The organism is Methylosinus sp. H3A, from assembly GCF_015709455.1.
Lineage (GTDB): Bacteria > Pseudomonadota > Alphaproteobacteria > Rhizobiales > Beijerinckiaceae > Methylosinus.
Genome location: NZ_JADNQW010000005.1, coordinates 2,162,501 through 2,277,843, shown reverse-complemented (window position 1 = coordinate 2,277,843; position 115,343 = coordinate 2,162,501). Strand labels below are relative to the sequence as shown.

At 61.4% G+C, this 115,343-nt stretch carries 97 protein-coding genes, 1 tRNA gene, 2 rRNA genes and 6 pseudogenes (2 of these 106 running past the window's edge); 67 read left to right on the top strand and 39 right to left on the bottom strand.

The features are described 5' to 3' along the window. Positions 1-6,040: the 5' portion of an AVAST type 3 anti-phage nuclease/ATPase Avs3a gene (avs3a, locus tag IY145_RS13715; RefSeq protein ID WP_196408715.1), read on the bottom strand. 269 nt of this gene lie to the left of the window's left edge; 6,040 of the gene's 6,309 nt are visible here — the first part of the coding sequence; the start codon lies at positions 6,038-6,040; its stop codon lies beyond the left edge, outside the window. Between the two features lie 600 nt (positions 6,041-6,640). Here avs3a and IY145_RS13710 point away from each other — a divergent pair. Then, positions 6,641-9,190, top strand: coding sequence for a hypothetical protein (locus IY145_RS13710; protein WP_196408714.1), 2,550 nt, complete (start codon positions 6,641-6,643; stop codon positions 9,188-9,190). After that, positions 9,150-10,577: a hypothetical protein gene (locus tag IY145_RS13705; protein ID WP_196408713.1), complete on the top strand. Its 1,428-nt coding sequence runs from the start codon at positions 9,150-9,152 to the stop codon at positions 10,575-10,577. The genes IY145_RS13710 and IY145_RS13705 overlap by 41 nt, the downstream gene beginning before the upstream one ends. Positions 10,578-10,883: 306 nt before the next feature. On the opposite strand, the gene IY145_RS13700 is transcribed toward IY145_RS13705, so the two are convergent. Both IY145_RS13700 and IY145_RS13695 read right to left on the bottom strand, forming a co-directional pair. Beyond that, positions 10,884-11,393: a GNAT family N-acetyltransferase gene (locus tag IY145_RS13700; RefSeq protein WP_109027779.1), complete on the bottom strand. Its 510-nt coding sequence runs from the start codon at positions 11,391-11,393 to the stop codon at positions 10,884-10,886. 5 nt (positions 11,394-11,398) lie between these two features. Then, the gene (locus IY145_RS13695) at positions 11,399-11,698 is read right to left on the bottom strand and encodes a DUF1778 domain-containing protein (RefSeq protein ID WP_196408712.1); all 300 of its coding nucleotides are present in this window, start codon (positions 11,696-11,698) and stop codon (positions 11,399-11,401) included. 322 nt (positions 11,699-12,020) lie between these two features. Here IY145_RS13695 and IY145_RS13690 point away from each other — a divergent pair, with 322 nt between their 5' ends. From IY145_RS13690 to IY145_RS13680, 3 genes are all read left to right on the top strand, one after another. Beyond that, positions 12,021-12,674 (top strand): DUF433 domain-containing protein, encoded by a 654-nt coding sequence (locus IY145_RS13690; RefSeq protein WP_246722017.1) that lies wholly within the window; start codon positions 12,021-12,023, stop codon positions 12,672-12,674. Next, positions 12,671-13,090: a DUF5615 family PIN-like protein gene (locus IY145_RS13685; protein ID WP_196408710.1), complete on the top strand. Its 420-nt coding sequence runs from the start codon at positions 12,671-12,673 to the stop codon at positions 13,088-13,090. Before IY145_RS13690 ends, IY145_RS13685 begins: the two co-directional genes overlap by 4 nt. Before the next feature lie 381 nt (positions 13,091-13,471). Then, entirely contained in the window at positions 13,472-14,350 is an 879-nt protein-coding gene (locus tag IY145_RS13680) for a hypothetical protein (RefSeq protein ID WP_196408709.1), read from the top strand. Positions 14,351-14,367: 17 nt separating this feature from the next. Here the strand turns inward: IY145_RS13680 and IY145_RS13675 are convergent, their stop codons facing one another. The 5 genes and pseudogenes from IY145_RS13675 to IY145_RS13655 form a co-directional block, all read right to left on the bottom strand. After that, positions 14,368-15,573 (bottom strand): GIY-YIG nuclease family protein, encoded by a 1,206-nt coding sequence (locus tag IY145_RS13675; protein ID WP_196408708.1) that lies wholly within the window; start codon positions 15,571-15,573, stop codon positions 14,368-14,370. Then, complete coding sequence (locus tag IY145_RS13670; protein WP_196408707.1) at positions 15,566-17,647, bottom strand: DEAD/DEAH box helicase; 2,082 nt, start codon at positions 17,645-17,647, stop codon at positions 15,566-15,568. The genes IY145_RS13675 and IY145_RS13670 overlap by 8 nt, the downstream gene beginning before the upstream one ends. Further along, entirely contained in the window at positions 17,644-19,059 is a 1,416-nt protein-coding gene (locus IY145_RS13665; RefSeq protein WP_312030588.1) for a type IIL restriction-modification enzyme MmeI, read from the bottom strand. The genes IY145_RS13670 and IY145_RS13665 overlap by 4 nt, the downstream gene beginning before the upstream one ends. Continuing rightward, on the bottom strand, positions 19,025-20,365 hold the full coding sequence (locus tag IY145_RS13660; protein WP_196408705.1) for an IS1380 family transposase: 1,341 nt from the start codon (positions 20,363-20,365) through the stop codon (positions 19,025-19,027). The genes IY145_RS13665 and IY145_RS13660 overlap by 35 nt, the downstream gene beginning before the upstream one ends. Before the next feature lie 113 nt (positions 20,366-20,478). Beyond that, positions 20,479-22,050, bottom strand: a pseudogene (locus tag IY145_RS13655) (DNA methyltransferase); the annotation flags it as partial. Between the two features lie 376 nt (positions 22,051-22,426). On the opposite strand from IY145_RS13655, the gene IY145_RS13650 reads away from it, so the two are divergent. Next, complete coding sequence (locus IY145_RS13650; RefSeq protein ID WP_196408704.1) at positions 22,427-22,684, top strand: aspartyl-tRNA synthetase; 258 nt, start codon at positions 22,427-22,429, stop codon at positions 22,682-22,684. Here the strand turns inward: IY145_RS13650 and IY145_RS13645 are convergent. Both IY145_RS13645 and IY145_RS13640 read right to left on the bottom strand, forming a co-directional pair. Further along, positions 22,670-23,524 (bottom strand): site-specific DNA-methyltransferase, encoded by an 855-nt coding sequence (locus IY145_RS13645; RefSeq protein ID WP_210332670.1) that lies wholly within the window; start codon positions 23,522-23,524, stop codon positions 22,670-22,672. The two genes, IY145_RS13650 and IY145_RS13645, sit on opposite strands and share 15 nt — an antisense overlap. Before the next feature lie 58 nt (positions 23,525-23,582). Continuing rightward, positions 23,583-23,777, bottom strand: coding sequence for a hypothetical protein (locus IY145_RS13640; protein ID WP_196408703.1), 195 nt, complete (start codon positions 23,775-23,777; stop codon positions 23,583-23,585). Positions 23,778-24,106: 329 nt separating this feature from the next. Here IY145_RS13640 and IY145_RS13635 point away from each other — a divergent pair, with 329 nt between their 5' ends. The 5 genes from IY145_RS13635 (at position 24,107) to IY145_RS13615 (ending at position 34,472) form a co-directional block, all read left to right on the top strand. Then, positions 24,107-25,303, top strand: coding sequence for a DUF932 domain-containing protein (locus tag IY145_RS13635; protein ID WP_196410543.1), 1,197 nt, complete (start codon positions 24,107-24,109; stop codon positions 25,301-25,303). A gap of 173 nt (positions 25,304-25,476) precedes the next feature. Beyond that, positions 25,477-27,588, top strand: a complete 2,112-nt coding sequence (locus IY145_RS13630; RefSeq protein ID WP_196408702.1) for a ParB/RepB/Spo0J family partition protein — start codon at positions 25,477-25,479, stop codon at positions 27,586-27,588. A gap of 233 nt (positions 27,589-27,821) precedes the next feature. Then, a complete protein-coding gene (locus tag IY145_RS13625) occupies positions 27,822-32,141 on the top strand; it encodes a strawberry notch family protein (RefSeq protein WP_196408701.1) in 4,320 nt (1,439 codons plus the stop codon). A gap of 1 nt (position 32,142) precedes the next feature. Continuing rightward, entirely contained in the window at positions 32,143-33,204 is a 1,062-nt protein-coding gene (locus tag IY145_RS13620) for a toprim domain-containing protein (protein WP_196408700.1), read from the top strand. Between the two features lie 329 nt (positions 33,205-33,533). Then, positions 33,534-34,472, top strand: coding sequence for a DUF2493 domain-containing protein (locus IY145_RS13615; RefSeq protein ID WP_246722015.1), 939 nt, complete (start codon positions 33,534-33,536; stop codon positions 34,470-34,472). A gap of 71 nt (positions 34,473-34,543) precedes the next feature. On the opposite strand, the gene IY145_RS13610 is transcribed toward IY145_RS13615, so the two are convergent. Then, entirely contained in the window at positions 34,544-35,935 is a 1,392-nt protein-coding gene (locus IY145_RS13610) for an IS1182 family transposase (protein ID WP_196408698.1), read from the bottom strand. A gap of 697 nt (positions 35,936-36,632) precedes the next feature. On the opposite strand from IY145_RS13610, the gene IY145_RS13605 reads away from it, so the two are divergent. From IY145_RS13605 to IY145_RS13595, 4 genes are all read left to right on the top strand, one after another. Then, the gene (locus IY145_RS13605) at positions 36,633-36,806 is read left to right on the top strand and encodes a hypothetical protein (protein ID WP_196408697.1); all 174 of its coding nucleotides are present in this window, start codon (positions 36,633-36,635) and stop codon (positions 36,804-36,806) included. 141 nt (positions 36,807-36,947) lie between these two features. Next, positions 36,948-37,388: a hypothetical protein gene (locus tag IY145_RS13600; protein WP_196410542.1), complete on the top strand. Its 441-nt coding sequence runs from the start codon at positions 36,948-36,950 to the stop codon at positions 37,386-37,388. Between the two features lie 76 nt (positions 37,389-37,464). Beyond that, the gene (locus IY145_RS25325) at positions 37,465-37,872 is read left to right on the top strand and encodes a hypothetical protein (protein WP_210332669.1); all 408 of its coding nucleotides are present in this window, start codon (positions 37,465-37,467) and stop codon (positions 37,870-37,872) included. A gap of 104 nt (positions 37,873-37,976) precedes the next feature. Then, positions 37,977-38,303 carry a DUF736 domain-containing protein gene (locus tag IY145_RS13595; protein ID WP_196408696.1) on the top strand — a complete coding sequence of 109 codons (327 nt, stop codon included), beginning with the start codon at positions 37,977-37,979 and terminating at the stop codon, positions 38,301-38,303. A gap of 120 nt (positions 38,304-38,423) precedes the next feature. Here IY145_RS13595 and IY145_RS13590 read toward each other — a convergent pair whose 3' ends face one another. Then, positions 38,424-38,957 (bottom strand): MAPEG family protein, encoded by a 534-nt coding sequence (locus IY145_RS13590; protein WP_196408695.1) that lies wholly within the window; start codon positions 38,955-38,957, stop codon positions 38,424-38,426. Positions 38,958-38,990: 33 nt separating this feature from the next. Then, entirely contained in the window at positions 38,991-39,674 is a 684-nt protein-coding gene (locus IY145_RS13585) for a hypothetical protein (RefSeq protein WP_196408694.1), read from the bottom strand. A 117-nt stretch (positions 39,675-39,791) separates the two neighbouring features. Here IY145_RS13585 and IY145_RS13580 point away from each other — a divergent pair, with 117 nt between their 5' ends. Further along, positions 39,792-40,292 (top strand): helix-turn-helix domain-containing protein, encoded by a 501-nt coding sequence (locus tag IY145_RS13580; RefSeq protein ID WP_196408693.1) that lies wholly within the window; start codon positions 39,792-39,794, stop codon positions 40,290-40,292. A gap of 261 nt (positions 40,293-40,553) precedes the next feature. On the opposite strand, the pseudogene IY145_RS13575 reads toward IY145_RS13580, so the two are convergent. Continuing rightward, positions 40,554-41,048 (bottom strand): annotated as a pseudogene (locus IY145_RS13575) (transposase); the annotation flags it as partial. On the opposite strand from IY145_RS13575, the pseudogene IY145_RS13570 reads away from it, so the two are divergent. After that, positions 41,047-41,505, top strand: a pseudogene (locus tag IY145_RS13570) (transposase); the annotation flags it as partial. The pseudogenes IY145_RS13575 and IY145_RS13570 sit on opposite strands and share 2 nt — an antisense overlap. A 2-nt stretch (positions 41,506-41,507) precedes the next feature. Here IY145_RS13570 and IY145_RS13565 read toward each other — a convergent pair. Together IY145_RS13565 and IY145_RS13560 are read right to left on the bottom strand one after the other, a co-directional pair. Continuing rightward, positions 41,508-41,990, bottom strand: a pseudogene (locus IY145_RS13565) (transposase); the annotation flags it as partial. A gap of 190 nt (positions 41,991-42,180) precedes the next feature. Continuing rightward, positions 42,181-42,675, bottom strand: a complete 495-nt coding sequence (locus IY145_RS13560; RefSeq protein ID WP_196408692.1) for a MarR family winged helix-turn-helix transcriptional regulator — start codon at positions 42,673-42,675, stop codon at positions 42,181-42,183. A gap of 102 nt (positions 42,676-42,777) precedes the next feature. On the opposite strand from IY145_RS13560, the gene IY145_RS13555 reads away from it, so the two are divergent. From IY145_RS13555 to IY145_RS13540, 4 genes are all read left to right on the top strand, one after another. Continuing rightward, on the top strand, positions 42,778-43,131 hold the full coding sequence (locus tag IY145_RS13555; protein ID WP_196408691.1) for a DUF1428 domain-containing protein: 354 nt from the start codon (positions 42,778-42,780) through the stop codon (positions 43,129-43,131). Between the two features lie 363 nt (positions 43,132-43,494). Further along, positions 43,495-43,968 carry a VOC family protein gene (locus tag IY145_RS13550; RefSeq protein ID WP_312030634.1) on the top strand — a complete coding sequence of 158 codons (474 nt, stop codon included), beginning with the start codon at positions 43,495-43,497 and terminating at the stop codon, positions 43,966-43,968. A gap of 351 nt (positions 43,969-44,319) precedes the next feature. After that, a complete protein-coding gene (locus IY145_RS13545) occupies positions 44,320-44,964 on the top strand; it encodes a glutathione S-transferase family protein (RefSeq protein WP_196408689.1) in 645 nt (214 codons plus the stop codon). A 128-nt stretch (positions 44,965-45,092) separates the two neighbouring features. After that, positions 45,093-47,519, top strand: coding sequence for a DUF4238 domain-containing protein (locus IY145_RS13540; RefSeq protein ID WP_196408688.1), 2,427 nt, complete (start codon positions 45,093-45,095; stop codon positions 47,517-47,519). Positions 47,520-47,616: 97 nt separating this feature from the next. Here IY145_RS13540 and IY145_RS13535 read toward each other — a convergent pair whose 3' ends face one another. Continuing rightward, positions 47,617-47,844, bottom strand: coding sequence for a helix-turn-helix domain-containing protein (locus tag IY145_RS13535; RefSeq protein ID WP_196408687.1), 228 nt, complete (start codon positions 47,842-47,844; stop codon positions 47,617-47,619). Between the two features lie 227 nt (positions 47,845-48,071). Here IY145_RS13535 and IY145_RS13530 point away from each other — a divergent pair, with 227 nt between their 5' ends. The 25 genes from IY145_RS13530 (at position 48,072) to IY145_RS13410 (ending at position 68,530) form a co-directional block, all read left to right on the top strand. Then, positions 48,072-48,335 (top strand): DNA -binding domain-containing protein, encoded by a 264-nt coding sequence (locus IY145_RS13530; protein WP_210332668.1) that lies wholly within the window; start codon positions 48,072-48,074, stop codon positions 48,333-48,335. Positions 48,336-48,473: 138 nt separating this feature from the next. Continuing rightward, positions 48,474-48,728 (top strand): transcriptional regulator domain-containing protein, encoded by a 255-nt coding sequence (locus IY145_RS13525; RefSeq protein ID WP_196408686.1) that lies wholly within the window; start codon positions 48,474-48,476, stop codon positions 48,726-48,728. 1 nt (position 48,729) lies between these two features. Beyond that, positions 48,730-49,257, top strand: a complete 528-nt coding sequence (locus IY145_RS26585) for a DUF2285 domain-containing protein (protein WP_409455326.1) — start codon at positions 48,730-48,732, stop codon at positions 49,255-49,257. Positions 49,258-49,488: 231 nt separating this feature from the next. Then, the gene (locus IY145_RS13515; RefSeq protein ID WP_246722304.1) at positions 49,489-49,713 is read left to right on the top strand and encodes an AlpA family transcriptional regulator; all 225 of its coding nucleotides are present in this window, start codon (positions 49,489-49,491) and stop codon (positions 49,711-49,713) included. A gap of 12 nt (positions 49,714-49,725) precedes the next feature. Next, positions 49,726-50,880: a replication initiator protein A gene (locus tag IY145_RS13510; RefSeq protein WP_196408684.1), complete on the top strand. Its 1,155-nt coding sequence runs from the start codon at positions 49,726-49,728 to the stop codon at positions 50,878-50,880. Then, complete coding sequence (parA, locus tag IY145_RS13505) at positions 50,877-51,515, top strand: ParA family partition ATPase (protein WP_196408683.1); 639 nt, start codon at positions 50,877-50,879, stop codon at positions 51,513-51,515. Before IY145_RS13510 ends, parA begins: the two co-directional genes overlap by 4 nt. A 55-nt stretch (positions 51,516-51,570) precedes the next feature. Then, positions 51,571-51,825 (top strand): hypothetical protein, encoded by a 255-nt coding sequence (locus IY145_RS13500; RefSeq protein ID WP_196408682.1) that lies wholly within the window; start codon positions 51,571-51,573, stop codon positions 51,823-51,825. Next, positions 51,822-52,340 (top strand): DUF2840 domain-containing protein, encoded by a 519-nt coding sequence (locus IY145_RS13495; RefSeq protein WP_196408681.1) that lies wholly within the window; start codon positions 51,822-51,824, stop codon positions 52,338-52,340. The genes IY145_RS13500 and IY145_RS13495 overlap by 4 nt, the downstream gene beginning before the upstream one ends. Next, a complete protein-coding gene (locus IY145_RS13490) occupies positions 52,337-52,882 on the top strand; it encodes a S26 family signal peptidase (protein ID WP_196408680.1) in 546 nt (181 codons plus the stop codon). Before IY145_RS13495 ends, IY145_RS13490 begins: the two co-directional genes overlap by 4 nt. 33 nt (positions 52,883-52,915) lie before the next feature. After that, entirely contained in the window at positions 52,916-53,251 is a 336-nt protein-coding gene (locus IY145_RS13485; protein WP_196408679.1) for a DUF736 domain-containing protein, read from the top strand. Between the two features lie 4 nt (positions 53,252-53,255). After that, entirely contained in the window at positions 53,256-54,032 is a 777-nt protein-coding gene (locus IY145_RS13480; protein WP_196408678.1) for a lytic transglycosylase domain-containing protein, read from the top strand. Positions 54,033-54,402: 370 nt separating this feature from the next. Continuing rightward, positions 54,403-56,160: a DUF3363 domain-containing protein gene (locus tag IY145_RS13475; RefSeq protein ID WP_196408677.1), complete on the top strand. Its 1,758-nt coding sequence runs from the start codon at positions 54,403-54,405 to the stop codon at positions 56,158-56,160. A gap of 146 nt (positions 56,161-56,306) precedes the next feature. Continuing rightward, on the top strand, positions 56,307-58,283 hold the full coding sequence (locus IY145_RS13470) for a conjugal transfer protein TraG (protein ID WP_196408676.1): 1,977 nt from the start codon (positions 56,307-56,309) through the stop codon (positions 58,281-58,283). 9 nt (positions 58,284-58,292) lie between these two features. Next, a complete protein-coding gene (locus tag IY145_RS13465) occupies positions 58,293-58,733 on the top strand; it encodes a ribbon-helix-helix protein, CopG family (protein WP_196408675.1) in 441 nt (146 codons plus the stop codon). A gap of 137 nt (positions 58,734-58,870) precedes the next feature. Then, positions 58,871-59,857 (top strand): P-type conjugative transfer ATPase TrbB, encoded by a 987-nt coding sequence (gene trbB / locus IY145_RS13460; protein ID WP_196408674.1) that lies wholly within the window; start codon positions 58,871-58,873, stop codon positions 59,855-59,857. Next, positions 59,854-60,192: a TrbC/VirB2 family protein gene (locus IY145_RS13455; RefSeq protein WP_196408673.1), complete on the top strand. Its 339-nt coding sequence runs from the start codon at positions 59,854-59,856 to the stop codon at positions 60,190-60,192. The genes trbB and IY145_RS13455 overlap by 4 nt, the downstream gene beginning before the upstream one ends. After that, positions 60,192-60,470 (top strand): VirB3 family type IV secretion system protein, encoded by a 279-nt coding sequence (locus IY145_RS13450; protein WP_196408672.1) that lies wholly within the window; start codon positions 60,192-60,194, stop codon positions 60,468-60,470. Before IY145_RS13455 ends, IY145_RS13450 begins: the two co-directional genes overlap by 1 nt. Positions 60,471-60,477: 7 nt before the next feature. Next, positions 60,478-62,913: a conjugal transfer protein TrbE gene (trbE, locus tag IY145_RS13445; protein ID WP_196408671.1), complete on the top strand. Its 2,436-nt coding sequence runs from the start codon at positions 60,478-60,480 to the stop codon at positions 62,911-62,913. Next, positions 62,913-63,656 (top strand): P-type conjugative transfer protein TrbJ, encoded by a 744-nt coding sequence (trbJ, locus tag IY145_RS13440; RefSeq protein WP_196408670.1) that lies wholly within the window; start codon positions 62,913-62,915, stop codon positions 63,654-63,656. The genes trbE and trbJ overlap by 1 nt, the downstream gene beginning before the upstream one ends. A gap of 9 nt (positions 63,657-63,665) precedes the next feature. Beyond that, entirely contained in the window at positions 63,666-63,980 is a 315-nt protein-coding gene (gene trbK-alt / locus IY145_RS13435; protein WP_196408669.1) for a putative entry exclusion protein TrbK-alt, read from the top strand. Further along, on the top strand, positions 63,977-65,317 hold the full coding sequence (trbL, locus tag IY145_RS13430) for a P-type conjugative transfer protein TrbL (RefSeq protein WP_196408668.1): 1,341 nt from the start codon (positions 63,977-63,979) through the stop codon (positions 65,315-65,317). Before trbK-alt ends, trbL begins: the two co-directional genes overlap by 4 nt. Before the next feature lie 3 nt (positions 65,318-65,320). After that, on the top strand, positions 65,321-66,004 hold the full coding sequence (gene trbF / locus IY145_RS13425) for a conjugal transfer protein TrbF (protein ID WP_196408667.1): 684 nt from the start codon (positions 65,321-65,323) through the stop codon (positions 66,002-66,004). Further along, positions 66,001-67,071: a P-type conjugative transfer protein TrbG gene (gene trbG, locus IY145_RS13420; protein ID WP_196408666.1), complete on the top strand. Its 1,071-nt coding sequence runs from the start codon at positions 66,001-66,003 to the stop codon at positions 67,069-67,071. The genes trbF and trbG overlap by 4 nt, the downstream gene beginning before the upstream one ends. Further along, the gene (locus IY145_RS13415; RefSeq protein WP_196408665.1) at positions 67,068-68,276 is read left to right on the top strand and encodes a TrbI/VirB10 family protein; all 1,209 of its coding nucleotides are present in this window, start codon (positions 67,068-67,070) and stop codon (positions 68,274-68,276) included. Before trbG ends, IY145_RS13415 begins: the two co-directional genes overlap by 4 nt. Next, positions 68,273-68,530, top strand: a complete 258-nt coding sequence (locus IY145_RS13410) for a DUF2274 domain-containing protein (protein ID WP_196408664.1) — start codon at positions 68,273-68,275, stop codon at positions 68,528-68,530. Before IY145_RS13415 ends, IY145_RS13410 begins: the two co-directional genes overlap by 4 nt. Here IY145_RS13410 and IY145_RS13405 read toward each other — a convergent pair. After that, the gene (locus IY145_RS13405; RefSeq protein ID WP_196408663.1) at positions 68,494-69,411 is read right to left on the bottom strand and encodes a LysR family transcriptional regulator; all 918 of its coding nucleotides are present in this window, start codon (positions 69,409-69,411) and stop codon (positions 68,494-68,496) included. The genes IY145_RS13410 and IY145_RS13405 overlap by 37 nt on opposite strands. 387 nt (positions 69,412-69,798) lie before the next feature. Between IY145_RS13405 and IY145_RS13400 the strand changes: the two genes are divergently transcribed. After that, the gene (locus IY145_RS13400; RefSeq protein WP_196408662.1) at positions 69,799-70,422 is read left to right on the top strand and encodes a hypothetical protein; all 624 of its coding nucleotides are present in this window, start codon (positions 69,799-69,801) and stop codon (positions 70,420-70,422) included. 29 nt (positions 70,423-70,451) lie between these two features. Here the strand turns inward: IY145_RS13400 and IY145_RS13395 are convergent, their stop codons facing one another. Continuing rightward, complete coding sequence (locus tag IY145_RS13395; protein WP_246722302.1) at positions 70,452-70,799, bottom strand: helix-turn-helix domain-containing protein; 348 nt, start codon at positions 70,797-70,799, stop codon at positions 70,452-70,454. Between the two features lie 115 nt (positions 70,800-70,914). Between IY145_RS13395 and IY145_RS13390 the strand changes: the two genes are divergently transcribed. Beyond that, positions 70,915-71,847, top strand: coding sequence for an IS1595 family transposase (locus tag IY145_RS13390; protein ID WP_196408660.1), 933 nt, complete (start codon positions 70,915-70,917; stop codon positions 71,845-71,847). Positions 71,848-71,992: 145 nt separating this feature from the next. Here IY145_RS13390 and IY145_RS13385 read toward each other — a convergent pair whose 3' ends face one another. After that, positions 71,993-72,772, bottom strand: coding sequence for a DUF3800 domain-containing protein (locus tag IY145_RS13385; protein ID WP_281433670.1), 780 nt, complete (start codon positions 72,770-72,772; stop codon positions 71,993-71,995). A gap of 164 nt (positions 72,773-72,936) precedes the next feature. Further along, complete coding sequence (locus IY145_RS13380) at positions 72,937-73,878, bottom strand: hypothetical protein (protein WP_196408658.1); 942 nt, start codon at positions 73,876-73,878, stop codon at positions 72,937-72,939. A gap of 188 nt (positions 73,879-74,066) precedes the next feature. Here IY145_RS13380 and IY145_RS13375 point away from each other — a divergent pair, with 188 nt between their 5' ends. Beyond that, positions 74,067-74,366, top strand: a complete 300-nt coding sequence (locus tag IY145_RS13375) for a hypothetical protein (protein WP_003611944.1) — start codon at positions 74,067-74,069, stop codon at positions 74,364-74,366. A gap of 958 nt (positions 74,367-75,324) precedes the next feature. Further along, positions 75,325-77,049, top strand: a complete 1,725-nt coding sequence (locus tag IY145_RS13370) for a recombinase family protein (RefSeq protein WP_196408657.1) — start codon at positions 75,325-75,327, stop codon at positions 77,047-77,049. Here IY145_RS13370 and IY145_RS13365 read toward each other — a convergent pair. From IY145_RS13365 to kdpF, 12 genes are all read right to left on the bottom strand, one after another. Further along, positions 76,933-78,591 (bottom strand): recombinase family protein, encoded by a 1,659-nt coding sequence (locus IY145_RS13365; protein WP_196408656.1) that lies wholly within the window; start codon positions 78,589-78,591, stop codon positions 76,933-76,935. The genes IY145_RS13370 and IY145_RS13365 overlap by 117 nt on opposite strands. Positions 78,592-78,609: 18 nt before the next feature. Then, a complete protein-coding gene (locus tag IY145_RS13360; protein WP_196408655.1) occupies positions 78,610-78,978 on the bottom strand; it encodes a hypothetical protein in 369 nt (122 codons plus the stop codon). Between the two features lie 15 nt (positions 78,979-78,993). Next, positions 78,994-79,290, bottom strand: a complete 297-nt coding sequence (locus tag IY145_RS13355; protein ID WP_166143403.1) for a helix-turn-helix domain-containing protein — start codon at positions 79,288-79,290, stop codon at positions 78,994-78,996. 84 nt (positions 79,291-79,374) lie between these two features. Continuing rightward, positions 79,375-79,641 carry a hypothetical protein gene (locus tag IY145_RS13350; protein ID WP_196410697.1) on the bottom strand — a complete coding sequence of 89 codons (267 nt, stop codon included), beginning with the start codon at positions 79,639-79,641 and terminating at the stop codon, positions 79,375-79,377. 344 nt (positions 79,642-79,985) lie between these two features. Then, the gene (locus IY145_RS13345; protein WP_196408654.1) at positions 79,986-80,609 is read right to left on the bottom strand and encodes an HAD-IA family hydrolase; all 624 of its coding nucleotides are present in this window, start codon (positions 80,607-80,609) and stop codon (positions 79,986-79,988) included. Between the two features lie 163 nt (positions 80,610-80,772). Next, positions 80,773-81,387 (bottom strand): hypothetical protein, encoded by a 615-nt coding sequence (locus IY145_RS13340; protein ID WP_196408653.1) that lies wholly within the window; start codon positions 81,385-81,387, stop codon positions 80,773-80,775. A gap of 191 nt (positions 81,388-81,578) precedes the next feature. Continuing rightward, on the bottom strand, positions 81,579-82,289 hold the full coding sequence (locus tag IY145_RS13335; RefSeq protein WP_196408652.1) for a response regulator: 711 nt from the start codon (positions 82,287-82,289) through the stop codon (positions 81,579-81,581). Beyond that, positions 82,286-84,991, bottom strand: a complete 2,706-nt coding sequence (locus tag IY145_RS13330; protein ID WP_196408651.1) for a sensor histidine kinase KdpD — start codon at positions 84,989-84,991, stop codon at positions 82,286-82,288. Before IY145_RS13330 ends, IY145_RS13335 begins: the two co-directional genes overlap by 4 nt. Before the next feature lie 36 nt (positions 84,992-85,027). After that, the gene (gene kdpC, locus IY145_RS13325; protein WP_196410539.1) at positions 85,028-85,627 is read right to left on the bottom strand and encodes a potassium-transporting ATPase subunit KdpC; all 600 of its coding nucleotides are present in this window, start codon (positions 85,625-85,627) and stop codon (positions 85,028-85,030) included. A gap of 11 nt (positions 85,628-85,638) precedes the next feature. Further along, a complete protein-coding gene (gene kdpB, locus IY145_RS13320; RefSeq protein ID WP_196408650.1) occupies positions 85,639-87,774 on the bottom strand; it encodes a potassium-transporting ATPase subunit KdpB in 2,136 nt (711 codons plus the stop codon). A 15-nt stretch (positions 87,775-87,789) separates the two neighbouring features. Next, a complete protein-coding gene (gene kdpA, locus IY145_RS13315) occupies positions 87,790-89,499 on the bottom strand; it encodes a potassium-transporting ATPase subunit KdpA (protein ID WP_196408649.1) in 1,710 nt (569 codons plus the stop codon). A gap of 33 nt (positions 89,500-89,532) precedes the next feature. After that, entirely contained in the window at positions 89,533-89,619 is an 87-nt protein-coding gene (gene kdpF / locus IY145_RS13310) for a K(+)-transporting ATPase subunit F (RefSeq protein ID WP_196410538.1), read from the bottom strand. A gap of 360 nt (positions 89,620-89,979) precedes the next feature. On the opposite strand from kdpF, the gene IY145_RS13305 reads away from it, so the two are divergent. Continuing rightward, positions 89,980-90,606 carry a tyrosine-type recombinase/integrase gene (locus tag IY145_RS13305; RefSeq protein WP_196408648.1) on the top strand — a complete coding sequence of 209 codons (627 nt, stop codon included), beginning with the start codon at positions 89,980-89,982 and terminating at the stop codon, positions 90,604-90,606. A 224-nt stretch (positions 90,607-90,830) separates the two neighbouring features. After that, a pseudogene (locus IY145_RS13300) lies at positions 90,831-91,380 on the top strand (tyrosine-type recombinase/integrase). 403 nt (positions 91,381-91,783) lie between these two features. On the opposite strand, the pseudogene IY145_RS25730 reads toward IY145_RS13300, so the two are convergent. Continuing rightward, a pseudogene (locus IY145_RS25730) lies at positions 91,784-91,909 on the bottom strand (DUF2460 domain-containing protein); the annotation flags it as partial. 1,019 nt (positions 91,910-92,928) lie between these two features. Here IY145_RS25730 and IY145_RS13290 point away from each other — a divergent pair. The 7 genes from IY145_RS13290 (at position 92,929) to IY145_RS13260 (ending at position 99,995) form a co-directional block, all read left to right on the top strand. Then, positions 92,929-93,453, top strand: a complete 525-nt coding sequence (locus tag IY145_RS13290) for a hypothetical protein (protein WP_210332666.1) — start codon at positions 92,929-92,931, stop codon at positions 93,451-93,453. A gap of 176 nt (positions 93,454-93,629) precedes the next feature. Continuing rightward, positions 93,630-94,982, top strand: a complete 1,353-nt coding sequence (locus tag IY145_RS13285; protein WP_210332665.1) for a peroxidase — start codon at positions 93,630-93,632, stop codon at positions 94,980-94,982. 21 nt (positions 94,983-95,003) lie between these two features. Beyond that, positions 95,004-96,023, top strand: coding sequence for a hypothetical protein (locus IY145_RS13280; RefSeq protein ID WP_196408645.1), 1,020 nt, complete (start codon positions 95,004-95,006; stop codon positions 96,021-96,023). A 22-nt stretch (positions 96,024-96,045) separates the two neighbouring features. Next, a complete protein-coding gene (locus tag IY145_RS13275; protein WP_210332664.1) occupies positions 96,046-97,383 on the top strand; it encodes a Dyp-type peroxidase in 1,338 nt (445 codons plus the stop codon). 482 nt (positions 97,384-97,865) lie between these two features. After that, a complete protein-coding gene (locus tag IY145_RS13270; RefSeq protein WP_196408644.1) occupies positions 97,866-98,486 on the top strand; it encodes a DUF502 domain-containing protein in 621 nt (206 codons plus the stop codon). A 61-nt stretch (positions 98,487-98,547) separates the two neighbouring features. Beyond that, positions 98,548-99,237, top strand: coding sequence for an aquaporin Z (aqpZ, locus tag IY145_RS13265; protein ID WP_196410535.1), 690 nt, complete (start codon positions 98,548-98,550; stop codon positions 99,235-99,237). Between the two features lie 554 nt (positions 99,238-99,791). After that, positions 99,792-99,995 carry a hypothetical protein gene (locus IY145_RS13260; RefSeq protein ID WP_196408643.1) on the top strand — a complete coding sequence of 68 codons (204 nt, stop codon included), beginning with the start codon at positions 99,792-99,794 and terminating at the stop codon, positions 99,993-99,995. Between the two features lie 1,109 nt (positions 99,996-101,104). Here IY145_RS13260 and IY145_RS13255 read toward each other — a convergent pair. Further along, complete coding sequence (locus IY145_RS13255; protein ID WP_196408642.1) at positions 101,105-101,683, bottom strand: hypothetical protein; 579 nt, start codon at positions 101,681-101,683, stop codon at positions 101,105-101,107. Positions 101,684-101,905: 222 nt separating this feature from the next. Here IY145_RS13255 and IY145_RS13250 point away from each other — a divergent pair, with 222 nt between their 5' ends. Genes IY145_RS13250 through IY145_RS13240 form a run of 3 tightly spaced genes read left to right on the top strand, consistent with a single transcriptional unit; the run spans position 101,906 to position 102,602 of the window. Next, a complete protein-coding gene (locus IY145_RS13250; RefSeq protein WP_174800285.1) occupies positions 101,906-102,136 on the top strand; it encodes a helix-turn-helix transcriptional regulator in 231 nt (76 codons plus the stop codon). Next, entirely contained in the window at positions 102,133-102,375 is a 243-nt protein-coding gene (locus IY145_RS13245; protein WP_196408641.1) for a type II toxin-antitoxin system HicA family toxin, read from the top strand. The genes IY145_RS13250 and IY145_RS13245 overlap by 4 nt, the downstream gene beginning before the upstream one ends. Beyond that, a complete protein-coding gene (locus IY145_RS13240; protein WP_026598230.1) occupies positions 102,372-102,602 on the top strand; it encodes a type II toxin-antitoxin system HicB family antitoxin in 231 nt (76 codons plus the stop codon). The genes IY145_RS13245 and IY145_RS13240 overlap by 4 nt, the downstream gene beginning before the upstream one ends. A gap of 117 nt (positions 102,603-102,719) precedes the next feature. Here IY145_RS13240 and IY145_RS25725 read toward each other — a convergent pair whose 3' ends face one another. Further along, positions 102,720-103,976, bottom strand: coding sequence for a DUF3363 domain-containing protein (locus tag IY145_RS25725; protein WP_246722011.1), 1,257 nt, complete (start codon positions 103,974-103,976; stop codon positions 102,720-102,722). Between IY145_RS25725 and IY145_RS25720 the strand changes: the two genes are divergently transcribed. From IY145_RS25720 to IY145_RS13215, 5 genes are all read left to right on the top strand, one after another. Beyond that, entirely contained in the window at positions 103,950-105,041 is a 1,092-nt protein-coding gene (locus tag IY145_RS25720) for a hypothetical protein (RefSeq protein WP_246722010.1), read from the top strand. The two genes, IY145_RS25725 and IY145_RS25720, sit on opposite strands and share 27 nt — an antisense overlap. A 455-nt stretch (positions 105,042-105,496) precedes the next feature. Next, a complete protein-coding gene (locus tag IY145_RS13230; protein WP_196408639.1) occupies positions 105,497-106,027 on the top strand; it encodes a hypothetical protein in 531 nt (176 codons plus the stop codon). Then, the gene (locus IY145_RS13225; RefSeq protein WP_196408638.1) at positions 105,960-106,520 is read left to right on the top strand and encodes a hypothetical protein; all 561 of its coding nucleotides are present in this window, start codon (positions 105,960-105,962) and stop codon (positions 106,518-106,520) included. Before IY145_RS13230 ends, IY145_RS13225 begins: the two co-directional genes overlap by 68 nt. Positions 106,521-106,585: 65 nt before the next feature. Further along, on the top strand, positions 106,586-108,736 hold the full coding sequence (locus IY145_RS13220; RefSeq protein ID WP_196408637.1) for a P-loop NTPase fold protein: 2,151 nt from the start codon (positions 106,586-106,588) through the stop codon (positions 108,734-108,736). A 319-nt stretch (positions 108,737-109,055) separates the two neighbouring features. Then, on the top strand, positions 109,056-113,864 hold the full coding sequence (locus tag IY145_RS13215) for a hypothetical protein (RefSeq protein ID WP_196408636.1): 4,809 nt from the start codon (positions 109,056-109,058) through the stop codon (positions 113,862-113,864). Between the two features lie 107 nt (positions 113,865-113,971). Here IY145_RS13215 and IY145_RS13210 read toward each other — a convergent pair. The 3 genes from IY145_RS13210 to IY145_RS13200 form a co-directional block, all read right to left on the bottom strand. After that, positions 113,972-114,048: transfer RNA gene (locus IY145_RS13210), tRNA-Met, on the bottom strand. A 107-nt stretch (positions 114,049-114,155) separates the two neighbouring features. Next, positions 114,156-114,270: ribosomal RNA gene (gene rrf / locus IY145_RS13205) — 5S ribosomal RNA — on the bottom strand. Between the two features lie 79 nt (positions 114,271-114,349). Further along, positions 114,350-115,343, bottom strand: a 23S ribosomal RNA gene (locus IY145_RS13200) (it continues 1,863 nt past the right edge of the window).

Below are 115,343 nucleotides of genomic sequence, written 5' to 3'. Positions count from 1 at the left end.
CGCCGTGATCGCCCTCAACATGCCATCGCCGACGCTCTACGTCACAATTAAGGTTCATGAGCTCGGTGACGTAAGCGGCGGGCGCTGGCGGCGGATACTTGATGGCACCCGCCCAAGGGTCCAGGTCATCTAATCCGTAATCGCGAGATCGATCGGTGAGCCAACCTTTGAGCTGAAAGCCATCAAAGTCGATTTGCAAATCGTCGTCGGCGTCGGGAATTCGATAGTCGTGAGGATTGCCTGCGCTCTGCAAGGCCCTCAGCAGCGCCATCGAACGATCTGACGAAACAAGCGCGCTACGAACGTGGATCGACTCCTCCCGATGTCTCGATCGTCTCGTCCAACGTCCCCAAAGATTCATTCTGCCGTCAGTGCTGATGAGAATCCGGTCAAAATCACTCCTGACGATTGACCAGCGCCATTCGTCCGTTTCCTTTTCATCTTTCCAATTCGGCCGCTCAAGCGGAACTGGGTCGCGCCGGTCCGCCAGCCATCCGTTGTCACGGCGGGACAGATCATGTCTCGATAGCCAATTGCGAAACTCATCCTCGGAGTCGTCGGGATCGTGATGCACTGGCACTGCCGCAAGCAGCTTCCCGGCCACCACCATCATCGCGTGGTACGAAAGATAGAAACGAAGCTCGTCCACTCGCGGATACGAGCCGTGCGAATGATGGGGCTCTCTATCTCTGAAAATCTTTCGGCGGTAGCGCGCATCCTCATTCCACTGGCTGCCCCCGTGGAGGTTCCAATCGCTTCTGATCACGCGCAACGCTTCGCGTTCGATGCTGGCTTGCGATTTCGCGAAACACCTTCCGAGAGGCGCAAGCCAGTAAGGACCCATGTCGATGCCAAAATAGAACCGATCGTCGTTGTTGTCGGCCTCGGCCTTGCGTTCACCGTCAGCCTCGTCGTCTTCGAAGCGCCGATAGGACTTCGATTCGACGGGAGAAAAAGAAGATGCGTTGACGGTAGCGAGCCGCGCTCGTAAATCGGTTTGCGATCCCAAGAACCCGCCGTCCAACAGAGCTTCGATAGTTCTCGTTGCGAATGCCCGAATGAGGACGTGAGGTTCACCGGCGAACGCCAATTTGAACAGGAAGTCGGCATGTGGGGCAACGATGCCAGGGTGGTCTTTCGCGGCGCGCGCCAATCCGATCAGAAACCATTGGCGTGCGTGCAACTTATAGAAGTGCAGGCCGGCGTCGGCAAAGGCATCGGCTGATGCTCCGCTCGCCAACGCGACGAGATGCCCAAGCACCTTGGCCTGTCCGAGCCTGCAAAGCGCGCGTACCGCGTGCGCAGCTTCCCAACGCAAGCTTGCCCGTGGCGCAGCAAGGCCGCCCCAGATGTAACCGGCGACTGAGCCCTCTATTTCAGCGGGCGGCTCGAACTTTGGCGACCACGGGCCATCGCCGTCGGCGTCCTCCAGTACCGTATCGAACAGATCTAGCCCGAACGAAAGTGCTTCAATCGCTTCGTTCTCCGATAATTTCGACGCGAGGAGTCCGACCAGCGTGAACAAGCGGCGCGCACCGATGACTTCCGTCGCCTCGCCAATGCCAGATAGAACAACGCCGACGACATCGCCTTCTGGAATTCCGGATAGCTCGCACGCGGTCTTGAATGGAAGCACCTCATAGTACCGGCTTTTCGTGACGGCCATGCAGTGCCGCCGGCAGAATACCCTCAAAGTTTCGGCTAGAGCCGACTTGACCGCGAGCCGATTTTTCCAAGCTTCTGGAAGAAGCTCAAGAAAGCTGCGCAGATCATAGAGTCCGAAATCGGTTACGTCAGCGACAGCCGCGATGAACTCGGCCTCTTTGCCGACATTCACGCGGCGGTATGCTTCTGCAAAGAAGCGGTCAGGATAGCGCGGCAACGCACTATTATTGAAACGCCGACGCGCGCGCGAAAGGTCGTTAGCGATACAAAGATCGATATCCTCGAAGACTGCGTTCCAGTCGCGCTCGTAACTACTGTCTGGCAGAGCGCCGCGGTCCTGGTCATCGCTATTGTCCGTCGGTTTGTCTGATTGCTCTTCGCGCTCACTTAGGGCGATCCATGCATCAAGTTCGGTGACCGCGATGCCATGCTGCGTCAAGACGTTTTTGAGCGCGCGCCACCTTCCAAGACTGTGCTGCCCCAGCGTAATGTAACGGTAGCAAAATTCCGCTGTGGCTTCTTTTTCAGCCTTGTTCGCGCAGGCAGCGAAAGCTCTCTTGAGCAACAGAGGCTCATCCCACTGGGCACGAAAGCCGATCAACGCCAGCGCAACCTTTGGGTCGAGCTCACCGTGCGAAACTAGGAAGTTGACAGCGATCGGCAATAACCGTTCCGTCCATCCGAAATCCCGATCCCGCCAGCGGCTGAGGATCGCAAGGGAAGAGCTCCCGCATAGGCCGGCGATCGCCTCAACGGTCGCTTCCCAATCAAAATGCTTGTCGCGGACGACGTAGTCGTAGGTAAGTTCCGCGCAGCGCGCGAGCCGATACGCCGTCACCGGATCTGGCCTGTCTCTGCAGGCCGCACGATCAGCGAGGTCAAGTAACGCACCCCAGCGATCTAGGTTTTCATCGCCAATTTTGCTTGCGACTTCCACGGCCAGATTGAAATACGCGACCGCCTCGGAGCGGCTTGCCATCAAGGTCGCGCGCGCTAGATCGACAAAGCTGTCCGACTTCGATTCCGCACTTTCCCGCTCGTCGCGAATCAGCCCGAAGGCTTTGCTGGCATATTCCAGCGCGTGCGCCTCGAGCGAGGGCGATCGGGCTGCTAGCCGCGCAAGGTGCGTAAGCGTCTTCGCGTATAATGGCCGCTTGAGGCCCACGATCCACTTATTCAGCTCGTCCAGCGATGCGGCCTCAGCGCTTCCCGTGACCAACAACGTATCAAACCATACTCGGGCGACTTCGTTGGACGTGAACGACTCCTCCCGATAGCTGATCTTTTCGGCTTTCGAAGACGCAGCGGCCGTTTCCGCGATCTCGTTGGCAAGATCGGCACGCGCCGTTCGACCGATGAAAGTCGCCGCCCACAGGCGGTGCCACGGCAAGAGGGCGCCGATGTCTTCCTTAAACTCCTGTACGTCCCGAGAGTCGGAATGAGGTTTCGGGTTTTCCAGCTCCTTTCGTAGGCCATCATGCGCCAAATCGATCAAATTCAGTGATTGCCCATTGAGAGCCGCGCGCAGGGCATACGCGCGAAGCAACGCAAACCGTGTCCTCCCATAGCGGGACGAGAGTCCCTGCGGAGGCGAAGGAGGGAGATAGCGGGTAAGAAGGGAGATCAATTCGCCGGTCGCACCAACCGAGAGCTTGTGCGCTGCCTCCGCAAGCGCAGTTACCGCTTGGATGACGCTCCCGTCATTGTCCCAGCGATCTCCGTCGCTGAGCTTGATCCGCGGATCGCGAGCTAAACGAAGAGCACATTCGACCACACTTTTTGGCGGCGTTCTATGGACATCTCGTAATTCCAGCGTGATCGCCAGTACGAGGCACAGGTTGTTCTCGGCAGCCACTGCAAGATTATCGAGATCGTGATAGCGACCATGATCGATGAATCGGCTTGCGAGAGTCCGCCCCACGCGAAATGAAACCTCACGGGGCGACCATCCGCGTAAATCATGTGCGCAGCTAGCGGCACCGTGAATGTTGAAAAAGGCGGTCGCCATCTCAAGGATGTCGTTATCCGTCACTTTTTCCCGTTTCCTGTCATCACGCGGAAGCTGACCCCAGTTCCGCAACCATTCGCGGGCCATTCGTAGCCTGCTGCGCGCATCGCCCAGCAGCTCGCCGCGTCCTGACAACAGTCCAGCTTCATAAGCGTGGTGTGAACCGACCCAACCCGCGCCAAATGTTCGCCGCGAGATGAGCTCCTGAATGCGCTCGCTCTCCATGAAGACCGCCGCTAAGTCGGTGTTCGCTTGAAGTAGCTTGCGTTGTCGTTCATCGCCTGCGCTTTCGCCCCCGGCCTTCAGCGCCAGCTTCGCCGCATCGGTGTAACGTCGCGCGCGGAGGCTCGCTTTGAGGGCAAACTGAAGGCGTTGCAGTTCAACGTCACGCTTTTCAACCGGACTGGTGCTCGGCAGAGCTTCGGAAGAGAGAGCGAGCGCCACAAGCTCCGCAAAATGACCCGCCTCCAGCATGAGTTGCGGCAATGCGGATGCTACATAGGCGCTACCCGCCGCGATGGGCTTCAGGCTTGCAATGAAAGCCGCCAAATCGCCTGCCGCTGGCTTGAACCTGTCTCTGAACCAAGTCTCAGCGGGCTCATCGTAGAATTGAATCGTGTCGCCCGTAACAAGGAGCGGACGCCCAAGATCGAACGCGAAACTCCTGATCGCAGCCTCATCGACCCCCGACATTGACGCCAGAACCGATAGAGGGATCAAGGGCCGGAGCGCAGCCAGCCCAGCGCAAATTCTGTCGATCTGCGCCTTCTCGATGGACCCTACCGCATCGCGCAGCCTCGCGATTGCGTCATTAAGAAGGTTGCCGATCGCGTCCTCGACCGTCGTGGGATTTGGGCCGAGCGCCCGGAGAATCTCGCTCAACGAGACCTTGCGCGCGAGGGCCAGCGCTTGAACGCGAGGGTTCTGCGAACTCAAGCGATGGAATTCGTCGACGTCTTGTTCGGTGGCACCGGTGAAAACTTGGCGCAAGCACGTCGCAGTTTCCGCTCGGCTGAATGGATGCAGTTCAAGCCGTAGAGCGGAGGGCGGAGGGTCAAGATACCCCTGCCGGTGCGTCCGGCACAGGGCGACCAACCGTACGCCTTCCGGCAACTGCTCTCGGAGCAGGTCGCGCACAAAAGATCGCGCTTCGCCAATTTCTTCCGCCGCCATCTGCGCATTGTCCGCGGCGTCAATGACGATGCAGAGAAGCGCTTGCGCATTCTCGGCCCTGAGGGAGGTGATGCTTTGCGTTAGACGATAAAGAAAGGCTCTCACGTAGGCCGATGGTTCGGCGTGAGGGCTCGGGATGAGCGGGTGGCACAGCCCCTTGGCAGCTAGCTCATTCGCAATTTGAACCAGAGCGTCCTTGTGGCGATGCCGATAGCCGCTGGCGCTGCGGTACTGGCCATTGCCAAAACAATCGTAGAGAACGCTGGATGAGCCTGCGGGCAGCGCCAAGTTGATGCGCGTTGCGAAAACCGACTTTCCCACTCCGCCGGCAGCATGAACGATGACCGCAACATCGTCCGCCTGCATGATCGCCCGGTTGAGCTCTGGTTCTTGCTCACGCGGGACTACGTTCGCAATGTCTTTGATGAAGCACGGCGCAGGAAACAGGCGGCTCTCGTCGGTCTTGAGCGCCCGAAGCACGTCCATTCTCGTGACAGTTGGATTCTCTGCACTCACGGAGAGAGCTTTTTTGGTCACAAGCTCCTTCAGTTGCACGGGCGCATCAACGTCTGCATCAGCAAGGTAGTAACTAACGTCTTGGGCCAATATGTTTCGTTGATCCAACACTCCTTCCTGACCTCCTTCGAGCCGAAGCAGCTTGCAGAAGGCCGCGAGCGCCGTGCCGCTGAGACCTGTGAACCTCTCAAGCTTCTTGAGATTGTCGGTGTGCCGCGCCGCCGCAGTGCCTTCGGCGGTGTCATGAACAGCTTCGAGAAAGTCGGAGTTGACCGGGCGGTTAGAAACGAACCAGAACTCTAGCTTGCCGTCCAGGTGTTCTGTTCGAAGGCGCTGTTGAAGGGCTTTGAATCGCTCGGCGAATCCCGTCAGCGTCTTTCCGAGCCCACTTGGCGCCCAAGCTTCATCAGCTCTCAGTGTTGAGTGCTTGAGCTGGATGTACCGAATCAGTGTTGCCTGTTCGAGACTTTCGCTCCCGTAATACTCGCCAACGTCGATCAGCTCTTCGCCGGTCGTAATGCGGTCCGCCGCCGCTGCCTCTGATGGAGATGACCCCTCGATCGTGACCGCCTTCAAGCTGGCGTCGGGCGAAAGGAGAAGTAGGCAACGGCGTGCGGCCCACAGATAATGGAACTGGTCGCCATCGCGGCTTGGACGAACTAAATTAGTTTCGGACATCGGGTCTTCGCTCGATTCGGATGAAGGGATAGTGCCGGGAAAATCGTTTCCGGTCGCAACCCCGCCGGTGTGCTTCGGTACGCATCGGCTTAGAATATCAGTGAACACATCGCTTAGGCTTTTCGGTAGCGAATGATCCGCGCGGCGGCAAGAGCTAGAGCCGGGTCGAGTTCCGGCCGTCGGGCGTGCTGATTGGGTGACCGCTAAGGGCGCGTTCAGCGACGCTGGGCGATCTGTGGGAGCCGACATACGGTCGTAGCCAGAGGTAAAGCGGACTCACAGCTTTCGGCTGTCTTCAAATTTTACACCGATTTTACATAGATGTTCTTATCCTTGTCCTGTCCGGCGTACCAACGGCCAAAATGAGCCGCTTTGCGGTCCGACAATCTTGGGACTGATCGCAGACTGTCTGCTTACCGCTTCAAAGTTGGAAATCGGCCTCTTCAGCGCCTGCGCTATCGACCGTGAACAGCCAGGGAAAGCCTAGCCGAGCTCGTTGGAATCCATAATTCGAACTTCCCGGCTTCATTTGCCTAAATTGTAGTGGATTCTTATCCGTAGTCTCTACGAGAGGGGCGACACAACAACTATGTTGGGGCAATGCGCAGGGACGACGAAATCGAAAAGGCCATCGCGGCCGGCGAACGCAATGCCGAAGTGATGACGCTAATGCACAATTGGTGTTCGCATGCTCGGGCTAAGCGTATGGGCGGTGCCGGGATGATCGAACAGATGACGGGCCTTCCCATCAGCCATTTCTCGATGGAGTGCGACCATGCGCCAATGGGTGGCATGGCCTGTTGGGATTTTGGCGAATCCTCGCTCGACTTCTATGACCGCAATTGCGTGACCTGCACGATTCGACAGCCGGTCGGTCTGCCCAATCTTTCCAAGCTGGTCGCTGAACGCGAAGAAGCGCGACGGATCGCTTATGCGCGCGAACAGGTCGAGCGGAATATAGCTGAGCAGGCTTTAAAGCAACGCAACCTGGAGCGTGCTGGTATTCGCAAGAATCTAGATGCCATCAATCAGGCCCTGCTGGATGATCTTGAAGCATACGACCGAAGCCATGATGATGTAGACCGCACGCGGTTGGTCGAAGCCGCAAGGATGGCGCCGGAGCGGCTCGATCCGCAGCTCATTGACCTTATCTTCAATCAATCAGGAGCCGCCACTTCGCTTGCTCTGCTCGCGCTTGATGTCGGGGCCGCGGTCGTCCCAAACGAGCGTCGGCTTCTCCTACTCGCGCAGCGGCTTCTCCGCAGTGGCATCGGTGCCGAGGCGGCCGCTCAGGTGCTTATGGCCAATCTCGCGCAAATTGAGGACGGCGACGTCCCCGATCTAGTCCCTGCGGTGGCCGAGCTCGCAAGCCCCGATCACCGGGAGTTTTTCGGCGGCCACGAACCGCGCTCGGATAGTCGGCTGCTGTTGGCGATGTGGAAGGAAAAGCCCAAGTCTGTTACGCGCGGCATCGAACAGCTGCTTGAACGTAAGACCGTTGCCGCTTCTCAGCTCGTTGGCCGATCGATACGCCTCATCATCGAGCACGATCCCCCTGCCGCCAAGGACTTCGTCCTTGTGGCGGCGGCACGTTATGTGCGCGCCAAGCAGTTGCTCAGCGACCTTGGCGAGCATGAAAGCCTTGGCGATATGGCGGGTGCGCTAAATTTAATGTTGGATCTTGAGCCTAAAGCGCTCGACACAGTTCTTCAAGATCTGAGCGCGGGCGCGAACATCGAGGCAAAGCGCAACATCGCTAAGATCTACAGCGAAGCCTGGCGCGGCCATTATTCTCGCGACAAAGAGAAGAGGCATCCCGAAGCTAGGCTTAAGCTCGGTCTTGACCGGCTAACGTGGCTTCCGTCGCAACTGTTCGAAATAGAGATACTTTCAACAGTCGCGAGCGCATTCCGCTACCCGCCTGACGAGGTCTGGCCGTTTATCGAAGAACATGCAGATAAGCTCGTCGGTGCGGCCTTGTTGATCGATGAGCAGGTCGTGACCACAGAAGGGCGGCAAGGCGAGCGGGCGCCGATTCATGAGCATCTCGAACGACGCAGCCTCCGCTCGGCCGCTTACCAAGTCGCCGAGAATTTTCTCAAGGCGGCTGCGAAAGCATCGAAGAGCGAAACAGCCAAAGCGCGTTTCATCGAAGCGGTTCAAGCGATCCCACACGAGCGGGAGTTGCTTCGCGGGATCGCGTTGAGAGCGGCGATGGAAATGGCGGGCGACGTCGCTGGTCTTAAGGCCGTGCTCCCGATGCTCTATTCCGGCTTGGTTGGCGCCAGCGTTCTTGGTCGCGGAGAGGCCGCTTTGGCTTTATCAGAGATTCCAGCGCGAGGTCGCCAAAACCTTCCGCCCCTCGTCTTCGAGGCCTTTTGCGCATTGCTCCTGGACCAGTTCATATTTGTTCATAAAAACGCGGTTCGATCGCTGAGGCGGATTTCGCTACCCGAGGATCTGAAGCCTCGCGTCGCCTTTGCCCTGTTCCACTTGGTCACCGTCTATTCCGAATCTGAGAAGGACGATGATTTTCTTGTCGACTGTATCGACGAACTCGCGCGGCGCGCCGATCATTTGCCGAATCCCGACAAGGTTCGCGACTTTTGCTGTCATGCCACACTCAAGGCCGAGCCGCTCTATGTGCGCTCGGATTCGCGGGGCCTGCGGTATTCATTGAAAGCTAGCGACGACTTCGCGCTGGTCGTCGCCCATGTCCTTCCAGAATATGCCGGAAATTTCAACCGACGCGACGACGAGGCCGAACTCATTCGCGCGATGAGCCCGGAAAGCGTGCGCAAGCACAAAGGCCGGTTGGTGGAGGTGGCGAAGGCGCTCGCCGACAGCGAGATGTGGCTGTCGACTTTGATCGCCGATGCTCTATACCGCGCTGGCGCTGAAGCCGACGCGACGGGGCTTCTCGCGCATATGGCGGAAACGTTCGGAGCGACGGTCAAGGACAAAGGCCGCGTCTTGTTCGTTGGCTTTCCCTTGCTTGCCTACCGGATGGAAGAGGCGCTTGTCGCACGCGATGATCAGCGCTGGGCAGAACTGGCCAACGAATGGGAAGCGAAAGTGAGCGAACAGGAAGCCTTGATGGAGGAACGCCATGCACGCGATTCTCGAAGCGGTTTTTCCATCCCGCATTAGGGCGGTCAGGGCGCTGCTGGCGCCGGCCGGTCCCGATGCCGCGAACGCGCTTGCTGAGGCTGCGGAAAATGTCCGCGCGGTTCTCGAAAGAGTCCACGACGATGAAAGCCAAGCCGACTGGCAGGCGCTGAGCGAAGCCGTCTCCATCGCTGCTAAGCTTCGTTCCTGGCACCGAGCGGTCCGGACTGGCGAGGCCGATGCCGATCGCTTTCTGCGAGCGGCCCGGCTCCAGCTTTACGAATGGCAAACAGCCGACGCCGGCTATGGCCATGAGCTTAGGTCTCGATTATCGGCGGTCAACGGTGACTTCGCCGCGACGGACGTTGGAGTGCTCCTCGAAGATTTGGCACGCGTGACCTTTCCTGTGGCGATCTTTACGACCGAGCCACCAACGGTCCCGCACTGGAGGCAAGATACGGTCAAAGCCAAATCTGAACTCGCGGTTGCGTTCCTCGAATTCCGGATCAATGGCAAGGAAGCGGCGGCCATTCATCGCCTACCCGCCGATCGGCTGCATGATCTTGAGCTTAAGCTTCGCGTCTCGCGTTGGCCCGAGGAAGCCGAACGGCTAGTGCTCAAGCCGATTTCAGTGGAACCCGAAGATGTCTGGACTCTGCCCGAGTTTAGCTTCGCGCGACCGAAAGGCAATTCGCCTTTCACGCTGGAAACGTATGGCCGCCTGTCGATCCGAATGCGTATCGCGATCGGTGCACGTCCTCTTGAATTTCTTTATTCCGCCGAGTTTCAACCCGTCAGTGCAGAGCAGCCCGTCGCCGTAGCAGGACAACGGAGTTTAAGGATCGACAGCTCAGAGTTCGAGGATCGTTGCGAGACCGGCTATCCTTCGCTTGACGCCAAGCTCATCGAAGTCCGCAATCGGCTGCGCGACGAGCCCCGCATTTCCGAGCGCGAGATCGGCACCGCTTTGCACCTTTTCAAGCCACTCGCCAATCTCGTGGGTCAGGCGGTTCACGCCAATCTCTTCCCCTCGCCTCTCAATGAAGCTGCATTTGAAAGCCACGTCGCACAGCATCTGCGGCGACATCCTGAGATCGGAGTCGAACTCGAGGTCCAGGCGCAGGCGGGCGGAGGCCGCACCGATTTGTCGTTTCGACAGATGCGCATCGAGTTGAAGGTGAAGAATGACGCACCATTGAGCACCAAGGAGCTAGAAAAGTATTCGCTCCAAGCATCTGCTTATGCCGTTGGTTCCGACAAGACGATTGCCATCCTCTGCGTTCTAGATGGTTCGGAAAAGAAGGCTCCCCCAACTCCAATGGTAGAAGCCATCAAGGTGATTCCTGTTCAACCGAACGATCGGCCTATCTATGTGATCGCCTTCATCATCCAAGGCAACTTGGCCAAACCGAGCACCCTTTCAAGGTGACAGACTTACGACTGCCCCGAGTCATCGAATGCCGCTAACGCTTACATTCGAACTTCAGCAAAATGCGCTTTTCAACTGTGTGAGCCATAGCTCCGCTACAAAGCAAGACACCGCCCCGATGATCAGATCGGGGCGGTGATTGATTTATGTATGAAGTGGTTGCGGGGACCCGCAACACCCGATTCTTGCGATTGGTGCAAGGCGTAATCCCCAAACTCGCCGCGTAATATCACCAAGATTAGAGGTGACCGTTCGACAATCCGGCGGTATGCTGAACGATCGCATCCGCGCATAGGCTCCCTGCCCTCAGCTACGCGCCTCGGCCAAGGAAGCAGCGATATCCGCAATCGAACGGAACAACACTAGCGGGTCATCTCTCGATGGAATGAAGCCGCGTCGTCGCCAGAACGCCGAGGCCTCATCATCAACGGCGTTGACCACGAGTGCACGGCCTCCGACGAGCGCCGCCGCCGTCACACAACGTTCAAGTGCGTGCTTCAGCAACCCAGTTCCGATTCCATGTCCCGTCCAACCGATATCGGTTGCGAGTTGGCCGAGCAATAGGCAAGGCACGGGATCAGGTGGTTGGCCGGTACGGATGGATCGAGGAAGCACATTCGGAACGACCGCGGTCGGCGCGAGGCCGTAATAGGCGACGACGCGGGCTTCCTCATGGACGACCATGACAGCCGTAAACCCTTTCTCCTGATTGGAAAGCGCTCGGGTCTTGAGCCAATGGTCGAGCGACGCCTTTCCACAGGAGAACTCGGACACGTCGTGGACTGCGGTCAGCGGTTCAGGAGCCGACAGGACCACAGGATTTAGCTTTTCGCGACGTAATCAGGGTCCCAAGGAACGGGCCTCTTCGCCAACTCCACCATTTCGGGAGCCGGTTTGACCGGCCCAGACAGAACCGCCATGAAGTCGCTGAAGCCCTCCGGGCTCATGCGAATGAGCCGGTTCTCCATCAGCACTTCCTCGGCCGCGCGAACGGCGGCTTCGCGCACGAAGTCTGTGCGCGACCTGCCCCGCAGACCCGCAGCTCGGTCGATCATCGCGATGTCGGCCTCTGGAAGGCGCATCGAAATTGGGTGTTCCTTGCGTTCGGCTTTTGCGGCCATAGGCATCTCCTCAATAATAAAGATATCCCTATGTAGTGCGAATTACAATACAGAAATGTCCGTGCTTTTTGCATCCAACCTTGCCAAGGTTGGGGTCGAGGGTTCGAATCCCTTCGCCCGCTCCAAAAATCATCTAGAAAATTAGAGTGTTACGATAGGGCCGCCGTAAGGCGGCCTTTCGCTTTCCCGATGTGGTGTCCACATGGTGTCCACCCTAGCAGGCGTGGACATCTTGCTCGTGTCCGGCTGACGACCGTTTCATTGAAGTCGAGGCCTCGCCGATATATATTCCGATCTATCGGAAGATTTAATGGAGGGCGTCATGGGTTCTGTCACGGACATGCTGAAGCCGTCTGAGGCTGCGGTGGTCGCCTGCGTCGCTCTCCGCGATGTCAATCGGGTCATCGACGAGCACATCCTTCCCGAGGGGTTCTTTTCGCTTGATGATGGCCGGCGCGTCACAGCGACAGCCTGCACACTCATCGCGTTCTACTTCGATAGCGCAAAACACCTCACCTCCGAAGAGCGCCTCTTCGCGATCCGCGAGGTGGCGTCGCGCCTCCACAGGTTCCGCACTCGCGCCCTTGCGTCCCTGATTGAAGAGGATTGGACCGTGCGGGACGAATTTCTCACCATCGACCTGGCGCCTTTCGTCCGGCGGACCAAGGAGCGCATGGAGCGTCTAGCAGCCGCCCGCGAGATCGTCGTATCCGATCCAGACGTGCTCGGAGGTGCCCCGGTCGTGCGTGGCACGCGCGTTCCCGTTCATGACGTCGCCGCCTCCGTGGCGGCCGGCCTCAAAATGGATCGCATTCTCACGGCCTATCCCTCCCTCGACTCGGACAAGGTCGAGCTTGCGGCGATCTACGCCGAGGCAAACCCTACGCGGGGTCGCCCCAAGGCGAGTGACGAGCTTCCCAAAGGTGCGGCCATCGTCGCCGACCGACGGGTCCCTCGCAGCAGGAAGGCGGGATGAAGTTCTTGATCGACGAGTGTCTGAGCCCCGAGCTGACCAAACTCGCGCACGCCAAAGGACACGGCGAATCGTCCCACGTCGTCTGGCTCAGCCGAGCCGGCCTGAAGGACTGGGAGCTGAAGCCCATCATCCTCGGTGGGGATTGGACCTTTGTCACCAAGAACTCTGTCGACTTCCGGGGCCCGGCGAAGCAACCGGGGGCGAAGGGACAGTACGCTGACGTCGCCCTCCACGCTGGACTTGTCTGCCTCAACGGGCCATCAGGCATGGATCTGGACATGCAGATCGAACTTTTCGAGCATGTGCTCGATGAACTCGGAGCCGATGCTGACCTCGTGAACCAAGTATTGGAGGTCACCTGGGAGGAGGACGCTTTGCACGTCTGGCGCTATGAACTTCCAGCGGTTGAATCATAACGCTAGTCTGTCAGGCGTCATGGTCGGACGAGGCCGTGCTGAGCACGGTGCGGGACCTCGTACTGCCATCCATCGTCGAGCAGTGCGGGCCGATCAAGGCGAGGATCCCCCCTCAGTCGCCGAAATCGCCAAAGCATCCGTCCTTCCCGAGCGTCCATACCCCCGCGGCGCCGCCGATCCGATCCGATCCGAGCGCCACGTCGAAAACTCGCTCGCGACGGTCAGGCGCAAGCAGCCAACAATCGCCCTTGCGAAAACCTTGTCCCGATGTCCATGCTGTCACAGGCCGAGGTTCAACCCGCGTCTCCCGCCTGCGCTTGTGACGCCGTAGAAAGTCTGTCTTAGATCGCCGGCAGATGGAGAACCTTTCCGGGAACCGTTATGCAGCACGAAGGCGATTTCAGCTTTATCATCGATTTTAAAAAGGGATCTGGAAACCCGCGCCGGGTCTTCGACGCCGCCAGCGCACTGATAGACGCCTTCCAGAGCCTCGACCGGGCGGTCCTTCCGACGCTCGATGGGAAAATCGAGACGTCTCTCGTCCTGGAAGATGTCGCGTCGGGTTCCCTGCGCGTTCGGCTCGCCAATGCTCTGAGGTCGGTCGACGAGGACGCTTTGAAGTCGGGCGACTGGAAGCGCCTCGCTGGCGGCTTCGTGAACGGCGTCCGCCTTCGGGCCATTCGCTACCTGGACAAGGAAGACGACGCACAGGCGAGACTCGGCGAGTTCAAGAAGGAGATCGTCATTGACGCCGTGCACACCGATGTCCGGCACCTTCCCGACTATCCGCCGCTGCACGACGGTCGCCTGATAGCTGCCCTCGACAAGCTTCAAAGGGCGAAGGCGGAACTTGAGGTCGGGGATGGACTGGTCGTCGAGATCGGGAAGAGCGAATACACCGTCGACCTGAAAGAGACGTGGCTTCCGAGCGAGACGCTCAAGACCGTTCCCGCGCAGCCCATCGAGAAGGAAAACATTCTCGAACTGGTTCTCACCGTTCGCCGTCCAGACATGCTCAAAGACACGATGTGGCAATTCATGCATGGGAAGAGCAACGTCAGTGCGGCGATGAAGGACGAACCGTGGCTGGACGAATACCATGCCCGCAAGATTCCGATTTATCCTGGCGACGCCCTTTTGTGCACGGTTCGCGTCGTCTACTCCTACGACGAAAAAGGCGAGCTGATCGACCAGCGGACGGAAGTCATAAAGGTCCACAACGTGATCCCCGGCAGCATCCAGGACGACCTTCCGCTATGACGAACCCCGTTCAAAAGTCAGCGCTCCTCTCGAATACGCTTCAATGAAGCGCTAGCAAGGTCGTATTCAAAGTCGACGATCGTCCTGTCCTCGATCCTGTGAACGACCTCGTCAATGACCGGCAAGGGGACGAGGAACCATTCCTGCGGTCTTACCGGATTCTCGAAGCGATCCTTCAATTCGATGTCGAGGCGCGCCGCCGAAAAGAAGCGGTGAATGAGATTCTCCAGCTTCGACCTGTTGATGTGGTAGAGCCGGTATGTCGCGACGACCTCGACTCCGGCCATCAGGAACGTCGGATCCATCTCAGCATTCGAGATCCTCTTCTCGACGTCGTTTCCGGTTACGCCGATCTTATGCAGCACCGCGCGCTTGGAGGCGATCCCCGTGTCGCTCGATCTGCTACGGAGCACGTAGATCGTCCCGCTCTCGTCGCCCGACGGCAACTCATGGGGATCGTCGTCGTTATCCGCGTCGAAGAGTGGTCCAGCCTCCGGCTCCGTTATGCGGCGCCCGGCATCGTCCTTGTACAGCGCACGCTGGAACGACCGCAGCAGACCGTGGCTCTCCGTCCTGTTGTCGAAGATGACGCGCAGCTTGGCGTTGCGGCGGTCCTGCTCGGTGCGGAACTCCTCGCCGATCTCAGCGACATAGGCGAGTTGGCCGCCAAGGATGAAGAACTCGCCACGCTTGATCTCGGCGTCGCGCTGGAAACGCCTCGTCCGCCGGACACCTCGATCGAGTTCCGCCCTGACGCGCTCGAACATGGGCTCGAATTCGTCGAAATCGGCGCATGGTGTCCGTCTCGCGACCTCCTCCGCGGCATTGATCTCGGCGTGCGGCTTGACGTGCTTCAGCGTGGTGATGTCATCGGCGTGCTCATCGATCTCGAGTTCCGCCAGAAGCGCTTCGTCGCCCTCGGGTTCGGGCGCCTGATCGGCATCCATGCCGCCGGAGAGCAGTCCGAACTCGTCGAGCGGGGCGAGGAGATCGTGGAACTCGCCCTGATCCCGTAGACGGTCTAGCCGCACGGCGTAGAGGCGCTCGAAGATGTCGCGGTCCTCGCCGTGCGACGGGCGCCGTCCGTGCTCCCTTACGAAGCGAACGATGTCCTCGAAGCCGGCGATGACGCGTTCCTGGACGGGCGTGAATGCGCCCGTCTTTCTCTCCTCGACCGATATTTCGAGGGCCGCGAGCAGCTCGTCGTCGTCCATGTCATGCATCGGTGGACTCGGCTTTCTTCGCATCGGCCATCATTTTCGCGAACGCCAGTCTGCCCTCGGCCAACCGCTTCTCCCAAGCGTCCTGCGACGAGAGTTCCGGCCAGCGCTTGCGCTCGTTCTTGAACCGAACGGCGCGCTTGGCGAGGTCCCGCGCCTCTTCGAGCGTCAGCTTGATCTTCTTGGCCGCGATGATCTCCTCGACCTGCTTCAGGCTGTGCTCGCTCATGCGCTTCGAGAGGATCGAGTAGGCCGTCTTGAAGGGGTTGATGCTGTCGATCAGGTCAATGTCCAGATCGCGAACGTTGACGAACTGCCGCACGCCTTCGATGAGCGCGAGGTTGGCCCTTTGCTCCCCGTCTCCTCCACCGGGGGCATTCGCCTGCACCGCCTTGGCCTGCTGCGTCAGGTTCAGCGCCGCCACAGCGTGCTGACGGACCGCCTCCTGGTCGGCGTCGTCCAGCTCGGGATATCTCTCGCGCACGATGGCGCCCATGCGCAACTGTGTCAGCTCCTCGGGAATGGTACCCTCCCGGTCGAACAGGCCGCGCTCCGCAGTGCGCTTGTCCTGGACGAATGCTGCGATGACCTCGTTGATGTCCTCGGCGCAGATGCGCGTCGCCTCGGGGCTCTGCGGCATCGTCAGCCCCTTTATCTCGATATGGAACTGACCGGTCTCCTCGTTGAAGCCGACGTTGCCGCCCGTGTCGCTATAACCATTCTCGCCGTAGTCGTAGCCTTCCTGCGGCCCGGCGTTCTTTGGCGTGAAATTGTAGCGTGGCGCGAGCACCTGCTCCATGAGTAGACTGGCGGCAATGGCCTTCAGCGTGTCGTTGATGGCGGCCGTTACCGCCTCCTCGGACGCGTCAGGCTCGGCGAGCAGGTTCGTGAACCGCGCAGTGGATTTCCCCGGCGCGTCGCGGGTCGCCCTGCCGATGATCTGGATGATCTCGGTGAGGCTGGCCCGGTAGCCGACTGTCAGCGCATGTTCGCACCAGATCCAGTCGAAGCCTTCCTTGGCCATTCCGAGCGCGATGATGATGTCGACATGGTCGCGGTTGTCGCGCTGCGCGGGGTCCTTCAGGGCTCCGATGACCCTGTCGCGTTTGGCCGGATCGTCCTCGACGAGATCCGCGACCTTGAGGATGCTGCCGTCGGGACGCTTGATCAGGTGGAATCCCGTGACTGGATCTTCACCCTGCCATTCGCCCAGCGCGTGCATGATCTCGTTGGCCTCCTCGATCTTCCCCCGCATCGTGCTCTCGCGCGAGTTGACGTTGGGGATATGCACGATCGTCTTCAGCGAAGGGTCGAGCACCGCCATGATCGAGTCGAGATAGCTGCCAGAATAAAAGAAATACCCGAGGTCCAGCGACTTCAGGTGCTCATAGCCGTTTAGCTGCTCGTAATAGGTGTAGCTGACCGGCACGAATTTGGCCTCGTCATCCGGCGCGAGGACGGGCACGGCGTCGCCACGGAAATAGGATCCCGTCATCGCGACAATATGGACTTTGTCGCGTGCGATGAGGTCGCGGAGGTGCGCGCCGAGCCGGTTGCTCTGGTCGGCGCTGACGTGGTGGAACTCGTCAATGGCGATCAGACAGCCGTCGAAGGCCTCGATGCCAAGGTCGTCGACTGCGAAGCGGAAGGTCGCGTGGGTGCAGACGAGAATCTTGTCGTCGCTATTCAGAAAGTCGCCGACCGCCTTGACCTTCGAGGGCGCAACCTTGCCGTTGTCGTCGCCGGGCGCGTTGCACAGGTTCCATTTCGGCGCGACCACCCAGTCCCAGTAGAACCCGTATTTCGAGAGCGGCTCGTCAGCGAAGCTGCCTCCGATGGATCGCTCCGGCACGGCGATGATAGCTTTTCGGATTCCTTGGTTGTTGAGCTTGTCCAATGCGAGGAACATCAGCGCGCGGCTCTTGCCCGACGCCGGCGGCGATTTGATCAGCAGATACTGCTCGCCGCGCTTCTCGTATGCGCGCTCCTGCATGACGCGCATGCCGAGTTCGTTGGCCTTCTTCGACGCGCCCGTGCGCGCTGCTTGCATAGAGACGGAGGGAAGGGAAGCGGTCATGAATTCGCCTTCGATTTCTTCGCCGCCTTGGCCTTGGGGGAGCCCGCCCCCTGCGCCGCGGTCATTTTGGTGTAAAGATCAAACAGCTTTTCGAGTCGTTCCGTGTCGTTCTTGAAGCGGCGCCCGATGTAGATGCGCTCGAGCGTCTCATCGTTCTTCTCATGCGCTCTTCGCAGATCCTCGGGCATCGTCTCGGGATCGTAGAGGTCGGCGATGGTGGCCGGGAAATGGTTCTCGCGGGCGAGCAGGGTGTCCTCGGCGCAGCGCGTCAGGTCGGCCTTGTTTTTCTCGGTGAGCATAGGGACTGGAAAGGTATTCCAGCCGATTTTGTTGCCATACGAGAAGCGCATTTCAAGTCGCGAGCAAACTGTAGCGATCCATATCAAGTGCAAACGAGACGCTAGTATAGCCATATTCCACAAAGGCTCATCGTAAATTGCAAGGCATTTGTCGCCAATGACAGGGCCTCTCTCGAAGAAATCAACAGGAAGGTATGGCCTATTCTCGGATGATACCCTAGGAACGATAATTGCCCTTTCCCCGCCCGAGGCGGAAAGTTGTACAAATTTATGAGGTTGTGAGGCATGAGCTCTAGTAGACGGTGCTTTACTGCTTGAGCGGAAGGTTCTAACTTTGTCTAAAATTTGGCCTACCATTGGGTTGTTTTTTGCTTCTTCGACTTCTGCTTCCTCCAACCAAAGGCAAGCGCGTGGCCTGGAATGAATAATCTCTTCCGATCCGAAAAATTTTCTAATAAAATGCTGGGGGACAGCATGCCGCTCGACAAGCAGTCGCGCCCGATCCAACGACATGATCAAGTTGCCGCCGTCTTTAGCCATGTTCCCCAGATACATTATACCAAGTTCGGAAATTGGAGAGTTACGCTGAGTGACAACCGCCGTCGAACCCGGAACCAAATAGGGGCCAATCACATCGACACGGCGGGCTTCAGAGCCGGAGAATATTATAGCCCCTCGTTCGTCCTTCGACAGTCCAACAATAACTACGGTAACGCCCGCATTATCGCTTGCGAGATTGGACCATTTGAAGGAGGTGTGCGCGAAAATTATTTTCATTCCTGCTTTAAACAGAAGGGGCCAAAGGAGCGCAACTTGCTCACCTTGACAAATAGAATTCGTAGCAACAAAAGCTGCAGATGCTCTGGTCGAATTGCAGAAATGAGATGCCTTTATGAACCAATTAGCCGCGATTATGCAGCGCTTGACCGGCTCGCGCGGTGAAGTGGAAGATTTTTTGGGTTCGAGATAACCGCGCGCGCAGCGCCAGCGGCTCTGGCGGCGGGCCGGAGTTTCGAACGGCGAAGGCTTGCGGGTTGAGGGAAAAGGGTTCGGATTTCGGGGGCGCTCGCCCCGCGCTTCATGTCGCGAGGCGCGGGATGCGCGCGAGCGCAATGCGGAGGAATTGCCGGTCGGGACAGCTGGTCGGCAGATGGATTTTGATGGCGGTCTTCATCTCGACGACGCGCGCGGCGATCTTCACGAGGCGCAGACGAAGAGTATCGAACTGAGCCGTGCGCCAAGACGAGCGCTTGGGCGCGGCCATGCGCAGGCCCCACATGATCCAATAGGCGCCGGCGTGCAGGAACAGGCGAAGCTGATTGGCCGTCGCTTTCATGCATGAGGTTCGGTCGGCGCAAAGATGCGTCTTCCAGGATTTTATATGGTTCTCGGCCTGGCCGCGCCGGCAGTAGACATCTTCATAGAGACGGCGGGCGTTGCGGGCCTCGAGATTGGTGACGACGAAGCGCGTGTCGACGCCGTCGGGCCCGGCTTCGGTTCGCGCGATGATACGCTCGACGCGGCTCCAGCTCTGCGCGCCGTCGAGGAATTCCTTGTAGCGCCGCGCCTTGCCGGCCGAAGGCGCCGCTTCGAACACGGCCTTGGTTTTGGCTTCGAGCCCGAGGATATGCGACCTCAGCGTCGTCGTCGGGGCGACGCCGAAGATGAAGTCGAGGCCATTGGCGCGGCAGAAGTCGATCGTCTCGGGCGTGCAATAATGGCTGTCGGCGCGCAGCAGAATTTTCGTTCTCGGCCAATTGGCGCGGATGCTGCGCAGCAGGCGGCGCAGGAAGCGTTCGGCCTCTTTTCCGCTGGGGCGCTTGGCCGGCCGCAGCATGGCGGACACGAAGCGGCCGGAGCCGTCGAACACGACGATCGGCTGAAAGCCATATTCGTCATGATGCGCATTGAAGAGGCGGAGTTGCTGGCCTCCATGGACGGCGTCGAAAGTGTCGTCGATGTCGAGCGTGATGCGCTCTGGAACGCGATGGAACGACTCGCAATAGAGATCGGCCATGGCGCGGCCCATGCGCAGCAGAGCGCGAGCGTCCGGCAGATTCTCGAAGCGCGAGATCGTTGATTGCGAGGCGAGCTCGCGCTCGGAAGGCGCGAGCCCTTGCGCCATCTTGAACATCGGATCGCCGCGCAGCGCCGAGGCGTCGTTGCCGTCCTCATAGCCGGCGCCGATCATGAGGAGGCGAAAGCGAATGATGTCGGCGAGCGTATGGGTGACGAGATCGGGATCGCGCGGATCACGGATGCAGCCGGCGAGCCGCTCCGCGACGCGCAGGCGCTGCTCGATCTCACGCAGCAGCAGCACGCCGCCATCGGATGACAGCAGGCCGCCGTCGAATTTGGCGACGACAGCCTTGCCGGAAACAGGTGACAGGCCGGAAAGCGGCAGGGTAAAATCGTTCATGGCGGGGCGTGGCGGCTTCGAAATGGCGCGAGTTGGATTCGACACCCGAACTCTACGCCAAATCAAAAGGCTGTACCACCCCCGCCAACCTACGCTGAATTTTCCGGGTTAGCAACATAGTCTAACGATGCATATGAGCCTAGATAAGCAGCGAAAACGTGCTCAGTATCGCTCCGCTCGTCATCTTCTTTCTTGTTGCGTCCTTTGTAAGGCGGATTCCCGCAAATATAGGTTTCCCCGCCTTCGTTCTCGAAATCGATCTGCGCCTGGTCGAACGGCGTATGAAATAGGTCGTCGGCATGGTGCTTCACCCCTGTCCCGGTGGGAGGGCAGATGCTCTGCCAGTCGAGGCGCAGCGCGTTGCCGCAGGTGATCCAGTTCTGCGTGTCGAGCGGCAGGAACTCGGCCAAAGCCTCTTTCTGGCCGCGATAGAGGACGTCGCATTGGTATTCGGCGATGATGAGGGCCAGCCGTGCGATCTCCGCGGGGAAGTCGCGCAGCTCGATGCCGCGGAAATTGGTGAGCGGGATGTCGCTCTTGCGTCCCTCTTCGCCTCGCCGGCGGTTGATCTCTGCCTCGATCGCCCGCATCTCTTTGTAGGAAATGACGAGAAAGTTGCCCGAGCCGCATGCCGGATCGAACACGCGAATCCTCGAGATGCGCTTGCGGAGGTTCAGCAACATGCGTGGATTGTCGCCGGCCTCCTCGAGCTTCGCCCGCAGGTCATCCAGGAAGAGCGGATTGAGCACCTTCAGGATGTTGGGCACGCTGGTGTAGTGCATGCCGAGCGCGCCGCGCTCTTCGTCGTCGGCGACGGCCTGGATCATCGACCCGAAGATATCGGGGTTGATCTTCTTCCAGTCCAAGTTGCCGATGTGAAGGAGATAGGACCGTGCGATGCGGCTGAATCGGGGAACGTCGGTGTCGCCCGAAAATAGGCCGCCGTTCACATAGGGGAAGGCGTCGGCCCAGCGCGGAACCCTGGCGCTCTCACGCTCCGCCGTCTTCGTATTCATGGCGCGGAACAGCTCCCCGATCACCTCGTGGGTGTTGGACGAATCCTTCTCGCTCATCGTCTCGATCGTGGAGGTGAACAGCCTCTCCCGGCAGAAGATGTCCGTGTCCTCCGCGAAGAAGCAGAATATCAGCCGCGCCATGAAGTGGTTCATGTCATGGCGGCGCTTGGCGGCCCCCCATTCGGGATTGTCCTTCAGCAGTTCGACATACAGCTTGTTCAGGCGACTGGTGGCCCGGATGTCGAACGAGCTTTCGCGGATTTGCTTGACGGTGGAGATCCCCGCGAGCGACAGGAAGAAGCCGAAATGGTTGGGGAAATCCGAATAGTCGCAGGCGACGGTCTCGCCCGTGTTCAGATCCTCTGCCTCGAAGTCGGCGCCGTCGGTCGCGAGGATGAACTTGACCTTCGCAGATGCAGTCTTTGGGCTTTTCCTGAGCGCCGTGAGCATCGCGCCGACTTTGCCGTCCGCGCAGGCCGCGAGATGGATGTTGTTGCGCTGAAGAACGCCTCCCGTGACGTCCGAGGCATTGGACGAGCCGCTGCGGAGCCGCTTGAGCGTCGTCTCCTTGTTGCCGAAGGCGGCAAGGAAAGCGTATGGGAATTCAATGGGGTCGAACGGAGCGGCGGCAAGCGTCGAGACGGCTTCCTCGATTTCTACAGCATTCATTTTTTCGAATCCGCGGGCTCAGTCCCGATTGGAATCGCCACCGGCTCGCGACCTTTGTCAATGGCTCGGATGGGTCGAGATTGGTGCCCCACACCGCTCGGCGCCATGACCCGCGACAACCCGGCCATCAATTCGTCGGCCATCGCCGTTCCGGCGACTTTGAGAGTAGTATCCACAGGGGATATACTACTTAAAGCTTCCGAAGCCCCCCTTGATATACAAGGCAATTTTTTATTACAATTGCTTAGATTAAGCTGCGATGAAGTATCTGTTGCTTGAATGCCGCCCCGGAATCTGCTCGACTACTTAATGTCGGAGCGCCACGATTCCTCCCCGACGCGCCGGCATCCTCCTCCTCGATACCCAGGAACGACAGATGAAAGTTATTCTGATGTCGGAAGAGTCCGACGAGATTCTGAAACAGCCTCCCGAAACCGCCAAGGACGGCGGCTTCCAGGGGCTCCTCGTCAAATTGCAAAGGCAATTGAATCGCCTCACCGGCGAGCTGGAACTAACGCCGGACGATCTGCGGCGCATTCCCAAATACGCCTTCGACTACCGCAATGGCGGCTGGGAAAACCGGCTGCGCCGCGCGTTCGAGCGGGTCCTTGGACCGAAATTAGGACGCGCGTAGGCGCTCCATGGCCGTGCCGGCGTATTGCGGATCGATCTCGATCCCGACGCCGGCGCAGCCGAGCCGCTCGGCGGCGACCAGCGTCGATCCCGCGCCCAGGAACGGATCGAGGACCGTCGCCGCCGTCTTCCCGTGCAGGCGGATACACCGCTCGGGAAGCTCGACCGGAAAGCCTGCGGGGTGGTCGAACTTCTGCGCCTTCGAGCGCACGGTCTTGTATGGGATGAACCACACATTCCCAGCGCAGCGCTTGTCCCGGTCGTGCCCCCACCGCGCGATGTTGCTCTTATCCTTGAAAGGGACGCCGACGGCGAGACGGTCGAGCCGCACGCTCCCGGTCTTCGTGAAGTGGAAGATCGACTCGTGGTTGTTGTTGAGGAAGCGCTGGCCGGCGATCGGCTTGAAGTGGCCGACGGAATCGTCGCCGATGCTGATCGACTTCACCCAGGTGAAATTGTTCTGAAGCGTGAACGCCTCGCGGAAGACGTTCGCGACGTCCATCGCAAGCCAGGGGTCGGCGTTCGTGCTGCCGACGTTGAGGAAGAAGGACCCGTCATCCTTCATCACGCGCTCGATCGCAGCGGCGATCCGTCTCAGCCACTCCAGATATTCCTCGCGCGGCCTCTTGTCGTCGTAGGACCGGTAGGCGACGCCGATGTTGTAAGGAGGCGACGTGACGACGACGTCGGTGCTTCCGGCCTCCATGCGCGCCAATTCATCCTCGCAGTCGCCGAGGACAATCTCCTGCCGTCCCACCATCCATGAGCGCGATCGGGCTTCCGCCTGACGAACCGCGCGATTACCATCAAGAACTTGCAACATCGACGTCCAGCCGTTCAATTCGGAGTCAAGCATCTTACCGAATTCGCGGCAGGGTACAAGGCTTATGGTTAATCAATTATTTACGCCACTCTCGGGATTCGTCGCTCGCGTCGTCCCATCCGTCGAACCATGCCTCCCACACCGTGGTCCCGTAGTCGGTCTCGTCGAAGGGATTCATGTGCCGGGGAACGCCGCGCGCGAAACCCTCAATTCCGAGCCGATACGGGTCCGGATCGTTGTCGTTGACGGGGTCCGTCGCGGATAGCGCCATGCCCCCCTAGGTAGCACGGCAGCGCTTTACGGAAAATGCCCGATGATATGGGCTATCGATCACCGGTCCAGACCGCGACCCCATCCTCTGTGTCCAACGTTTCATTGCAGCGCGGAGGTTCCCTTCGCCGCTATTCGGGCTTCATCGCGCGCGGCATACGACCCACTCGAGCCTGTCCTTCTCGGCCACCGCGACCTCTTCCTGCCAGTGTATATTGGTCGTAGTCAGCCGAGCGGTGTGAGCTCCCAGAGGAAGAGGTCGGACCGATTTCCGTGACGGGTCGAGCGCTAGAGAAGAGGCCTCCAGCGCCCGTCATGGAGATCAACCCTATGACCAAGTCAGCTATTTTGGATACTCCGCACGATCGGGCCGCCGGCTACAAAGTGGACGTACATCGGGGCGAACGAATCGGCCGCGTGTCCTCGGAATGGTTCTCCCGGCCGCCAGACGAGCGCTTCCTGTCCCTGTCAGACCTCTACGCGGCAGCGCGCGGCCGGACCGAGCGCAGCCGCACTCGGACGGTGGAGAGCGCGGCGATCCGGGTGGGGGCCGACCGCGGTAACGCGGAGCGCCTCACTCTCACATTGCCCGGCTCGGACGCGCCGATCGCGCCGACGCATTGGAGCTTCGGTCAGCTCGCGAGCCTGGTCGGCGCGCCGGCCGCCTACCTCCGCCAGCTCCCGGCGCCACTCGCCGGCATCAACCTCCAATACGGCTTGACGTCGAATCGCGCCGAGCAAGTGAAGACGTTGGAGATCGAAGATGGCCGCGTCGAACTGCGAGCCGTGACCGGCCCCGACTATGGCCGCATCTACGACCATGAACTTGTCGAGGCCGTGCAGCGCATCGCGGGCAACGGCACGGGCGATACGCGCTGGAAGGTGCCGGGCGTGCTCGACTGGTCGACCGGCGTCTACCATCCGCACGTCGATATCACGCAGGACACGACGACCCTGTATGCCTCGGACCGCGACGTCTTCCTCTTTCTCGTGGACGATCTCAATCCGATCGAAGCCGGTCGGCTGCCGGACGGCTCGCCTGATCTTTATTTCCGCGGCTTCTACTGCTGGAATTCCGAGGTCGGCGCAAAGACGCTCGGCATCGCGAGCTTCTATCTCCGCGCGGTTTGCCAAAACAGGAATCTTTGGGGCGTCGAAGATTTCGAGGAAATCACCATCCGCCACTCGAAATACGCCGCCTCCCGCTTCGCACATGAGGCCGCCCCGGCGCTGACCCGCTTCGCCGATTCCTCACCCATGCCATTCGTGAACGGCATCAAGGCCGCGCGGGAAAAGATCGTCGCCCGAACCGACGAGGACCGCGACGAGTTCCTGCGACGGCGCGGCTTTTCCAAGAAGGAGACGGCGAAGATCATTGATACCGTCTTGGCCGAGGAAGGTCGAAAGCCCGAGAGCATCTTCGATTTCGTGCAGGGCATCACTGCCGTGGCGCGGAACAAGACACATCAGGACGCCCGTCTCGATCTGGAGGGTCGCGCCAAGAAGCTCCTCGATCGCGCAGCTTGAATTCCGGAAAGCCGGAGACGCGGAAATCCGTATCTCCGGCTTCGTGCATTTCCGCATCTGCTGATCCTCTTTCCCGTGGCGTCGTCCTCAGAGTCAGAGGGCGGCGCCGCGCTTCGTGACGGGCTGCGAGCCGAGAGAGAGGCTTTCGGCCGCCTGTCACGGAGTTCATCCCCATGACTACTGCCGTTCACAAGATCACACTGTCATCCTCGCGCGACATTCCTTTCAACAAGCTCGTCCTCTCCCAGGCGAATGTCCGACGCGTGAAGGCCGGCGTCTCGATCGAGGAACTCGCCGAGGACATCGCTCGGCGCACACTGCTCCAGGGCCTGAACGTCCGGCCCGTGCTCGACGCTGACGGCGCCGAGACCGGCATGTTCGAAATTCCCGCGGGCGGTCGCCGCTATCGGGCGCTCGAGCTTCTGGTCAAACAGAAGCGGCTCGCCAAAACGGCGCCTGTCCCCTGCGTCGTCCGGGATCCCATGAGCGACATCCTCGCGGAAGACGACTCGCTCGCCGAGAATGTCCAGCGCGCGCCGCTGCACTCGCTCGATCAATTCCGAGCCTTTCAGACGATGCGGGCGAAGGGAAAGTCCGAGGAGGACATCGCCGCGGCCTTCTTCATCGGCGTCAATGTCGTGAAGCAGCGCCTGCGGCTGACCAGCGTGTCGGAGAAGCTCCTCGACATCTATGCCGAAGACGGAATGTCGCTGGAGCAGTTGATGGCCTTCACTGTCTCGTCGGACCATGCTCGCCAGGAGCAGGTCTGGGCGGCGCTGGAAAAGTCCTGGTCGAAAGAGCCTTATCAGATTCGGCGCATGCTGACGGAAAAAGCCGTGCGCGCCGCTGACCGGCGAGCCGTCTTCGTAGGTCTCGATGCCTATGAAGCGGGGGGCGGAATCGTCATGCGCGACCTGTTTCAGCACGACGACGGCGGCTGGCTGGAAAATGTCGCCTTGCTCGACAGCCTCGTCGTCGAGAAGTTGAAGGCTGCCGCCGAAACGGTCGCCGCCGAGGGCTGGAAATGGGTCGAGGTCGCGATCTCTTTTCCATTCGGACATACGAATGGGCTGAGAGAACTCGTCGGCGCGCCCACCGAGTTGACGGGCGACGAACAGGCGACGATCGACTCGCTCGCGGCCGAGCATGAGAGCCTGGAAATCGAATATGAAAGAGTGGACGAGCTGCCGGAGGATGTAGACCGGCGATTGGGTGAAATCGAGACTGCGCTCGCCGAATTGCAAAATCGACCGCGGAGCTTCGACCCGACCGAGGTCGCGCACGCCGGAGCATTCGTCAGCATCGACGCCGAAGGCCTTCTATCTATTGATCGCGGCTATGTACGGCACGAGGACGAGGCGCCCGCTCATGAGGAGAACACGAACGAGGATGCGGGCACAGTCGAATTGTCACCAGCCATTGCTCCCGCCGTGCAGCAGACCGTCACCACCATTGGAGGACGCCCGGTCGACTCGGAGGACGGCGAAACCGACGCGCTCGCGCCATTGCCCGAGCGGCTGATGATCGAGCTGACGGCGCACAGAACATTGGCGCTGCAGAACGCCGTCGCGAATAATCCGAACGTCGCCATCACGGCGCTGCTGCACAAGCTCGTCGCCGACACCTTCCATTACGCGGCGACTTCGGCCTCCGGCTTGGAAATTTCCTTGCGGCAGATCGCCTTTCCGATCCAGCCCACGGATCTGAAGAACAGCGCCAGCTCACATGCGATCGCGGAGCGGCAGGATGCGTGGAAATCGAGCATTCCCAGGGACGATCAGGCGCTCTGGGATTGGCTCGTCGACCTCGACGACGCGCATCGCCTCGCGTTGCTCGCGCATTGCGTCAGCCATGGCGTCAACGCCCTCCATGAGAAGACGGACCGCTATGGTGGCGGCGCGGTCACGGCGCATTCGGTACAACAGCGCTTGAAGAATGCCGACCGGCTCGCTCGGGCGGTCGGCTTGAACATGGTCGACGCCGGTTGGAAGCCGACAGTCGACAATTATCTCGGTCGCGTGCCGAAGCGACGAATCCTGGACGCCGTCCGCGAGGCCAAGGGCGAACGCGCCGTCCAGCTCATCGAACATCTGAAAAAGAGCGAGATGGCGGTCGAAGCCGAACGCCTGCTCGCCGACTCCGGCTGGTTGCCGGAGCCTTTGAGGCTCGACGAAGGTGTGCAGGACGAGTTCTCGGCAGGCGAAGCAGCCGACGAATCCGAAGAGCTGCCTGAGTTTCTGTCGGACGATGAAACGGACGAGAGCGTCGATTCCGATTGTGGCTGAATGATCTTTCGGCGGAGCGCTGCAACGCGCTCCGCCATTTTTCATGCCGGCGATCAAGAACTCCATCGTCACGCTTGTGCCTCCGCCATCGCGCGATTCCAGATGAGCCGCTCGTACGCGGCCCGTTGGAGACGCCGGGAGAGGAAGAGTCCGGCCAGGAGGGAGGCGAGCCGGCGGGTCCGAGAGAGAGCGCCAGTTGGCTCGTCCGCTCCCGCTCTCCCGAGAACTCTTCCATGTCCAAAATGTCCGATCCCGCGCCCGTCGAGGCGTCCACGACTCTCGTCCGCCACGTCGCGACGGGCGCCGTGATCGCCGACGCGGCTCGCCGTCTCCTTCCCCATCTAGAACATGGCCGACGCGTCGACGCCGCAATCCTGCGCGCAGCGATGGAATCCGCCTTCGGTGCATCGGACACTTCCGGCGCCTGGGACTGGAAGATGGGCTATGACGCCTGCGAGGCGGCGACAGTCCTTTTCCTGCGCAAATACGGAAAGGCGATTTTCCGCAAAGCCGACTCTCCGGCCGCCACACTTCCGATGCTGTCGAAAATCGCAAACCGCTTGCCGACGCATACGCGCAGATCGGAGGAAAGCGACACCTTCCAGCAATTCTCGACGCCGATCCCGCTTGGCCACGCGGTTCTCGCCGCTGCGGCGATTTCGCCCTCCGACCGAGTTCTCGAACCGTCGGCCGGCACGGGACTGCTCGCCGTTCTCGCGGAGATGGCCGGCGCATCCCTCATTCTCAACGAGATCGCCGACACCCGCGCGGAGCTTCTCTCTCTTCTTTTTCCCTCCGTTCCGGCCACCCGCTTCGATGCGGCGCAGATCGACGATCATCTCGATCCGGCAATCGTTCCTTCCGTCGTGCTGATGAACCCGCCGTTTTCGGCAATGGCGAATGTGTCCGGCCGCATGGCGGACGCCGCCCACCGTCACATCGCCTCTGCCTTCGCGCGGCTGGCCGATGGCGGACGCCTCGTCGCGATCACGGGCGCGAACTTCGCGCCCGACGCTCCCGTTTGGCGAGACGCATACATTGGCCTCCAGCAACGTGGCCGCGTCGTCTTTTCCGCCGCGATCGATGGCGCCGTCTACACCAAGCACGGCACGACCATCGAGACGCGGCTTACGATCATCGACAAACTGCCAGCGGACGACCCGAGAGTCTTTCCGGCGTCGCACGGCGCGGCGCCCGATGTCGCGACGCTCCTCGCCTGGATCGGCGAGCTGGCGCCGCCGCGCCTGCCGGTCGCCTTGCCGGCGCCGGCCAGCGGTCCGCGGCCGCGCACGGCGCCAGCCGTTTCCGTTCGAAACGCTCCGGTTCGCCGAGAGACGCTCGCCGGCGCGCCCGAGGGCGCCGCGCTCACCTATGAGATCGTCGACTGGACGCCGCCGGAAGGCGCTCGCCTGACGGATGCGATCTATGAAGAATACGGATTGCAGTCGATCCGCATTCCCGGCTCTCAGGCGCATCCCACCAAGCTGGTGCAATCCGCTGCGATGGCCTCGGTCTCGCCGCCGAAGCCGAGCTATCGGCCACGCTTGCCGGCGAACATCGTCTCGGACGGCCCGCTCTCCGACGCTCAGCTCGAAACAGTGATTTATGCCGGAGAAGCCCATTCGGCGTTTCTCGCCGGCTCGTGGACGGTCGACGAGACCTTCGACGTCGTCGCGGCGGCGCGCGACGAGGCGAAGAACGCCGTCCACTTCCGGCGCGGCTTCATGCTCGGCGATGGGACCGGCGCCGGCAAGGGGCGCCAATCGGCAGGCGTGATCCTCGACAATTGGATGCAGGGCCGCCGCAGGGCGCTGTGGATCTCCAAATCCGACAAGCTGCTCGAGGATGCGCAGCGCGACTGGTCGGCGCTCGGCATGGAGCGCCTGCTCGTCACGCCGCTCTCGCGCTTCCCCCAGGGCAAGCCGATCTCGCTGCAGGAAGGTATCCTATTTTTGACCTACGCTACGCTGCGATCCGACGAGCGCGGCGAGAAGGTTTCCCGCGTGCGGCAGATCGTCGAATGGTTGGGCTCCGATTTCGACGGGGTCATCATCTTCGACGAGAGCCACGCCATGCAGAACGCCGCCGGCGGCAAGGGCGAACGCGGCGACCAGGCCGCCTCGCAGCAGGGCCGCGCAGGACTTCGTCTCCAGCACGCGCTGCCGAATGCGCGCGTCGTCTATGTCTCGGCGACCGGCGCCACCACGGTCCATAATCTCGCTTACGCCCAGCGCCTCGGCCTCTGGGGCGGCGAGGATTTCCCCTTCGCGACGCGCGCCGAATTTGTGGAGGCGATCGAAGCCGGCGGCGTCGCGGCCATGGAGGTGCTCGCCCGCGACCTTCGCGCCCTCGGCCTCTATACGGCGCGCTCTCTCAGCTATGAGGGCGTCGAATATGAGCTGGTCGAGCATCGGCTGACGCCGGAGCAAATCCGCATCTATGATTCCTACGCTGCAGCCTTCGCCGTCATTCACAATAATCTCGACGCCGCCATGCAGGCGGCGAACATCACCGGCGCGACCGGGACTCTCAACCGGCAGGCCAAAGCCGCCGCGCGATCGGCGTTCGAATCCGCCAAGCAGCGCTTCTTCGGTCATCTGCTGACGAGCATGAAGACGCCGACGCTGATCCGCTCGATCGAGCGCGATCTGGAGGAAGGACACGCCACCGTCGTCCAGATCGTTTCGACCGGCGAAGCTTTGATGGAGCGCCGCCTCTCGGAAATTCCGACCGAGGAATGGAACGACGTCCAGGTCGACATCACGCCGCGCGAATATGTTCTCGACTATCTCGCCCATTCCTTCCCGGTGCAGCTCTACGAGCCCTTCACCGACAACGAGGGCAATCTGTCGTCGCGGCCCGTCTTTCGCGACGGCCAGCCGGTCGAGAGCCGCGAGGCGGTCGCCCGCCGCACTGCTCTGATCGAAAAGCTCGCCTCGCTATCGCCGGTTCCCGGCGCGCTCGACCAGATCGTCCAGCGCTTCGGGACCGACATGGTCGCCGAGGTGACGGGGCGCTCGCGGCGCATCGTGCGCAAGGGCGACCGCCTCGCGGTCGAGAGCCGCGCCGGCTCGGCCAATCTCGCCGAGACCGCCGCCTTCATGGACGATCAAAAGCGCATCCTCGTCTTTTCGGACGCCGGCGGCACCGGGCGCAGTTACCATGCCGAGCTCTCCGCTCGGAATCGACGGCTTCGCGTCCATTATCTGCTCGAGCCGGGATGGAAAGCCGATACCGCCATCCAGGGCCTCGGTCGCACCAATCGCACCAATCAGGCGCAGCCGCCGCTGTTTCGTCCGATCGCGACCGATGTGAAGGCGGAGAAGCGCTTTCTCTCGACTATTGCGCGCCGGCTCGACACGCTCGGCGCGATCACAAGGGGCCAGCGCCAGACCGGCGGTCAGGGCCTGTTCCGTCCCGAGGACAATCTCGAAAGCCATTACGCGCGCGACGCGCTGCGGCAGCTCTATCTGCTGCTCGCCCGCGGCAAGATCGAGGGCTGTTCCTTGCAGACATTCGAAGAGGCGACGGGATTGTCGCTGACGGATTCCAACGGGATCAAGGACGATCTGCCGCCGATCACCACCTTCCTCAATCGATTGTTGGCGCTGACCATCGAGCTCCAGGGCGTCCTCTTCACGGCCTTCGAGCAATTGCTGAACGCCAAGGTCGAAGGCGCCATCGCGGCCGGCGTCTATGACGTCGGACTCGAGACGCTGCGGGCCGAGAGTTTCCTCGTCACCGATCGCCGGACCATTTACGTCCATCCCGGCACGGGAGCGGAGACGCGCCTCCTGACCATCACGCAGCGCGAGCGCAATCATCCCCTGACGCTCGATCGGGCGTTCGATCTTCTCGCCGATCGGCGCGCTGTGCCGCTCGTCAACGAGCGCTCGGGCCGAGCGGCGATCCAACTGCCTGCGCCGTCGCTGATGCTCGACGATGGCGAGATCGAGCGGCGCGTGCGCCTCGTCCGTCCGATGGAGCAGCATTATCCATCTTTGAAGATGATGGAGGAAAGCCATTGGACCGAGGCCGACCGGGACGCATTCGCCGCCGTGTGGAGCGCCGAGGTCGCTGCGGTGCCGGAATTTTCTGACAGCACGATCCACATCGTCGCCGGCCTGCTTCTGCCGATCTGGAAACGGCTGCCGAAGGATTCGACGCGGGTCTATCGCCTTCAGACCGATGACGGCGAGCGCATCATCGGCCGCCGGGTCACGCCCGCCTGGGTCGCGGGAGCTCTCGCGAGCGGCGCAGTCGATCTGTCCGTAGAGGACGCCTTCGCTGCCCTGACGGATGGCCGCACCGTTCTCCACCTCGCCGAGGACCTCCAACTTCGCCGCGTTCGCACCATGGGCGCGCACCGCATCGAGCTGTCGGGATTCACCGATGCGATGCGCGAGCGCCTCTCCGCCTACGGGCTGTTCCACGAGATCATCTCCTGGAAGCTGCGCATGTTCGTGCCCGTCGACGCGAGCGGCGTCGCAGTGCTGGCGCAACTGATGGAGCGCTATCCGCTCCAGCGCGTCAGCGAAAGGGAGGCAGCGTGACATGCCTCGTCGCGACGCCTCCGATCTGGCGCAGCGTCTCGGCCGTCAGGCCGAGGCGGTGTGCCGTCATTATCTCCACAATGGACATCGTGAAGGCCGTTATTGGTTGGTGGGCGATGTTCGCAACACGCCGGGCCGCTCCATGTTCGTCCGGCTGATCGGGACGAAGTGCCGCAAGGGCGCCGCCGGCAAATGGACCGACGCCGCGACGGGCGAGCACGGCGATCTGCTCGACGTCATCCGGGAGAGTTGCGGCTTCGCCGATTTCAAGGACACTGTCGAAGAGGCGCGCTCGTTCCTCAGACTGCCGCGTCCGGAGCCGGAGCCGATGATGAAGAAGACAAGAATACGTTCGGCGCCGGCCGACTCCCGGGAGGGGGCAAGGCGGCTTCTCGCCATGTCGCAGCCGATTTCCGGGACTCTCGTGGAAACGTATCTGCGCAAACGCGGCATTACGGCTTTGCACGAAGCCGGAACGCTCCGCTTTCATCCGCACTGCTACTATCGACCGGACGAGCACTCTCCGACCGAAGTCTGGCCGGCGATGATCGCCTCCGTCACGGATCTCGACGGGCGCCTGACCGGCGTGCATCGCACTTGGCTCGATCCTCGTGGCTTCTCGGAGACGACGCTCGGAAAGGCGCCGATCGAAACGCCGAGACGGGCGATGGGCGATCTCAACGGCCATGCTGTGCGCTTCGGCGTGGCAGGCGAGGTCATGGCGGCGGGCGAAGGCGTCGAAACCGTTCTGTCGCTGCGATCGGCGCTTCCGACCATGCCGATGGCGGCGGCGCTCTCGGCGGCGCATCTCTCCGCCATCCTCTTCTCCGACACATTGCGCCGACTCTATATCGCGCGAGACGACGATCCGGCCGGCGACGCCGCGGTGACGGCCTTGATCGACCGGGCACAGCAGCTCGGGATCGAGGCAATCGTGCTATCTCCGGCGCTCGGCGATTTCAACGAAGATCTGCGGCTGCTCGGGCTCGATGCGTTCCGGGCGGCCGTACGTGTGCAGATCGCCCCGCAGGACGTCGCGCGCTTCATGGAGCTGGCGGCATAGGCCCGGGCTGAAGGGCGGACGCTCACTGCCGGCAGATTCACGTCGCGACGAATGATGACGTTTCCTGAATTGTCGGAGAGGTCCGCCCCCACGGCCTTCTTCAGAGGGCGATCGATCGGCAAGCGGCTCGGATCAGCAACGGCTGCGGCCGGCTATTTTCCGGCGCGGCCTGCGGCCGCTTTCCATCGCGAGGCAAAATAGCCGTCCTCCGCCGTCCTCCGCTGCGCTGCGGCCCTTCGCTTCGCTGCGGGTGCAGGTCCGCTCCGCCTGCCGCTTTCGTCGCCATGAAGGCCGCGATGGGCGCGGTCGATCCGACGAAAGGAAGCGCTATGATCACCGATCTCAACGATGAGCGCCACGAGCCGCCGCACGCCTCATCCCCGACCGACCATATCCTCCAGGAACTCCAGCTCTACGGCTATCGCCCCTTTCAGGACGAACCCGATCCGAGGCCATTGCCGGAAGGTCGCATCGTCTCGGGAGCCGTCGTCGACATCTTCGACGCGATGATCGCGGCATTGCAGGACACCCGCCTCGAGCCGGATCTCGGCGACCTGCTCTGGTCGACCGTCAATCTCTTTCACCGCGCCGTGGAGCGGATCGAGCGCGAGCTCGACGACAATGAGCAGGCGCAACGCCGATCGCAGCGCGAGCAGGATGGCGGCGAGGTGAAATCCGTCGAACTGGAGCGCCTCACCGCGGAAGGGCAGACGCTCCTCGAGCGCCGGGACGCTTTCGAGCTGATGCGCGATCAGGCCGCCGAGCATTACGAGCGCCAAACGGGATCGTCCTGGCGACCGCGCAGCGGATCGATGATCAATCACCGCAATCTCACCTCGGCGATGATCGACAGCCGGGACTTCCTCGCAGCGAAGAAGCGCTCCGAGAACGAGGTGCTCCTGCCGGCCGGTCCGAAGATCGCCGCCACCGGCGGCCTCGACTTCAACGACCATCGCCTGATCTGGGCCAAGCTCGACCAGGTTCACGCCAAGCATCCGGACATGGTGCTGCTGCATGGCGGCAGTCCGAAAGGCGCCGAACGGATCGCCGCCCGCTGGGCCGATCACCGCAAGGTTCCGCAGATCGCCTTCAAGCCCGACTGGACCAAGCACGCGAAGGCGGCGCCCTTCAAGCGCAACGACGCGATGCTGGAAATCCTGCCGATCGGCGTCATCGTCTTTCCCGGAACCGGCATCCAGGAGAACCTCGCCGACAAGGCTCGCAAGCTAGGTATTCCGGTTTGGCGTTTCGGAGCAGGCGGCGCGTGACAGGCTGTGTGAAAACTCGAAGGAGCCTCCTCATCGACGAGGCTCCTTCGGCCGTGAACCAACTCTATTCCTCAGCTCGCCTGTGCCCGGAGATTGATGCTCCGGATCATGTTGTAGGCCAGAACGGAGAGCGCCATTTCCGTTCTCGTCGCCGGAAGGCCTCGGGTCAGGAATCGGCCCGACATCATTCGCTTCATCGTTCCGAACGGATGCTCGACCGAACATCGTCGCTGCCGCATTAGCCCCGGATCGGCGACGACGCGCGCCGACATTCTCTCCAGAGCATCTTCGTTTTGGTGTCGACTGACCCAGCGAACCTCCGCCTGTGTGCAGCGCGGTTTCAGTGCGCAGCCCGAGCAATCCTTCGACACATAGTAGTAGCCGTTTCGATTGACGCCGCCTTTGCGCCGCAACAGGCGTCCCTCAGGGCAAGTGTATTGATCGTGAGCCGCGTCGTATGTGAAGTCGGCGCGGTCGAACTGAGTGCCGTCGCCGCGATTGTTGACCGAACGCTTGGCCGCGACGCAGGCAGTGATGCCATCAACTTCGCAGGCCGCTGCCGCGTTGCCATTAGAGTAGCCCGTATCGGCCACGACGATCAGCTCCTCTCGTTCGAGCAGATCGCGCGCGGCTTTTGCTATCGGGTGAAGCATGCGCGTGTCGTTCACCTCGTCTGTGACTTCGTGATGGACGATGAAGCCGGTGTCGGCGTCGACCGCGGTCTGGACATTGTACGACGGCGGCTTCCCGCCTCGGCCGAACCCCATCGGCCGCGCGTCGAGCTCGCCATCGACAACCAGGCTGCGCGCGTCCTGATCGAGACGCGCTGACAGTCGATCCAGGTCGACTCGACGCTCTTTTAGCGCCACGATCGCCTTTGCGATCGCGTCGGGATCGTCGGCAGGTTCGTTCGCGTCTGTTTTGTCGAGGTCGGAAAGGTAACTCGCGATACGAGCGTCGACCTTATCTGTCTCCTCTGCGATCCGGCGTCGGTCCATGACGCGAATCGGGCTGGCCGCCGCACGGAACTTCGCGCCATCGATGGCTAGGAGCCTGGCGGTGAAAAGCCCCTGATCCCGGCAGAAAAGCACAAAAGCGCGGCAGGCGCCGACGATCGCGGCTCCATTGTCTCGCCTGAAGTCCGCAATTGTCTTGTGATCTGGCGCCAGCCGGCGAACGAGCCACATCAGTTCGAGATTTCGCCGGCATTCGCGCTCTAGTCGTCGCGAGGAGCGGAGTTCATTGAGATAGCCGTAGATGTAAAGCTTCAACATGTCTCTGGGATCGTAGCCCGGTCGACCAATTGACGCTGGAACGGCCCGTCCGAAACGCAGAGCTGAGAAATCGAGTTGGTTGACAAAAACATCGATGGCCCGAACGGGCGCAGTTTTCTCAACATAATCTTCGATAGCAGGCGGCAGTAAAGCTGACTGATGCCGATCATCTCCGGTAACGTAGCTCATATCTGCTCCAGATTGAATTATATACTTAAATTTATACACTGATTTGGTGAAATGCGCGAGGAAAAGGAGCCCCGTTGAGAACGAAGCTCAGGAGGTTTTCACACAGCCTGGTGAGCGCCGCCGACCCTCAGAGCCGGAAATGCGCCAAAACGCAAAAGCGTGTCGCCGCCTCTCCGTAAAGCCGTATTTCAGTTGGGCGCGCCGATCACGGCGATCCTCGCCGCGCGCGCGTAATATGCCAATCGTTCTCGATGATCTCATTAAGCAATGCCTTCATGTCGCTCAAATCCGAGCCGGACTGAAACGGCCCGGCTGTTCCTCGATCGCCAGCGCCGCGATGGCGAACGCCTTCTTCACGAGATGGAGATCTCGTCCCGTGAACTCCGCGATGCCGACCTCCTGAGCCGTTCGCTCTGCAGATGCACGTGGTCCGCCGACAATAGAGGAGGTTCGAGCAATCCGCGACCGGGCTTCATGATTTCGAAGCAATCGACTCCTGCCGGCGAGCGCCACCCCGCTCTGATCGGCGCTGATCCTCTATCCGACCGATGGCCTGACGCCATCAACCCTCGAGGGGTCGGCTACGCGAGCGTGCCGCCGCTTCGGTTTCACCTGCGCGGTGATCGCGGCCATCGGCCGGACACATCGGGCGCCTGTCGAGCGGGGATGGCCCCCGCCTCAGCACAGGAGCCGATCAATGTCTCGAAACCTCACCTTCGCCCACGCTCGCGGTTGGGACCTCGCGAACACCCTCATGATCTGCGTCGTCGTCTTCCATGACGGAGTGGGCGACTATGGCGTCATGCCGTCGAGCGAATACGACGGCGATCCCGCCGCCATCGTCCATGAATTCGATCCCTTCCAATCATGAAGGAAGCTGCGATCATGAGCGGCGAAAATCCTACGGGGATTTTCGCTCGCCCTGTCTCATCTTTCCGGCTAGACTCGCCGCTGCGCCGTGGCGGTGGTGGAAGGCGGCTCGTCAGACCTTTGTCTCACGGAGACCACCGCCATGATCATCTTCGGACCTCTGCTCGTGATCGCCGGCATCGGCTTTTTCTGCTGGCTGCTGTTCACGCTTGCCGTCTTCGCGCTCCCCTTCTATGCCGGCCTGACGGTAGGCGTCTGGGCTTTTCACACGGGCGCCGGCTGGATCGGCGGTGCCGTCGTTGGCGTCATCACCGCAGGCGTGACGTTTGGCGTCGGGCAATTGGCGCTCGCTTTCGTTCCCTGGACCTGGCTCCGGCTCGCCATCGTACTCGTCTATGCTGCGCCGGCGACGGTCGCCGGCTATTACGCCACGCACGGAATTGCCCAGATGGCTATGCCGTCGGCGACATGGCAGATGATCTTTTCGCTCGTCGGCGCGGTCGCAGTTGGGGTAACCGCTTTGATCCGCATCACTGGAGCGACCCCGCCGGGGCGGGACGAAGCGCGTCTTGTCCGGGCCTGATGCAGTTGCGGCAGCTCCAACCGGCGGATGTCGATCTGCGACCCTCCGAGTTCATCGTCGTGACACGACGGCTATGATGGCGGCGAATTCGAATCGTCGTGACGAGCCAGTCGAAACCGTGATGCTCCTCGAAGAAATCCTTTGGCGAGAGCGATCTCATGGTCGTCCGACAATCAACGGCGAGGGAGGCATTTCGATATGCGGCTCGAAAGCGACGACGAAATTTTATAGCCGGACAGAGGATGGTCATCATCGTCGGCACTCGTCGCCGAATCTTTACGGTCGTACGCCGTCGCCGAATTCTCCCCGATCCCCGTCGGGCCAAGCGCTCCATAACGGCCTCTTTGATGGGCGGATCTGGCCGAAGGCCGGCTGCGCCTCGATCGCCTATGCGGCAATGGCGCCGATCGACTTTCTTCCCCTGACGGCTGCGCCGTCATTCCTCGCGAAACAACAAAGTCGCTCTCGCGCCATCCTCCGCTGACGCTGCGGTCGCGAGCGATGCCGCGTCGATCGCCTCCGGCCCTTCGATCGCCATCGAGGCCGCAATGGCGCGGGCTCGGAACTTCAGATCGAGGAGAATTTAAAATGGCGACCATCGGCACCTTCAAGAAGACCGGCAACAACGAGTTCACCGGCGAAATCGTCACCCTTTCCGTCCAAGCGAAAAACGTTCGCATCGTCCCCGAAACGAGCCGCTCCGGCGAGAATGCGCCGAGCCACCGTGTCTACGTGGGCCGCGCCGAGATCGGCGCCGCCTGGTCCAAGCGCTCCAACGAGGGTCGCGATTATCTCGGCCTCAAGCTCGATGATCCGAGCTTCACCGCCCCGATCTTCGCCAACCTTTTCGACGACGAGAGCGGCGAAGGCTACAGCCTGATCTGGTCCCGCCCGAGCCGCCGCAACGGCGATTGACCGATATCGCGCCCCGCCTTCCCGGCGGGGCGCGTGCCTTGCAACCGAGCGCGCTTTGGCTCCACGAAAGCGAAAAAATGACCCATTGTGGTCATTCGTTTTCCCATCCAAGGAGCGACTCTAAAAGCTCAGTGCAAGTCGCGCCCACATGACTGCAAGCGTAATGCAGCTCACAGCATAGGACGCGAAACGAAGCGGTACGTAATTGAAGACGACGTAGATCGTCGCGTGAACGACTCGGCTCGCCACATAGATCCATGCAAGAGAGACTTGGGAGGTGTCGACACCGTGAAGAGCGATCGTGAGGAGCGCCACGACGTAGAAGAGCGTTGGCGCCTGCATCAGGTTGTCGAAGGCCCGAGCCGGGCGCTCGATCCATTCGTCCGGCGCGCCGTCGCCGTAGTCTCGGAAATATTTCACCGACGCGGCTCCCAGCAGCACGGCGACATTGCGGGAGATCACCATGAGCAGCCAGACTGCGCCGGTCAGAGCGAACATCGCGGTCATAGGAACAACGATTTCTCGCGGTTCGGCCGGCGTTGGCGCCAGAGTGGAAGCCCACCTGACGAGGACGACGCCTGCCGCGATGACGATCGCGATGGCGAGATATTCGCGCAGGCTCGGACGCTCAAAGTCTTTTCTGCCCGACATCATGCTCTCCTTCCCTCCCGCCATGTCGCGTGAATGCTACTCACCGCCTCGCGGCTGGGCGTAGCGGAACGGCTCTCGCCAAAGAAGCAGACCGAGGGCGAGCGTCCAGAGGAGAAACAATGTTGCGAGTGTCTGGAAACCATAGCGCTCGGTCCAGGCGCTCGCTCCCGAAAACGCTTTGAGAAGGCCGACGCTGAGCGATATGGACGCGCCCAACGCAACACCTGTCGCCCCGATCCAGCGAGGATAGCGCTGCGACAAGAATAGTGCGCCACCGAGCAGCGCGACCCCAAGCCAATATACGAAGGTCGCCGCGGTGGCCGTAGCTTCGACAAAACCCGCAAGAGCGAGGGCCCCGCCGCCGCTCCCGGCTCTCGTCGTTTCCGCGAGCGGCGTGAGTGACGCCTCAGCGGCAAACACGCAGAGCCAAAGAGCGAGCCCCAAAGTCAGCATGTGAACGCTCAGCGATCCCCAATCGCTCGCGGTATCTGACCCGGAAATGCGAAGCGTTGTTGCAAGCGCCAAATATCCGAGCTGCATGAGCACCATGCCAGTGATTAGGCCCCAATGGACGAGTGTCCAGCCAGACGAGGTCGCGGCGTTCCTCACGATTCCCGCCGGTTCCGCGAGTTCTGGGTGCATACCATTCGAAACGCCTGTTACAATCGCTCCCAGGATAGCGCAAACAGCACCCATGCGGCGTAAGGTAATGTTTTCCATGATGTTCCTTTCGAGAGTCTCACTCTCGGCGAGTTTCATCCCACGCAGTCAATTGCAGTTCGCAACTGATTGCAAATTTGCTTGTGCTTTGCAAGCAATATTCATAAAGCTGGACGGATGACCCGAAACGCCACGTCGCCGCGACGCTCGAACTGCCCTCTGAATGTCTGTCTCGAAATTTTCGGAGACCGATGGACGCTGCTCATCGTCCGCGATCTGCTCTTCAAGCAGCGGCACGAATTCAAGGACTATCTCGCCGCTAAGGAGAAAATCGCTTCCAATATTTTGTCGGACCGGCTGCGGAGGCTCGAAGAAAACCAGATCATCACTAAGTCGGTCCATCCAGCCGATGCGCGCAGGGTGGATTATAGACTGACTGACAAAGGATTGGATCTTGCTCCGCTACTTTTTGAAATGGCTCTTTGGGCGACAAAGCATGAGGAGACCGACGCGCCGACGCCTCTGTTACGGCGTATGTCCGATGATCGCGAAAATTTGCTAGCGGAGTTGCGCGCCAACCACCTCGGGAGCACAGCCGAGTCGCAAAGCCACGTTCCTCCGGAGCCCGTCCCCAATAGAGCCGGGCGCCGTGGACCAAATCGAACTGTCTCGAAATAGCGAATCCACAGACTGGGCCTTGCCCCGGCTAGGCTGAGCCGAGAACTGCGCCTGAACGTTGATCGATGCGTCTGACCAAAGGGCGAGTGGTGTGCCATCAGCTTGCGAGATCGCTTTGCTCCTGGCGCCGCCCGGCCGTGGGGGGACGGCGAACGAGGAACTCTGACCGAGGCCGTGTGAAAACGCCTCCTCGAAGGCACGCGTGACGAATTTATTGCTTTTGAACGAACGAGGAATCGGGATGCCGCCTGGCTATCGCGATTAGGCTGCGATTGCCTTCATAAGCGGCTCGACTCCGAAGATGTCGAGTATCCGCTTCATATTGTAGGCGAGCACATGAAGACTCATCTCGGTTTTGACCTTTTCCAGGGTTCGGGTCAGGAAGTGAGTGGCGCCAATCCATGCCTTCAATGTCCCGAACGGGTGCTCGACAGTCTGTCGGCGGATGGTCATAGCCTCGGGCATGCGGTCGAGCGCAGCCTGCATTTTGTCGAGGACGCCCTCATGCTCCCATCGTTTTAGACGCTTGTACTTGGTCGGCGTGCATCTGCGTTTCAGCGTGCAAGTCGGACAGGACGTGAGATTGCGGTATTGGTCGACATTATCATGCCGATCGGAGCGCGCGATTCCCTTGGTCAGCCGTTCGCCCGCCGGGCAAGTATAGTAGTCATTTTCCGGATCATAAATGAAGTCTCGGATCGTGAAGAGACCACGCTTGTCGTTGACGGAGGTGAGCGTCTTAGGAACGCGGGGCAAACGGATCGAGCAGGTGGAGGCCAGCATCGCGCGTTATTTGGCGGCGCTCGATCATGCGGATCGACAGGCCAGCGACGTCGCCGAAGCCAAAGCAACGCGCCTGAAGGAGAAGATCGCAGGCCTGCATCGGCAAATGCAGTCGCTCGAGAAGATGGAACGGCAGGTGGAGGCGGCGCCCGACAAACAGATTTCTCTAACCGATCCCGACGCCCGCTCGATGGCGACCAGTGGCAAGGGCACAGGGATCGTCGGCTACAACGTCCAAATCGCTGTCGACGCCGAGCATCATCTCATCGTCGCGCACGAGGTGACCAACCTCGGCACTGATCGAGCGCAACTGGCGTCCATGGGTCGCAAAGCTCGCGACGCCATCGAATGCGAAGAAATCACCGCGCTGGCTGATCGAGGCTATTACAGCGGCGAGGAAGTGCTGGCTTGCGAAGGAACGGGCGTGTTGGCGACCTTGGCCACCGTGAAATTCTTGTCACGGTTGTTGACGGCCTTGAACTTACTTCCGTCGACGGCCACGACAGCGCGCGTGAACAAGTCGAACTGCCGGCACAACGTCAAGAATTGCGCACAGGCTGCGCGGATCGCTGGCCCGTTGTCGCGTCGGAAGTCGGCGATGGTCTTGAAGTCCGGCGTCAAGCGGCCGGTCAGCCACATCAGCTCGATATTCCGATTGGTCTCTCGTTCGAGCCGGCGGCTCGACTGAATACGGTTGAGATAGCCGTAGATATAGAGCTTGAGGAGATCGCCCGGCGCGTATCCCGGACGTCCTGTCGCCTTCGCTGCGACGCGCGCGAATCCCGCCGCCTTCAAATCCAGAGCCTCCACGAAGGCGTCGATGAAGCGAACGGGATTGTCGGCGGCGACGTAATCGTCGACCGCCTCGGGCAGGAGCAGCAATTGCGAACGATCGGAGCCGGAAATGTGCGTCATGCCAGATTCTAGCGCAATGTTTACGGTCAGAGAATCCATCAGACGGGGTTTTCACACAGCCTGGACCCATAGTTGACGTTCGCGGAAGCTGGGCGACTTTGGACCGAAGCGGCGCTCGACTTTCGCACTTGTCTTTTGCACGACCCAACCCATTGCAAAATTTTGGTATGCGGCGACCATATGTCCCGCGTCAGGCAATGGTGCCGGGTTCGACGGAAATATCCTTCTGCTGCGGATGGTGGTTGAGGATATTGAGCGCCTTGCGGATGTCCGGTCCCTGACCGGCGAGTTCGGCATCGATTTTGGCGTGTCCCGCCCGCCAGATCGGTAGCGCAGCATGGAGCACGGCATGTCCCTTCGCAGTGAGCGTGGGGCGGCGGATGCGCTTATCGCGATCGTCGCGACGGACCTCGATCAACCCATCGCGCTCCAATCCCTTGAGCGCGGCGCTGATGGTGGTCTGGTCCATTCCGAGAAATTCGGAAAGTTGGCCGAGCGACATCGGGGGCGGCGCGTTCAGCGGCATCATCAGCGAGAACTGGTTGTTGGTGATGCCCAGCGGGCGGAACATCGCATCGAACCGCCGCGCAAGCCGGCGTGCTGCGCGCTGCGCGGCGAAGCACAGGCAGGTATCGCGCACACGCAGCACATCCTGCAGGGAGAGCGGGCCATTTGGTTCGGTCATCGTGGTTTGACTCGATCTACATATATTGATATCAATATTTTCTTGAGCGGGCAAGATTCTGCGTGAAACCGAGAGAGCCCGCGAGATACAGGGAGAGTTCTCATGTATATCAGCGGTTGGGTTGTGCCGGTTCCCACGGCGAAGAAGGCCGATTTCAAGGCTTGGGTAGAAAGGGCCTGCGCCTTCTTCAAGGCGGGCGGCGCACTCGAGGCTGTCAACGGCTGGGGCGATTTCGTGCCGGACGGCCAACTTACCTCGCTTCCCATGGCGGTGAAGCTGGAAGCTGGCGAAACCGTGGTCTTCGGCTGGATCACATGGCCGGACAAGGAAACCCACGAGAAAACCATGGGCGCCATGCGCGAGCATCCGGAGCTGGGTATGTCCGGTAGTCTCTCGCTCCCCATCGATGGCCGCCGCATCATCTTCGGCACCTTCACTGAACTTAATCGCGCGTGAGGATGTCGGGTCAGGTTTTGTCGCATATTTTTGACATTCCCACGCCATGTGCGAATGGGGCTGTGTCAGTATGTCAGCCGCCGAATGAATTATGGTCGACAAGTCCGCATCATCACGCCCGTCGCTCCTTCCCCCTAGCCGCCGTCGGAAAGGCTGACCAAGACTTGGCGCTCCACTGCGTCTACTTGGCCTTGTCGAAAAGGCCAAGTAGACGGGCTTTTTCGGCATTGTTGGCGGAATGCCATATACCTGGGCATTCTGAGTTCGCCTTGTACCCGCTGAGGGTGACGGCGAACCGACCTCCGACTGCCCGAGAAACGGGGCCGGAATGGGCATTTAAAAGCGATAGGACAAGCAATGGCAATTGCGAAGAACACTATCTGCCTGTGGTACGACAAGGATGCCGAGGCCGCAGCCCACTTCTACGCCGAGACATTTCCTAACAGCTCAGTGAGCGCCGTCCGCCATGCTCCCAGCGACTACCCGTCAGGCAAGGCGGGCGATGTGCTGACGGTCGAATTCACAGTCGTCGGCGTCCCTTGTCTCGGACTCAATGGCGGGCCCGCGTTTAAACACAACGGAGCTTTCTCGTTTCAGATCGCCACTGACGACCAGCAAGAGACCGACCGCTACTGGAACGCCATCATCGACAATGGCGGCCAGGAAAGTGCGTGCGGTTGGTGCAAGGACCGATGGGGCGTCTCATGGCAAATCACGCCGCGCGTGCTGACGGAGGCGATGGCTGCTGGCGGCGAGGAAGCCAGACGCGCGTTCGAGGCGATGATGGATATGAAGAAAATCGACGTCGCCGCAATCGAGTCCGCGCGGCGCGGCTGACGCTCACGCCGTGGATGGACCACTAAACGAAGTGAGAGTTCCCCCGGCTCTGCCGGGGTGGCAGTAGGAGTTTGACGTTTCCCGCAGTACCCTCGCAGCAGATGCGACAATTGAAGGGCACTGCGTCGAATTCGGTGCCACATGCGTGTCCCACGATTCGAAGAAGAAGCTGATAGGGGGTGACAGCGTGAAGGTGAAAGAATTCGCAGCTTTTCCCAAATGATTCAGATCGAACAAAGTGTAGGCCGCGATAGCGGCCTTCTCAGCCGCTTTGAGCGGCTGACTTCCTAAAGCCCCCGGCTTTGCCGGGGGATACTTACATTGGACCGCGTCGATGAAGGATGGTGAAGCATGATCACGGTCTTCGGCGAAGGGAGAGGATTCCGGGTCGTCTGGCTGCTGGAGGAAATGGGGCTCGCATACCGGCTGAGGCCCGTAGACCTGCTGGTCGGCGTCGAGCACGACCGGGAGTATCTGGCTATCAACCCCGCCGGGTTTATCCCCGCGATCCAAGATGGCGACGTTACTATGGTAGAGTCGATCGCGATTATGGAGTACCTGATGGCGCGCTACGGGCCGACGCCCCTTGCGCCGGGCCCGCACGATCCCGCTTTCCCCGCCTATCAACAGTTCCTTCACCTCGGCGAAGCGGGCCTCGCCGCCTCGATCTACTTCGTCGTCGTCAGCCGCAATCTCGCGCCCGAGGCAGAACGGCAGAACTGGGGCGCCTGCAAGGCGCTCGCCGTATTCGAGAGCCGGCTGGGCCTCGTGACGAGACAGCTCGCACGGTCGCCCTATCTCGCGGGCGACAGGTTCACGGCGGCCGACATTTCGGTGACCTACGCCCTGGAGTTCGCCCAAAGAGCCGGCGGCTTCGCGCTCGGCGAAGCAGAGCGGGCCTATGTGGCCCGCACCAGCAGACGCGAAGCCTACAAGCGGGCCATGGAAATATGTCAGGCGACGAAGGCATGGGCCGCCGCGGCGTCCGGTCAATGACTGCTCATGGCGCCACGTAGCCGTTCGGGACGGCGAAGGAGGAACTCTGACCCGAAGCCGACGCTCCGCATTACGGGAGAGCTAGTCTATCTCGCCACACCACTCCGGCCCGATCTCGTAGCCTCAAAATGACTAAGACGCGCAACAATCACTACGTTCCTCAATGGTATCAAAAAGGCTTCTTCGAGCCCGGCCGGAACAGCTTTTTTTACCTCGACATGTCGCCGACCCGACATAGCCTTCCGGACGGTAGGATTGTTGTCGAGAGGTCCAAATTCGAGTCACCGACGTCTCGCGCCTTTTGGCAAAGGGACCTGTATTCGACTTTTTTCGGCGCATCTGTGAATGACGAAATCGAACGCAAGCTCTTTGGAGACATCGACAAACGAGGGGCTGATGCGATTCGCGCCTTTGTCGGGGAGGATGCCGGGGCGTGGCACCGCCAATTTACGACCTTCTTTGAATACCTTGATGTCCAGAAACTTCGTACCCCAAAGGGGCTTGACTGGTTGAGCGGACAATATCCGCGTCTGACACAGAACGACCTGATGTATGAGATGCAGGGCATCCGCATGATGCACTGCACGATTTGGACTGAAGGCGTTCGAGAGATCGTTTCGGCCCAGGACGCCGACGTCAAATTCATCGTCAGCGACCACCCGGTGACCATCTACAACCATGCGATGCCACCGGACGCGCCAGCCAATAGTTACCCGAACGAGCCATCTATCGCGCTTAAGGGCTCACACACGATATTCCCGCTTAACCGGGATTTTTGTCTTATCCTCACGAACCTCGAATACGCACAAGACTATTCCGCAGACCCACTCAAGAAACGCACGTTCGCGGGCAACTACCGCAACTCGATGGTCCGCACGGACGCGTTCGTCCGCACCCGCAAGTTAACGAGCGAAGAGGTCATCCGAGTCAATCGGGTGCTCAAGGCGCGGGCGAAGCGTTACGTCGCCGCCGGAAAGGAGGAATGGCTCTACCCGGAGATATCGTCGACTGAACCATGGGCCGATCTGCGAAGTGCCTTCCTACCCCCCAAAGATGGTCTTTGGCACTTCGGCGGCGAGATGTACGCCCGCTTCGAGAGCGGCGACGTCCATTACCAGGACGCGTTTGGCCGTACCGAAAAAGAGCGCGAGTTTCTCAAGAAGAAGCCGCCATCCAAACCGCTTAAAGCTAAAGACCTCTGCGGATGCGGGTCTGGCCGCGTCTTCGGCGACTGCTGCAAACACAAATCGGTGGAACTCCGCACGACCTGGGAGGAACGGAGCATTCGTGAACGAAACTTGATGCTGTTCACGGGTATGTCCAAAATTCTCGGAATCACGGAAGACCGCGACTGGGTTGCTGTGCGCCGCGGCATCACGGACGAGAAGATCAGAGACGTGTACGGCCTCTATGACGCATTGTGGCCCCGAGAGACGAACTTGCTCGCTTTGCTACCGAAACCAGATGGTCAAGCGCGCGCGATTTATACAGGCGTTTTGCATCCGTCCGTGATTTCGAAATACGGGCTAGGCCTGTCACTCTATTTCGACGAGCTGCTGATTCAACATCCCTTCATTCATCCTCGCACGGTCAACAAGAAATTCAGTCCGCTTGAGCATCCGAAGACCTATCGGCAGGAATTTTTGAAATCCGTCCTGTTGTTCTTGACGATTATGCCGCTCGTCGAACAAGGCCTCGTCACCCTCTTTCCTGATCCCTGCGACTTCGATTTTCATCTGCGCGACCAGATGCACAAGATGGCCCAGCTCAGATCGCTAGGACTGAGGGTCGATCCAAAGGAAGAAGCCGGATTCACGGAGTTGATGAAGGAGGAATACCAGCGCAGCATGTTGCTAATGCCACGAGAGGCTATGGGGAGTCAGGTCCGCCGTCATTCTCCTGAATTAGATGAAAACGCCTTGGAGGCTGTTCTCGATCATTTCGACACGCTCCGTGAACGAGATCCACTGGCGGTTCTGCAAGACCGATCGCTGGAAGGCGGCGATGAGGGCGGACAGCTTATCCCGCTGAAGATGGCCCCAAACTTCGAGATCACGATGTATCTCGCGCAAGCTACCGGCTCATGCATCGTCACTGACAGCGTGTTTCGCTGGCGCGAAGTGACGGCGGCTGCTCGACGCAACGCACATACGCTTCCAATGCTGTCTCAGCTAAGGGCTGAGATGGAGCAAGCAAAATTTGTCTTTCCACAGAACGTACATGAGATCGTTGTCCTTGCCGCGCACGGGATATTTCGAGGTTATCCCGACTTTATCAGAAGGGCGTTCAAATACCTTTCAGCCGCGCCGACGAGCGGAATTAAGCCAAATTTTGAAGCGGGCTTGAGCGCGGAGTTCAGGCGCGTTCATGCCTCGGCCGTGCTCAATGCGAAAAGGACTGGCTGTCACTTCATGGAAGCGGAGGCATCGTGTCTGTGGCCGAACGGAGGCATCCAAGATAACGCTGTCAATCGGCTCCTATTGATGTCCAGCTCCGAACGTCACCTCGCCAGTGCGCCGATGGCCTTATTCGTAAAGAGCGAACCGGAACGATAATCTTCAGATCGTCACTAGCCCCCCTTCCTGAACGTCCGTAATTGGCGCCAAATAGACGTTAAGCCAGTTCCGGCCGGCCTTCGGTCGTCTGGCGAGTTCAGCCACGAATTTTCGGCTTGCTGCGCTTGAGAAGCTCGGCGGGTTCAACGCCGAACGCGTCAGCGATCCGCCCTATAATGCTCACCCTCGCTGACACATTGGCGCGCTCGATCGCACCGACATAGCGGGAACTCAGCTGCGCCTTCTCGGCAAGCGCTTCCTGCGTCCATTTCCTGGCGTTACGCAGGCGACGCACATTTGTCGCTATGACCTCCTCGATTTCCATCGTGGCATGGAAGCCGAGTCAAGAACGTTCATTCCAGGAACAAACATTCCTATTCGTCGGCGACCATGCTACGCTCAGCCTCTGCTGAACCTGTGAGTCTGCATTCCCCGCGAACAACGCGATGCGCCGATTGCATCACCGTCGGAATAGAGCTGCAACCAATCCTGGGATATAATCCTGCGATCCCGCCATGAATTCGCCGGCATAGAGCGACAGGCAGGTCCGCAATGAGCACGCCAGCCTTCGAAGATCGTCCGCCTCTCACCGAGCACGTGAACGCCTACGACGAACGTCACCTCACGACCTACCTGCGACTGCTGGACGCCGCCGAAGAAGGCGCCGATTGGCGCGAGGTCGTCGCGGTGATTGTCGGGATCGATCCGGATCGCGAGCCGGAACGGGCGAAGATCATCCATGAGAGCCATTTGGCCAGAGCGAGATGGATGTCCGCAGCCGGCTATCGGCAGCTTTTGGGCGCGCGCCCGCAATAGGCTCTCTTCTCGCCTGCCATAAAAAGGTCATGGGCGCTCGCGGCACGCGATGCAACCCTTTGGGCTAGTTTTGGCTCTGCCATTCAGGGATCGTCGAAGTCGCCGCTCGAGCTACGAGGCCAAGCCGAGGAGCGCTTCATGCCCACGAATTTCTGGAAATCTCCCGATTCCATCAAGCAATTGAACAACCTGGACCCTTCCGGTTTTGCGCTCGAATTCCTGCGCCGGAATCCGAAATATCGCCAGGATTATTGCGAGACGCTGAGGCGGATCGAACGCGGCGCCGTCGACGAAGCGACCGCGCTTTCGAGCCTCGCGCGTCGCTGGGGGTTGCAGTTTCGCCCATTACCCGGAAACTCCGGCAGGAACGGAGCCGGTACTTTGGCTCCCTGAGATCGACCCCGGCACGCTGATCATCGCTTCGGCGCCGCCCCGCTTCGCAGCGAACGGAACCTTTGATCCGACCGCCTTCGGCGCCATCGTCGCGGATAAGTCCGACGATGGCGGAAGGCGGCTCGTCGTCGGCGGCGCCCTAGGCGACATTCATGTCTGGATTAACGAAGGCGCACCGAGCCGTCCCGCGATCATCTTGCCACTCGACGCGTCGCTCGAAATCCGGCTCGAAGTCGCGTCGCGATTCGTTCGTCTCCTTCAAGGCGGCGCCGCAGGGCCGCTTCCTCGCGCTCTTCAATTGACCGCGCAGCGCCGCGCGCGTCTCATCCTGTTGCTGCACGTGCTGGATTTCCGGCTCGGCGGCGCGGGGCCACGCGACATCGCCGCGTCCCTGATCGACGCCGAGGACGCTGCGCTTCCCGCCATCGAGTGGAAGAGCTCGGCGACGCGCCGCAAGGCGAACCGCCTTATCCACGATTCCATCGCGCTGATGAACGGCGGCTACAAGCGGCTGCTGCGCGGCCGCTGACGGCCCTTCCACCTTCTCCGTCTCCTGCACATCCCGGCGTGCGTCTCGCCGAAGGGGGACACGGACCGGCCTCAAAACTTCGTCCTCCCCCTGCGCTTCTCTTCTCCGCCACGGTGATCTCGAAACGCCGCGACCTCCCTGCGGCGCACCTCGCCGCTACGGAGGCGTCTCTTGCGCGACAAATCACCCGAAGGCGCCACGCGCTTCGTCCGGACGCATGAAGCCGCACGAATGCTCAGCCTCTCCGCGCGCACGCTCGAAAAATACCGCTGTCACGGCGCCGGCCCGACGTTCCGCAAGCTCGGCGGCCGTGTCGTCTACGCGATCGAGGACATCCAGGCCTGGGCCGACGGCGCCGCCTGCCGCTCCACGTCCGATCCGCAATATGTCGAAGCGCGCGACGCCGTCCGCGTCGACACCGGCGTGCGCATCGCCCGCCTGAACTCCCACCGCTGAGGCGACGCCGCCATGTCGCGCCGCCTCCCCGTCACCTCGAGCGAGCGAAGCCGGCTCCACCCCTTCGTCATCGCGACGGGGGACGCGTCGCCGCGCGATCAGCGCGATCTCATGGAGCGGCCCTTCTTTTCGCTCGCCAAGGCAAAGCGCACGGCCCCGATCCTCTACGAGGCGGCCGGCGCGCGCGTGGAAGTCTTCGCCATGCCCGAGCACGGCATGGCGACCATATGGGACGCCGACGTGCTGATTTGGGCGGCGAGCCAGATTGTCGAGGCCGAGAACCAGGGCCTCACGACCTCCCGCTTTCTGCGCTTCACGCCCTATCAGCTCCTCAAGGCCGTCGGACGCGCGACCGGCGCCCGCGATTACAAGCTCCTGAAGGGCGCGCTCACCCGCCTGCAATCGACGGCCATCTCCACCACCATTCGCAACGGCGAGCACTGGCGCCGCAGCCAGTTCTCCTGGATCAACGAATGGGAGGAGTGCGTGACGCGCGACGGCCGCGTCGAAGGCATGGAACTCGTTCTCCCGGAATGGTTCTACCGCGGCGTCATCGACCGATCGCTCGTGCTCGCCATCGACCCTGCCTATTTCCGGCTGACGGGCGGCGTCGAGCGCTGGCTCTATCGCGTCGCCCGCAAGCACGCCGGCCGCCAGAAGCAGGGCTGGACCTTCGACATCCCGCATCTGCATCAAAAATCCGGCAGCCTCGCGAGGCTCAGGGATTTCGCGATCGACATCCGGCTCATCGTGTGCCGGCAGTCGCTGCCCGGCTATCGCCTGCGGATCGAGCACGAGGGCCGGCACGAGCTGCTGCACATCCTGCCGATCGACTTATCCACAGCCCCTGTGGATAAACCTGTGGAAACACTCGGGACTTCGGGCGCGCATGGTATCGGGACTTCGGGCGCGGCCCTATCGGGACTTCGGGCGCGCGGAGGGCAGCTAACCCTCTGGCCCGAAGAAAAAATCCGCGCTGCTAACTTAGAGTCTAACTTTTGTTTGCGCCCGGCGACGGTGGAAAACTCATCGGAGCGTTCCCGCACACCGAAACTTCCGTCTGAAAAGACAACACCTGATACGACTTTCCGTAAATCCGGCTTTACGGACGATGCGACTTCCGAAGCGCCTCTTCCTTTCGTCGAAAGCGAAGGACGCGCGTCATGATCGTCGCGCTGCTCAACCAGAAGGGCGGCGTCGGCAAGACGACGCTCGCCCTGCATCTCGCCGGCGAATGGGCTCGGCAGGGAAAGCGCGTCACGCTGATCGACGCCGATCCTCAGGGCTCGGCGTTGGACTGGTCACAGCAGCGAGCGCGCGAGAATCTCCCTCGGCTGTTCACAGTCGTCGGCCTGCCGCGCGACACGCTCCATCGTGAAGCGCCCGAGCTGGCGCGTGGCGTCGACCATCTCGTCATCGATGGTCCGCCGCGCGTCGCCGGCCTGATGCGGTCTGCGCTGCTCGCCGCCGATCTTGCGCTGATCCCGGTGCAGCCATCGCCCTTCGACGGCTGGGCGTCTGCCGAGATGCTGGCTCTGCTCGGCGAGGCGCGCATCTATCGCCCGCAGCTCGCCGCCCGTTTCGTCCTGAATCGCTACGCCGCGCGCACCGTCATCGCGCGCGAAACGGTCGAGACGCTTGCCGATCACGATCCGCCCGCGCTCTCCGCCACCATCGGTCAACGCATCGCCTTCGCCGACGCCGCGCAGACTGGCCGTCTCGTCTCAGAGTTCGCCGACGATACGCCGGCGGCGCGCGAGATCGTCGCGCTCGCGGCCGAGGTCGGGAGGATCGCGCCATGACGATCTTCGCCGATGTGGAGGACGATCCCTCGTCGTTCCATGACGGAGGCGCCGCATGAACGAGCGCCCTGCAAAGCGCGGTTTCGCGGCGCGTCCCGGCGATGCCGAGGACTGGATCAAATCGGCAGACGCTCCCGCCCGGCGCGCGAACGACGCCAGCGGATTCACCGCACGCCTGACGATCGACGTCACGCCGACGCAGCGCGGCCGCATCAAGGTCGCCGCTTTTCGGCGCGGCGTCACCGTCGCCGACATGCTGCGCGACCTGCTCGCACGTGAATTTCCCGACGATCCCGGAGAGACATCATGAACGACAACGAGCCGCAATCCGCTCGCGTCGAAGCGCCGCCGCATCGCGGCGCCGCGCCTCTCACCCATGTCGAGCTGACATGGATCGAGAAGAAGATCGAGTTCCGGATTCGCTTCGGCCATCGCGCGGCGGATAAGATTCTCGACCGCCGCCGCCGCATCGCCAGCTTTGCGCCCGGCAGCATCTTCTGCTTCGTCCGATGGGCGTCGAACGACTATGGCACGGTGATTTCGCGGATGGACATCGTACGCGCCGTCGGAGCCGGCGAGCGCTATCAGACACTGCCCTTCGTGCGGCCCGGCGGCGAAATTCTGCTGCGCGTCGACGCCTGGCCGAGGGTCGAGCGAGCGCTCCAGACGATCGACGCCATAGAGGCGATCGGCGTCGATCCGGCCGACGCATCGCCCGACTATTGGCGGCATTTGCATAACCGTCTCGCCGTCGGCGACGAGCCGCGCGCCTACACGCGCGAACAGCATGACGCCTGGCTGAAGCGCCGGAGCGTCGCGCCATGACCCGCCTCAGCTATGTCACGGCGACGCTCTCCTCTGTGCTGCTGATCGGCGGCCAGTCCCTGGTTCCTGTCACGCCATGGCTCGTCTGGAACGCCACGGCGAGCACGCCGACGGGGCTCTATGCGCTTCAGGCCACGGGCCGACTCCGCGCTATGCAGTTGGTGGCAGTCCGCCCGCCGGAACCCATCGCGAGCTTCCTTGCCGACGGCGGCTTCCTGCCGAAAGGCGTGCTGCTTCTGAAGCATGTCTTGGCGCTCCCCGGACAGACGGTGTGCCGCGCCGGCTCCGTCGTCACGATCGATCGCGTCGACGTCGGCACAGCGCGAGATCGCGACCATCTCGGTCGTCTTCTGCCGAGCTGGAGCGGCTGCCGAACGCTGCGGGTGGGCGAGGTCTTCCTCATGAATCCGACCATTCAGGACAGCCTCGACGGGCGTTACTTCGGTCCTTTCCCCGCCCCATCGATCGTCGCTCGCGCGGTTCCAATCTGGACCGATGAAGAAGGCGACGGCCGCTTCGTCTGGCGCGCCGCCGTCGAGTGATCCGTACGTTTTTACCGACCATGGAGAATTCCGATGACGCAGATCGGTCGATTCACCCGCACCAAGTCAGGCTATTCGGGCGCCATCCACACGCTGTCGCTCGACGCCCAGATCGTTCTCGTTCCCTCCGACCATGGCATCACGGAGAACGCGCCGGACTACCGCATCCTGCTCGGCGATGACGAAGGGCCGGAGATCGGAGCGGCGTGGAAGCGCATCGGCGAGAAGGCCGGCGACTATGTGTCGTTGCTCCTCGACGATCCTGCCCTGACGCAGCCGATCCGCGCCAATTTGTTCCAATCGAACGAAGACAAGGCGAGCTGGATTCTGCACTGGACCCGACTCCAGAAGCGCAACGAGCGGGACTGACAATATGCGTCCCGCACTCCCGCTCATGATCAAATCGGACCGCCTGAACCGGGCCTGCACGCGCGCGCGATTCACGCTCCTTCTCCTTATCGGCCTCGTTCCGGCCTGCACACTGGGCGGACTCCTGCCCGCAAAGGCAGCTCCGATCGAGCGCCCGACCGATGGCGATCCCTATGCCGTCCATGTCGCAGAGGCGGCGCGGCGCTTCGGCATTCCCGCGGCATGGATCCGTGCCGTCATGAAGATCGAAAGCCGCGCCCAGCGAGACGCCGTCTCACCCAAAGGCGCGATGGGGCTCATGCAGATCATGCCCGACACCTGGTCGGAGCTGCGCGCCCGTTACGCTCTTGCCGGAGACCCTTTCGACCCGCGCGACAACATCCACGCCGGCGCGGCCTATCTCCGCGAGTTGCACGAGCGCTACGGCTCGCCGGCCTTCCTCGCGGCCTATAATGCGGGACCGCGCCGCTACGAGGATTATCGCGACGGGCGCCGGTCGCTGCCATCCGAGACCGCCGCCTATGTCGCGGCGCTCGCCCCTCTCATCGAGGGAAATGACAACGCTCGACCCGCCATTCGCTCCCTCTCTGGTCTGTCGCTCTGGACGACGGCGCCGCTGTTCGTCGGGAAGAACGACAGCCATCGCGCCCTCAATTATCCGACGGAAATTCGTACAGCGACCGACACGACGGCTATCGCCGCCACGCGCGATCGGTCCGCCATCGCGCCTCGCTCCGACGGCCTGTTCGTCGCGCTCTCGACGACGGAGCGCACGCAATGAACCTGCATCGCATCTGCCGTCGGACTGCCGACCTTTGTGCATCGACGGCCCACATCGCCGTCATTCGCCCGGCGTTGAAAGCGCGCAGACGCATTGTGAGCGCCATTCACGACCGCTTCGTATGCCAGCGTTTCAGAGCGCAATGTCGCGAAGAGAGAACGGCGGAAGATAATTCAACGCAGAACACGACCGCACGAAGGCGAGATAAAAGCGCCTGCCACGCCGGCAGACAAGTCGCTGTCGCGACTCGTCTTTCGTCGGGCAGGTCGGTCGGTCGTTGGCAGGTTTCAGCAAATTCTCGTGAAATCACAAGGCCTCGACCTGCACACTACGTTTTCGCAGCCGCCGTTCGCCTCGGCGAGGCGCTCCGATGAGCCGGGAGGAGAACGACTTCCGCGTCCGGCCGGGACGGGTCCGCACGACCCGGGCGCCGAAGCCGAAGAGCTTCGTCGCTGAGGTTCTGAAAGCCGCACGCAAAGCCGGACCTGCGACGCCGCATAGCGGCGGGCGATCGGCTGCCGCCGGCGGCTCCACCTTCGGGCGCGGGCGCGCCGCCTTCGGCCGCGCCCGCCTCTTCGATCCCGGCCGCCGCGTCGTCGTCAAGGTGCGCGTCGTGCGCCACACGGGCCGCCGCTTTCGATCGGCGCCGCTGTCCGCGCATTTTTCCTATCTGAAGCGCGAAGGCGTCAGCCGCGACGGAGAGAAGGGCATGATGTTCGATGTCGCGAACGACCAGGCCGACGATCGGGCCTTCGCCGAGCGAAGCGATGGCGACCGGCATCATTTCCGGTTCATCGTCTCGCCCGAGGACGCCGGCGAGATGACCGATCTCAAAGCCTTCACCCGCGACCTGGCCGGGCGGATGGAGGCCGATCTCGGAACGAAGCTCGACTGGGTCGCCGTCGATCATTGGAACACCGACAACCCGCATATCCATCTGCTGGTGCGCGGCGTGGACGAGACAGGCGCCGATCTCGTCATCGCCCGCGATTACATCAGCCGCGGCCTGCGCTCGCGCGCGGAAGACCTCGTCGCCGTCGAGCTCGGACCGCGCCCCGAACATGCGATCCGCTCTGCGCTCGAGCGCGAGGTCGACGCCGATCGCTGGACGCGGCTCGACGCCGCCATCCGCTACGCCGCCGACGAGACCGGTCTGATCGATCTGCGCCCGGCCAGTCCTGGTCCAGACGATCCCGAATTGCGCCGCCTAATGGTCGGCCGCGTCCAGAAGCTCGAGCGAATGGGGCTCGCCGCCTCCGCCGGTCCCGGCCGATGGGTGATCGGACTGGAAGCCGAAGGAACGCTGCGCGATCTCGGAATGCGCGGCGACATCATCAAGACGATGCACCGCGCCTTCACCGAGCGTGGCCAGGACCGCGGCGTCGGTGACTATGCCATCGTTGCGGCGCCTTCGGAGTCGCCGGTCCTCGGCCGGCTCGTCGACAAGGGACTGCACGACGAGCTGAGCGGAGAAGCCTATGCCGTGATCGACGGGACCGACGGCCGCGCCCATCATGTCCGCTTCCGCGGCGTCGAGGCGTTCGAACATGCCCCGCCGATCGGCGGCGTCGTCGAGGTGCGGCGCTTCGGCGGCGCCGACGATCCGCAGCCGACGCTCGTCCTGGCGACGCGCTCGGACTTCGATCTCGACCGCCAGATCGGCGCGTCTGGGGCGACATGGCTCGATCACCGTCTCATCGAGCGCACGCCGACGCCGCTGGCGATGGGTGGATTCGGCGGCGAGGTCCGCGCGGCCATGAAAGCGCGCGCCGAACATCTCATCGCCGAAGGACTGGCGCAGCGCCGAGGGGGCCAGGTCATTTTCCAGCGCGACCTGCTCGCGACGTTGCGCGGCCGCGAGCTGAGTGACGTAGCCGCGAAGCTCTCGGCGGAGACCGGCCTTCCGCACACGCTGGCCGCCGCCGGCAATCAGGTCTCCGGCGTCTATCGTCAGCGCCTCGTGCTCGCCTCCGGGCGCTTCGCCATGATCGACGACGGTCTCGGCTTCCAGCTCGTGCCCTGGGCGCCCGCGCTCGAGAAAAAGCTCGGCCAGCATGTCTCCGGGACCGCCCGAGATGGCGGCGGCATCGAATGGAACATCGGTCGAAAGCACGGCTTGGGCTTGTGACGACCGGCGAGCATCGATCGCCGGTCCACGGCGCCATTATTTTTTCGCTTCAGTTCGCCACGCCACGATCGCAACGCGAACATGCTTGAATGCGCTCGGACCGCGTCTTTGTCTCGACGCCTCGCTCTGTTCGAATGGAGGCGTCCATGTCCGCGACCAGGATTCTCTGGGGTCAGATCCTCGTCATATCGCTCATCGTGCTGACGACGATATGGGCGGCGACCGAATGGACAGCCTGGCGCCTCGGCTTCCAGCAGCAGCTCGGATATCCCTGGTTCGAGTTCGCCCATTTCCCTTTCTATCCGCCGCCCGCCTTCTTCTGGTGGTGGTATGCCTTCGACGCTTACGCGCCGACGATCTTCGTCGAAGGCGGCTATATCGCGGCCTCGGCTGGACCACTCTCGATCGCGGCCGCGATCGCCATGTCGATCTGGCGCGCGCGCGAGGCCGACGACGCCGAGACCTATGGGTCCGCACGCTGGGCGCGGCTCGACGAGATGAAGATTGCCGGCCTGCTCGGCCACGACGGTGTCATGCTCGGCCGGCATGAGACCTCGTATCTGCGGCACGACGGGCCGGAGCATGTCCTCTGCTTCGCCCCGACCCGATCCGGAAAGGGCGTGGGCCTCGTCGTGCCGACGTTGCTCACCTGGCCGGGCTCGGCCATCGTCCACGACATCAAGGGCGAGAACTGGCAGCTCACCGCCGGCTTTCGCGCGCAACACGGCCGCGTGCTGCTGTTCGATCCGACCAATGGCGACTCGTCCGCCTATAATCCGCTGCTCGAAGTGCGCAGGGGCGAGTGGGAAGTCCGCGACGTGCAGAATGTCGCCGACGTGCTGGTCGACCCGGAAGGATCGCTCGAGCGCCGGAACCATTGGGAGAAGACGAGCCACTCCCTTCTGGTCGGCGCCATCCTCCACGTCCTCTACGCCGAAGCCGATAAGACGCTCGCCGGCGTCGCCGCCTTCCTGTCCGATCCGAACCGGCCGATCGAGACGACCTTGTGGGCGATGATGACCACGCGCCATCTCGGCGACGCCGGACCGCACCCCGTCGTCGCCTCGGCGGCGCGCGAGCTGATCAACAAATCCGACAATGAGCGTTCGGGCGTCCTCAGCACCGCCATGTCGTTCCTCGGACTGTATCGCGATCCGGTCGTCGCGAGAGTGACCCGCCAATGCGACTGGCGGATCGCCGATCTCGTGTCCGACCCGCGTCCGGCCACGCTCTACCTCGTGGTGCCGCCATCCGACATCAGTAGAACCAAACCGCTGATCCGACTCGTGCTCAATCAGATTGGTCGACGCCTGACCGAGGAACTGCGCCCCACGGGCCGCCGTCACCGCATGCTGCTGATGCTCGACGAATTCCCCGCGCTCGGACGGCTCGACTTCTTCGAGAGCGCTCTGGCCTTCATGGCGGGCTATCGCATCAAGAGCTTCCTGATCGCGCAATCCCTCAACCAGATCGAGAAGGCCTATGGGGCGAATAATTCCATCCTCGACAATTGTCATGTCCGCGTGTCTTTCGCCACCAATGACGAGCGCACCGCGAAGCGGGTGAGCGATGCGCTCGGCGCCGCGACCGAGATGAAGGCTATGAAGAACTATGCCGGCCATCGGCTTTCGCCTTGGCTCGGTCATTTGATGGTGTCGCGCTCCGAGACGGCGCGCCCGCTGCTCACCCCCGGCGAGATCATGCAGCTTCCGCCATCCGACGAAATCGTCATGATGTCGGGCCTGCATCCGATCCGCGCGAAGAAGGTGCGCTATTATGAGGACCGCCGCTTCGCTGAGCGGATTATGCCGCCGCCGAAAGAGGCGTCTCACGCGCCTCGGCTGGACGACTGGTCGGCTCTCCCGGTCCAACGCCCGGCAAGCGACCTCCTCGCGCGGTCGTCGGCCGAGGACGAGGCCAATGGCGGGTTGCGACGCGAGCCGGAGCTGCCCGACCATGTCGCGATCGTGAAAGAGACGAGGCCGTCACGGGATACGAACGAATTCGCCATCATCGATGATACGCCTGAGCAGGCCGCGCGCCAGCAAGCAATCATCCGGCAGCGCATGGGCGGCCTCGCCCGCCAGGGCGCGATGGACCCGGCCGACGGCCTCGATCTGTAGGAGGCGATGATGCGCGACCGCCTCAATGTTTCGCTTCCCATGGAGATGATCGCGAGGATCAACGAACTTGCCGCGCAGAAACGTCTGACGCGCTCCGCCATTGTAGAGGCTGCGGTCGCATCCTTTCTGTCGCCGGACGGCGCAGATCGCATGGAGGCCGCCTTCACGCGGCGGCTGGACCGGCTGACGCGTCAGGTTCAACGCCTCGAACGCAACAGCGGGCTCACGACCGAAGCGCTCGCGTTGTTCGTTCGCTTCTGGCTGACCGTCACGCCGCCCTTGCCGCCGGAGGCCCAGGCCAGCGCCCAGGTGAAAGGGCGCGAGCGCTACGAAGGCTTCATTGAGGCGTTGGGACGACGACTCAGTCAGGGACGGACATTGCTCGACGAGATTCCGAAAGACATGCTCCGCACGGAGCGAGTCGACGAGAAGGCGATCCCGCGCGAATAAGAAGCAAGTATTTTTTCGCTGGGCTACGACGGACTGCTACGACGACAAAAGCCTTGTTGATTACTCCGGCTCCTTGCCTTTTCTAATCATCCCCGCGGCCGATCGCCCTCACGCGATCGACTGAAGCGGGGGCGGGTTTGACGGCATCTCTTCTCCATTCGCAGGCTTACGCGCGCGGCGCGCGCATGCTGCGCACCGCGCTCGGAGCGGCCGTCGCGAGTTTTCTCGAAGATCCGTCCGTCGTCGAGGTGATGCTCAATCCCGACGGCCGTCTCTGGATCGACAAATTGTCGAGCGGCCTCGAGGATAGCGGTTGCAGAATGTCGGCGGCTGATGGCGAGCGCATCGTGCGGCTCGTCGCCCATCATGTCGGCGCCGAGGTTCATCCGGGCTCGCCGCGAGTCTCGGCGGAACTGCCCGAGACGGGAGAGAGATTCGAAGGCCTTCTCCCTCCCGTCGTGGCGGCGCCCGCCTTCGCGATCCGAAAGCCTGCCGTCGCTGTGTTCACGCTCGACGACTACGCGTGCGCCGGGATCATGACGTCAGGTCAAGCCGACGCGCTGCGAAAGGCCGTCGCGGACCGCAAGAACATTCTCGTCGTCGGCGGCACGTCCACCGGCAAGACGACGCTCGCCAATGCGCTGCTCGCCGAGATCGCGAATACGGCCGATCGCGTCGTGCTGATCGAGGACACGCGCGAGCTGCAATGCCGCGCCCCCAATCTCGTCGCTCTTCGCACGAAGGACGGCATCGTCTCCCTCTCCGATCTCGTGCGCTCGTCGCTTCGACTTCGGCCCGATCGCATTCCGATCGGCGAGGTTCGCGGCGCCGAAGCCCTCGATCTGCTGAAAGCCTGGGGCACGGGACATCCGGGCGGCATCGCCACCATTCACGCCGGCACGGCGCTGGGGGCGCTGCGCCGTCTCGAGCAGCTCATTCAGGAAGCGGTGATCACCGTGCCGCGCGCGCTGATTGCCGAAACCATCGATGTCATCGCCGTTCTTCAGGGCCGCGGCGGCGAGCGGCGCCTCGCCGAGCTCGCGATCGTCGACGGCCTCGATCCATCCACCGGCGATTACCGAGTCCTTTCGATCGCTGCACATGTCGCAGGAGACCAATCATGACGCCCTTTGCTCCGAATAGCCGATCTGGCCGCCGTATCGCCATTCTCGCCGCCATCGTCGCCTGCTCGGTGATCTCTTCTTCTTCGGCCCTGGCCTCGGGCTCGTCGATGCCATGGGAGACGCCGCTCAACCAAATTCTCGAATCCATCCAGGGCCCGGTCGCCAAGATCATCTCGGTCATCATCATCACGGTGACCGGCCTCACGCTCGCCTTCGGCGACACGTCGGGCGGCTTCCGCCGTCTGATCCAGATCGTCTTTGGCCTGTCGATCGCTTTCGCCGCCAGCTCCTTCTTTCTTTCCTTCTTCTCCTTCTCCGGCGGAGCGCTGATCTGATGAACGGCTTCAACAGCGCCGAGGACGTCCCCGGCTTCTTCGTCCCCGTGCATCGGGCGCTGACCGATCCGATCCTCCTCGGCGGCGCGCCACGAGCGGTCGCCATCGCCAATGGCACGCTCGCCGCGGCGATCGCGCTCGGCCTTCGCCTTTGGCTTCCCGGCGCTCTGTTCTGGGCTGTCAGCCACAGCGCCGCGGTCTGGGCCGCGAAGCGCGATCCGCAATTCGTCGAGGTCGTGCGCCGACATCTGCGCTATCCCGCTTATCTCGGTGTGTGAGGCCCCCATGCTGAACCTCGCTGAATATCGCGGCCGCCCGACGAGCCTCGCGGACTTCTTGCCCTGGGCCGCCCTCGTCGCCGAAGGCGCCGTCCTCAACAAGGACGGCTCGTTTCAGCGCACCGCGCGCTTCCGCGGACCCGATCTCGACAGCGCGACGCCGGCCGAGCTCGTCGGCGTGACCGCTCGCCTCAACAATGCGCTGCGCCGCCTCGGCTCCGGCTGGGCCATTTTCGTCGAAGCCGATCGGGCGCCGGCGCAGCATTATCCGCACGATCGCTTTCCCGATGCGGCTTCTGCGCTCGTCGACCTCGAGCGACAGAACGCCTTCGAGGAAGCCGGCGCGCATTTCGAGAGCCAGTATTTCCTGACGCTCCTCTGGCTGCCGCCGGAGGAGGACGCGTCGCGCGCCGAGAATTGGCTCTATGAAGGCCGCACGCAAGATGGCGTCGATCCGTGGGAGCTGCTGCGCGGCTTCGTCGATCGCAGCAATCGCGTGCTGCAATTGGTCGAGAGCTTCATGCCCGAGGCGGAATGGCTCGACGATGGCGAGACGCTGACCTTCCTGCATTCGACCATCTCGACACGCCGGCAGCGCGTCCGTGTCCCGGAAACGCCGATGCATCTCGACGCGCTGCTCGTCGACGAGCCGCTCACCGGCGGCCTGGAGCCGCGGCTCGGAAACGCGCATCTGCGCATTCTGACAATCGTCGGCTTTCCGAGCGTGACCCATCCGGGCATTCTCGACGAGCTCAATCGTCTCGCCTTCCCCTATCGCTGGTCCACGCGCGCGATCCTGCTCGACAAGACCGAGGCCGTTCGGCTCCTGACAAAAATCCGGCGGCAGTGGTTCGCCAAACGCAAATCCGTCGCCGCCATCATCAAGGAGGTGATGACCAACGAAGCGTCGACCCTCGTCGACTCCGACGCGGCGAACAAGGCCGCCGACGCCGATGTCGCGCTGCAAGAACTCGGCGCCGACGATGTCGGCGAAGCCTATGTGACCGCCACTGTCGCCGTCTGGGACGAAGACCCGGCGATTGCGACGGAAAGGCTGCGCCTCGTCGAGAAGGCGATCCAGGGCCGCGACTTCACCTGCATCGCCGAAGGCGTGAATGCGGTCGAAGCCTGGCTCGGCTCTCTTCCCGGTCACGCCTACGCCAATGTCCGCCAGCCGCCGATCTCGACGCTCAATCTCGCCCATATGATTCCGCTCTCCGCCATCTGGGCGGGAGCAGACAGAGACGAGCATCTTCGCGCGTCTCCCTTGCTGTTCGGCAAGACCGAGGGCTCGACGCCCTTCCGCTTCTCGATGCACGTCGGCGACGTCGGCCATACGCTGATCGTCGGTCCGACCGGCGCCGGCAAATCCGTGCTGCTGGCGCTCATGGCGATGCAGTTTCGCCGCTATGCTCGCGCGCAAATCTTCGCCTTCGATTTCGGCGGCTCGATCCGCGCGGCGGCGCTCGCCTGCGGCGGCGATTGGCACGATCTCGGCGGCGGCCTGTCGGCAGGTTCCGAAGATAGCGTGTCGCTCCAGCCCCTCGCCCGCATCGACGACGCGGCCGAGCGCGCCTGGGCGGCGGAATGGGTAGCCGCAATCCTCGCCAAGGAAGGCGCCGCCATCGACCCGACGGCGAAAGAGCATATCTGGTCGGCGCTCACCTCGCTCGCCTCTTCACCGCCCGGTGAACGCTCGCTCACCGGTCTCGCCGTCCTGCTCCAATCGACCCTCCTGAAGCAGGCGCTTCAGCCCTATTGCGTGGACGGTCCCTTCGGCCGGCTGCTCGACGCTGAGGAAGAGCGTTTCGGATATTCCAACTTTCAGGCTTTCGAAACGGAGGGTCTCATCGGCGCGGGCGCGGCCGCAGCCGTCCTCACCTATCTTTTTCATCGTCTCGAGCAGCGGTTAGACGGTCGTCCGACCTTGCTCGTCATCGATGAGGGCTGGCTCGTCCTCGACGATCCCGCTTTCGCGCGCCAGCTGCGCGAATGGCTCAAGACCCTACGGAAGAAGAACGCTTCCGTCGTCTTCGCCACGCAGTCGCTCTCCGACATCGACAATAGCCCGATCGCGCCGGCGATCGTCGAGAGCTGTCCGACCCGCATCTTCCTCCCGAACGAGCGCGCGATCGAGCCGCAGATCACCGCGATCTATCGCCGCTTCGGCCTCAACGATCGCCAGATTGAGATCATCGCCCGCGCGACACCCAAGCGCGACTATTACTGCCAATCGCGACGCGGCAATCGCCTTTTCGAATTGGGGCTCGGGCCGATCGGCCTCGCCTTCTGCGCCGCCTCCTCCAAGACCGATCACGCCACGATCGAGCGCATCCTCGCAGAGCATGGGACGGACGGCTTTCTCCGCGCCTGGCTGATCGAGCGCGGCCTCGAATGGGCGGCCGACCTCATCCCCGACCTCACCAATCTGGAGTTTTGCTGATGGGCGCTCGTTCTCCTCGCCACGCCGCCCTGTTCGGCGCCGCAGCTCTGTCCGTATTGCTCGTCGCCGACCCCGTGCCCGCGCAGATCGTCGTCTACGATCCGACCAATTTCTCGCAGAACGTGCTCACCGCCGCGCGTGAGCTGCAGCAGGTCAATAATCAGGTCCAGAGCCTCGCCAATGAGGCCCAGATGCTGACCAATCAGGCGCGCAATCTCGCAAGCCTGCCGCTCTCGACCTTGAACCAGCTCCAGATGACGATCCAGAAGACGCAGTCGCTGCTCGCCCAGGCGCAGCACATTGCCTTCGATGTCCAGCAGATCGAATCCGCCTTCTCGACGACCTATGGTTCGGCGTCGAGCAGCGGCTCAAGTTCGGCGCTCTTCGCCACGGCGCAGACCCGCTGGCGCAATTCCGTCGCGGCCTTCGAGGATTCCTTGAAGGTGCAGGCTGGCGTCGTCGGCAATATCTCGAGCAATGGCTCCGCCATGTCGTCGCTGACCTCCGCGAGCCAGACGGCGACCGGCGCGCTGCAGGCGGCGCAGGCCGGGAATCAGCTGCTCGCGCTGCAATCGCAGCAGCTCTCCGATCTCGTCGCCGTGGTCGCGGCGAAGAGCCGCGCCGATGCACTCGAGCAATCACGCATCACGGCCACGGAGTCACAAGGACAGGAGCAATATCGGCGCTTTTCGACCCGCTCCGGCTATCAGCCGGGCAATGTCACCATGTTCCACGGCAATTGAGGCGCCGCCATGGAACGATGGGACATATGGCGCGCCGGCGCGATCCTCATTCTGATCGCAACATTGATTGCGACGCTCTCCGCGATCGATCTCGATGCGCCTGCGCCGATCATCCGTGACGCCGGCGCTGCCTTCGTCAACGATCCAGACGATCTTTCCGCCGAGCTGCGCCGATGCGGCGCGCTCGCGCTCCAGGATGCCGAAGACCAGCGCTGCGAGGCGGTCTGGACGGAGAACCGCCGCCGCTTCTTCGGCAGGCCGGCGCGGCCGACGCCTCCCACGGCCGCGCCGGCCACATCTATATCAAAAGGCGCCGCGCAATGAACAATGTCGGCGTCATCGACTCCTTCCTCAACACCTTCACGACCTATATCGATTCCGGCTTCGGCCTGTTGAAGGGCGATGTCGCTTATCTCTCCTCGACGCTGATCGCGATCGACATCACGCTCGCTGGCCTGTTCTGGGCCTGGGGCGCCGACGAGGACGTGATCCAGAGGCTCGTGAGGAAGACGCTCTATATCGGCTTCTTCGCCTTCCTCATCACCAATTTCAACAAGCTTTCGGGAATCGTCTTCAATAGCTTCGCGGGCGTCGGCCTCAAGGCCGGCGGCTCGTCGGTGTCGACCGCCGATTTCCTGCGGCCCGGCCGTCTCGCCCAGGTCGGCCTCGACGCCAGCCAGCCGCTGCTCGACGCGGCGAGCCAGATGATGGGCTTTGCGTCCTTCTTCGCCAATTTCGTTCAGATCGCCGTGCTGATGATCTCCTGGCTGCTGATCATCATCGCCTTCTTCATTCTCGCCGTGCAGCTCTTCGTCACGCTGATCGAGTTCAAGCTGACGACGCTCGCCGGTTTCGTGCTCATTCCCTTCGCGCTCTTCAACAAGACCGCCTTTCTCGCCGAGAAGGTGCTCGGCAATATCGTCGCCTCGGGCGTGAAGGTGATGACGCTCGCCGTCATCGTCGGCATCGGCTCTGGGCTCTTCTCGCAATTCACGACGAGCTACGGCGGCGAGCAGCCGACGATCGAGCAGACGCTCTCCGTCGTGCTGGCCGCGCTCGCCATGCTCGGCCTCGGAATATTCGGGCCCGGCATCGCCACCGGCCTCGTCTCCGGCGCGCCGCAGCTCGGCGCCGGCGCGGCGGTCGGAACCGGCGTCGCCGTCGCGGGCGCCGGAATGGTCGGAGGCGCGGCGCTCGGCCTCGCCGGGAGGGGAGCGACGGCCGCCGCCTCGGGAGCCGCCGCCACCGCGCGCGGCGGGGCGAGGCTCGCCGGAGGAGCGGCGTCGGCCTATGCGCTCGGCTCGGCCGGCGAGTCGGGGTCCTCCGCTGTCGCCGCCGGACTCGCCGGTGTTGGCAAAGCGGCGGGCGCAGTCGCAGCGGCACCCTTCCGGCGCGCGGCCGCTCGCGCTACGAGCTCCCTTGCCGAGAACTATTCCGCCGGCGCCCGCGCCGCCTTCGCCGCGACGGGCGGCTCGTCGACCACAGGCGCGGTCGGCGACGGCGCGACAGGCGGTTCGCCCGGGAATGCGCCGCCCGCCTGGGCGCGGCGCATGAAGCGCAATCAACTCGCGAGCCACGGCGCGACGACCGCCGCGCATGTCATTCAGTCCGGCGACAGCCACGGCGGCGGCCATTCCGTCGATCTCTCACAACAGGAATAGACCATGTTCCGACGCGCCTCGGTGCGCTATGGCCGCACGCCCGAACCGGAGACGCCCTATCAGAGAGCCGCGCAAGTCTGGGACGAGCGCATCGGTTCGGCGCGCGTCCAGGCGAAGAACTGGCGGCTGATGGCCTTCGGCTCGCTGCTCTTCTCCTGTGGCCTGACGGCCGGTCTCGTCTGGCAGGCGACGCATGGGACCGTCGTCCCCTGGGTCGTTCAAATCGACCAGCTCGGCGAGGCGCGCGCCATCGCGCCGGCGACGGCCGATTACACGCCGTCCGATCCGCAGATCGCCTGGTATCTCGCCCGCTTCATCAAGGATGTGCGCGCCGCACCGGCCGATCCGGTCGTCGTCCGACAGAGCTGGCTGCAGGCCTACGATTTCACGACGACCGCGGGCGCCGCCGCGCTCAACGATTACGCCCGCGCCAATGATCCATTCGCCAAGCTCGGCAAGCAGCAGATCGCCGTCGACGTCTCCAGCGTCATTCGCGCCTCGATCGACTCGTTCCGCGTCGCCTGGATCGAGCGCCGCTATCAGGACGGCGCGCTCGCCGACACGACCCGATGGACGGCGATCCTCACGATCATCATCCAGCCGCCGACCGATGCCGATCGCCTCCGCAAAAATCCTCTCGGAGTCTACGTCAACGCCATCAACTGGTCCAAGGAGCTCGGACAATGACCCGGCCGAATTTTTTGAATGCCGGCGATCCGGCTTCGCGCGTTGGCGTGAACGTGCGCTTCCGGAAAGAAGGAAGCACGTCTTTCCGTAAAGCCGGTTTTGCGATTCTCCTTATCTCCGTGCCCTCGCTCGTCGGATGCGCGAAATTCATTCCGCCGGACATCGATTACGACGACGCGGCGCCGGCGCGGCTCTCCGCCGATCCGCCGTCACCGGTGAAAATCGTCACCCTCGCCAAGCCGCTTCCTTTGCCGGGCCAATTGAAGCCGCTGCACGCCGGCAAGGCGCCGCCCGAGCCCGCCGATCCGGCCGTACGCGTCAATCAGGCCAACGCCGCCGCCCGTGTGCAGCCGGTGCGCGACGGTTTCATCAACGCCGTGCAGGTCTATCCCTTCTCGGGCGGCGCGCTCTATCAGGTCTATGCGGCGCCGGGACAGATCACCGACGTCGCCCTGCAGGAGGGCGAGCAGCTCGTCGGTTCGGGACCGGTTGCGGCAGGCGACACCGTGCGCTGGATCATCGGCGACACGGAGAGCGGCGTCGGCTCGACGAAAAAGATCCACATCCTCGTCAAGCCGACGCGGCCCGACCTCGTCACCAATCTCGTCGTCAACACCGATCGGCGCACCTATCTGCTCGAGCTGCGATCGACCGAGAAGACCTATATGGCCTCGGTCTCCTGGCAATATCCCGAGGACCAGCTCATCGCCTTGCGCCGTCAGAACGCGGTCGCCGAATCCGCCGCGCCGATCGCGACGGGCGTCGACGTCTCCGCGCTGAATTTCCGCTATGCGATCCAGGGCGACAATCCCGCCTGGCGGCCGCTGCGCGCCTTCGACGATGGATCGAAGGTCTATATCGAATTCCCGACCGGCATTCGCCAGGGCGAGACGCCGCCGCTCTTCGTCATCGGCCCAGCCGGCGGATCGGAGCTGGTCAATTATCGCGTAAGCCGCAATTACTACATCGTCGATCGCCTCTTCGCCGCCGCCGAGCTCCGTCTCGGCGATGCGGACAGCGAGCGGCGCGTGCGCATCGTCCGCACCGACGGAAGGCCGCGTTCATGACTCCGGACGGGAATGACGACAAGTTCGGCTCGTCGCCGCCGATCACGCCGGACCTTCGCCTCCGAGGCGAACGTCCCCGCGTGACGCGGCTGTCGCGCAAGGTGCTGATCGGCATGGCGAGCGTCGCGGCCCTCGCGATCGCCGGCGCGCTCGGCTACGCGCTGCAGCCGCGCGACAGAAGCGGCGCGGCCCAGGAGCTCTACAACACGCAGAACCGTCCTGCCGCCGACGGCCTCGCGAACCTGCCCAAGGACTATACCGGATTGCCGCGCCCGGCGCCGCTGCTCGGGCCGCCTCTGCCGGGCGATCTCGGGCGGCCCATTCTGAATGCTGGCGCGGCCGGCAATACGACGATCGTCGGCGCATCGGCTTCCGATCCCGAAGCGCAGCGCCGCGCACAGGAGGTCGAGGCCGCACGCGTGAGCCGGCTCTTCGCTCAGACGAACGAGCGCGAGAGGTCGATCACCCCGATCGTTCCGACAACGATTTCCGCGACCGACGCAGGCGCTACCGCTGCGCCGTCAGTCGACGCCGGCTCCGCGCAGAACATGCAGGACCGCAAGACCGCTTTTCTGACTGCGTCGACCGATAGGCAGACCGTCAGTCCCGATCGGCTCACAAAGCTTGCGTCGCCTTACGTCGTCCAGGCTGGCACTGTCATCCCGGCCGCGCTCATCACCGGCCTCCGCTCCGATCTGCCGGGGCAGATCACCGCCCAGGTGACCGAAGCGGTCTACGACAGTCCCACGGGGAAGTTTCTGCTCATTCCGCAAGGCGCGAAGCTCATCGGCCAATACGACAGCTCCGTCGCGTACGGCCAAAAGCGCGTGCTTCTCGCCTGGACACGGCTCATCATGCCCAATGGAGCCTCGATCGTGCTGGAGCGACAGCCCGGCGCCGACGTGGCAGGCTACGCCGGCCTCGAGGACGAGGTCGACAATCATTGGGACATGCTGATCAAGGGAGCCGCGCTCTCGACGCTGCTCAGCATCGGCGCCGAAGCGGGAACCACAGGCAGCGAGAGCAGCCTCATCCAGGCGATCCGCCGCGGCGGCTCCAACAGCGCGAGCCAGACCGGGCAATTGCTCATTCAACGCCAGCTCAATGTCCAGCCCACTCTCACCATCCGGCCGGGTTTCCCCGTCCGTGTGCTCGTGACACGAGATCTTCTATTGGCTCCATACAAGGAAGGAACGGCGCCGTGACGAAATTGAAGCTCGGTCCGCTCGCCGACGACAAGCCCGTCAAAATCACCGTCGAGATTCCCGCGTCTCTGCATCGCGATCTCACCGCCTATGCGGACGCGCTCGGCAAAGCCAATGGGCAAAACATCGCCGATCCGCTCAAGCTGATCGTTCCCATGCTTCAGCGCTTCATCGCGACCGACAGAGCCTTCGCGAAGACTCGGACGTGTCCGAAACCTCAACCCGATGTCGCGGAAACCGAAAGGTCGGGATAGCGGGCGCGCAACAGATCGAGAAATGGCTGCAGCATCGGACTGCTGTTCGTCTCTTTCCAATAGGCCGCAAACTGAAGCCGCATTTGCCCACAGTCGCCATGCAGCTCGCGATGGGCAACTCCGGGGCAGATGAAGCCGACGGCGCCTTCGAGCAGTGGCGCGACGCCATAGCCCGCGCCGACGAGGCTCAGCAGCCTGTCGAGGCTGACATCCTGATAGCTGATACGCAAAGAACCCGAGCCGCCGGCCTTCACGCTCAGCAATTGCTCGAGCTCGGAATCGACGCCGCTCCGCGTCAGCAATATCCGATTGTCGCAAAGCTCCCGCCATTGGATCGCTGGCCGATTATTGAGCGGGTGATTTTCCTGAACGGCAACGACGACCCGTTCGCCCCAGAGCGGCAGAACGCGGTCGTTCCACCTTCCGCCACCGGAGGTCAATATGGCGACGTCTATCGCGCCGGCGGCGAGCTCGCCGAGCAATCCCTCCTTGGCGCCGTCGACCAAGAGAATATCCGCATCCGCGATCTGGCGGCGCAATTCCGCGAGCGTCTCCCGCAGATTGCCCGCTGAGAGCGACGAGCAAATCCCTATTCGCAATGGCCTGCGTCCGCCGTTGCGTCGCGTTTTGAATGTGAGGAAGAGGCGGTCCGCTTCGTCGACGATGGGCCGCGCCAAATCCAGAAATTCGCGACCGACCGGTGTGAGCTTCGTTCCGCCGGTCGTGCGCTCGAACAAGTCCACACCGAGCTCACATTCGAGATCATGCAATCGACGGCTGAGGGTGGATTGACGCGTGTTCAGCGTCTCCGCCGCTTGCCGGAGGCTTCGATGCCGCGAGGCGACAAGGGCCCATTTCAGATCTCGAAGCTCCGAATTCACCTGAAAAGCCCGGTTTCACAAGCTGATTTCCAGAATCGGATACGGCGACGACAGGGCGCCATCAGCCGTTCTAATGTTTCCTACTTCATTGAAATTAAATGGCCTTTTCAAGGCCGCCGATCAAACGGCTATCGCTTTGCAAGCTATAGGTTTTTCGACGAACGGACCCGATTCCTCCGTAATCGATGAGCCGTCCCGAACAGCCCGACGCATCTGTGGCGCGAGGCCTGGAGGAAGGTCTTTGCCTGCGCTTTCCAAATTGCGTTGCTAAAACGTTCTATGCGGCATACCTTCTCCCGGCTGCAATTTCATGAGCAGCGGCCGAACGGGATGGTGGAACATCCCGCCCGGCCTGACCACAACCCATGCTGTTGAGGAGCCTGGATCATGGCTGATTCTGAAGATAGCACGACTCCGCCTGCCGTTAGCTGGCGCGCCATTCTGCGAGGAACCGGAACCCTGCAGTCCGGGAAGAAGACAGAAGGGACGCCGTCCGACCCCGCGCTGCAGCTCTGGCGGAACTGGCAAGCCAATCACACTCAGGTCGTCGCGCTGACGCGCCAGTGGCAGCGCATCGAGAAGAAGCTCATTCACTCGGTCGGCATCCCCGAGGTCGCGATCCGCATTTCCGGCGAGGCGGAGCCGAAAATCGCTCAATCGATCGAAGAGATCGAGGAGCTGATCGCGAACGAGCCGGCGATCGAGAGAGAAGCGCTGATCGCGGCGTTCCACGAGCGGCAAAAGCGATGGGACGAAGCGGCGGCGACGCTCGGCTTCGACGCCGTCGACGCCGAACTCCGAGCCGCTCTTGGCAAGGAGCGCGACTTTGTGGCGTCAGTCCCGAAGACGAAAGCCGCCAGCCTGCCGGGTGTCGCGGCCAAGCTCGCCATCCTCATTCAGCTCGGCGAGCCGAGCCCGACAGATGCGGAATTTCCCTGGCCGGAACTGCGCTCGGCGCTGGCCGATATCGCCCGGCTGGCGTCGCCGGAAGCCGCGGTCTTGCCGATGTGATGCCCGTGCTCGGGTCCATGGTCGCTCGGCTATGGACCCGGCTTTTTTCGAATAGCCCGCCTTTGCGCCGGCGCCTCGCTTTTGCGAGCTGGCTTCGCGGCTTTCTTGGGCGGCGCCTTCGTGCTCGCGCTTGCAGCCGACGTCGCGGATGACGCTTTCGCCTCCGCAGTTTCGCTCGCGGGCCTCAAAAGCTCGAGCGCCGGGATTCCGAGAGCTTCGGCGAGGCGGCCGACGACATCGACCGTCGCCGAATAGACGCAGCGTTCGATCGAGCTGATATAGGTGCGGTCCAGCTCGGCTCGATGGCCGAGCTCCTCCTGCGACAGGCGTTGCGCCCGTCGATATTTCCTCAGATTGCGCGCCAGCGTCTCTCGCATTTCCATGACGAGAACCAGCCAGCTTGAAGAGTATTTATCTACGGAGTATACTGGCGATTATGCACTTTACAAACCACAGCGGCCGGTGTAGCTTCTGAATCAAGGAGCTAGTCCAATGTCCGTTCTTTCGAAGCCCTACTTCCACGACGAAGCCGCCGCCTTTGCGCATCTCGAGAGCATCCTGTGGCCCAACGGCCCTGTTTGCCCTCATTGCGGCTCCATCTCTGGGAAGCATTACGACCTTCGGAAGACCCGCCTCGGCCTCCGCAAGTGCTCTGACTGCCGCAAGCAGTTCACTGTGAAGGTCGGCACTGTTTTTGAGTCGGCGCATATCCCGCTGAACAAGATGCTTCAGGCCGTCTATCTCCTCACTTCGTCGAAGAAGGGCATTAGCGCCCACCAGCTTCATCGTGTGCTCGAGGTTCAATACAAGACGGCTTGGTTCCTCGCGCATCGCATCCGCGAAGCGTTCCGCAGTGGCGCGCTTGCCATTCCGTTCGGCAGCGAAGGCGGCCCCGTCGAGGTTGATGAAACATTCATTGGCCGCAAGGCTGGCGTTCCGAAAGCTCGCGGCGGCGCCGCTCACAAGAATGCGGTCCTCTCGCTTATCGATCGCGACACGAAGCAGGTTCGCTCTTTCCATGTCGATGGCGTCACGACCGGCGACCTCGCGCCGATCATCCGCGAGAACCTTGCCAAGGAAGCGCGTTTGCAGACCGACGAAGCGAAGCAGTATCGCAAAATCGGCGAGGAATTCGCGAGCCACGATCGCGTGAACCACAGCGAAGACGAATACGTTCGCTACGAGGCCGCTGGAATCGTGACCACGAACTGCGCCGAGGGCTATTTCTCGGTCTTCAAGCGCGGCATGAAGGGCGTTTATCAGCACTGCGGCGAGAAGCACCTTCACCGCTATCTCGCCGAGTTCGATTTCCGTTACAACAACCGCTCGGCTTTGGGTTGCGAGGACCAGGAACGGGCGCAGCGCGCGTTGGCGGGAATCAAAGGCAAGCGCCTAACTTATCAAGGAACTGACAGGAGCCGTTGACAACAACACAAAAAGGCGCCTACCTGTTTGATTCGGTCTTGACGAATCGGAAGGCAAGCATTAAATACGAGCTAACCCGGTGCTAAGGCGGCCGGTAGCAGATGGTACATAATCCATCGAACGGGGCGCGAGCCCCGTTTTTGTTTTATGGAAGGTATTTTACTCCATACCCCGCGATTCTTCCCTGTGATGACCTATCGTATTTGCTAGCCGCTAATATCCCGATTACGGCATCAGCGTATTTACCGATAGATACCGGGTGTTTGTTGCAGGCTCTTATATGCATATGGCTTGGGTGGGCGAGGAGATCGGCGAGTTGTAATCCTGCAATATTATCACTTTTGTATCTTATTTTTAGTTTGCTCGCGGGAATGCGATAACGTATTTGTTCTGGTGGGAAGTAGTAATTTCCCTTGCCTCGCACATCATCGTAAGCAACCTGAAGCGCCGCATCCTTTTTACCTTTTCTACCCTCCGGCATTATATCCCCAAATGAATTCTTTCTGACCAAAAACCGCGCAAATTTTTCAACAAGTATCTGCATTAGGTAGTGATATGGATGTTTTTCTTTCCATTTATCTCTTCTAGATGCTTCAAGTTTGTCAATAATAGCTGTTATTACGGCGTAGTCGCACTGCTTATATATCTTCAGCATCGCTCTGTTAAATAAATCTAATTTAATTGGGTCGTTTAACACCCCGAACTGAGCTTTTCGTTGAACTATTTTCCTTCTATGGAATATAATTGGCTCATCAGGGTCTTGATTGAAAACGGCTTTTTTGACCCAATCGAATTTTGGCGTTAAATCATCTCTCGCAACATCCGTCTTCATCGCGACGCCGGTCAAGCTGAGATAGCGATGATCGTCATTTTCTAAATCGTTCATGTCGTCCGTGCCGACCTCATCAACATATAGGCGATACATGGCAAAGCACCCTAGGGATCAAGACGCCCGTACGATAGCGCAATCGGAGAAGTTCATCGAGACGGCGCGCGCCCTCGGCTGCGACGAAGACCCCGCGCACTTCGACGAGGCGCTAAAGAAGGTCGCGCGGCATAAGCCGCGCACTGAAGCGCCCCTCAAGCCCCCTACGAAGGGCCGATCTGCGGCGCCGAAAGAGCCGAAATAGCCAGCTGCGCGAACGATGGCGGCAACTGCCCTTGCGAGACTTTGCGCTTAAGGTAGCTCGCAAATTTTCCGCCGTCGATATAAGTGCTCTGTAGCCACTCCCTATAATGGCCGAGGGCAGAAAGCGGATAGCACCACGACTCTTGAGGATTAGATTTGGCTTGTGGATGACTTTCAGGATACCGGTGGGGCCATTTCTGCCGCGGTCCGAAATCATCCTCTAGATTGTTGTCTGACCAATGTTTCCCCCAATGCTGACCTATAGATATATCGACAACAAACTCTTCTCCGATATCCGCGCCAGCAATGATTAGCTCATATACGATCGTGTGCGCTTCATTGAAAACATGAAAATATCCTTTGGGGGCTGACTGGTGGTTCAGCTCTATGCGCTCATGCCATTTCGTGAATTTGTGAGTTTTCGCCCCGCTCGGATCATATCCTACTTGAGAGTAAATAAGCTCTCGTAGTTTTGACCCTGCGAGAGTTCGGAAATTATCTCGCGCTTCTGGTTTGCAGTTTGTCCCCGCATCAAATGCATAATATTCCAGGACCGCAAGGCAAACATCGGACGGATAGCAGAAGTTAACCGTCCCCTTGTGCGCAACCTCAATATGAGGGTTTCCCGGTATAGCCCCGGTCTTTCCAAGGATCGCCTTGATCGCCGAAATCCTCGGCTTCTCTGGCGCTTCATTCCATTGGCTGCTTATGGTCCCGATATGGGCATTCATTACACCGCAGAGCGCGGCGAGCCCACGTTGATTAAGGTAGGGCGTCCCATCCGATAGGACGCCCATGCCGATACCGTTGATTTCGGTATCGGCTTCAATCCCGAGATCAAGTTTCGGGGCGATTTGCTTCGAGCTATTTCTAGGCGCTACAATATTGATTTTCTTAGCCATTATGGCGATTTCCTCTGCGGGCTAATTCCCCTCATGGTTGAGGCCCTTAGAGGATGCTACGCGATTCCTTCGTGGTGCGCAAACTACATAATCGCCAGTATACTCTACAAACGGTCGCCGCCGGTTCGAGGAGGGGAAGCGCCGGCGCGGCAGAGGGGGCGAGTCCGTAAACGACCGAGAGTCCGAATATGCGTGAGAAGCATCTGGGTCATGCCGTCTCTTTGGCGACGATTTTGTTGAGCACGCGCGAACAATTCGCTCGCGCGTTGCGCGACGCTGCGATGGCGAGCATCAGAGCGAGATCGAGAGGCGCGGGTTTCGACCAGCCGATCATCTCCCGCTACTTCCTCGAGTCGCACGTCGACGACGCTCTCTATCTGATCGGCAGAGACGGGCTCGACGCGCTCGAGAGCAATGTCCGCTTCGCGGTCGACGAAATGATACGAGAGGCGTTGGAAAACGTGAGAATGCGCCGCACGGATAATTAGTCGATCGCGTTTTCGGTGCGCCGGCTACGGCGGCGCATTGCGTTTGCGCCATCAGGAGCTGACGTTTCCTGACCAGCAGCGCGATTGACGTCGATCACATTTCCAACAATTCGCTTTAGGAGCATCTGTCGTGGAAAGACGAATAACTCTCACTGACATAGACCGCCCTGGAGAGGCGCTCGAAGTCGACATCATTGCTGCCGACGAGAGGTCTTTGACGCTGGCGGTGCCGAACACATCCGTGCAATTTCGATTATTCCGCCACAACCGCCAGGCGCCCTACCAAGGATCGTTGGGCGGCCGGAGTTTCTGCTTCGTTCCGTATGCTGTCGAGTCTAAGAGGGCAGTTTGGAAATAGAGAAAATAGAGCGTCCGGCGCCTTGAACGCCGCGATAAAAGCGAAGTCGATGACCCACGATCTTATCAGCGGAGACGCCGTCGACGCCCTCGAGAGCAGCATCCGGTTTGCGATCGAGATCACACGAGCAGCGTTGGAAATCATGAGGAATCGCGGAGCAGCCAGCCGGTAGCGGATGTCGAAAGCCCTAGCCATCACCTGGAGAGGCGTCATGATGTACGATCACAAACTTATTTTTGCTACGCCCGCTCACTCTTTCGTACATGCGACTACGCCAGCGCGCGCCGAGGCGCTCTCCAAGTCGATGAAAGACGTTGTTTCAGAATGCTGTTTCGGCTTGTCATTGCGCGCGCGCCTGACATCATCGTCCTCATTCGAACAAACGTGGACGCCGTCATGCCGAGATCGAGACGAACGACCGTCGAAAAGCTTCACGTCGTCGCGACGAATGGCAATCGTCCGATCGAAGCGCAATCGAAACTCGACCCGAGGCTCGTCGATTTGGTTCGTCTGCTCGCACGCGCGGCCGCGCAGGATTTCGTTCGATCCGAACAGGACAATCGAAAGCAAGGCCGTCTTCCCGAATAAGGAGGCCGCCGAATGAAAGCCGCGCTCTACGCCCGCTACTCCTCCGACAATCAGCGCGACGCCTCCATCGAGGATCAGTTGCGGCTTTGCCGACATTACGCAGACAAGCAAGGCTGGACGATCGTCGACAGCTACACCGATCGCGCCATCTCCGGCGCCTCCTTGTTGCGCCCCGGCATCCAGGAACTGATCCACGACGCTCTGCGCGGAAAATTCGTCGTCGTGCTGGCAGAGGCGATGGATCGCTTGAGCCGCGACCAGGAAGATATCGCTGGACTATTCAAGCGCATGGCCTTCGCCAACGTGCGCATCGTCACTCTGTCGGAGGGCGACGTGACGCATCTGCACGTCGGCCTGAAAGGCACGATGAACGCCCTATTCCTGAAGGATCTCGCCGATAAGACTCGCCGCGGCCTTCGCGGTCGTGTCGAAGAAGGTAAATCGGGTGGCGGTCTGTGCTTCGGCTACGACGTGGTCAAGCAGTTTGCCGCGAGTGGCGAACCGATTCGCGGCGATCGAACGATCAACGAGACGGAAGCAGCCGTCGTGCGCCGCATCTTCACCGATTATCTCGCCGGCAAGTCGTCCCGCACGATCGCTTTCCAGTTGAACAGCGAGGGCGTGCCCGGACCGCAAGGCGCCGATTGGGGACCGACTACCATCCACGGCAACCCGAAGCGCGGCGTCGGCATTCTCAACAACGAGCTCTATGTCGGCCGCCTGGTCTGGAACCGCCTTCGATATTTGAAGGACCCAGATACTGGAAAGCGAGTGTCCCGCCTCAACCCGGAATCCGAGTGGATCGTTCAGGACGTGCCGGAGTTGCGCATCGTCGACCAAGAACTCTGGGAGCTTGTGAAAGCCCGGCAGCAGACGCTCGCCTACGAAGCCCCAGAGCCCGGCGAGAACACGTTGAATGAGCGACGGCGGCCGAAGCATCTTTTTTCGGGTTTGGTGAAATGCGGATGCTGCGGAGGGGGCTATGTCATGATCTCGAAGGAGTTGCTCGGCTGCGCAACGGCGCGGAATAAGGGGATATGCCAGAATCGCACGAATATCAGGCGAGACGATCTGGAGACATCAGTGCTCAATGGCCTGCGCACCCATTTGATGGAGCCAGAGCTGTTCAAGGAATTCTGCGACGAGTTCACCCGCGAGGTGAACCGCCTTCGAATGGAGCGTGGAGCGGACCTAGCTGCGAAGCGGACCGAAATCCCTCGCATCGATCGCGAACTGGATAAGCTCATGAAGCTGATCCTGGCATCCGACGACCTCGAAGCGTCAAAGCGCGTGATGCGGCAAATGAAGGAATTGGAGAACCGGAAGGAGGAACTCGAGAAGGCTCTCACCGAAGCCGAGGAGCCACCCCCGCTCCTGCATCCGAACATGGCGGAGATCTATCGCCAACGCATTTCCGCGCTCAACGAGAGCCTGCAGAGCGATGAGACCAAAGCCGAGGCGATGGAGGTCGTTCGCACTCTCGTCGACCGGGTGACGTTGGTTCCGGAGGATGGCCGCTTGGCGGTCGTCCTACGCGGCGACTTGGCTGCGATGCTTCGGTTTGCGGCGGGCAAGAAAAAGCCCGACGTCCTTTCGGAAGTCGGGCTGATTGGCGATTTGTTATCGCCGACATCGTTGGTTGCGGGGACTCGCTGCGACCGCTGGCATGAATTTCGTTCCCGGTTGATTTTCATCGGCTTTGATAAAGTCCAGGATGCCGAACAACTCGCCGCGTAGCTCGGCGTGAACCTCGCCGCGCTTCTGTCCGGGCGTCAGCACGATTTCGCCGATGAGCGAGCGTAATGCTTCCGCCGCCTGCCTGCCGTCGTCCGTATCGTCGAGCGCTTCCGTGAAGCGGTCGATGCGAAGCCGATAGACATTGGCGATGTTTGGATGCACGTCTGGAATATCGGTCGGAGCCTGCGACAAGCGCGCGACGATGTCCGCCTTCTGCCGTTCGAGGTCTTCCATCCGCGCCTTCATGGATGGCTGGTACAAGCCGTCCTCGATCGCGGTCATGATGCCGGCTATCCCCCGTTCGATCTTCTGAAGCGCTCGGCGGTCGACCTCGGCCTGCGCCCGCCGTTCATGGTTCAGTCGATTCATCTCTTCGGCGTATGCGCGCACTGCCTCCGCAACCGCGTCGGAGGAAACAAGGCGGTCCTTCAGCCCCGCCAGCACCCGCCCCTCGATCTTCTCGCGAGGGATGGTGCGGTTGTTGTCGCACGTCCCACGACGATGATGGTTGAGGCAACCATAGCGGCCGGGAGTCAGGATGCCGATCTTGCCGCCACAACATCCGCAGGTGAGAAGGCCGGAAAGAAGGGAGATAGGCCGGTTGGCCAGATGTAGCCGCTTCGCCCGCCCTTCCCGGGTGGTCGCCGGATTGGGGCCGAAGATCGCCGAGATTTGCTGCTGTCGCTTCCGCGCCGCCTGCCACAGATCATCGTCCACGACCCTGAGATGCGGCACTTCGGTCCTGATCCATTGATTTTCCGGGTTCGGCCGCGAGACACGCTTGCCGGTGGCCGGGTCTTTGACGAAACGCTGCCGGTTCCACAGCAGCACGCCGGCATAGAGTTCATTGTTGAGGATGCCAGAGCCGCGCGAGACGTGACCCCGAATGCTCGTGTCGCCCCAGGCGCGGCCCAACGGGCCTGGAATGCCTTCCTTATTCAGTTCGACCGCGATGGCCTTCGGGCTCTTGCCGGCGGCGAAGGCGCGGAAGATGCGCCGGACGACATCCGCCTCTTCCGCGATGATCTCACGATCGCCTCGGATCGGCTCGCCATTGGCGTCGAGTTTCTTGGCCACGCGATAGCCGTAGCAGAGGCCGCCGCCCGCCTTACCCTTTTCCACCCGGCCGCGCAGACCGCGATGGGTCTTCATCGCGAGGTCTTTCAGGAATAGGGCGTTCATCGTGCCCTTCAGGCCGACGTGAAGCTCACTGATCTCGCCCTCTGCGAGGGTGATAATGGAAACGCCCGCGAAGCGCAGATGCTTGAACAGCGTGGCGACATCCGCCTGATCGCGGGAAATCCGGTCCAGCGCCTCGCCCAGCACGACGTCGAACTGGCCGCGCTGCGCATCCTGCAACAGGGATTGGATGCCGGGCCGCAGGATCACGCTCGAACCCGAGATGGCGGCGTCGTGATAGGCGCCCGCGATCTTCCATCGCTCGCGCCCCACATGTTCCCGGCAAAGGCGGAACTGGTCCTCGATCGAGCTTTCGCTCTGGTTGTCCGACGAATAGCGGGCATAGAGCGCGACGCGGGTCATGGGCGGTCTCCGTTCCTTCTATTCCTCGTCCTCGGCCCTCTGTGCGTCCTGGGGCCTATTGTCGTTCGCAGCGCCGAGCGCCGCGAACTGATCTCGCGCGATCCGTCGTCCGATCAGCCGCGCGATCGTCAGCGCCACCCGATCCAACTGTCGCCGCGTCTCCCGGTCCGGCTCATCCCGTTTACCGTCCGGACCTCGATTGTCGTTGGCCGGTATGAGGTCGTCCGGCTCGGATTCCGTGTCATCCGCCATGCCGTCGCTCGCTTTCTTTCCGAAGTCAAACGGGCATGAAGCAGCGGCAAGTTCAGAATGAGAAGAGGGAAAATCCGTTCGTCGTACGGCGGCGCAAAAATACTCGCGAATGGCGATTCTGGCGTAGTCGCCCAAAACACTCTACACGCGTCACACGGCCCGCAAAGCCTTCTGGACGGCCTTGGGCGCGCGCTCGATCACCAGAAGATAGGCTCTGGTCGGTCCTTCCGGCTGTCGCGAGCCTTGTTCCCAATGACGCAGCGTATTGACGCTGAACCCGAATCGGCCCGCGAACTCTTCCTGCGTCATGTCCAGGCGTGTGCGGATCGCCTTTACGTCGATCTTCTCCGGCACATGGACGCGATAGGCGCTCTCGTCCGCCCTGCCCTCGACATAGGTCACCGCTTCCTCGAGCCCGCGCCGGATGCTGTCGGCAACCTTGCTCATGGCGTTCTCCTCCTGAATGCCTCGACCAGCAGCGTCGTAAGCTGCCGGAAGTCATTGCGGTCCGGCTGGCTCAAATCGGCCCGCTCATTCTTGGCGAAAGCGGTCAGCGCGAAGAGCGGCATGCCGGTCGTGGTGGAAATAGATCACCCGCGCCCCGCCTCGCTTGCCGCGGCCTTCCAATCCCCAGCGCAGCTTCCGCACGCCGCCCGTTCCGGGGATCAGATCGCCAGCCGTCGGATTGTAGGCGAGATAATCCACGAGAAGCGCCCGTTCCTCGTCGCTCATGAGCTTGCGGGTCGCCGACAGAAACTCCGGCGTTTCGACGACGCTGATCGGAGCGGTTCGAGCCATGAAGGATGCTACTCCAATGAGTCAGTCAAAGCAACTGGAAAATATGATCCAATGAGTCAGACGTGCGCCACCGAATGTTGGGGGTGGGTCAGTTTGAATTCGGCTATGCGCCATGACCGGCCATTCGTCGCGGACGGCACGAGTGTCGGCCTTCCCTGGATTTTGCGGACCTTCGCCGCGCCAGATATCCTGTGGCCCGGTTGAAGGTCTCGTGACGCATTTCGCTCCCTGATGACAGCCGGCGAACTCATTATGCGCGGTCGGCGACATGCGCTTGCGCGTGGCCGCGGCGATAATCGGCGACGGCGCGCGCGATCGAAGGCGGACATCGATCGTGCGCGATTTCAATTATCGAAGCGCACATCTGCGAGTTGGCGCAGGTCATGTATCACAAATGCGCCTTCCGCCGCCGGATGACCTTCATGAGGTAGATATTGGACGGCGCGCATTCCGGCCAAGAGCGCGGCAGCGATCCCCACCGTGCTATCTTCGATTACAACGCACCGACTTGGCGCGACCCTCATCGCGTTCGCGGCGTAAAGGAATAGACCGGGGTCGGGCTTCCAGGAGCCCACATCGTAGGAACTGAAGATGTTTTGGCCAAAAAATCGAGAGAGACCGACGAGATCGAGGGCATGCCGAATTTTGCTCACAGGGCCGCTCGAAGCGACGCACATGGGCCGGTTAACCGCGCCGAGCGCTTCGATTGCGCCGGGCATTGCTTGAAGTTCGGTTTCAAAAATTTCGGTGACCCGGGCGCGATAAGATTTCTCGAAAGCGGCAGGTAAACTGCGTCCGATCCTTGTCTCGACATCTGCGCAAATGTCAGCGAGTCTTTTCCCGCGATACCGGCCGATCAAAACCGAAAGATCGTCAGTCAGGTCCGGCAAAAGGTCTAGTAGCGCCCGACTGCACGCGGGCTCGCTATCAATCAGCGTGCCGTCTAAGTCGAAAATATAGCAATCCATGCCCTCATCATGTTGGTGCAAGCGCCAGTAATCAATAGCGCCATTTTGACGCGGAAATGTCCGCTTTTCCCCCTAAGTTGCGCGTAGCGGCCGAGGCAGACGAAAGTCCGCTCAGGGTCATTTTTTTGCCTTCCCCCACACGGCAGGAAGACGCCAGGAGCAATCAGTGAAGTCTAGGGACGTCCAGACCATTCTGGTTCGCGCCAAATTCGAAAACCCTGTATCCCCACTCAGACGACACCTGCCCGAATAGGTTGGAACCACCACGAATTTCAGCACGACGCCAGCCATTCTGAAGAAGCGCGCGAGAAATGGCCCGATTGAACCATCCATGCCCGATAAGAGCTACAGGCCCTTGTCGCGCAGCCCCGATCAGGCGTTCCGCGGCGGCAGTGGCGCGCCGACGCATTGCTAACCGGCCATTGAATTCGTTCGGGTGAAAAGAGCCAATTCCCCGTGTCAGCGAGAACCAGACGAGTAGCGGCCATCGTCCCGAAATCTCGGGAATAATTTGGGGCTCCTCGCAAAACACCGCGTCGACGATCGGCGTTCGCTCGGAGTCGAGCAAGCGCAAGGACTCTCGCGCTCGCAGACTGGAGCTTGTGAAAACGCTGGTCGCATTACGAATGTGCTGAATGAGTTCTGCGGGAGGGCGAGCGTTCACATACAAGCCCGAATGCTCATAGGCTTCCACATAGGCCTCGAATTCTTCTCGAGTCGGAAACATCGGTTTCGAAAGCGCGACCTGGCCATGACGTGAAATCAAAATCGGAAACACGGGTCGTTCCTGCTGTTCGGAGCACTATCGCCTGGCGCGGACCATGGCGCTCTAGCTCTACTCTTCCTCGTTCATGATCGCCTAGGCGCCATTAGCGGCCCTTGCCTCCTTTTTGTGAAGCAGACCTTGGAGCGGCTCAGCTACTGCCGCGTGCTTGAATTGGCGGGGAACTACGTCCGAATCGACGGCGCTTACAATTCGGCACCGCTGCTCTGGTCGGCATCGGCGAACCGGTAACCGGCGCCGGGCTCCGTCAGAATGAGACGAGGCGAGGACGGATCGTCCTCGATCTTGGCGCGCAATTGGCCGACAAAGACGCGCAGATATTGCATGTCGTTCTGATGCGCTGGCCCCCAGACGGCGGTCAGGATCTGGCGATGCGTCAGGAGGCGTCCAGCGTGCCGGGCGAGCATCGTCAAGAGATCATATTGCTTCGGCGTCAATTTCAACATGACGCCATTTTTCATCACGGAGTGTTTGACGAGGTCGATGCAGAGGCCCTCCCTGTCGATTCGGGTAACTTCCTCTGCGGATTGCCCCGCATGTCGTAGGCCAGCGCGCAGCCTAGCCATGAGCTCGCCGATCCCGAACGGTTTTTCCACGTAATCGTCGGCGCCCAAGTCGAGCGCAGCGATCTTCTCCGCTTCGCGATCGCGGGCCGAGAGGATGATGATCGGAACTTTCGAGAAACTACGCGCCTCGCGCAGCACGTCCTTGCCGTCCATGTCGGGGAGCCCGAGGTCGAGCACCACCACATCGGGCGCGGAGGCGGCGATCAACCGCAAAGCATCACGGCCCGTTCCGGCCTCGAGAACTTCGTAACCACACGCAGTCAGGGCCGGGCGCAGCACTCTGAGGATTTGCGGCTCGTCGTCGACGACGAGGACGCGGACGCCGCTCACGCCGCGATTCCTTTGCGCGGCTGCTCGGGAATGGGAAACCGCAGAAGGATGCGCGTTCCGCGCCGGCGAATGGCGGGGCTTTGCGCGACGATCGTTCCTCCCATCGCTTCGACGAGGCCGCGGCAAATGGACAGGCCCAATCCGGTCCCCGCCTTGCGGCCATCGGAGCGTCCGCCGCGGTAGAATTTCTCGAAGATACGTTCGAGTTCAGTCGGTTTGATTCCTGGTCCCTCATCGGTCACAGCAAGAACGACATCGCCGCCTTCACGACGGGCATACAGACTGGCCGAACCGCCTCCATACTTATGGGCGTTATCGAGAAGATTGAAAATGACTTGGCTCAAGAGATTTGCATCTCCACGAATGAGGGGCAGATCGGAGGCGATGCTGACCGAAGTCTTCAGGCTTGGGAATACCTTGCGGGATCGCTCGATGGCGCTGCGCACCGCATCGTCGACATCGACGAAGTCACGCCGGGGCGCGAGGGCTCCCGATTCTATGCGCGACATGTCGAGCAGATTGGAGACGAAACGAGACAGCCTCCCGGCTTCCTCTTCGATGGAAACGAGGAGGTCCTGGCGATCGGCCGCCGGCATTTTTTCTCCCAGTTGCCGCAGACTCGTGACCGCCGCCGTGATCGAGGCGAGCGGCGTCCGGAGATCGTGGGAGAGCGACGAGAGAAGAGTCGTGCGGAGCTTTTCGTTTTGTTCGAGCGCCGCCGCCTTGACCGATTCGCCGACGAGCAAAGAGCGGTCTATAGCGATCGCCGTCTGCTCGAGAATCGAGGTCAACATGCGCTCATCCTGCGCCGAGAGCGGTTCCTCCGAGATTTTCGGCTCTATTCCGGCGACGCCCGCCACTCCCCGCGATGTCGGGAGCGGCCGAAACTGGAAGCGCACATTGGGCAGAGTGCCCGTTCGCCAACCTGCCGGTTCCGATTTTTCGAAAGCCCAGCGGGCGGCGCTCATTTCTGCTACGTCGAGCTGGTCGATAGGCGGCCATGCCGTGGAAATGCGCAGCTCTCCATCGTCAGGCAAAAGCAAGAGTATGCAACGGGCATCGAGCGTCTTCTGTGCATGGACGGCGGCGGCCCACGAGACGTCATCGAGTCTGGCCGCGCCCGATATCTTGCGTGAGAACTCGAACAGCGACTGAGCCGCTTGCGCTCTGGCGCGCATGTTATGCGATTGCTCGCGCACCCGGCCCGCCAATGTCCCCGTGATGATAGCGACGATCAGGAATACGAGGAGCGACAGAAATTCGTGCGGCTGCGAAATCGTGAATTCGTGACGCGGTTCCGTAAAGAAGAAATCGAAAGCGAGGAAGGAAAAACCGCAAGCGGCGATCGCCGACCACAGCCCGAAACTCACCGCGCAAAATGCGACCGGGACAAGGAAGACCATAGATACGGACAGAGTGGGGATGCCCAGCCAAGTCTCCAACAAATGCGCCAGGGCCACGGCAGCCGCAACGGAGCCGGCCGCGCCGCCTATGCCGATCCAGAATTCGACCCGCGACGAGCGGGACCACGCTCGTCCCTCGATTGCGGGCTTCGGCCGACTGTCCATGACGACGTGGACTGCAATATCCGTAGAGCGCCGAACGATCTCCTGGGTAAAGGATTTGCGGAGAAGCCGAGCCAAGAGCCCCGCGCGCGAGCGTCCGAGGACAATCTGCGTGATATTTTCGCGACGCGCAAAGCGCAGCACCTCGCCGACGAGGTCATATCCGGACAGGCGTTCAATCTCGCCACCCAGCCGTTCCGCCAGGCGTAAGGCATCGTCGATACGTTTGACGCGTTCAGCGTCCCGCTCCTCCTCGCCGGGTCGCTCCACATACAAGGCAATCCACGACGCGTTGAGGCCAGTGGCAAGGCGAGCTGCCGCCCGAACGACGAAGTCCGATGAAGCGTCGGGCCCGACGCAGACGAGCAGTCGCTCCGAGGTCGCCCAAGGCCCCTCGATGGCGTGCTGGCGCAGATAATCGATCATTTGATCGTCGACGCGCTCCGCGGTGCGCCGCAATGCGAGTTCGCGCAGGGCTGTGAGATTGCCGGGCGTGAAAAAATTCTCTATGGCCCGCTTCGCCATCTGCGGAACATAAACCTTGCCTTCTTTCAATCTCTGGATGAGTTCGTCCGGCGTGATGTCGACCAGCACGACGTCCGACGCGCTCTGCAGCACGCTGTCCGGCACGGTCTCGCGAACAATGACGCCAGTGATGCGCGAGACGACGTCGGCGAGACTCTCGAGATGTTGGATGTTGAGCGTCGTCCAGACATCGACGCCGGCGTCGAGCAGTTCCTCCACGTCTTGCCAACGCTTGGGATGACGGCCGTCCGGCGCGTTCGTGTGAGCAAGTTCGTCGACGAGGATGAGCTTGGGCCTGCGAGCCAGGGCCGCGTCTATGTCGAATTCCTCGATTGTTCGGTCGCGATATTCGATGCGGCGGCGCGGCAGAAGTTCGAGTCCCTCCAGCAAGGCTTCGGTTTCCCGCCGTCCATGCGTCTCGGCGAGGCCGACTACGATGTCGCCCCCCTCTGCTTTCATTGCGTGCGCCTTTGCCAGCATGGCGTAGGTCTTGCCGACACCGGGAGCGGCGCCCAGGAAGACGCGCAGCTTTCCCCGAGCTTCCTGGTCGGCAAGCGCCAAGAGCGCATCCGGATCAGGGCGGCGGTCGAGGTCTTTGTCCGTTTGAGCCATCCGTGATCGAAGGTGTTCTACGGTCCGTGAAGAATATTAGCGCAATTCGTCCAGCGCTAGATTGAGCAAAAGCACATTCACGCGAGGTTCCCCGATCAGCGCCGCGAGCCGCTGCTCGGCATGGGCGTCCACCAGTGCGCGAACGCGGTCTTCCGGCAGTTTGCGAGCTTTCGCCACCGCCGGAACCTGCGCCAGCGCGAACTGGGGCGAGATATGAGGATCGAGCCCCGAGGCCGAGGCCGTCACGGCGTCTGCGGCGACAATGTCGATTCGCCCGGCGTCCAACTCGGCTTCAACAGCGGCGTTTACGCGGTCCAAGAGCTTCATCGATGTCGGGCCGAGGTTGGAGCCCGACGAATTCGCCGCGTTGTAGGGCGCATCGATCGTCTTGGTGGCGTCCGCTGGATCGGGGGCGCTGGTCGCCGAAGGGCGGCCGTGGAAGTAGCGATCGGAGGCAAAGCTCTGGCCGATCAGGCTCGAGCCGACCACCATTCCGCCCCGTTCGATCATGCTGCCGTTGGCCTTCTCGGAAAACGCGAGCTGCGCAATCCCGGTAATGGCGAGCGGATACACGAGGCCGGTCAAAACGGTGAACAAGACGATCATCACGAAAGCGGGACGCAGTTGGGCCAACATGTCCGGGCTCCTCACACGAGATGCAATGCGGCAACGACGACGTCGATCAGCTTGATGCCGATGAACGGAACGATGATGCCGCCCAGTCCATAGATCAGCAGATTGCGGCGCAGCAGCGCGGCGGCGCCGACCGGGCGATAGGCGATGCCCTTGAGCGCCAATGGGATCAGCGCAATGATGATGAGAGCGTTGAAAATCACCGCCGACAGAATCGCCGATTGGGGCGACGCCAGTTTCATAACGTTGATCGCGTTCAGTTCCGGATAAGTCACGACGAACAACGCCGGAATGATCGCGAAATACTTGGCCACGTCATTGGCAATCGAGAAGGTAGTGAGAGCGCCCCGGGTCATCAGCAGCTGCTTGCCGATCGCGACGATCTCGATGAGCTTGGTCGGATCGGAGTCGAGATCGACCATGTTGCCGGCTTCGCGCGCCGCTTGCGTTCCGGTCTGCATGGCGACGCCGACATCGGCCTGCGCCAACGCCGGCGCGTCGTTCGTGCCGTCGCCGCACATGGCGATGAGTCGGCCGCCTTGCTGCTCCTTGCGAATGTAGGTCAGCTTGTCCTCGGGCGTGGCCTGCGCGATGAAGTCGTCGACGCCGGCTTCCGATGCGATCGCCGCGGCCGTGACGGGATTATCGCCGGTCACCATGACCGTCTTGATCCCCATCGCGCGCAGCGAAGCGAACCTGGCCTTGATGTCGGGTTTGATGATGTCCTTCAGGTGAACGACGCCGAGGAGCTGCCCGTTTTCCGAGACGGCGAGCGGCGTGCCGCCCGCCCGCGAGATGCGTTCCACCGCTCGCGCGAAGTCGATGGGAACGGCGCCTTTCAGCGAGCCCGTCCGCTCGAGCATGGAATTGACGGTGCTGGTTCCAGAGGCAGGGTCGCTCGCGGCGCGCTCCCCCGCAGATTCAGTGTGACGGAGAATGGCGTCCACCGCGCCCTTACGCAGCGGACGCCCTGGCAAATCGATTCCGGAAATGCGCGTATGAGCCGAGAATGGCACGATTTTGGCTGTGGCGCCCAGATCGGGCAGCGTCAGGCCATAACGGCTCTTGGCCAGGGCGACGATCGAGCGGCCCTCCGGCGTCTCGTCGGCGAGCGACGCGAGCAGGACCGCCTCCGCCAGAGCGTGCTCGGCGACATCGCCGATTGGAATGAACTCGTCCGCCATGCGGCTGCCGAAAGTGATAGTTCCCGTCTTGTCGAGCAGGAGCGTATCCACGTCGCCCGCCGCCTCGACCGCGCGGCCGGAGGTGGCGATGACATTGAAGCGGATGAGCCGGTCCATTCCCGCAATGCCGATCGCAGACAGCAGGCCGCCGATCGTCGTCGGAATGAGACAGACGAGCAGAGCGATGAGCACGGAAAGCGAAAGCGTTGTTCCCGAATATTTGGCGAGCGGCCACAGCGCCACGCAGACGATTAAAAAAACGATGGTCAGCCCCGAGAGAAGAATGGAGAGCGCAAGCTCGTTGGGGGTCTTCTGACGTTCCGCGCCCTCGACCAGCGCGATCATGCGATCTATGAAAGTCGAGCCGGGTGCAGCCGAGATCCTCACTCTGATCCAGTCCGACAAGACCGTCGTGCCGCCCGTCACGGCCGAGCGGTCGCCTCCGGCCTCGCGAATGACGGGGGCGGACTCGCCGGTGATCGCCGACTCGTTCACGGAAGCGACGCCCTCGATAATGTCGCCGTCGCCCGGAATGAGATCGCCGGCCTCGACCAGAACGACGTCGCCGATCTTCAGATCGAGCGCGGAGACCGCCTCAAAGGCGTCCGTTCTCCCGCCCTTGCCGAGTGGATCGACGAGCCGCTTCGCTCTGGTGTCGGTGCGCGTCCGGCGAAGGGCGTCGGCCTGCGCCTTTCCGCGTCCTTCGGCCACCGCTTCAGCAAAATTGGCGAACAATACCGTGAACCACAGCCAGGCCGCGATCTGGCCCGAAAAGAGAGCGGTTCCATCTCGAGCGACGATATCGCGCAAGAACAGGACGGTCACGACGACCGAGACGATCTCGGTGACGAAAATGACCGGATTGCGCGCCAGCTTTCGCGGGTCGAGCTTGCGGAAGGCGTCGATCGAAGCCGGTCTGATGATGACAGGATCGAAAAGGCCGGGAGCTTGGACTTTCGAGGACATGGGACGCTCGCTCCTTCAGAAGGTTTTGCCCGCTTGCATCAGGAATTGCTCGACGACGGGGCCGAGCGCCAGAGCCGGGAAATATTGGAGCATGTAGAGAATGATGATGACGCCGATCAGCAGTCCGACAAACAGAGGTCCATGCGTCGGGAACGTGCCGGAGGAAGCAGGCGCTTTCTTCTTCGCGGCGAAGGAGCCCGCCATCGCCAGAACCGGAATGACATAGGCGAACCGCCCGAAGAGCATGGCGACCCCGAGCGTCGTATTGTACCAGGGCGTATTGCCGGCGAGCCCCGCAAAGGCGGAGCCATTGTTGCCATTGGCGGACGCGAAGGCGTAGAGGATTTCGGAAAGGCCGTGCGGACCGGCGTTGTTCAGACTGGCGAGGCCGGTCTCCAGCATCACAGACGCCGCCGAGAAGCCGAGCACGCTGAGCGGATAGAGCAGCACCGCCAGCATGGCGAGCTTCATTTCGCGCGCTTCGATCTTCTTGCCGACGTATTCCGGCGTGCGGCCGACCATCAGGCCGGCGACGAAGACCGCGATGACCGCGAGGACGAGGAAACCATAGAGGCCGGCGCCGACGCCGCCCGGAGTGATGTCGCCCATCAGAATGTTGAACAGCGGCACGAGGCCGCCGAGCGGCATGAACGAATCGTGCATCGCGTTGACCGCGCCACAGCTCGTTCCAGTAGTCGAGGTCGCGAAGAGCGCGCTCGCGGCGATGCCGAAGCGGACCTCCTTGCCCTCCATATTGCCGGGCGACGGATCAACGCCGATATCCGCCAATATCGGATTGCCGGAGGCTTCGGCCCAGTAGGCGACCAGAACGCCAGCGACGAGAACGACCCCCATGGTGATGGCGATCGCGCGCCCCTGCCTCAAGTCGAGCACCGCTCGCCCGAAGGCGAAAGCCATGGCGAACGGAATGACCAGCAGCGCCCAGATTTCGAGCATGTTGGAGATGGCGTTGGGGTTCTCGTAAGGGTGCGCGGAATTGGCGTTGAAGAAGCCGCCGCCGTTGGTTCCCAGTTCCTTGATCGCTTCCTGGCTGGCCACCGGGCCGATCGAAATGACCTGCTTTGCACCCTCGAGCGTGGTTGCTTCCACCGAGCCGTCGAGTGTCTGCGGAACGCCGAGCGCGACGAGAAGGAGCGCAAGGACGATCGACATCGGCAATAGCAGGTAGAGAGTCGATCGCGTCAGATCGACCCAGAAATTGCCGACGGTCGGAGATTCGTTGCGGGAAAAGCCGCGCACCAGCGCGAACGCTATGGCGACGCCCGTAGCAGCGGAGACGAAATTCTGAACCGTCAGACCGAGCGCCTGGACGAGATGGCTCATCGTCGTCTCGCCGCCGTAGTTCTGCCAATTGGTGTTGGTGACGAAGCTGACGGCCGTGTTGAACGCGAGGTCCGGGGGCACGCCGTCGAAGCCTTGAGGGTTGAGCGGCAAAAGATTCTGCAGCCGCTGCAGCGCATAGAGCGAAAGGAAGCCGACCACGCTGAAGGCGAGCATCGCCATCGTGTAGCCGAGCCAGCTCTGCTCTCGCTTCGGATCGACGCCGGAAAGCTTGTAGAATATCTGCTCGACCGGCGCGAGGACCGGAGACAGGAACGTGCGTTCGCCTCCGAGCACGCGTGCGATATAGGAGCTGAGCGGGATGGCGGCCGCGATCACGACAGCGAGTACGATGGCGATTTGCGCCCAACCAATGGCGTTCATGATGTCTGCCTCGGGATGACCCGAGCCCTCGCTCTAGAATTTCTCGGGACGAATGAGCGTGTAGATCAGATAGGCTCCGAGCAGCAGGGCGACGCTCAGGCCGACAATAGGTTCGTACATCTCGCGCTCCTTTCAGAGGCGTCCGCAGGCGCGCGCGTAGAAGCTCATGAGAACGAAGACCGAAAGGGCGAGGCCGACGTAGACGAGATCGGACATGAGCTGCTCCATGGGAAATTGGATGGCGCGCAACCATTTGCATCTATCAACATAAAGGGTCCATTCCGAACCCGAGGTTCGAACGTAAAGACCGCATAAAGACGATGGATGACACCCTTCGTCAGCGCCGCCGCGCTCTACGCGATCTGAACGCTCGAGAGTTCCAGGTCGATCCTACCGTGCGAGACCTCGGATGCGAATTATATTGGGGCGAGCCTGCAACAAGGCGTCGAGGCGGGAGGGTCGGCTCTGGCGGAGGCCATCATGCCGACTACCGTTGCTTCAGAGCTTCGTCACTCTCCCTGGAACAAAGGACGCCTGATCGGTCAAAAACGTCCGCTCAAGCCGAAGGACGTCTGGACCATTCGGGTACGGCTCCAATTCGAACGACACACACGCGACCTCGCGCTATTCAATCTGGCTATCGACAGCAAGCTGCGAGGTTGTGACCTCGTGCGTCTGCAAGTGAGCGACGTCTGCGTCGGCGGGCGAGTGCGCGAGCGCGCGGTAATTGTCCAAAAGAAAACCGGCCGCCCCGTCCAATTCGAGTTGACCGAACAAACCCGCCAATCCGTCCAGGAATGGCTGAATATGAGGAGGATGGCGAATGCTCAATATGTCTTCCCGAGTCGCTTCACGAAGAGGCAGCACATCTCGACTCGGCAGTACGCGCGACTTGTCAGCAAATGGGTGGCCAGCGCAGGTCTCGATAGCTCGGCCTATGGCACCCATTCGATGCGACGCACGAAAGCGGCTCAGATTTACAAGAAGACTGGCAACCTCCGCGCGGTGCAACTCCTGTTGGGCCATACCAAGCTGGAAAGCACAGTCCGTTATCTCGGGATCGAAGTGGACGACGCTCTGAACATTTCAGAGCAAGTCGAGCTGTAAGCAGTGGCGCGGCTGGTCCGTGAGGGCCGGCCGCGACCTGCGGTTCGGGTTAGCTTCTCCGGTGCGATGGCCGCTTACGGGAAAGATCTGCACCGGCAGAAGGTCCGAGATGGTCATTTTTCGCGTTCGCCTAAGGCAAGGATGCGCCAACTTCCGACACATCCAATGCCAAGCATAATCATGACCCTTGAAATAAGGGACGTCTGCGCGGTCAGAAGCGTCCTTTGAGGCCAAAGGACGTCTGGACCATTCGGGTTCGTTTACAACTTGAATGCCGTAAGCGCGACCTCGCCATGTTCAATCTCGCCATCGACAGTAAGTTGCGAGGCTGTGACCTCGTGCGTTTGCAAGTGAACGATATTTGCTTTGGCGGACGATTACGCGATCGCGCAGTCGTGATCCAAAAGAAAACGGGCCGCCCCGTACAATTCGAGCTAACCGAGCAAACCCGTCTATCGGTTGAGGAATGGCTCCAGCGCCGTGCGACGAATACCGGTTATTTGTTCCCGAGTCGCTTCACGAAGCGGCCTCATATCTCCACCCGGCAATATGCACGCATGTGCAGAAATGGGTGGCGAGCGCCGGACTTGATGGCTCCGCCTACGGAACGCACTCCATGCGAAGGACGAAGGCGGCTCAGATTTACAAAAAGACCGGCAATTTGCGCGCCGTCCAACTGTTATTGGGGCATATCTAATTGGAAAGCACACGGTCCGCTATCTCGGCATCGATGTCGATGACGCTCTGAGCATTTCAGAGCAAGTTGACCTTTGACAGAAACACGCGTGGCGGCCTGGCCGAAAACGTCCGGCCGCGACGCGCCAGGAACCGACTTTCGCGTTCGCGCGAGATGCCGACTTCCGCTCGATGTTTCGACCTCGACGACGAATGCGCCAGGTCCATCGCAAGCTATCGCGCCGAGGAACTGGATCGAATGCGGGTCAATTTCTTCGGCCTGACCCCGCTTATCATGAGGCCCGCCACCGCTTCGTTTTTAAGGGGAAGCCGCCTCCGCGCGAGAGCCGAGCGCTGATGATTCGGTTCGCGGTCGAGCGGGTCTAGCGGTCCTTTCGCAGGAAGCTGCTCCTCGGCCGCCAACAGAGAATGCGGGCCCGACCGCCGAGTCCCGCGCCCGCTTCGGCGTCGTGTCCGTTCCGTCCGATATCAAATCGAGAGCCGCCCATATGGAATTGCGCTCTTCGAACCCCGACCGCATCGTCGCGATATCCGTGCGCCGCTCCGGTCCGCCGCACGAGCCGAGCGCGATGTCGCATGGAAACAGCACTTCATGAAAACTTGTCATCTCGATCCTGATGCGCTCGCATTAGCGCTTGGTCGACCTTCGTCTCGTGACAGTCGCTTGGACGCGTCCGCGAGCGGCAAGCTCGAGTTACGCGAGGCGCAGCGTCTCGGATCGAGCCGGAGGAACGATCAGCGCCGGTTCGGCGTTCACGGGGTGCGAACCTTCGTCGTGGAGGCCGGCTCGTGCTGTAGCCGCGCGGAAAAGCGGGAGATCGAAATGAGTGAACACATCGAACCTGAATTGATCTCGCGCCGGAAGGCGTTTTCATTTCTCGGACTGCTGGCGGGACTCGCAGTTGTGCCTTCGGCGCTGATTGTGTCGGATGCGGAGGCCGCGACGGCGGGAATGGAACGGCGTTTCCAGCGGCGCACAGGTCGTTTCGAGCATCGGACCGTTCACAGGGCAGTGCGTCGTGGGGGGCGCGCAGTTCGCAGAGGACTCTAAAGAAAACAGCCCTCGGGGAAAGCCCGTCAGGCGGCGTCTAGAGACTACGCTGGCCGCGCGCGATCGCCGCGGCCATCAGAGTGGCGTCTAGACGTTGAAGTCGATGTAATTGTGCGAGGCGTGTGAGACGCCCCCGCGTCGCGGCGTGCGTCGCGCCGCCCAACGCGCTGCGCGCGAGCGCGTTGGGCATGACGGAGAGCGGCATGGAGAGCGGCATATTGCCGACGAAGGCCGGCTCCGGCCCGCGCTCGCCGACAATTCCCCAGCTCCCCGCCGGAATGGTTCCGCCATCGGCATGGAAGCCGGAGAACGAGGCGAGCAGGCCTTCGCGAGGATAAGCGGCCCCGAGGCCAGCGGCGCCGGAGCCATCGTCAGCACGGCGCAGCGTTTAACAAATAGCCTCGTACTCCGGACGCTACGACTTCCAAATGGACGAAGGCGCGCTACCATTCAACCTACTCCGCGTTCATCTCGTGAATTCCAGATCACGGGAGCAATGTGAGCTGTTCCGGAGCTGCGGCCAGACGCTAGAGGTCATGGGAATTGACCAGAAGTCCGCTGAGGAGGCGACGAGGATGCAACCGGTTGCAGTAGCCTTGCCGAGAGCCGACGAGAAAATAGAACAGGGAAGATATGGCTCGATGATGCCGGTGACGCCCGCGAATGGGTTCACGCTGATCTGCAAGGTCAAGCCCGGGACAGGGGATGCAATCCGCGCCTACGGAGCCAGGCTGGAGAAGGCGATTCAAGAAACTCCTCATGTGCTGGCGCCGCTCCGGCTTCATTTTTTGCGGTGGATTCTCTTCGATAACGACACACGGTTCATCTACATGGGGATTTTCGATACGGATTTTGACAAATACGTCGAGGACGCCGTCATGCTCTTCCGGCAGACCGGCTTGGATACAATTTTCGAAAATCTCGAAGGATTCCCGGCAGACTGGAGGGAGGATCCCGCGGCGTTCGCCAAGTTCGCGCGGGAACATCAATGTCCTTCTTTCGCGGAATATGCGGAATATCCAGGGGTCGCTGGCGTCGAAGTTGTCAAGGCCCTGAAGGTCAAGGACGCCCTCGCCGATGTCCTCGACAACATGCAGTAAAGTGAGATGTTGGCGATAGGGCGGCGCTTGCGCTGGCCTCCAATTCATCGCTCGTTCGAGGACCGACAAAGCGACTTCGAGAGGAGTAACCCGAGGGCGCTGTGCGGCGGCGGATGGAATACGACCGAACGGCCCGCACCATTGTTTGATCATCCTCAAAAAAATCGGAAGCGGCCATGGAAGCGGCCCTGCTCGAACTCGACGATATCCAACACATCCTGTTGACACGCGTGCCCGCTATCACGGGACGGTACGAATTTCTTTCGTTTGGGCAACCGGCTCAAGGACGAGCGTGGCTGACGCGTGTAATCGAAAAGGTGGCGTCGGCTCAGGCAGTCGACGCTTCCATCGAGAAAGACAGGCGATGGGTTTCCGTGGCTTTTACGTGGACCGGCCTTCGCGCGCTCGGAGTCGACGAGGCTTCTCTATCCACCTTTCCCGAAGAGTTCCGCCAGGGCATGGCGGCCCGTGCGGAGGTGCTGGGGGACACCGGCGCGAACCATCCTGACAATTGGGTGGGCGGTCTCGCCGGCCCCGACCTCCACGCCATCGTCATACTCTTCGCCCGTGACGCCGCAGAGCGCGAACGGAGTATCCACGAGCATGCGGCGTTTCTGGCGCAAACCCCCGAGGTCAAGATTCTTTCGTCGTTGGACTTGGAAGCGACGCCGCCATTTGACTATGCGCACGACCACTTCGGCTACCGTGACCGGCTCTCGCAGATCGAGATCGAGGGAACGGGAATCGAGCCGACGCCCGGTTCAGGGCCGCCCGTCAAAGCGGGCGAATTCATTCTCGGCTATCCTGATGAAAATGGACCGCCGTTCGGGTTGCCGCAGCCGGAGATTCTCTCTCGCAACGGCACGTACATGGCCTATCGCCGATTGCAGGAGCACCTGGGGGCGTTTCGCGAGTTTTTGCGCCGGCATGGCGAGACGCCAGAGGAGCAGGAGCTGATTGCAGCGAAACTGATGGGCCGCTGGCGCAGCGGCGCGCCACTCGTTCTGGCGCCTGAGAAAGATGATCCAGACCTCGCCGCGGACCCGCAACGTAACAATAATTTCGATTACGGGAAGATGGATCCGCACGGATATGCCGTTCCACTCGGCGCGCATATTCGGCGGTTGAACCCGCGAGACACCGCCGTCAACATGCAGCGGCGGAAGATGATCCGCCGCGGGGCGACTTACGGCCCGCACTTGCCCGAAGGCGCGCCCGACGATGGCGCGGATAGAGGCGTCGCGGCCTTTGTCCTCTGCGCCAGTCTCGTGCGCCAATTCGAGTTCGCCCAGAACGTCTGGATAAACGACCCCAAATTCCATGAACTCGGCAACGAGCGCGACCCGATCATAGGGACCCAAGATGGCGCCTATGACATGACGATTCCAAAGCGGCCTGTTCGCAAGAAGATCACAGGCTTGCCGGCGTTCACGACCGTGAAAGGGGGCGCCTACTTTTTCCTGCCGGGAATCAAGGCGCTTCGATACCTGGCGGCGCTCGGCGATGGCCCAAAGATCCCGTCGGCGTAAACGTGAAGCGAAGGTGTCGAAATGACAGCGCCAAAACATCCCCCACGCACTTACAACCAAATCCATGCGCCGCGAAAATACTCGCCGGGGCGGCGTCGGGTCAGCGTCTACATCACCTGGAGCTATCCCGCGGAAGCAAATCGGGATGTGAACGTGCTCGACAATCGCTTTTCGACCATGGCGGAGGTTCGGCGGGTAGCGTGGCCGGATTACGAGTCACCCGAGTATGCGAACCCGAAAAAGTTCTTACAGGGAATCGCCGGCTCGCTGGAACTCTTCTTTCGTGCGTGGGAGAGATTTCAGGCCGTCGTTGGGGAGGTCACCGAGCATGTGGTCCCCGTCTACCAGCGGATCGACCAGGCTGGCTACGAACTTTTGCTGGACGAACGGGTCCTCTCAGACACCGATACGCTCCTGGTGTTCGGCCTCGACCACCTGGTTACTGACCAGGAAGCAAAGGAAGCAGAAATCACGGCGGTGCGGGAGTTCCTCACGCGCGAAGGAACTTGCCTGGTGCTCGGACCGCACCACGACGTCGGCGTCTCTGACGATATAAAAGAGCGCCAAATGGAGTACGTGCACCACGGCGACGCCCTTGTGCCTCGTCAACAACGTTTCGGCCGCTACGCTCGATCTCTAATGAAAGGACTCGGGGTTCCCGTCGAGAATCGCTACGGCCTGCGACCTGCGGTGTCGAAGGGAACCAACAAGATTGCGCCCTTATCGATTGCGAAGGACTTGGATACTCGCGGCTGGCTCGAGGGAGTGACCGCGTTCAATTTCCATATGCATCTTCCCCACTATGCGCTGACGACCGACGACACGAAGTCGATTCACGTCCTCGCCAGGCAGCCGATCGACATGTCGAACCCGCATCCTTTCACCGAGGCCGGAAACCACGAGTTCAACACATTCGTGTGGATGCCGCCCAGCGGCAAGCGCGCCGGCGACATCCTGTTGGCGGACTCCACGATCTTCAGCACCTTGTTTGCCGGCGAAGAGAGCCTGGAGCGTTTTTGGAAGAATATCGCAATGAGGTGACGTCGGCCGCTCGGAGAGACCCATGACCGAAGCAGTGAATGCGATGCTCGAGCTGGACGACATTCAGAGCGGCGTTCTGCGGCCCCGGCCTACTCCCTATGCGGCGACCTACATTCTGCTCCGCATCGACGACCGGAAGGCGGGGCAGGAGTTGATGCTGCGGGCAAGCTCCTTGGTTGCTTCTGCCACTCATGCGACCGGCCCGCTCGGCGACACCTGGCTGAGCGTCGCAATCAGCTTCCAAGGCTTCAAGGCCCTGGGGCTGCCGCAAGAGTCTCTCGACAGCTTCGCGCCCGAGTTCCGCCAGGGGATGGCTGCCCGGGCGACGCTGCTGGGAGACACCGGCGAGAACAGCCCCGAAAATTGGGAGAAACCGCTCGGGAGCGCGGACGTCCATGTGGTGCTCACCGCAGTTTCGCCAGACGCGCAGCGTCTGGAACCAGTGCTCGAGCGCGCCCGCAAGACGTACCGGAAATTAGCGGGGATCGCCGCGATCTGGCGTCAGGATTGCCACGCGCTGCCGACCGAGAGGGAAGCCTTCGGCTTCAGGGACGGCATTAGTCATCCTGCCGTCGAGGGAAGCGGCATCCCCGGCACGAACCCTAAAGAGCGGCCCCTCGAGGCGGGGGAATTCATTCTCGGTTATCCTGACGAGTCCGGCGTTATGCCCCGCATGCCCTGGCCCGAAATCTTGGGCCGCAACGGGTCGTATGTCGCCTTTCGCAAGCTGCGCCAAAACGTGGCTTTGTTCCGCGGCTACTTGAGGGCGAACTCCTCCTCTCCCGAGGAGGAGGAACTATTAGCCGCAAAGATGATGGGGCGATGGCGGAGCGGCGCGCCGCTGGCGCTCTGTCCACTCCACGACGAACCCGAACTGGGAGCAGACCGGCTGCGCAATAATGATTTCTTGTACGAAGCGGACGACCCGATAGGATACAGGACTCCGGTCGGCTCGCACGTTCGGCGAGCCAATCCGCGGGACGCGTCGGTAGCGGGCATCGGCCGCATCCATCGCATGATCCGGCGCGGAACTTCCTACGGCCCTCCACTCCCGGAAGGCGTGGTCGAGGACGATGGCGTCGACCGGGGGCTGATGTTCGCGTTCATCGGAGCGAGCCTGGGACGACAGTTCGAGTTCGTGCAGTCGGAGTGGATCAACGACGGCGGCTTTATCGGCGCAAGAGACGCCAAGGATCCGATCTCTGGGGCTAACGATGGATCCGGCGTCTTTGATATTCCGCGGCGGCCCGTTCGAAAGCGGCTGCATGGCTTGGCCAGATTCGTCGTCACGCGAGGCGGCGAGTATTGCTTTCTGCCTGGGTTACGAGCGCTGCGGTGGCTCGCGGAGCTCGACACCTGAGGCTCCGGGCGTTTCGCGGGTTTGCGTCGAGGCGATTTTCGCTCAGTGGTCGATCCAAACAGCATTGGCGTTGCGATCCAGCGGCGCGGCGATTTTGGAGAGAAGGACGGGCGGTTCGCGTGTACAAGGCGCTGCTGAACGTTGCAAAGCAGCTCGCAAAGGAAAAGACCCGTCTCAGGTCAGTCAGGGGCGCCAGCGAACTTTATGGCCTGATCCTTTTTGTGATCTACTCGTCCCTTTTGTTAAAAAATCCATTCCGCGCGACGGTCGCCTTGTCCACGCACCCTATATCGCAAGCCGTAGGGGACGTTACCGTCGATCCAAATCGGCGGCGGAGCTTGCCGCGATAATCCCATTGGGGAGTCGTTCAGTCAGCTGCGCCTCGGCGTCGGCCGATCCCTCTTTCGGCTCAAAAAGCTCGGCGTAAAGGCTGGTCCCGAGCGACGGGCGTGTCACCGCTCAAAAGCAGGGCGAGTATCCTCATGAGGCAGATCTTTGATTTTGTGAAAACGACGGTGCTTGGTGGCGCGATTTTTTTGTTTCCCTTCGCTGCGATACTCCTCGTGGTTGTCAAAGCTGGTAACATGGCTGTCGACAGTGTGACGCCATTGGCGGAAAAGCTTCCAATTCCAAAAGGTGAGGCGGTTATCGCCGTTTATGTTGTCGGGGCTTTATTACTGATGCTCGTGGCGTTCGCCGCGGGGCTATTTGCTCGATCCGTCCAAATCGAAAGGGGCGCAGCCTCATTCCTTGAAGAGAAGGTTCTAAACAAATTGCCTCCCTACGTCGCTGTTCGTAAATATACTGAACGCTTGGCAGGGTTGGAGACACAGACGAAAGAAGAAAGGAAGCCTGTTCTGGTGCGTATGCAGAGTGGATGGCAGCTCGGGTTCCTTGCCGACGCATTTGGTGACGGTCATGTCGCTGTGTTTATGCCAGGCGCGCCAGACCCATCATCGGGCGTGGTGCAGATTGTGAGCCCCGACCAAATCACGCCAGTCGATATTTCCTACCACGACGCACTCGCGTGCCTCGAACAGTCTGGGCGCGGCCTTCCCATGCTTTTGGCAGGATCGTCGTTCGAGAAGGACCGTCCGAGTTGATCGTCCGCCTCTATGTCGGTGCATCGACGAGCAAAGACTGGAACATATGATGCCGCATTCTCTGACGCGCAAATTGCTCGCGGAATTTCTCGGAACCTTCTTGCTCGTCTTGGGCGGTTGCGGCAGCGCGGTGATTTCCGCAGGTTTTCCGCAACTCGGAATCGGTTTTCTCGGCGTCGCGTTGGCCTTCGGCATCACGGTGCTTGCGGGCGTCTATGCCTTCGGCCCCGTCTCTGGCGGCCACTTCAATCCGGCGGTCTCGCTCGGTCTCGCCGCCGCCGGCCGCTTTTCCTGGAAGGAGATAGGCCCCTATTGGACGGCGCAGCTTCTCGGCGCGACTTTCGCGGCGTTCATTCTGCTCCTCGTCGCCAAAGGCAATGTCGATTTCACGCTCGCCAACGGATTTGCGGCGAATGGCTACGGAGATCACTCGCCGGCGGGCTACACGTTACAATCCAGCTTCATTATCGAGACCGTGCTGACAGCCTTTTTCCTATTCGTCATTCTCGGCACGACGGAGGGTCGCGCGTCTGTAGGCTTCGCGCCGCTCGCCATCGGCCTGACGCTGACGCTTATTCATCTCGTCTCGATCCCGGTCACCAACACTTCGGTGAACCCGGCGCGTTCGACCAGTCAGGCGCTCTTCGTCCAAGGCTGGGCGCTCGAGCAGCTCTGGCTGTTCTGGGTCGCGCCGTTACTCGGTGGCGCTATCGGCGGCATCCTTCACCGCTTCACGCTCGCGGACGAGTAAGCTGGAGCGGGCGACGAACGGTGCCGCGCGACGCCTCCCTTGCCAGTGAAGAAGAGAAAGCGCGGGGGTCGAGAAACTTCGCCTAACGCCCCCGAGATCTTCAGCAGCAGCGGCTGCCTCCGCAGCATCCTTCCTGCTTCGTTTCTGGGGCTGTTCGCCGACATTTTGCGGTTGGTCGCCGAACTACGGCCGTCACCGGCTGCGTCAACAGCGTGAAGCGTTCGATGGTCACGGCTTTGGCTCAGCCTACCGAAGTGTCGCGACCTTCAATCCAGCCGAAAACGGGAACCATCTGCGACGGTTCGCCGTTCATCCACGGAATATCGGATAAGACTCCATTCCGCTTCACCGGCAAGGTGGACGCTGTCGATTGATCGGCCGAAGGACGAGAAGAAGCTCCAGGAGGCGCAGCGCCACAATCACATGAGCGCGTGAAGCACATGAGTGAGTGAAGGCGTCGCTGGGCCTCATGATTTGGCGTGAGAGACGTGTCCTGCCTCGCGCCGATGCGATCTCTCGGAGCAGGACAGCAAAGTGAATGGATGGAGGATCGCATGACCCGGATAAAATTTGTCGGCCTTTTGATCGGGATATCGGCGCTTCTCGGCTTTGAACCCGTCGCGGAGGCTGTTCCGGCGGCGGCGCCGCCGAGCGCCGTCGGGATTTCCAATTGGGACGGACAAATCGTGCAGGCCGGTCCTGTTCGCAGGACCGCCCGTAGAACGACGCGCCGCGCCGTCCGTCGCCACACCTATTGAACGCCATTGGGATGCGCCGACGCCGCGGCGCATCCCGCCCCCCAACTTGCCCTATCCTCCCCACCTTCCCCCACTCCTCTCGGAGACTCCAATGGGCGGGCGGATGGTGATTTAGGCATCCTGACGGCGAAGAGAATCACGACAACGGCGCCAGATCAATTTGCAAGAACACGGCGCCAAACACAGGCGAAGTTTGCGAAAACCATTACTTCGGCGTCGCCAAAACCAATGTCACGTCAGGGCCTGGGGAGTTCTTCACAGGAGACTCTGTCGGCTCGATCTGGACGACGCCGTGTCGGATCATCCTCGCAGAACCGTCACCGCCGATTCCACGACAACGAACTCGTGGAGCCGGGGAAAATTGACCGGAACGCGGTCGAGAAGCCGTCACGCGCCGTGCGCATGTATCTTCGAAGCGCGCGATGGCGCCGAGGAGCCGGACGAAGGCCGCAAGACCCCTAAGTTGATATCGCCGTCCGATCCCGCATCCGCCTGGACCGCCAAAAGCGAACAAGCGGGTTCATTAGTAGTAATGATGACGTCGGTAAACGCGTCGACTCACGCGACGGTAATGACGCCGACCAACGCGGCGCCAATGACCATAGTAAGCCTTCTCGACTTGCACGCGCTCCATGTCTTCAGAAGTGGCGACGCTTGGTTCCGGCGCTGGAACCGGGCTAGAACCAGTTGCAGCGAGCGGCGCGGCCAATGTGAGAGCTTTCGCGGGCCTCGCAGCTGATACCACACCTATTCCAAAGCAGAGCAGCTGCAAAAATACGCGTCGTTCCATGAAAACCTCCAGAGACTGGGTGAGCTATCTCTTGAGAACACCGAACAGCACAACTGGGTTCCGTTCCCGGTTGAGCTGGCTCGGGTATTGCGCGACGCAAAAGATACTCGTTTTCGACCGCCGTCTCGCCCTGGATTATTCCGTTCGGAAGGTCCGAGATGGGTCAAAAGTTCGCGTTCGCCTAGGGCAAGGATGCGCCAAGAGCAGAAATTCAAACTGACCCATCACCCGAATTTTGTCGGCATAGGAACGCGTCATTCGCAATTTCGAACCGCGTAAGCAGTGGCTCGAAAATTGTGGGTGACTGAGGCAATCCGCTTCAAAACTCTGGAAACGAGTCGAGACGACCGATCCGGATCAGATCGCTCAGCGCCGAGCGAACCTGCGGCCAGGGAAATTCGGGGCAGTTTTCGCACCATTCACCCGCGCGGAGCATAGCGTGGAGCTTGGCGGCCACGCCTTCGACGGAAGACGCGGGTGTGGCCGCCAATGCATCGGCGAGTTCTTTCGCTATATCCACGGCTCGCTCCTCCTCTTTTTTCGCTTCGGAGTAGCCGACAGCCAAATCGGCGGCCGCCCAGCGGGCGCGCTCATCCTCTTCCTGAGCGGCGCGGTCCGTCTCGGCGCAATCAGTATTGTCGATTGAGCAGGACTCGCGGATCAACTGCATCAATTGGGTTTCCAAGCTTTGCTGCTTCTGGCAGAGCACGTCGGCGGCGTCCTGGGCGGCCCTCCATTGTGTCCACATGGACATTGCCGCGTCGGCCGCTTCTATACGCGACGTGTCGAGAGGCGCGATTTCCGCGAAAGACGCCGGCGCGGCAGCGCCGACGCTCGCGACCAACAGGGTCCTTCGGGTGAAAGAAGGCGCACGCGTGGTAATCTCGGGTTCAGCCATGATCCGAGTTCCTCATTAGCCAGGGGAATCTGCATGAGCGAGGGCCTCTCATCGTCCAGCAAGACGGCAGTTTTGCTGAGCTTTGGTCAAAGGCAAGCCTCGGCGTACGCCGGAAATAGATTTTCCGGCGTCGGATGGCGTGGTAATGGTTTTGTCACGACGCTCTCTTTTTAGCGCCGAATTCTAATAACGTCAACCCAAAAATAGAACGCTGTGCTAAAAATGTTAGCTGTTCAATGCAAGATGGCGCGCGTCGCCCTGGGAATTGGCGTGCGGGAGCTGGCAGAACTGGCGCAGGTCGCACCGGCGACGGTTTCTCGTCTCGAGGCGGGAGAGGAACTGAAACCCCGCACGGTCGCTGCGATCCGCGCCGCTCTCGAAGCGGCGGGCGTCATCTTCGTCGACGAAAATGGCGAGGGGCCCGGCGTGAGGCTGCGGAAGAAACAGCCATGAGCCGGCGGCTCGAAGACATGCGGCGGAACCCGGCGGCCAACTGGCGCATAGAGGATGCGGCGGCGCTATGCCGAGAGTTCGGCGTCCTATGTGAGCCAGCGCGCGGCGGCGGCTCACATTATAAGGTCGGGCATCCCCGGCTCGCGGAAAAGCTGACGATTCCTTTCAAGCGGCCGATCAAGGCGATATATATCCGCAAGCTCGTCGCCTTCATCGATGCGGTCAGGATGCTGCCATGACGACCAAGCCAACCGACTACCCGCTCATTGTGGAGCCTCTGCCCGCGGAAGACGGCGGCGGCTTCGTCGCGATCGTGCCGGACCTGCCGGGCTGCATGTCGGACGGCGAGACGCCGGAAGAAGCCGTGGCCAACGCGCGCGATGCGGTCATTGCGTGGATCGAGGCGGCCAAGGACCTCGGCCACGCCGTTCCTGAGCCGTCCCGGCATCTGGCGCTCGCGAGTTGACAAGCGCATCACGCGCTCGCGGCGCCGCATTTCTCAACCACGGCGCGCCGATAGCGCCGATTCGTCACCGGCTGGCCTCGCGCGCCTGGGGCGACACGATGAAACGGAGCGGCTCCGTCACAGCCCGAGCCCGCGTTTGCGACCAAGATCCCACTCGATGCCGCCGCCGTCACGGTGAACGCCGCTGAGATATTGGCCGATGCGCTTTTCGAGAACGGGCTGCCAAGGCACGAGCTGGAAGCCGAGGCCATCCTCGATCATCGCGAAGCGCCCGCTGGCGAGATTGGCGACGCCAGCCAGCCGCCCCGACACATATTCGCCCGGCCCGCTCGGCGAATACGACAAGCCGCGCTCCGCGGCCATCTGACGGCCGACGCGCTCCACCTCTCGCTGCTCCAGCGCAACGATAGCGTTTCGCGAGATGGAGATAGATCTTCCGTTATCCTTGGCGAGGTCCATTTCCACCAACCGCTCGGCGCGCCGGTGGAGCGCATTCTTCACGTCCCGACCGAAGCCTGCTTCGACTAACGAAGTCTGCTTGTCGGCGACGAGTTCGCGGTCGAGCCACGTCGCTCCGTCGCTCGCGATCTGCCGTTCGAGATCGAACGTCGAGAGCGTGCGCACGCGAAGGCCGTCGCCGCCCTGGGCCAAATCATAACTTTGGCCGCGCTCGACGATATCCTTCGGCACGCGCCAATGGTCCGCGTCGACGCGTTCGACGTGCCCGGCCCGGCGCAGCGCCTCCAGCCGGCGGACATGGAAGCGGACGAAGGCCTCCGGGTCCTTGCCCTGCCGCTCGAAACTATCGCGAATGCGTTCGAGATGAGCGCTCGGCCGGTAGACGCCGTCGTCCTCCGCGACGATGGCGATGTTGCGGTCGGCGGGCCTCGGATCGGAAACGGCGGGCGCGGCTTCGACGATCATGCCGCGGCCGACCTCCTCGATGCGGGTCGGATCGGCAAACTCCATGTGATGGACTCGTCCGTCGACGCCGTCGACGACGAGATAGACGCGCTCACTCATCTCGTCGCCCGCCAGCCCTTTGGCCAGCACCCGGCCGACGATCGGCTCCTTTCCGGTCTCCCCGTGGCAAGCATATTGCGCAACGCCGCGCTCGTCCGCCAGACCGTGACCAGCCAGCGCCCGACGGATGGTCTCGATCGCTTCGTTGCGAACGCCGAGCTCCTTCAGCATCTGCTCCGCACGGTCGGAAATGGCCCACCTCCCCGTCTCGAGTTCGGTGGCGAGGCCGTAGCGTTCCAGACGCCGCGCGCGGCCCAGCAGCAGCGCCCGGTTCTCTCGGACAAGATAGGAGGCGCCTTCCCCGAGCCTGAGATCAATGACGCCTTGTTCGCGCTGCTCGGCGAGCAACATCTTGTCGAGCCGCGTCAGCCGCTCCGCCGCAACTTCGTTCGCGAGCTTCGTCTGAAGCTCGATGTCGCTCTGGTGGCCGAGTTCCAGTGTGACGAGTTCGCTTGCCCGGTGACGAACGCCGTGAGCGATATAGTCGCCGGCTATATTGAGGATACGGCCGTCGTCGAGCACGCCCCGGACGATGATGTGGGTGTGAGGATGGCCGGTGTTGTGATGGTCGACGGCGATCCAGTCGAGGCCCGTGTCGAGGTCCATCTCCACCCGCCTCATGAGGTCGCGGGTGAAGCCTCGCAGGTCGGCCATGTCGCTGGCGTCCTCCGGCGCGACGATGAAACGGAATTGGTGACGATCGTCGCGTCCGCGTTCGACAAAGGCGCGGCCGTCTGCCTCGTTCTCGAATGCCGAATAGGCGCGCCCTTTCTCGCCGTCGCGGGTAACGCCATCGCGTTCGAGATAGCGGAGATGGGCGTCGACGGCCTTGCTCGCGGCGCCGCGCATCTTCGGACCATGCGAGCCGCGTTGTGGATTGAGCTTCACGACGCGCGCCTTGACGACGACGCGACGCGATCGAAACCGTCCGGCAGAGTCGCGCCGCCAGCCGCCGCCGCCTCTCGGGAACGACGCCACCACCTTCGCGCCTCGCCCTCGCGCGTTGAACCGGCCGCCTCCTTCTCCTTTCCGGCCGCCTGCCGACGCCGGACCTCGGCCGATCCGGCTGGGATTGCCGCCGGCCTTTCTGACAGCGATCTCGACTTGCCGAACGAAAGGAAGCGAGCGCGGACTGACGCTCTTTCCGCCAGCTCGGGACCGGCCGGGTCTAACGTGAAAATTGTCTATGTCGTCGCTTGCCATATCGAGACGATCGGCGTCGAAATCGGCCTGCGCAACAGCTCTCGAGCGCCGAGCGCAGTCGAGCGCAAAAATACCGGCGATAGCGTAGAAGCGGCGGGGCATGCCACGCCGCACCTCGCGAGCGCTGGCGACTATCACGCTGCAAATACGATCGATTTCGATTCTACCGGAAACCGCCGCACATCGCGCAGCGCCATACGTGCGCATTTGTAGCCTGCAAAAACCAATGTGCAGACAATCACTTACGAGCGCAGCGAGGCGCGAACGTCAGTTCGCTTTATCTTGCCATCCTTCCCCTTCCCGCGTTCTGACCTTTGCACTATCACTAAGACGAAGTCTTGACCGCGAATCAACCTGCAAACAATGATGCTAAGTGCCGACTCGGGACTTACGGCAGATCCGCAGTGGCGCTGCATGTTCTGCACCAATCATCTGCTAGTCGACACGCGCATTGCCTATCGAGATTGGGCCGATCGCGCAGCGCTGGACACGTCTATGGCGGGGACGCCGACCGCACGCGAAGGCACGATGCGAGGCCTGCCGTTACACTCGATACGGGTTGGCATTGTGAGCGCCTCGTTCTTCTGTAAAGGCTCAGAGCGACATGAGACTTTGCAGCGTCCGCACAGCGGGCAACGAGGAACCCGGAGACGGAATGCGCGATCAATATGCCGGCGATGTCAGCGACGTTCACCTTCCTGCACGCCCTTGCCGGCACCTACCGCGCGTTCGGCGTGGCCTGGTACCGTGCGCCCGGAGACGAAGGACGCGCGAACGGACGGCATCTCGAATGGCGCGATGAGGTGGCGTGGCGGCAGCCCGGTGACGAGCTTCATGCCGGGTTCGCCACGCTACCAGAGCGCAGCATCGCCACGCTCAAACGAGCAACGATCTGGCCGAAAGGAACGCTCTTTCATCGTGAACCGATGCCGTCTCGTATGGAACGAAGCGCTTGGGGAACGCGCCAGCGGAGTGTTCTCGAAGGGGCGGACATCGTGTTTCTCGATCCCGACAATGGCGTCGGCGACGAGACGAAGAAGCATGCGGCCTTTTCCGAAATCCGGCTGCTCCGCAACCGGTTCACGGCCGCGCCGGATTGGAGTTGGGGCTCACCAAGATGTACGCTCTGCTATGGAATATGCGCAGGGCGAGATAGGGGGAAACATGCTGTCGTATTGGGCCTACATCCTCATCGGTAACAACGACACTGGTAAAACTAGCTTCCAAAAGCACCTCGTGTCCGACCTCTGCAACCTGCAATACCAACGACTTCCGCGCAACTTCCTGACCGACATAACCCATCCTCGAATGCCCCGCGGCGTCGCAACACTTTCGACGATGAACCGTAGCTATCAGGAGAAGATCGTGGATTACGGCGACGTTGCCAGCTTCTTCCAAAGCCACTTCAAGGAGGCAGATATCTGCATTCTCTCTTCACATGCGCATACGCCATCGATTGACCACGTCCGCGACATGATCCGCGAGTTGAGGCGGCGCGCTTACAATGTTGCTGCCGTGTTTTTTAGCAATGGATATAACAATGAAGCCGCAGAAATCTCGCTTCTCGACTGGGACGAGCGGCTGTGGCTGGACAATCCGCCCCTCGAACAAGAGGCGGCAATCCAGTCACAGATCGCGCGGCTGGCGAACGAGTTTGCGCATCTGCTGATCGCAAGGGCGACGATTCTTTAGACGACAATGGAAGTAGATACAAAAATACGGATTAGTCAAACGTTCAAAAAATTGGGAGGGAGGGGGTGTCTAAATACTTTAATGACAGTCCGATAGAGACGGCCGATGACGATCGGTATGACATCATCCCTTTCGCCAAGGCGCTCGCAACAAGCCTGCTCTCAATCGACAAGCCGGTCGGCACGACAATCGCGATCAACGGACCGTGGGGTTCGGGGAAAAGCAGCGCGGTCAACCTCGTTCGCGCTGAACTTGATGCCCTGAAGGATGAGAAGCTCAACATCGTCGATTTCAAATGCTGGTGGTATCGCGGAGAAGAAGCGATCGCGCTGGCTTTCCTCCAAGAACTGAACACCGCCTTAAAGCCGGCACTTGGTGCCAAGATCAAAGACGCGATACCCGATCTTGGACGTCACATTTTACAGGCTGGTCCAGTCATCGGCACCGCAGTCTCGCTTGCGACAACGGTCGGGATCGGGACACTGGTTTCGGGCGGCGCCGCATTCGCAACGCGATTTTTTCCCGAAAAGGATTCGCTTGAGAAGGTCTTCAAGAAAATATCGAAGGCGCTCGAAGAACAGGCTCGCCGCTTCCTCATTATTATTGATGACATCGACCGACTCTCTCCCGACGAAGCGCTTGCAATTTTTCGTCTCGTCAAGTCCGTCGGTCGGTTGCCGAACGTCATGTATCTCCTGGTCTTCGATCGGCAACTTGCCGATGCAGCCGTGCAGCAGCGGTATCCCTCGGAAGGGCCGCACTTCCTTGAAAAAATCATACAGGCTAGCTTTGAACTACCTGCACCAAACCAGACTGATTTGAACAATGCGTTGCTCTCGGCTGTCCAGGATATCTGCGGTTCACCCTCGGAGGAGCATATCGTCCGGTTTATGAACCTGTTCTATGATGCGGTAACTCCGTACCTGAATACACCGCGCCACGTCACGCGGCTCATAAACGCGATGAGTGTCACCTGGCCAGCGGTCACGAACGAGATCAGCCGCGCCGACTATGTGACGCTGGAAACCTTGAGGCTCTACGAGCCGCTGTTATTTTCGGCTATCCGGCGCAATCGGGAAATCGCAACCGGCCAAACGTCGGTCGAGCAGGCGACCAGCCGCGATATTTCCAAATTTGCGCCGTTCCTGAACGGCATCCCAGAAGGCAAGCATGAGACGTTACGCGTCGTGCTTCAGCGGCTGTTCCCGGCCCTTGAGGACACAAGCTATGGTGAAGGTTTCTCCGAGATTTGGGACAGCGAACGTCGCGTCTGTTTATCGAAACATTTCGATACGTATTTCAGGTTATCGCTTAGCGAAGAGACGATATCCATGACCGAACTGAATGAGTTGGTCGCACGCGCTGATGATCGGGCCTTCGTTCGAGAACGACTGCTTCGCGCGCGTGGCCAACTTCGGAAGAGTGGAAAGTCCATGGTGCCGGTCGTTCTCGATGAACTGACTTCTCATGGAAAGGAGATCGGCCGTGACAAGGTCGAAAGCTTCCTCTGCACACTCTTTGCTATCGTAGACGACATCACGCGCCAAGAAGATGGCGAGCGTGGCTTTGCGATGGCAAATACTCATCTTCGAGTCCATTGGCTGATCCGCCGCCTCACCGAAGATCGTTTTTCACTCGAAGAGAAGACGAGCCTCTATCTCACGGCAACAGAAGCGGCCTCGATGGGGTGGCTGATCGACTTCGTATCGTCGGCGGTCAATGATTATCATCCGAGAGACGGTCGTTCCGTGGACCGTTCAACGTGCCTGGTCACCGAAGATGCGATTCCCAAGTTGAAAAGCCGAGCCCTTGCAGCCCTGCGGAATGCTGCGGAAAGCAGAGTTTTGCTTCGAGACGGCAACCTGATGTACAATATCTATCGCTGGCGTGACTTCAGCGATGATGAAGGTAACGAAGCAAAGGCGTGGCTTCGTGAAGTTATGAACAGTGACGCGGCTCTGGTCATCATCGCAAAGAGTCTGACCGGCGAATCGTGGTCAACAAGCCTCGGCGGCTTTGGCGGGTTAGGAGACCGGGTCTCGCGCCGCAATGTCCGCGCGCAGATCGGAAAGGAATTCGATCTTTTCGATACTATCGTCTTTCAAGGGGAGCTTGAGCGCATTGCGCGGGAGCGCAAGCTTCCTGAAGTGGATATTGAGGCAATAGAGGTATTTTTGAGCGCTTGGGCAAATCGTCGGGAAGGGCGTGACGATTGATGACGACCATCTAAACGCAAAACCGCCCCGCGTTAACGGGGACGGTGATTGATTTATGTTTGAAGTGGTTGCAGGGGGTGCTGCGGCCATTGGTTGTTTGGCCGATCGCCGAATTCCGCAATGCGCCAACTCTCCGCTCCGGAATTCCGAAATTTCATTGCGCCAGAGGGGATCACCCGCGGCTGACGAACCGTAGCTGTTTCGCTTTGTGCGATGGCCCGCTAAATTCTCCGCGATGCGAAAACCGCGATCCGCCACCTCTGGGACGAAGAGACCGCGCACCTACGCGACAGGCGGAGGCAACGCGACGGCCTCTGGCGTGAACTTCCAGCAAAGCCTCGGGGCTGTGTTCGGCTTGTGGATGCTGACCGAAGTGCCCATCGATCACCGGTTAGCGTTGGGCGACGCCAGGGTTGTCACAATCCGGATGGAAACCGAGGCACCGCTGGACGATGCCCTGGCTCTGACGTCCGACGGCGGTGTCATCGCCGCGCAGGCCAAGAACCACCTGTCTCTTTCCTCAGCCCTCCAAAGTGACTTCGGAAAGACCGTCGAACAGATTGTGCGTCAGTGGCGTCTCTGCCGCGATGGCGCCGGTGACCTTGGGTGGAACCGCCCGCTCGACCAAGCAAAGGACCGGCTCCTGATCGCCGTCGGAACTGGCTCGCCGGCCACCATGCGGGTCCATCTGGCCCGAGGCCTAGAGGCGCGTCGCCAGCCTGGGCCGCCGCTGCTGACCGCAGATGAAACCAGGGCTATGGGCCAATTCGATGCGTGCATCCGCCTCGCCTGGAGCGCGTCGACAACGGAGCCCCTGACCGAAGGCGTTTTGCAGGCAATCTCGCACCTGACGTTCGTTTACACCATTGATCCCGATGGTGCGGATCGAGCAGCGCTGGCCGTCGCCCTTGGTCCGGCGTTGGCGTCGCCTAGGGATGGGCCGTCCGTCCTGAATCTTCTGGAGCGGATTGCCGGGGACTTGATGAGCACGCGCGGCGGTCGCGATATCTCGCAGCTACGCAGCGATCTGATCGGGCGAGGCGCCAAGCTTGCCGCCCGTCCAGACTACCGCGACGACATCGCTGCCCTGGCAGCCTACTCGCTTCAGACCGAGCAGACTCTTCGCGCGCTCGAAGTGGTGGAGCCTGAGGCCGGCATCCCAGTGGGAATTGTTCGTCACTGTCAGCCCGCGGTGAACGCGGCGACGCTGGGCGGGAACCTCCTCCTGATCGGCGAACCTGGTGCCGGCAAGAGCGCCGTTATCAACGCCCTAGGCAGAGCGCTCCGCAGTCAGGGCCACGATGTCGTTGAACTCGCAGTCGACCGGTTTTCCATCGAGTCCTTGGAGGGGCTGTCGAGGACGCTACGGCTTCGTCATGACCTACCGGTGATCCTTGGCGCGTGGGATGGGCCCGCTCCGGCCTTTTTATTGATTGACGCCCTCGACGCCAGCCGCGGCGGTCCGGCCGAGGCCGCCTTCAAACGTCTTATCGCAGCGGTAATCGAACAGGGCAGTCGTTGGATCGTGGTGGCGTCGATCCGCACCTTTGATCTGCGCCTTGGGCAGAGTTTCCGGGCCCTCTTCAAAGGAACGCCTCCGGATCGCACGCTTCAGGAAGAGAGTTTCCCCCTTGTCCGGCATATTCGGGTGCCACCTTGGTCTGAGCTGGAATTCGAACAGCTCCTCGATCAGTCGCCTAGGCTCGCGGCCGTTCTTCGGCACTCTCCGGCCAAGCTTCGCGAACTGGCGATGGTGCCGTTCAACACCCGTCTATTGGCTGAACTCATAGCGTCCGGCGCAATGAGCGACGACTTCACTTCGGTCGATTCTCAGATCGCACTGCTGGACCTCTATTGGGAACGGCGCGTGGAGCACCATGGCGCAGCAGGGGAAGTCTGCCTCCACGCCGTCGTGACCGAAATGGTGAACCACCACGCGCTACGGGCCCCGCGGATGGCCGTCGCAGCCGCGAATCCTATCGCGCTAGATGCGCTCACCGGCGAGGGCGTTCTGATATCCACCGATCAGCAGCGCTCGATCCAATTCAGGCATCATCTCCTCTTCGACTATGTGGCGAGCCGCGTGTTCCTGGACCCCGACGCCGTCGTGTCAGGGCAAGCAATCTTTCCGAAGGCCGGAGGCCTTGGGCTCATCCTTGCCCCCGCGATGAGCTTTCTGTTGCTGGGGCTATGGTCGAGCGACCCTGGGCACGTCCGCTTCTGGACAGCTGTCAGCCAACTGCTCGGTGCCTCGGACTGCGATCCGGTTATCCGCAGCACCACCGCTCGCATGGCGGCCGAACTCCCGTCCGAGCCCGGAGACATCATGCCTTTCGCGAGCGCCGTCGGCGGAGAAGACCCGAAAGGGATCGCGGCACTGCCGCATGTCGCGGGCGCAGTAGCGGTTAGGCTCGAGGACGACCCGACTACCCCCCTCGCCCCTTGGGTGAACCTCGAGCTGGAGCTATCTCGCAATCCGGCTCCGGTGGCCGGCGTTCTGAGGATGCTAGGCTACATGCTCGTTGATCGAGTGAAGGACGCTGGTTTGCGGGCCAACCTGGGCACCGCCGTACGCGCCTTGCTCGCCCACGGCTACACCCTCTCGGATTCCAGGAGTCTCGCAACGCCCGCCATTGGATTCGTCGCCGACACAATCGCGACCGACGTCCAGGCGTCCGTCCGGTTGCTGGGTCAAGCCCTCACGGACCGACAGTTTGACTCTTTCGGGTCCGAAGAGCTTCCCGCTTTGTCACGGAAAATCAACGCCATCGCTCCGATCGCGCCGGACTTCGCCGCCGACGTCTACGGTGCTGTCTACACGCGCCAGGTTACCGAGGACCGGCAGACATCCATGGGCGGCGGCCGAATCCTGAATCTGACGTCGAATGCGCGGCAGGATTTCGAATCCGCGCGCTGGTCGTCGAGCGAGTACTTCCCGAATTTTTTGGCAGCCTCGCCGGTTACAGCTACCAAGGCGTTGCTGCTGGCCATAAGCGGCTACGTGGCTCGACAGCATCCCATCCCCGAGGGACTCGACGAACGCACCATTTCGGGCCCGAACGGCGACGTTCGCCTTCAACCGGACCACAGCCATATTTGGGCGCACGAGGTGCATCCTCAATCTGCTGAGGACGCGGACGCGCTCCTCTCAAAATTCGAGACGTTCCTCGAAACCGGCGAGGAAGGCTCTGTGATCCCCGCAGCGGATCACGCCGTCCGGCATGCAACGCTCGCGGTGGTTTGGTCCCGCCTGTTCATGGCCGCGGCCGCACGGGGCGGGGCATTGGCTGACCTCTTGGGCCCCTACGCGTTACGGCTCGGCTTTGTCATCTCACCCGACACGCGCAAGGACGCTATCGACCTTGTCGCCGCCCGTTATGACGCTCTCACCGAGGCTGAGCGGGCAGCTTTCGAAACCGAGGCCATGGAAGTTGGCTTCGACACCTTTGCGCACCCCATGGAAGCTAGGCAACGCCTGCTCAGACGCCTCTTTGGGGCGATTGGACTCGACCGGCTCACGACGCAGGAAGCGCACCAGATGCTATCTGACGTGTCGACCGGCGAGGAGATCAATCCGCGATTGTTCCGGCTCACCGGGGAAGCGATCGAGCCGGAAACTTACTACTGGATGGATCAGACCACCCGAGCGGCTCCAGAGGTTGTCGACATGATCGGCGCGCTTGAGGCGGCATGCGACGAACTTCATCTAAATCTGAACGACAACCAGCCGCTCGCGACTCTCGACGACGCCATCTCGGTGCTCATGGATCTACGGAGGCAGATTGACGCGGGGGCTGTATCGGATGCGGCACTCAACAACCGAGCCGAAGGGACCTTCGCGCAGGGCGTTCACAAGCTTATCCAAAGCAAACTCGTCGACGCAGACACCCGCGCCGAGGCTGTGGCCGCAATTGTGAAATGGATCGAAGCCGCATGTTCATCGAGCTACCCGGAGACCGACACCGATACGGAGGCCAGCTTCGAACGTTCACCGGCCTGGGGATCGCCTTCAGCCAGACTTGAGGGCGCCGAGGCGGCCCTAGACCTCTGCCTGAAGCGGCCGGAAACTTATGGATCGCTCGAACCTATCATCGATTGCATGCTTATCGATCCTCATCCCGCTGTTCGGATGAACGCAGCAGCTCATCTTGTTCGGATTTGGGAACTCGACCGGCAAGGGTTCTGGAAGCGCGCAGCTCGGATCGTAGCCACGGAGGACAACCGGAGCGTTCTCGACTCCTTCGTCACCGCAACGCTCGGAAACTTGGTGTGGCACGGCGCCGCTCGAGAGGTCGCCGACCTCGTTTTGCCTTTGGCCGATCGCCTGCCCGTGAGCGAGTCCCGAAATGCCACCATTCGCAAACACCTCGTCCAGATGACTCTCCTGTTTTGGTTGCGCTTTGACTTTCAAGATGCGGACGCCCGAGTGCGCTCCTGGTTTGCCGACTCGGTGGACAATGTGGAAGTTGTCCGCGAGGCGATCCAGTGGCTCCGCAACGATTACACTGCTGGTCTTCGCGGCCAGGCCGATCCCACTGCCCCAGAAAAACGTCGCCTCACCATCGACGTGCTCGCCCAGGCGGTTCAGCAAGCGGCCGACGAACTGACCAGCTATAACGACTTCGCGGGCCTGAACGAGGGCCAGAAGGCGCGGGCGCAGAGCGCGATGCGGATTATCGACATGGCTTGCCAGCAGCTCTACTTTAGCTGCGGCGCATTTCAGCACGCGCACCAACAGGACACTCGGGCTCCGCTGGCTGCCGAGGGCGCCGAAACCTTCTTCCGTGAGATCGCGCCGACGTTACGGCGGATCGGCCAACACGGCGGGCCTCACACGATCTACTACCTCATCCAGCTCCTTGAGCACATTCTGGAGGCTGATCCTGCGGGTGTCTTTGACCTCGTCGCGTTTGCTGTCCTGCACGGCCGGCAGGGTGGGTACGAATATGAGAGCCTGGGGGCCGACCTCATGGTGAAGCTCGTCGGGCGATATCTAGCCGACCACAAAGAGATCTTCGATGACCCACAGCTGCGAGCCGCCTTGGTCGACACCCTGGAGGCCTTTGTCGCGGCGGGCTGGCCGTCCGCCCGGCGCTTATTCTATCAGCTTCCCGAGCTTCTGCAGTAGAGGAACTTCAGCAAAAATGCGCTGCTCAACTGTGGACCATAGCTCCACTACAACGCAATCACCGCCCCGACGATCAGATCGGGGCGGTGATTGCTTTATGTATGAAGTGGTTGCGGGGACAGGATTTGAACCTGTGACCTTCAGGTTATGAGCCTGACGAGCTACCGGGCTGCTCCACCCCGCGCCAAAGACGAGAATAGGGAGCGGCGAATGGCGAATAGATATTTTCTACTCGCTATTCGCTGCTCCCCATTCGCACATCGCAAAAAGGAAACGGCTTGTCCTTTGCAGGCCTGGCGACGACCTACTCTCCCAGGTCTTGAGACATAGTACCATTGGCGCTGAAGCGTTTGACGGCCGAGTTCGGGATGGGATCGGGTCTGATCGCTCCGCCGAGGCCACCAGGCCGGCAAAGGGCAAGTTGAAGCAAACTGTTTTGTCTTTCGATCGCGTCCATCTTTTGGGATGGGCATGGATTAATGAGAACGATCAAGCCGATCGAGCTATTAGTACCGGTAAGCTCCGCGCGTCGCCGCGCTTCCACATCCGGCCTATCAACGTGGTCGTCTTCCACGGCTCTCGAGGGAGAACTCGTTTCGAGGTGGGTTTCCCGCTTAGATGCATTCAGCGGTTATCCCGTCCATACATAGCTACCCTGCACTGCGACTGGCGTCACAACAGGTCCACCAGAGGTATGTTCATCCCGGTCCTCTCGTACTAGGGACAAATCCTCTCAATTCTCCGACACCCACGGCAGATAGGGACCGAACTGTCTCACGACGTTCTGAACCCAGCTCACGTACCACTTTAATCGGCGAACAGCCGAACCCTTGGGACCTTCTCCAGCCCCAGGATGTGATGAGCCGACATCGAGGTGCCAAACAACCCCGTCGATATGGACTCTTGGGGGTTATCAGCCTGTTATCCCCGGCGTACCTTTTATCCGTTGAGCGATGGCCCTTCCACGAGGAACCACCGGATCACTATGACCGACTTTCGTCTCTGCTCGACTTGTCTGTCTCGCAGTCAGGCAGGCTTATGCCATTGCACTCGACGAGCGATTTCCGACCGCTCTGAGCCCACCATCGCGCGCCTCCGTTACTCTTTGGGAGGCGACCGCCCCAGTCAAACTGCCTACCATGCACTGTCCCGGCCCCGGATGACGGAGCGCGGTTAGACATCCATGACGATAAGGGTGGTATTTCAAGGGTGGCTCCACGCGAGCTGGCGCCCGCGATTCAACGCCTACCACCTATCCTACACATGCCGACACGAATGCCAGTGCAAAGTTACAGTAAAGGTGCACGGGGTCTTTCCGTCTGACCGCAGGAACCCCGCATCTTCACGGGGAATTCAATTTCACTGAGCTGACGCTGGAGACAGCGGGGAAGTCATTACGCCATTCGTGCAGGTCGGAACTTACCCGACAAGGAATTTCGCTACCTTAGGACCGTTATATTTACGGCCGCCGTTTACCGG

Excerpts from the sequence above, each read along its gene's own strand:
- kdpB (WP_196408650.1), bottom strand. The coding sequence starts at position 87,774 with ATGTCCTCGAAAGTCCAAGCTCCCGGCCTTTTCGATCCTGTCATCATC.
- IY145_RS13270 (WP_196408644.1), top strand. The coding sequence starts at position 97,866 with ATGAGGCAGATCTTTGATTTTGTGAAAACGACGGTGCTTGGTGGCGCG.
- IY145_RS13385 (WP_281433670.1), bottom strand. The coding sequence starts at position 72,772 with ATGTATCGCCTATATGTTGATGAGGTCGGCACGGACGACATGAACGAT.
- IY145_RS13525 (WP_196408686.1), top strand. The coding sequence starts at position 48,474 with ATGCCCACGAATTTCTGGAAATCTCCCGATTCCATCAAGCAATTGAAC.
- IY145_RS13450 (WP_196408672.1), top strand. The coding sequence starts at position 60,192 with ATGAACGGCTTCAACAGCGCCGAGGACGTCCCCGGCTTCTTCGTCCCC.
- IY145_RS13480 (WP_196408678.1), top strand. The coding sequence starts at position 53,256 with ATGCGTCCCGCACTCCCGCTCATGATCAAATCGGACCGCCTGAACCGG.
- IY145_RS13510 (WP_196408684.1), top strand. The coding sequence starts at position 49,726 with ATGTCGCGCCGCCTCCCCGTCACCTCGAGCGAGCGAAGCCGGCTCCAC.
- IY145_RS13375 (WP_003611944.1), top strand. The coding sequence starts at position 74,067 with ATGCGTGAGAAGCATCTGGGTCATGCCGTCTCTTTGGCGACGATTTTG.
- IY145_RS13535 (WP_196408687.1), bottom strand. The coding sequence starts at position 47,844 with ATGGAAATCGAGGAGGTCATAGCGACAAATGTGCGTCGCCTGCGTAAC.
- IY145_RS13280 (WP_196408645.1), top strand. The coding sequence starts at position 95,004 with ATGACAGCGCCAAAACATCCCCCACGCACTTACAACCAAATCCATGCG.
- IY145_RS13225 (WP_196408638.1), top strand. The coding sequence starts at position 105,960 with ATGGAATATGCGCAGGGCGAGATAGGGGGAAACATGCTGTCGTATTGG.
- IY145_RS13615 (WP_246722015.1), top strand. The coding sequence starts at position 33,534 with ATGATCACCGATCTCAACGATGAGCGCCACGAGCCGCCGCACGCCTCA.
- IY145_RS13355 (WP_166143403.1), bottom strand. The coding sequence starts at position 79,290 with ATGAGCAAGGTTGCCGACAGCATCCGGCGCGGGCTCGAGGAAGCGGTG.
- kdpF (WP_196410538.1), bottom strand. The coding sequence starts at position 89,619 with ATGTACGAACCTATTGTCGGCCTGAGCGTCGCCCTGCTGCTCGGAGCC.
- IY145_RS13580 (WP_196408693.1), top strand. The coding sequence starts at position 39,792 with ATGACCCGAAACGCCACGTCGCCGCGACGCTCGAACTGCCCTCTGAAT.
- IY145_RS13415 (WP_196408665.1), top strand. The coding sequence starts at position 67,068 with ATGACTCCGGACGGGAATGACGACAAGTTCGGCTCGTCGCCGCCGATC.
- IY145_RS13650 (WP_196408704.1), top strand. The coding sequence starts at position 22,427 with ATGAAAGTTATTCTGATGTCGGAAGAGTCCGACGAGATTCTGAAACAG.
- IY145_RS13695 (WP_196408712.1), bottom strand. The coding sequence starts at position 11,698 with ATGGCCGCAAAAGCCGAACGCAAGGAACACCCAATTTCGATGCGCCTT.
- IY145_RS13590 (WP_196408695.1), bottom strand. The coding sequence starts at position 38,957 with ATGATGTCGGGCAGAAAAGACTTTGAGCGTCCGAGCCTGCGCGAATAT.
- trbJ (WP_196408670.1), top strand. The coding sequence starts at position 62,913 with ATGGGCGCTCGTTCTCCTCGCCACGCCGCCCTGTTCGGCGCCGCAGCT.
- kdpA (WP_196408649.1), bottom strand. The coding sequence starts at position 89,499 with ATGAACGCCATTGGTTGGGCGCAAATCGCCATCGTACTCGCTGTCGTG.
- IY145_RS13350 (WP_196410697.1), bottom strand. The coding sequence starts at position 79,641 with ATGGCTCGAACCGCTCCGATCAGCGTCGTCGAAACGCCGGAGTTTCTG.
- IY145_RS13675 (WP_196408708.1), bottom strand. The coding sequence starts at position 15,573 with ATGCATGACATGGACGACGACGAGCTGCTCGCGGCCCTCGAAATATCG.
- trbF (WP_196408667.1), top strand. The coding sequence starts at position 65,321 with ATGTTCCGACGCGCCTCGGTGCGCTATGGCCGCACGCCCGAACCGGAG.
- trbG (WP_196408666.1), top strand. The coding sequence starts at position 66,001 with ATGACCCGGCCGAATTTTTTGAATGCCGGCGATCCGGCTTCGCGCGTT.
- IY145_RS13710 (WP_196408714.1), top strand. The coding sequence starts at position 6,641 with ATGCGCAGGGACGACGAAATCGAAAAGGCCATCGCGGCCGGCGAACGC.
- IY145_RS13485 (WP_196408679.1), top strand. The coding sequence starts at position 52,916 with ATGACGCAGATCGGTCGATTCACCCGCACCAAGTCAGGCTATTCGGGC.
- IY145_RS13475 (WP_196408677.1), top strand. The coding sequence starts at position 54,403 with ATGAGCCGGGAGGAGAACGACTTCCGCGTCCGGCCGGGACGGGTCCGC.
- IY145_RS13370 (WP_196408657.1), top strand. The coding sequence starts at position 75,325 with ATGAAAGCCGCGCTCTACGCCCGCTACTCCTCCGACAATCAGCGCGAC.
- IY145_RS13255 (WP_196408642.1), bottom strand. The coding sequence starts at position 101,683 with ATGGCTGAACCCGAGATTACCACGCGTGCGCCTTCTTTCACCCGAAGG.
- IY145_RS13605 (WP_196408697.1), top strand. The coding sequence starts at position 36,633 with ATGTCTCGAAACCTCACCTTCGCCCACGCTCGCGGTTGGGACCTCGCG.
- IY145_RS13560 (WP_196408692.1), bottom strand. The coding sequence starts at position 42,675 with ATGACCGAACCAAATGGCCCGCTCTCCCTGCAGGATGTGCTGCGTGTG.
- IY145_RS13685 (WP_196408710.1), top strand. The coding sequence starts at position 12,671 with ATGAAGTTCTTGATCGACGAGTGTCTGAGCCCCGAGCTGACCAAACTC.
- IY145_RS13530 (WP_210332668.1), top strand. The coding sequence starts at position 48,072 with ATGAGCACGCCAGCCTTCGAAGATCGTCCGCCTCTCACCGAGCACGTG.
- IY145_RS13465 (WP_196408675.1), top strand. The coding sequence starts at position 58,293 with ATGCGCGACCGCCTCAATGTTTCGCTTCCCATGGAGATGATCGCGAGG.
- trbL (WP_196408668.1), top strand. The coding sequence starts at position 63,977 with ATGAACAATGTCGGCGTCATCGACTCCTTCCTCAACACCTTCACGACC.
- IY145_RS13285 (WP_210332665.1), top strand. The coding sequence starts at position 93,630 with ATGGAAGCGGCCCTGCTCGAACTCGACGATATCCAACACATCCTGTTG.
- IY145_RS13690 (WP_246722017.1), top strand. The coding sequence starts at position 12,021 with ATGGGTTCTGTCACGGACATGCTGAAGCCGTCTGAGGCTGCGGTGGTC.
- IY145_RS13620 (WP_196408700.1), top strand. The coding sequence starts at position 32,143 with ATGCCTCGTCGCGACGCCTCCGATCTGGCGCAGCGTCTCGGCCGTCAG.
- IY145_RS13230 (WP_196408639.1), top strand. The coding sequence starts at position 105,497 with ATGCCGGCGATGTCAGCGACGTTCACCTTCCTGCACGCCCTTGCCGGC.
- IY145_RS13380 (WP_196408658.1), bottom strand. The coding sequence starts at position 73,878 with ATGGCTAAGAAAATCAATATTGTAGCGCCTAGAAATAGCTCGAAGCAA.
- IY145_RS13635 (WP_196410543.1), top strand. The coding sequence starts at position 24,107 with ATGACCAAGTCAGCTATTTTGGATACTCCGCACGATCGGGCCGCCGGC.
- IY145_RS13275 (WP_210332664.1), top strand. The coding sequence starts at position 96,046 with ATGACCGAAGCAGTGAATGCGATGCTCGAGCTGGACGACATTCAGAGC.
- IY145_RS13330 (WP_196408651.1), bottom strand. The coding sequence starts at position 84,991 with ATGGCTCAAACGGACAAAGACCTCGACCGCCGCCCTGATCCGGATGCG.
- IY145_RS13595 (WP_196408696.1), top strand. The coding sequence starts at position 37,977 with ATGGCGACCATCGGCACCTTCAAGAAGACCGGCAACAACGAGTTCACC.
- IY145_RS13660 (WP_196408705.1), bottom strand. The coding sequence starts at position 20,365 with ATGAACGATTTTACCCTGCCGCTTTCCGGCCTGTCACCTGTTTCCGGC.
- trbE (WP_196408671.1), top strand. The coding sequence starts at position 60,478 with ATGCTGAACCTCGCTGAATATCGCGGCCGCCCGACGAGCCTCGCGGAC.
- IY145_RS13455 (WP_196408673.1), top strand. The coding sequence starts at position 59,854 with ATGACGCCCTTTGCTCCGAATAGCCGATCTGGCCGCCGTATCGCCATT.
- IY145_RS13245 (WP_196408641.1), top strand. The coding sequence starts at position 102,133 with ATGAGCCGGCGGCTCGAAGACATGCGGCGGAACCCGGCGGCCAACTGG.
- IY145_RS13260 (WP_196408643.1), top strand. The coding sequence starts at position 99,792 with ATGACCCGGATAAAATTTGTCGGCCTTTTGATCGGGATATCGGCGCTT.
- IY145_RS13640 (WP_196408703.1), bottom strand. The coding sequence starts at position 23,777 with ATGGCGCTATCCGCGACGGACCCCGTCAACGACAACGATCCGGACCCG.
- IY145_RS13680 (WP_196408709.1), top strand. The coding sequence starts at position 13,472 with ATGCAGCACGAAGGCGATTTCAGCTTTATCATCGATTTTAAAAAGGGA.
- trbK-alt (WP_196408669.1), top strand. The coding sequence starts at position 63,666 with ATGGAACGATGGGACATATGGCGCGCCGGCGCGATCCTCATTCTGATC.
- IY145_RS13395 (WP_246722302.1), bottom strand. The coding sequence starts at position 70,799 with ATGCGAGAGACGCTGGCGCGCAATCTGAGGAAATATCGACGGGCGCAA.
- IY145_RS13540 (WP_196408688.1), top strand. The coding sequence starts at position 45,093 with ATGACTAAGACGCGCAACAATCACTACGTTCCTCAATGGTATCAAAAA.
- IY145_RS25325 (WP_210332669.1), top strand. The coding sequence starts at position 37,465 with ATGGCGGCGAATTCGAATCGTCGTGACGAGCCAGTCGAAACCGTGATG.
- IY145_RS13515 (WP_246722304.1), top strand. The coding sequence starts at position 49,489 with ATGCTCAGCCTCTCCGCGCGCACGCTCGAAAAATACCGCTGTCACGGC.
- IY145_RS25725 (WP_246722011.1), bottom strand. The coding sequence starts at position 103,976 with ATGTTGCTCGCCGAGCAGCGCGAACAAGGCGTCATTGATCTCAGGCTC.
- IY145_RS13630 (WP_196408702.1), top strand. The coding sequence starts at position 25,477 with ATGACTACTGCCGTTCACAAGATCACACTGTCATCCTCGCGCGACATT.
- IY145_RS13705 (WP_196408713.1), top strand. The coding sequence starts at position 9,150 with ATGCACGCGATTCTCGAAGCGGTTTTTCCATCCCGCATTAGGGCGGTC.
- IY145_RS13555 (WP_196408691.1), top strand. The coding sequence starts at position 42,778 with ATGTATATCAGCGGTTGGGTTGTGCCGGTTCCCACGGCGAAGAAGGCC.
- IY145_RS13625 (WP_196408701.1), top strand. The coding sequence starts at position 27,822 with ATGTCCAAAATGTCCGATCCCGCGCCCGTCGAGGCGTCCACGACTCTC.
- IY145_RS13670 (WP_196408707.1), bottom strand. The coding sequence starts at position 17,647 with ATGACCGCTTCCCTTCCCTCCGTCTCTATGCAAGCAGCGCGCACGGGC.
- IY145_RS13600 (WP_196410542.1), top strand. The coding sequence starts at position 36,948 with ATGATCATCTTCGGACCTCTGCTCGTGATCGCCGGCATCGGCTTTTTC.
- IY145_RS13470 (WP_196408676.1), top strand. The coding sequence starts at position 56,307 with ATGTCCGCGACCAGGATTCTCTGGGGTCAGATCCTCGTCATATCGCTC.
- IY145_RS13500 (WP_196408682.1), top strand. The coding sequence starts at position 51,571 with ATGAACGAGCGCCCTGCAAAGCGCGGTTTCGCGGCGCGTCCCGGCGAT.
- parA (WP_196408683.1), top strand. The coding sequence starts at position 50,877 with ATGATCGTCGCGCTGCTCAACCAGAAGGGCGGCGTCGGCAAGACGACG.
- kdpC (WP_196410539.1), bottom strand. The coding sequence starts at position 85,627 with ATGTTGGCCCAACTGCGTCCCGCTTTCGTGATGATCGTCTTGTTCACC.
- IY145_RS13250 (WP_174800285.1), top strand. The coding sequence starts at position 101,906 with ATGTTAGCTGTTCAATGCAAGATGGCGCGCGTCGCCCTGGGAATTGGC.
- IY145_RS13585 (WP_196408694.1), bottom strand. The coding sequence starts at position 39,674 with ATGGAAAACATTACCTTACGCCGCATGGGTGCTGTTTGCGCTATCCTG.
- IY145_RS13390 (WP_196408660.1), top strand. The coding sequence starts at position 70,915 with ATGTCCGTTCTTTCGAAGCCCTACTTCCACGACGAAGCCGCCGCCTTT.
- IY145_RS13345 (WP_196408654.1), bottom strand. The coding sequence starts at position 80,609 with ATGGATTGCTATATTTTCGACTTAGACGGCACGCTGATTGATAGCGAG.
- IY145_RS13495 (WP_196408681.1), top strand. The coding sequence starts at position 51,822 with ATGAACGACAACGAGCCGCAATCCGCTCGCGTCGAAGCGCCGCCGCAT.
- IY145_RS13290 (WP_210332666.1), top strand. The coding sequence starts at position 92,929 with ATGCAACCGGTTGCAGTAGCCTTGCCGAGAGCCGACGAGAAAATAGAA.
- IY145_RS13490 (WP_196408680.1), top strand. The coding sequence starts at position 52,337 with ATGACCCGCCTCAGCTATGTCACGGCGACGCTCTCCTCTGTGCTGCTG.
- IY145_RS13365 (WP_196408656.1), bottom strand. The coding sequence starts at position 78,591 with ATGACCCGCGTCGCGCTCTATGCCCGCTATTCGTCGGACAACCAGAGC.
- IY145_RS13305 (WP_196408648.1), top strand. The coding sequence starts at position 89,980 with ATGCCGACTACCGTTGCTTCAGAGCTTCGTCACTCTCCCTGGAACAAA.
- IY145_RS13545 (WP_196408689.1), top strand. The coding sequence starts at position 44,320 with ATGATCACGGTCTTCGGCGAAGGGAGAGGATTCCGGGTCGTCTGGCTG.
- IY145_RS13240 (WP_026598230.1), top strand. The coding sequence starts at position 102,372 with ATGACGACCAAGCCAACCGACTACCCGCTCATTGTGGAGCCTCTGCCC.
- IY145_RS13610 (WP_196408698.1), bottom strand. The coding sequence starts at position 35,935 with ATGAGCTACGTTACCGGAGATGATCGGCATCAGTCAGCTTTACTGCCG.
- IY145_RS13400 (WP_196408662.1), top strand. The coding sequence starts at position 69,799 with ATGGCTGATTCTGAAGATAGCACGACTCCGCCTGCCGTTAGCTGGCGC.